This is a genomic window from Blautia hydrogenotrophica DSM 10507 (genome assembly GCF_034356035.1).
Classification (GTDB): domain Bacteria; phylum Bacillota; class Clostridia; order Lachnospirales; family Lachnospiraceae; genus Blautia_A; species Blautia_A hydrogenotrophica.
Genome location: NZ_CP136423.1, coordinates 2,132,045 through 2,243,836, shown reverse-complemented (window position 1 = coordinate 2,243,836; position 111,792 = coordinate 2,132,045). Strand labels below are relative to the sequence as shown.

Genomic DNA, 111,792 nt, shown 5'->3' with positions numbered 1-111,792 from the left:
GGAAAAAGGAGAGCGGAGAATGAAAGTATTGTTTATTTCTCTTGGATGCGATAAAAACCTGGTGGATTCAGAGGAGATGCTGGGTTTGCTGCGTGACAGGGGATATGAGATCACTGACGATGAGACAGAAGCGGATGTGATTGCAATCAATACCTGTTGTTTTATACACGATGCAAAAGAAGAGAGTATTCAGTCTATTTTGGAGATGGCAGAGTATCGGAAGCAGGGACGCTGTAAAGTTTTGTTAGTGACTGGGTGTATGGCGCAGAGATACCAGAAAGAAATTCGCCAGGAGATTCCAGAGGTGGATGTGGTTTTGGGAACTACTTCTTTTGAGAAAATTGTGGATGCTCTGGACAGCGCTTTTAGGGGAATTCCCTATGAGGATTTTGAAAGCATCGACTATCTGCCGATGGTTTCTGCGGACAGAATTTTAACCACAGGGGGCTATTATGGGTATCTAAAGATCGCGGAAGGGTGTGACAAGCACTGTACCTACTGTATTATCCCGAGCCTGAGAGGAAAATTCCGCAGCTATCCCATGGAAAGACTATTAAAACAGGCAGAGAAGATGGCACAGCAAGGAGTGAGAGAGTTGATTCTGGTTGCCCAGGAGACGACTCTTTATGGGACAGATCTGTATGGGAAAAAATCGCTCCATAGACTTTTAGAGGAGCTATGCAAAATTACTGGCATCTACTGGATTCGTGTCTTATACTGTTATCCGGAGGAAATCTATCCTGAATTGGTGGAAGTGATAGCTAGAGAGCCGAAAGTCTGTCACTATCTGGACTTGCCGATTCAACACGCCAGCGACAGAATTTTAAAGAGAATGGGAAGGCGTACTTCGAAAAAGCAGTTGGTGGAGATTGTCAGGACGCTTAGGGAGAAAATACCGGATATTGTGTTGCGGACCACTTTGATTACTGGTTTTCCCGGGGAGACTCAGGAAGATCATGAAGAATTGATGGAGTTTGTGGATACGATGGAGTTTGACCGCCTGGGGGTTTTTACTTATTCACCGGAAGAGAATACCCCGGCTGCGGTCATGAAAGCTCAGATTTCAGAAGAGATAAAGGAGGACCGCAAAGCAGAGTTGATGGAATTGCAGCAGGAGATCTCTCTGGAACGGGGAAATAGTAGAATTGGGCAAGTATTGCTGGTAATGATCGAGGGAAAGGTGGCAGATGAGAATGCGTATGTTGGACGGACTTACGCGGATGCTCCAAATGTGGACGGCTACATCTTTGTACAGAGCCCAGAAATGTTGATGTCCGGTGACTTTGTAAAGGTGCGAGTCACCGGAGCGCTAGAATACGATTTGATAGGAGAGATATATGATGAATACGCCGAATAAGTTGACGGTTGCACGCATGATTATGGTTCCTTTTTTTGTTCTATTTATGCTGGCTGGCTTTGCGGGAACTGCTGGAAAATGGATTGCTCTGGCAATCTTCGTGGTTGCCAGTCTGACAGATTATTTGGATGGGCATTTGGCCAGAAAATACAATCTTGTCACGGATTTTGGAAAGTTCATGGACCCATTGGCAGACAAGTTATTGGTGTGTTCTGCGCTGATCTGTTTGGTGGAATTGGACCGACTGGCAGCTTGGATTGTGATTGTAATTATCGGGCGTGAATTTATTATCAGTGGTTTTCGGCTGGTGGCGGCTGACAATGGAGTCGTGATTGCTGCCAGCTATTGGGGGAAATTTAAGACGGTCTCTCAAATGATTATGATTATTTTAATGATTATGAATCTGGGAGGTTTTTTCTCTGTTTTAGAACAGATATTTGTGTGGCTGGCGGTGGCTTTGACAGTCATTTCACTGGTGGATTATCTGTATAAGAATCGAAACGTGTTGTCAATGCAAGGCTAACGGGGTTTCACATCAAAGCCCAGGAAAGGAGTACCAATGATTACTGAACTGATATCTGTAGGCACCGAAATTTTGCTTGGAAACATTGTGAATACCAACAGTGCATATCTGTCTGAGATGTGTGCGAGGCTGGGAATGGACCTTTATTACCAGACTGTGGTAGGAGATAATGAGGAACGGATGAAACACACGGTGAAGATGGCGTTGGAACGTTCTGACACGATCATTCTCACAGGAGGGTTAGGACCTACACAGGATGATCTCACAAAAGAAGTGGTTGCGCAAGTGCTGGGAATGGAGTTGGTGGAAGACGCCCACACGCACAGGCGGATTGAAGAATACATGGAAAACTATGCAAAAAACAATCCGAATAGAAAAATCACAGATAACAATTGGAAACAGGCGATGGTTCCGAAGGGAGCGATCGTTTTGGACAATGCCAACGGAACTGCCCCGGGTTTGATTTTGGAAAAGAATGGAAAGACAGCGATTTTGCTGCCGGGGCCACCAAATGAATTAAAACCGATGTTTGAAGAACAAGTATATCCGTATCTGAGAAAAAAACAGCCAGATATTTTTTATTCTCAACTGGTGAAAATCTGTAATATAGGAGAGAGTCAGATTGCGGCAGAAATTCAAGATCTTATAGAGAATCAGACCAATCCGACCATTGCTCCATATGCGAAGACAGGGGAAGTACATCTTAGGATTACAGCTAGGGCGAAGGATGAAAAAGAGGGAAAGAAGCTCGTAAAACCCCTGGTCAGAGAACTGAAGATACGTTTTGGGAAAAACATCTATGCCACAGATGAGAGAAAGACCTTAGAGGAAGCAGTTGTAGACTTGCTGAAAGACCAGAAATTGAAATTGAGTTTGGTAGAGTCGTGTACGGGCGGTGCCTTAGCAGCGCGCATTGTGAATGTCCCCGGGGCCTCAGAGGTGTTTGGAACAGGTTTTGTGACCTACAGCAACAAAGCGAAGAGAAAATTAGTCATGGTAAAGAAAATGACTTTGAAGACTGTTGGTGCTGTCAGTGAAAAATGTGCAAGGGAGATGGCAAAAGGTGGCTGCGCGGCCAGTGGAGCGGATGTTTGTCTGTCTGTCACGGGAATTGCAGGCCCTGACGGAGGGACAAAAGAAAAACCTGTGGGAACCGTTTTTATGGGCTGTTGTTACCAGGGAAGAGTCAGAGTACGGGAGTTTCATTTTAGTGGCAACCGAGCAAAAATTAGAGAACAATCGGTGGTCTATGCACTGGCGTTTTTGAGAGATTGTATTACGGGAAATGATGAAGAATCATAGAAATAGGACCTAAAAATCAAGGAATACATGATTTTTAGGTCCTGTCTTTTAGAATTTACCTTCTTTTGCAGCTTCTTCAACAGCAACAGCAACAGCGACGGTCATACCTACCATCGGATTGTTTCCTGCGCCGATTAATCCCATCATTTCTACATGGGCAGGAACGGAAGAGGAACCTGCGAACTGAGCGTCAGAGTGCATACGGCCTAAGGTATCTGTCATACCGTAGGAAGCCGGTCCAGCAGCCATGTTGTCTGGATGCAGAGTACGGCCTGTACCACCGCCGGAAGCGACGGAGAAGTATTTCTTTCCAGCCTCTATACACTCTTTTTTATAGGTTCCTGCAACTGGATGCTGGAATCTAGTCGGGTTTGTGGAATTTCCAGTGATGGAGACATCTACGCCCTCTTTCCACATGATTGCAACACCTTCGCGTACGTCGTTGGCACCGTAGCAGTTTACCTTTGCACGGGGACCATCGGAATATGCTTTGCGGAATACTTCTTTGAGCTCTCCGGTGTAATAATCATAATCTGTCTCTACATATGTAAAGCCGTTGATACGGGCGATGATCTGAGCAGCGTCTTTGCCAAGACCGTTCAGAATGACACGAAGTGGCTTCTGGCGTACTTTATTTGCCTTTTCAGCGATGCCGATCGCACCTTCAGCGGCTGCGAAAGACTCATGACCAGCCAGAAAACAGAAACAGTCGGTCTCCTCTTCCAGGAGCATTTTGCCTAGATTGCCATGTCCCAGACCCACTTTTCTCTGGTCTGCTACAGAACCTGGGATACAAAATGCCTGAAGGCCTTCGCCGATTGCAGCGGCAGCATCGGCAGCTCTTCTGCAGTCTTTTTTGATAGCGATTGCAGCGCCGACGGTATATGCCCAACATGCATTCTCAAAACAGATAGGCTGAATGCTTTTGATCTGATTGTACACATCAAGACCAGCATCTTTGGTTATTTTTTCAGCTTCTTCTATGGAAGAGATTCCATAGCTATTTAAAACAGAGTTGATTTTATCAATTCTTCTTTCATATGATTCAAATAAAGCCATTCTTATTAATCCTCCTATATTCTTTGTGGCATTACGATTCATCAAGCTTTTCTCGGGTCGATGATCTTTGCAGCATCTGCTACACGGCCGTACTGTCCTTTGGCTTTTTCAAAGGCAGTGTTTGCGTCGTCACCTGCTTTGATGAAGTCCATCATTCTTCCGAAATTGATGTATTGGTATCCGATAATGCAACCTTCTTCGTCCAAAGCGACTCCGGTCACATAACCTTCCGCCATCTCAAGATAACGAGGACCTTTTTTCAGAGTTCCATACATAGTACCTACTTGAGAACGAAGTCCTTTTCCGAGGTCTTCCAAACCAGCACCGATTGGCAGTCCGTCTTCAGAAAATGCACTCTGGCTTCTTCCGTATACGATCTGCAAGAAAAGTTCTCTCATGGCTGTGTTGATTGCGTCACAGACCAAATCTGTATTTAATGCCTCCAAAAGAGTTCTTCCAGGGAGGATTTCAGATGCCATGGCCGCAGAGTGGGTCATACCTGAACATCCGATGGTTTCTACCAGAGCTTCCTGGATGATTCCGTCTTTCACATTCAAGGTCAGTTTACAGGTACCTTGCTGAGGTGCGCACCAGCCGACGCCATGGGTCAGACCGGAAATATCTTTAATTTCTTTGGCTTTTACCCATTTAGCCTCTTCTGGGATAGGAGCTGCACCGTGAGCAACGCCCTGTGCCACTGGACACATCATTTCTACTTCGTGTGAATAAATCATTTTAAAACTCCTTTCAAGTATAGATTGACTTTTTACCGTTTGAGCATACGGCATTCTAGACATATTCTCTCACAAACTTCCAAATTAGTCCAGAAAAAAACAAGGGCTCTTTCCAAAACAGGTGTAAAATTTATTTGCAAAAATGAAAAAATCTTTGTGCATCTTTGTTAAATATGTCAAAACTCCATTGCAGCAGATAAGCGGAAATGAGTTCTGGTGAGGCGATGTGGATAGGGAAAACAGCAATATCTAGGCAGATTCTGACGAAGAGGCGGTCTTTTGAGTGTAGAAAAAAGGAGAAAACTGTGCTAGAATTTTTATGCGATATTAATATTGAAAAAAATACGTTTATGCGGTATTAAAATATGCAAAGATATAATGGAGGAATGGGAGGTGTGACGGTTGGAAAGGTGCCCGGATACAGATGTTTCTGTGTCAGATATGAAACCTCAGCAGACAAGATCTAGAGGAAGTCTAAAAATTTTTTTCGGCTATGCATCAGGGGTCGGAAAAACTTATTCGATGCTGCGGGCGGCTCATGAGGCAAAGAGCAGGGGGATTGATGTGGTGGCCGGATTTGTGGATACCCATGGCAGAGCGCAGACTACCCAGCTGCTTCATGGATTGGAAAGCCTCAGGACGAGAAAGATGGATTTTGAATCCGGCTTGAAGAGAGAATTTGATTTGGACGCGGCGTTGAGAAGAAGTCCCCGCTTAATCTTAGTAGATGAACTGGCCCATACCAATGTTCCGGGATGCCGTCATACCAATCGCTATCAGGACGTGGAAGAACTTCTGCGCGCGGGGATTGATGTCTATTCTACAGTGAATGTGGAGAACATTGAGAGCCTAAATGATATGGTAGCGGCAATCACTGGAGAGGCGGCAAAGGACCGTATATTGGACTCTGTCTTTGATGAAGCTGCGCAGGTGGAACTGGTGGATGTCGAGCCGGAAGAGTTGATTGAGCGACTGCAGGCCGGAGAGATTTATCAGGATGAAAAAGAAAAGGAGGAGGCAGCAGAACTCTTTACGCTGGACAAATTGACAGCTCTAAGGGAGATTGCCCTTAGACGGTGTGCAGACAGAATCAACAAGATGACAGAGCTGGTGCAGGCAAAGAGCAGGAGAGGCTATTTTACAGATGAGCACATATTGGTCTGTCTGTCTTCAGCTCCGTCCAATGCGAAAATCATCCGCACAGCGGCGAGAATGGCAAAGGCTTTTCACGGAGAGTTCACAGCGCTTTTTGTGGAGACTTCGGATTTCTCTGTGATGGAGGAAGAGGATAAGGAACGAATACGGGTTCACATGAGGCTGGCTCAGCAGATGGGAGCAAAGATCGAGACTGTGTTCGGAGAGGACGTGGCCTTTCAGATTTCTGAATTTGCTCGTTTGTTCGGCGTGTCTAAGATTGTAGTGGGGAGAGCAGGTGCAAAGCGAAATAGGCTGTTTGGAAAACCAACTCTGACAGAAAAACTGATCTCTTACGCTTCAGGAATAGATATCTATATTATTCCTGATAAATATGCGGCTGTGTACAGGGCCAGAAGGGCAAAAAGAGAGTCGGAGGCATTTTCACTAGCAGATATGTCAAAAGGTGCTGCTGCTCTGGTGGCGGCCACTCTTGCGGGCATGGTTATCGAAAAATTGGGATTCAGTGAAGCCAATATCATCACGGTGTATATTTTGAGTGTGCTGGCGACCTCTGTCATCGTGTCAAAGCGAATGTACAGTCTGATTTTTTCCGCTATCAACGTTGTGGTGTTTAATTTTTTCTTTGTGACGCCTAAGTATTCTCTGACAGCATATGACAGTGGATATCCGATTACCTTTTTAGTGATGTTTCTGGCAGCCTTTATTACAAGTTCATTGGCGGTACGTCTGAAAAATCATGTTAAGCAGTCTGCTCAGACTGCGTTTCGGACGCAAATTTTGTTTGACACAAACCAGCTTCTTCAACAGGAAAAAGAAAAAGAGGGAATTGTAAATATTACAGCAAACCAGCTCATAAAGCTGTTGTCCAGGGATATTGTCTATTATCCGGTGGAGAAGGAACAGCTGCGGGAACCGAAGGTCTTTTTGGCTTTAAACGGAAAAACAGACGAGAAATGTGTCACGCAAAAAGAGAGAGAAGTAGCCGCGTGGGTGCTAAAGAATAACAAGCATGCTGGTGCAACTACGGACACATTGTCAGAGGCAAAGTGCCTCTACCTGGCAGTGAGAGTGAATCATGTGGTCTATGGAATTATTGGAATTCTTCTGGGAGAAAAACCCTTGGATGCTTTTGAAAACAGCATTGTGCTCTCAATTTTAGGGGAATGCGCTCTGGCCTTGGAGAATGAACGGACTGCTAGAGAGCGGGAAGAGGCAGCAGTTTTGGCTAAAAATGAGCAGCTGCGGGCAGATCTTCTCCGCGCGATTTCCCATGATCTGCGCACACCTCTGACTTCTATATCGGGAAATGCAAGCAACCTGTTGTTTAACTCAGAAGATTTTGACAAAGAGACAAAAAAAGGTCTTTATAAGGATATCTATGAAGATTCTCTTTGGCTAATTAATCTGGTGGAGAACCTGCTGTCAGTGTCGAGAATTGAGGAAGGTAGAATGAATCTGCGGTTATCTGCAGAGCTGATGGATGAAGTGATTTCAGAGGCTTTGCAGCATGTGAACCGCAGGAGTATCGAACATGTCATAGTAGTAGAAAACTCGGATGACATTCTTTTAGCCAGAATTGATGCCAGGTTGATTGTACAGGTAGTGATCAATATTGTGGACAACGCGATCAAATATACGCCTAGAGGCTCGCATATCACGATTTCCACTGTCCAGACAGGCCAGATTATCACTGTGAAGATCAGTGATGACGGTCCGGGCATGGATGATGAAGTAAAATCGCATGTCTTTGACATGTTTTATACAGGAAGTAACAAAGTGGCAGACAGCCGTCGCAGTCTGGGACTGGGGCTGTCTCTTTGCAGGTCAATTATACATGCCCACGGCGGAGAGATTACTGTGAAAGACAATCAGCCGCAGGGCACAGTTTTTTCATTTACATTACCGGCAGGGGAGGTTCAATTACATGAATAAATTACTGATTTTGGTTGTCGAAGACGACCCTTCAATACGAAAGCTGATTACGACAACTCTAAAAGCTCATGAGTACCGATATCTCAGCGCAGCGAATGGACAGTCTGCAATTTTGGAGGCATCGTCTCACAATCCAGACATTGTGCTGTTGGATTTGGGATTGCCAGATATGGATGGTGTGGAGATTATCAGAAAAATTCGCGCCTGGTCTAACATGCCAATTATTGTGATCAGTGCCAGAAGTGAAGATTCTGATAAAATAGAGGCATTGGATGCAGGGGCGGATGATTATCTGACAAAGCCTTTTTCTGTGGAAGAATTGTTGGCGCGTCTGAGAGTGACACAGCGGCGGCTGGCAATGATGCAGAATCGTTCTCAGGTGGAAGAGTCTGTGTTTACCAACGGGAGTTTGAAAATAGATTATGTGGCGGGATGTGTTTATTTAAATGAGAATGAGTTGCACCTTACGCCTATCGAGTATAAGCTTTTGTGTCTGCTCTCCCAGAATATTGGAAAAGTGTTGACTCACACATACATCACTCAGGCGATCTGGGGAAGTAGCTGGGAGAATGATATTGCTTCTCTTAGGGTGTTTATGGCTACGCTGAGAAAGAAAATTGAGAGTGCACCGGACTCACCTCAATATATTCAGACACATATAGGAGTTGGATACCGTATGCTGAGGGTAGAGTAAAAAATGAGGTTGCTCAGGATAAGGAAAGTGTTGTACAATAAAAGAGTATGATTGGAAACATTGGTGAGGAGATGGTATGAAGAGGCAGCAAGAACGGCGTGTGGAGAGTCTTTTGGACTATATTCAAGTGATGAAAGAAGAACGCTTAGAAGAGTGCATATCAAGAGGAGAGAACGCACGGTATCCGCAGATCTGTGCGGCCGCTTTCAGGCGTAATGGAAGTCTGGATATACAGGCGATGGTAGATGAGTTTCAGTCTTATATCGGCAATTCTCTCACGGAAATGCAGAATCGGCATTTCTTGGCCTTTTCCCAACACTATGGATTGCCGACGAACCTTTTGGATTTTTCCTATTCCCCGTTGATATCTCTGTATTTTGCCTGTAGTGGTAATGAGGAAAAAGAAGGATATGTCTATTTTCTGAGCAAGGAGCGTTTGATTGATATCACGAGAAATTTAGATTTGGTGAAGCCGGGGCTGTTCAGTCAATTGCTGTTAGCCGCTCCGAAGACCGAAGCACTTTATGATGGAATCACTAAGTTTTTTTGTCAGGATGAGCGTTATGTGGCAGAATTTTTAGAAGGAATTGATCGTATGATTGGGCGATTGCCCAGAAATGAGCGGGTTCACCGGGCTCTACGGCAGGCACTGCGTACGATTCGGACTGAGGGTGTTTGCAGTATGGATGATTTAGAATTCTTGATTAAGATATTAGACAGGAACCGTCCTTTTGCAGGGGAGCTAGAGCCAGAGATTAAGACGAAGTATCTGGGAGCTTTCGGCCATATCTTTTGCCGGGTTTTGAGCTATGCTTTTTTGATACGGGATAAGGATGCAAAGTTGGAGTTTCCTTTTTATTTCACTTATGAACCGGCGAATATCACAGCCAGGGTGTCTAACCAGTCGTCTATCTTGATTTACCAGTTGTATGGGATTGACAATCTGAGGCAGGCAATCATTCCAGATTTTGAAGTGACAATTGCAAACAAAGAAGAAATACTATCGGATTTAGATCACTTGGGAATCAATGAGAAGTTTATTTTCAATGATTACGATCACATCGCGTCATATATCAAAAGAAAGCATTTAAAGACGGCGGATGAGACGGAAGAGAAGTGGACAAAAATTCAGAAGATGGCAGGTGAGTTTCCGATACGCAAAGGAATTTGGTATCAGCAGCACAAAAAGGAGGTATAGTATATGAAGGTATTGTTGCTAAACGGGAGTCCGCGAAAGGCGGGATGTACCTATACGGCGTTGTGTGAGGTGGCGAAAGCACTGGAAAAAGATGGAATAGAGACTGAAATTTTTTATGCGGGTGCGCCGGACAAGGATTGTGTCAAAGAAGCAGCCGAAAAGTTAAGGGAGGTAGATGGACTCGTAGTGGGGTCGCCGGTGTACTGGGCATCTCCCTCAGGGCAAATTATTGAGTTTATGGATAAACTGTGTGCGATGGCAGGAAAAGATATGCTTTACAAACCAGCAGCGGCAGTTGCCTCTGCTAGAAGAGCAGGAACTACAGCAACTCTAGATGTGCTGTTGAAATATTTCTCCTATCACAGAATGCCGATTGTATCCTCTAATTACTGGAATATGGTTCACGGGAACACACCTGACGAGGTGGGGCAGGATTTGGAGGGACTTCAGATTATGAGAGGTCTCGGCCATAATATGGCATGGCTGTTAAAATGCCTGGAGGCAGGAAGAAGTGCAGGGGTGCCGATGCCTGCTCAGGAGGAAAAAATTCAAACGAATTATATTCGGTGAGAAAAAGCATAAAGGCTATTAGCCATTGGGACTTTTTAAAGTTTGGAATGAATAAGGACAGAAAATTTTGCCAGACCAGGTCATGGCAATTTTCTGTCCTACTTTTATGTAATAGGAAAGATCTTGCCACGCTGATGCACGAAAGTACTGTCCTATTACATAAACGTTCCGCTAAAGATACACACTCGTATAAGAAGTAGTCGCCGCAAGCGGTTGTGTTCAGCGTGCAAAGTGGGGCGCCTCTCAAGACTGAGGGGCTGGAAGAAGTTGAAGTGAGCTTGCCTACTTTGTTCCTGTTATAAGAAATTCTGCCATGTGATTTTCGTTGCGGTTCTTGGCTAAAAAGAGTATAATACCTTCCGTGAACAGAAAATGTCAATTGCGGATGTTGGAGCGGTGAGATGAGACGGATTTTGATTGTTGAAGATGATGTAGAGATCAATAAGTTGTTGTCGGGATTTCTAAGTGGAAAGGGGTATGAGACTGTCAACTTATATCAGGGTCTCCATGTCTCAGAATGCCTGAGGCAGAAGAAGGTGGACTTGGTACTGTTGGATTTGATGCTGCCATATCAAAGTGGAGAGGGTGTTCTGGCGGAAATACGGGAAAACTTTTTGATGCCTGTAATTGTGATCTCAGCGAAAGAGACAACGCAGAATAAGATTGACTTACTGCGTCAGGGAGCAGATGACTATATCACGAAACCCTTTGACATGGAAGAGGTACTCGCGAGAATTGAGAGCAACTTGCGTCGAGTCGGGATTTGGGAAAAATCCAAAGATATTTTGCGGTGTGAAGACCTGCTCTTGGATTTAGAGAGGCATACGGCGACATTACAAGGGTGTGAATTGGTGTTGACTGCGAAAGAATTTGCACTTTTAAGGCTGCTGATGGAGTTTCCGGACAAAATTTTTTCCAAGGCCAATTTATTTCAAAGTGTCTGGAATATGGAATATATCAGCGAGGACAATACGTTAAATGTCCATATAAGTAATCTGAGGAGCAAGTTGAGAAAAATCTGCCCGGACCGGGAATTCATTGATACAGTATGGGGAATTGGTTATCGGATGCATAAGGCTGAGGGATGAGCCCTTGGTTTTATGCATTTTTTATATAATAGGAAAGACCTTGTCACGCTAATGCGTGAAAGCCCTTTCCTATTACATAAACGCTACGTTAGGGATGCACACGCCGCAACGAGGTAGTGCACCGCAAGGCGGTGTTGCGGCGGCGTGCAAAGTGGGACTGCGCCCCTCAAAGATTGAGGGGATGGGGGAGTTGAAGTGGGCTTGCCCACTTTGTTCGGTTACAGGAAAGAGTATGGTACGAGGAAGGCTGAAAATTATTTTTTTGTGGAGATTTAAGGAATTTTTTAAGATTGCCTCTTAAGATAGGGATATGAAGGAGGTTAGGTTATGAAATCAGTTGTTTTGGAGACACAAGCGTTAACGAAGTTTTACAGGAAAACGGCCGTACTAGAGCAGGTCAATTTAAGGCTTGAACAAGGGAAAATCTATGGTTTTGTCGGACAAAATGGTGCGGGGAAAACTACTTTTTTGCGTCTGATTACTGGTTTGGCGTTTCCCAGCAGCGGGAAACTCGCATTATGGGGAGAATCAGCTACTGAGAAATTACAGGAACAAAGAAAAAGGATAGGCAGTATGATTGAGAGTCCTGCGCTATTTCCGAATCTGACAGCCTGGCAGAATCTGGAGGTACAGCGCATTTTACGGGGAGTCCCAGACAAAGAGAGCATTGACAGGACATTGAAACTGGTGGGACTGGAAAAGAGTCAAAAAAAGGTACGTAATTTTTCTCTTGGAATGAAACAGCGTTTAGGAATCGCAATGGCGCTGCTGAACACACCGGAGTTTTTGATATTGGATGAGCCTGTGAATGGTCTTGACCCTGACGGTATTGTAAAGATACGAAGGCTTTTGAAAACTTTGAACCAGGAATATGGGATGACCATTCTGATTTCCAGCCATATTTTGGAGGAGTTATATCAGACTGCAACAGAGTTCATTTTTATTGACAGAGGAAGAATCGTTGAGGAGATTTCGGTACGTGCCCTGAATGAACACTGCAAACGGTATATTTCTATCAGAACGACGGACACGCAAGGGGCAATCCTGGCCATTGAAGAAAGGCTGCTCACAGATCATTTTCGGATGATGCCTGACAATGAAATTCGCCTGTACGATTACTTGGACAATATGGAGAAGGTAGCCAAGGCGCTGGCTGAAGCACAAATCCTTGTCACGGGTCTTTCGATTACCGGGGGAACTCTGGAAGATTATTTTTTGACGAAGGTGGGGGAGAATAGATGGCAAACCTTTTGAGAGCTGAATTCTATAAGTTAGCTCACAACGGCAGTTTTTGGATGATCGGGTTGGTTTCCTTTCTTTTGGGAAGAGTGCTTTTGCTGGATGGCAGACAGACGTCACATTTGTTTTATTCCGCTCTCTATAATGTACCGCTTCTTTCCTTTTTGACAAACATCTGGGGAGCTATCTGGGTAGGAGGTGAATTTCAACAGGGTACTTTGTACTGGTATGTGGAAGCCGGGCATAAGAGAATCAAAGTTTTGCTGGCAAAGGTGGTTACTTACCAAGTTTCTTGTGCGGTAGTTCTGCTCTTGCCGGTTCTGTTGTGTGGTATATCAGGAGAAAATCTGGTGGAAGAAAAGGTTTTCTCTGCGTTAGAATTCGGGATAATAAGCGTCTTAAGTCTGGTTGTTACGCTGGCTATGTGCATGCCGACTTTCTTTTTGGCGATAGCTTTTCGGGATATAGGAAGAACTTTGGTGGCTTCTATGGTGCTTTTCTTTGTGTCGATTTTCTGGCTCAATAGCGTTGTAGCTCAATCTGCGGCTGCGATCTTACCGATGGGACAGTTAAGACTGCTCTGTGAACAGCCCTTGCCAGCTTTTATGCCAGTGATCTGGGTAGTGGATGTTGTTGGTATTTTGGCCTTATTTTTTTGTACGTATGGTATTTTTCGAAGATCTGATTTGAGATAGAGGGGGATTGGTGTGATAAACTTACTGAAAATGGATAGATATCAGTTGCAGCACAATTTATTCTATTGGTATGGGATGGCAGGTGTATTTTTATTGGGCTTTTTTACCGCGGACACTTATCTATCAGAAGTGATGGGGCCTTCTGGCGGTGCAGCTGCATCGCTGGAAGATATCTTAGATGGCATGGTCTATGATTCTACCTTTTTACTGATCTTGGTTTCAACACTTCTGTCTGTGATTCTGGGGCAAGAGTTTTCGTCTAGGACAGTTGGATTGGAGATTAGTGCTGGGCATTCGAGAAAGTCTGTTTTTGTCAGCAAGGCAGTGGTTTATCTGGCAGCTTTTCATTTTATGACCTTCATATATCCAGTTGCCGGTTGTATTCGTGAGTATCCACGGTTTGGGATTGCCAGGCCAGGCGATTTTTTCTGCCATGCGCTGAAAGCATTTTCCTATTCTGTTTTGCTGAACAGCGCGGTTTTTCTCCTAACAATTTGTGTTTGCTGTTGGTCTAAAAGTATGAAAAAAGCAGTCGGAGTCACTGCTGGGACGGTATTTGTGCTCAGCCTATATTTAGGGTATGGAATGATGCTAGGGTTTCCAGTGGCCTTTTTGCCTATTTATCAGATTAGAGTGGTTGTGAGTACTCCACAGCTTTGGCAGCCTGAGGGTATCTTGGTCGGTGTGGTATGGGCAGGTGTATTTTTTCTGATGGCTTGGAAGATTTTCAAAAAAAGTGATTTCAGGTAAAAGTGCTCAGGAGAAGGAGGAGGTCCATGGAAATTCTATTTTGGGTGTTGGGAGCGACGGTCCTGATCTTGGTTGTAAAGTATGGTCTGTTGAAGAGACAGGTGAGAAGTCTGGCCTGTCAGGTACAGGATTCTCTCTGTAGAAACTCTGAAAAAATGCTGGATATTTCTTTGATAGATAAAGATGTGGAGCGTCTGGCCACATTGTTGAATCAGCACAGAGCCAGACAGAGGCAGGCGGTAGTAACTGCCCAGCGGCATGAAGTTTCTTTAAAAGAGTCTGTGGCGAACCTCTCACATGATTTGCGCACACCTTTGACTGTGATTCTCGGACATATACAGTTGCTTTGTTCCTCGGAACTGTCGGAGGAACAGAGAAGACGGGTAGATCTCATTTTGAGTAGGACGGAAAAGATGAAGGATTTGGTGAATACTTTTTATGAGTTGTCACTTTTGGATACAGAACAGATCATTCCGAGAAAAGAAAAGGTCAATCTGAGCAACATGGTAATGAATCTATTGGCGGAGAATGCACCGATCTTGGAGAGGCGGGGGATTTTCCCTGAAGTTTGTCTTCCAGACTGCTCCGTGTTTCTTCTCTCAGATTGTGGTATGGTTGAGAGAGTACTGCAAAATCTTTTTGTAAATGCGGTCAGGTATTCAAGTGGGAATATAAAAATTTCTGTCTGCCAGACGAAGAAAGATCAAGGAATCTTTTGTATTGAGAATCCGGTCAGGGATATTTCTAAGTTAGACATAGACAGGCTGTTTGAGCGATTTTATACAGGAGACAGTTCAACACATGAAGAGGGAACGGGGCTGGGGCTCGCCGTAGTCAAAATTTTGGTGGAGAAGCTGGGAGGAGAGATCATGGCTAAGATACACGAAGAGAGGCTGTCTATCAAGGTTTTTTTCAATGAATAAGCTGGAGCAATCTAAAAAATTTTCTGTTCATCCCTTGCTGATGACGTCTTGCTCGAATATAATGGAGCTGGAGAAAACTTATTTTCTCCCTATAGCGCGATGCAAGCGCAACGATTGAGAAAGGAAGCAGGACTGTACACCTGACTGAAGTGATAGGTTATGAAAATTTCTACAAAAGGAAGATACGCGATTCGAGTGATGTTGGATCTGGCGCAACAGGATCCCAAAGCATATACTTCTGTGGCTTCCATCGCTCAGCGACAGGAAATTTCTGTGAAGTACTTAGAGATGATTATTTCTATTCTGAACAAAGGCGGTTATTTGAGAAGTCAGATGGGAAAAAAAGGTGGTTATCAACTGGCTAGGAGTGCACAGGATTATACGGTCGGAGAGATTTTGAGGCTGACAGAGGGTAGCTTGGCGCCTGTGTCCTGTCTTGAGTGTGAAGAGGAGGCCTGTGGTAGGTCAATGACTTGCCTGACGTTGCCTATGTGGAAGGAGTTGGACCGGCGGATTGGGGAGTACCTGGACAGCGTGACACTAGCGGATTTACTGAAAAACTAAAAGAATCTAAGAGCGGCTGAATAGAAATACGTTTTGTAAAGAGGTAAAAATCTTTGCAAAGCGTATTTTTTATGTCCTAGGAAACCATTGTCACGTTAATGTTTGAATGTTTTTTCCTAGGACACAAATGCTCTGCTTTGTATGTGTATGCTGAAATGAGAAGTTTCATCGCATAGTGGTGATGTAGTGACACATAAATTGATGTGACATGGTCAGATACTATAATAAAATATCCTATTGACATAGTAGGATATAAGTGGTAATCTATATCCTATAAAAAATATAGGAGTAAAAAGATGGCAAAATTATTTGGAAAGCTTCTGAGACAAAATTATAGAAATGGGCGAATGTGTTGACAAAATGAGTAAAAGTATGTGTGTTTTAGACAGATGACCAATAGTGGAGGCGTATTTATGAGAGAAAAAAATTATCGTTTTGAGACACTTCAGTTACATGTGGGACAGGAAAAAGCAGATTCAGTGACAGGAGCAAGAGCAGTGCCAATTTATCAGACGACATCTTACGTGTTTGAGAATTGTGAACATGCGGCTGCGAGATTTAGCCTACAAGATGAGGGGAATATTTATGGAAGGCTGACCAATTCTACACAGGAGGTACTAGAGAAAAGAATTTGTGCTCTGGAAAAAGGTGTGGCAGCTTTAGCTGTAGCATCTGGGGCAGCAGCCATCACATATACATTTCAGGGACTGGCCCATGCAGGAGATCATATTATTGCGGCAAAGACGATCTATGGAGGCAGTTATAATTTGTTGGCACATACTCTGGCAGATTTTGGAGTAGAGACAACATTCGTGGCTCCCGAGGATTTAAATAATTTTTCTGAGGCTGTGAGAGAGAATACAAAGGCCATTTTTGTAGAGACATTGGGGAACCCAAATTCAAATTTGATTAATTTGGATGCTCTGGCTCAGATTGCCCACAGGAATGGGATACCTCTGGTTGTGGACAATACTTTTGCGACGCCGTATTTGTTTCGACCGATTGAACATGGAGCAGATATTGTGATACACTCAGCCACCAAGTTCATAGGCGGTCATGGGACTACTTTAGGGGGAATTATTGTAGATAGCGGGAACTTTGATTGGAAAAACAGTGGTAAGTTTCCCTGGATTACTCAGCCAAATCCCAGCTATCACGGACTAAGCTTTGTGGACGTTGCAGGTAGAGCAGCTTGGATTACTCAGGTAAGGGCTGTTTTATTAAGAGATATGGGGGCGACGCTCTCACCGTTTCATGCGTTTTTGCTGTTGCAGGGGCTTGAGACACTGTCTTTGAGGGTGGAACGTCATGTGGAAAATGCGAAAAAAGTTGTGGAATATCTATCCGGTCATCCAATGGTAAAGAAGGTCAATCATCCAGCATTAGCAGAAGGCGAGCAGAGGGAGTTATATCAGAGATATTTTCCAAATGGCGGCGGTTCAATTTTCACCTTTGAGATTCGGGGGAAAGAAGAGCAGGCGAAGAAATTTATTGATCATTTGGAACTATTTTCTCTATTGGCCAATGTAGCGGATGTGAAATCTCTAGTAATACATCCAGCTTCAACGACACATTCCCAACTCACAGAAGAAGAGTTGCAGGAGCAGGGGATTTCTCAGAGTACCGTGAGACTTTCCATAGGAACGGAGAACATAGAGGATATTTTGGAAGATTTGGAGCTTGGTTTTGCAGCCTTGAAAAGATAAAGGAGGAATAAAAATGAGAATTTATACATCTATTCAGGAACTTGTAGGAAAGACGCCAATTGTGGAACTAAAAAAAATAGAAGATAAGTTGCAGTTAAAGGGAAGAATATATGCAAAACTAGAGTCTTTTAACCCGGCAGGGAGCGTGAAAGATCGAATTGCCAAGGCAATGATCGAGGATGCAAAGAGGCGAGGTGTGATTCAAGAGGGTAGTGTTTTAGTAGAACCTACTAGCGGTAACACGGGAATTGGCCTGGCAGCGGCAGCTGCGGCCATGGGGCTTCGCCTAATCTTGGTTATGCCAGAGACGATGAGCGTCGAGCGGAGAAAATTAGTGAAAGCTTATGGGGCGGAGCTGGTGCTGACAGAGGGGGCAAAGGGAATGAAAGGTGCCATCGAGAAGGCTAAAGCTCTGGCAGGAGAGATCGAGGGAAGTGTGACTCTCGGACAGTTTGAAAACCAGGCGAATCCGCAGGTGCACCGCTTGACCACAGGGCCGGAGATCTGGGAAGATATGGATGGAGAAGTGGATTATTTTGTCGCGGGTGTGGGGACTGGCGGTACCATTACTGGGACAGGAGAATTTCTGAAAAGTAAAAACCGTGACATTAAGGTTGTGGCGGTGGAACCGGAGGCATCTCCTGTGTTGAGCCGAGGAGAGGCAGGGCCTCATAAGATACAGGGAATTGGTGCAGGATTTGTACCGGAGATCTTAGATACGAATATCTATGACGAGGTAATTTCAGTCGAAGCAGAAGACGCTTTTGAGACCAGCAGATTATTAGCAAGAACAGAAGGGATTTTAGCAGGGATATCCTCGGGTGCTGCGCTGTGGGCGGCGATTCGCTTGGCTAGGTCTGAGGAAAGTCGGGACAAAAATGTTGTAGTTCTTTTGCCTGATACAGGAGAGCGTTATCTGTCTACAGAATTGTTCTCCTGAGAACTTTCACTGGACAGGACTTTCATACATTCGCGCAACAAGGTCTTTTCTATTATATAAAAATGCCTTCTCCCAGAGCGATAAGTCTAGGGAAGAAGGCATTTACTATATCTGTCATGGATAGTTTTCCACGTTTTAAAGAAGCTTTACCCTGTGAAAAGACTTTATCTGCAATCTTTGCAGGAGGCTTTGCACGGATTGTCAAAGCTTGGATTGAAGGCATAGAAGTTTTTGGCGTCTAGCTGTTCCTGGACAGAGCGGAGCGCTTCACCAAAACGCTGATAGTGTACGATTTCCCGTGCACGGAGAAATTTGATTGGGTCGGCAATCTCTGGAATGTCCTTTACCACGCGCAGGATGTTGTCATAGGTGCTGCGGGCTTTCTGCTCCGCTGCGAGGTCCTCATGAAGGTCGGTGATCGGGTCTCCTTTAGACTGAAATTCACAGGCGTTGAATGGAATATTGCCTGCGGCCTGGGGCCAGACGCCGACGGTGTGATCGATATAGTAATTTCCAAAACCAGATTTCTCGATTTCTTCCATGCTGAGATCTCTTGTGAGCTGATGGACCATAGTGGACACCATCTCTAAATGAGCTAGCTCTTCTGTGCCGACATCGTTTAAAACTGCCATTGCAGTACGGTTTGGCATGGCGAAACGCTGTGATAGATAGCGCATCGAAGCACCAATTTCGCCGTCGGGGCCCCCATACTGACTCATGATATATTGGGCGATTTTGGCGTTGGGGGTTTTGATATTGATCGGATATTGCAGACGTTTTTCATAATTCCACATTTAACGGCAACCTCCTTTCACTTCCCATGGAAATGGTTGCTGAACCCATTCCCAGGAACGACTACAGGTATCGTCTGCAGTGTCGATCGTTAGAGGACCGTACAAGCGGGCGTATTCGGCCAGAGCCTCCTTGCGGATGGCGACATTTTTCTGATAGAAAGCCAGAGCTTCCTGACAGTCTGGGTGTGTATCCAGAAACAATAAGATGTCGCTGACGGCAAAACTGACTTCGTTAATTCTCTTTAGCAGGACTTCGCGGGAAGAATTCTGCATTCTATTCATGGTCTTACGCCCCTCCTTCCGCAAAACGGTTTGCACAGATCTGGGAAAATGCTTCCCACCGAAAGTGCATAGCATAGGTCAAAAGGCTGTTGATATTTCTGATACGGGACGTATGCCATACCTACCGGCAATAAGTCCACGTGGGAATACAGTCCATTTTCAGGGGTTGAATTGCAATTTGCCGGCATAGAATAGCAGGGGGACTGTTGACGCGAATTAGAGTTCGGATAACATGACCTGCATCCAGGACGATTCATTTGATAACGTTCCATTGGAATCCTTTCTGTAAAAACTTGATTTCTCTATATCCTATGACAGATTCGTGAAAAAGTGTATACTGTTGTTTCTTTGACTGTATCTGCCATAAGACAAGTTTTGCAGAAGTGTTTCCGTGTGAAAGCTTAGGCTTTTTCTATGCTGCCTGCCCAAGCGTAACCGATATATTGGTCAGCTACACACACTTTGTACCAGTTGTTCTGATAACCATACCGGCCTAACACATCCACTAGATTTCCCGCGTTTAGCTGTGGCCATTCTTTGATAGCCGCTGATTTTTTTGCGGGATTTTCGTGAACAGCGGCTTTCTTTGTTACAATACCTACAAAGCGCTGGAAATCTTTCTGGGTATGTCTCTGTTTGAAGGATTCCCGCTCGAGTTTTTTCATAGTCTCAGGCCCGGCAGCTCCGTCGGAGGTCAAATTGTACTCTTTTTGAAAGGCTTCGACGGCTTTTTCGGTGTCTTTGCCAAAGTCCCCATCTGCGCCATTCTCTCCACAGGAATAACTTAGAGAAATTAGCTGTCTTTGCAGATTTTTTACCTGCTCGCCTTGGTCTCCGCGGGACAGAAAATTTTTTTCCGGAACCTGGGAGGTAGTCTCATAGTCAATCCATACATAACCGTCAATTCCAGAATAATCTTTGGTATACACTTTGTCACACACCATTCCGCCATTGGAGACTACATTGTTGATGCCGCCTTTGGAGGTGTTTCCTTCGTTGGTATAGATCTGGGACGAGGTAACCTTGGTGATTCTGCCTATATGGGCTCCGTTACGGAAGATTACCAGTGCTCCTAGTTTGGGTTCTGAATGCCAGGTGCCATTAATTCGGGCCTGGTTTTTGATGCTGTTACAGTTGTAGAAACCATTTCCCATGATTTTTAGTCCTTTGGACAGACCGAAAATTTGGACACAAATCCAAAACTGATATACTGCGCACCATGGTTGGCCTTGGCAGCCGGGTTGTCCCCAGGAGTTTACATCCCTAGCATATTTTGTATAGTTTCCATACCCGGCATTTCCAGTCTTACTGTCCAGATCTGAAGTGGATTTTTTTTCTAGGTATCCAGTCTGTTCAGCCATTAGCTCTGCTGTCTGAGTCCATAAATCTTTCATAGTTCATTCCTCCTTTTTATTATCATACTACTTGAAGGAGTGATTGGTTCCCAGAAGATTGTCCGTGACAAGAATATGGGAGTCGGAAGATGGACACAGATAGTGTGGGCATAAAAAGGATGGGCTGGATGGAGTTCTTGATAAAAATTTTGTAAAATAAAGAAAGTTCTTCTTCCATCTTAAGACTAAGAGTGCTATAATAAAATACATGGGGCATTAGCGCAGTTGGGAGCGCGCCACACTGGCAGTGTGGAGGCCACGGGTTCAAGTCCCGTATGCTCCATCTGGAAGCATAGCTCAGCTGGGATGAGCGTTCGCCTCACACGCGAGAGGTCACGGGTTCGAGCCCCGTTGCTTCCATTGACGCATCCACAGGAAAATCTGTGGGTGCGTTTTTTGTTACCGGAAAAAACTTGTCACGTGAATGTATGAAAGCTCTTTCCTGTAACAAAAACGCTCCGCTAAGGATGCATACGCCGCAATAAGGTAGTAAGCGGTATTGGGGCGGTATGCAAAGTAGGATACGCTCCCCAAGAAAAGATTGAAGGGAAGGGCGAGCCTGTGAGGTAACCGTTGCAGACGAATTATCTATTTCCGTCACACGCGGCCTGCTGCGATACGGTTTCCGGCAGAGAATCTGTAAAAAAGAGAGCCGTAATCTTGGTCTTAAAATAGTCAATCACAGGTCCGAATAAAAAAGAAACAAGAATTGTGATGATTCCGACGACTCCGCCTAACAGATATCCACAGACTGTGAAGGCGATATCCCACAGAATGCGTACGGTTTTAAAGGAAAAACGAGTCTGATGTTCAGTTATAATGAAAGGGATTGCGTCATAGGGCGCGACTCCTAGATCAGCAGCTATGTAACCGGAGACTCCGATGACCAGAATCGCGATGGTTGGAAATAGAAGAATCCAACGCACTGCTGTGATTTCAAAAAAGTTTTCAGGCAGAATTTGAGCCCAGATGTAGCGAAAAAAATCGGACAGATAGCCGATCAGTACCATATTTGCCAGTGTACCGAAACCGATCAGATGCCGATTAAAACGGATCACTATGAGAAACATCAGCAGATTTAAGAGAAGCTGCCAGTTTCCAAATGAAATGTGAAGTTTTGCAGACGCACCGTAATTAAAACAAGAATACGGGTCGGTACCAAAATTAATGGATATCATGATAGAAAGAATAAAACCTAAGATGAAAACGCTGACCAGCATTACGATCAGCCTCTGCTTAAAATGATCGGGAAATAGACGCCAAGAATTCATAACTGCACCTCTTAAAATAATATTAATGTACACGTTTGCATACGCTATCTATCATAGCGAAAAAAAGAAATTTTGTCTATAGAATCTGTGAATATAACGGTTTAATTATCATGAAATATATGTTTTAGTTGGAGACTTCAAAAAATTAAGGTTTGATTTTTTTGAAAAAATAGATATAATAACTCCTATACGTGACCGTAATGTCTGTGGTGACGTAACAGTTCATCCAGTGCCATTCGTAAAAACATATTGCGTGTTTACCGCAGCTGACGCTGCTGTTTTATTCATGGAGAGGCGCTTAGCTCGTACAGATGTCTGTTCGCAAAAACATACAAGTATGCTTTATGCTTTCCGTACACTGTATGGCTGAACTATCATGGGGCGTTATTGTTGTTGTGTAAAGCAGTTGTAAATAATTTCAGACCAGATTAGGGGTATTCCTTGTATGAGTGATAAGAAAAATAAAAGAAGACAGAAAAAAAGAAGATTTCTGGTTTTGAATAAAGACGGTTATTATGATTATAGCCTTTTGGCAGTAGTTGTTCTGCTGACCTGTTTTGGGTTGGTGATGTTATACAGTACCAGTGCCTACGTGGCAGAAGCCAGATTTGAAGATGATATGTACTATTTCGGAAAACAGGCCGCAATCAGCGCCGGTGGAATCGTATGTATGGTAATAATCTCCATGTTTGATTACCATATCCTGAAGAATTTCACGACATTTTTATATGCGGCAGCGATGGTCTTGATGCTTCTGGTCTTGTCCCCGCTGGGGGTTACAGTGAACGGGGCGAAGAGATGGTTGAAACTGGGTGTGCAGTTTCAGCCTTCAGAGATTGCGAAGATTGCCGCGATTGTCTGCATTTCCTATTTGATTGTACAGATGGGAAAACAGATACAGACGCTCAGAGCGACCGTGGTTTTACTGGGAATAGGCGGGGTGCTGGGTGCTACAGCATATCTGGCGACAGATAACCTGAGTACGGGTATCATTATCTGCGGTATCACCTGGATTTTGGTGGCGATGGCTAGTCCTTATACGAGATACTTTGTGGCAATTACAGCCGTCATGTTTGTACTTCTGGTTATTCTAGTTCAGATTTTGAAATTCAGCATTGACACTGCGGAGAGCGGAAGCTTCCGTGTTCAGCGAGTTCTGGTGTGGCTACATCCAGAACAGAATTCAGATGCGGGCGGCTACCAGGTTATGCAGGCTCTGTACGCGATTGGCTCGGGAGGTTTTTTTGGAAAAGGTCTGGGAAACAGTGTGCAAAAACTGGGTTCTGTGCCTGAGGCCCAAAACGATATGATCTTTTCGATTGTGTGTGAGGAGCTGGGGATTTTCGGAGGAGCTCTGGTTCTGCTGCTCTTTGCCTATCTTTTATACCGACTGTTTTTTATCAGCCAGAATGCGCCGGATTTGTTCGGGTCTTTGTTGGTAGCTGGAATTATGATACATATTGCTTTGCAGGTGATTTTAAACATCTGCGTGGTAACCAACATTATCCCAACGACGGGTGTGACGTTGCCTTTTGTCAGCTACGGAGGTACTTCGATTCTGTTTCTCATGGCCGAGATGGGAATTGCCCTGGGAGTTTCTCACCAAATTAAGCTGCAGGAAGTGGAGGAAGAGTCTAGGAAGCAGATTGCTGTCAGCGGACAGAGACATTAGTGTCTGTTGGTGTCGAAGATATGTGAGCTTTGTCTGTGAATAGGTGCAGGAAGAAGTTGAGCACCATCAGTCATGGCTACGTAACGCCGGAATTAGTAACAGTTCAGCCATAACAGCTCGAATTAGCTGCTACGCAGCTTATGTCACAGCATATGCGGCTAAATCCTCGCTTATGGCTAAACGTCAAATATAAAGAATAAAAAAATCTTTGTTTTCAAACAAGTTTGAACTCAGATTTTTTAACTTTGTGCAGGGTTGAATCGTTATCGGAATTTTGGAAAAATCTGAAATATGTCTTGACAAATCAGAAAGCAGAATATATACTTTGAGCATCAAAATAATTGCTGAAATGCAGATGATTGATGAGAAAAAGGAGATATGAAAAATGTTAGAGAACATGAAGGAAATCATTGCTGAACAATTGAACTGTGATGCTGATTCTATTACTTTGGAGACAAATTTTAAAGATGATCTGGGAGCAGATTCTTTGGATTTGTTTGAATTGGTAATGAGCTTGGAGGACAAGTATTCTGTGGAGATTCCTGCGGAGGAGTTGACAGATCTGACAACGGTTGGAGCAGTAATTGATTATTTGAAAAATAAAGGTGTGGAAGAGTAATCCACACCTTTCTCCTTAAATGTCTGAGTATATGAGGGGCGAGGCAGCCCTGTCCGCCGTGGGGCGGACAAAATTTTTTTCGACATATATTTTGCATATCAAACTATTTTGTGATTATGATAAAAAAAGGTGGAAATATGAGTAGAGTTGCTTTTATCTTTCCTGGCCAGGGTGCACAGTATGTGGGGATGGGCCAGGATTTTTATGAAAAAATACCAGTTTGTAAAAGAGTGATAGATCTTGCGGGCCAGGTGGCGAAATTGGATTTACCTGCTCTTTGTTTTGAGCAAAACGACAAGATCAATATTACAGAATATACACAGATCGCAATGCTTGGTGTATCCGTGGCAATTTTGGAAGCCTTAAAAGAACAGGGAATGTCTTCCTGTGTCAATGCGGGATTGAGTCTGGGCGAGTATGGAGCTTTGGTGGCTTCTGGGGCGATGTCTATGGAGGATGCTTTTGCAGTGGTGCGCAAAAGGGGAATTTACATGCAGGAAGCAGTTCCCACAGGCGGTGCTATGGCTGCGGTTTTGGGCTGCGAAGCAAAGATGATCGAAAAGATCTGCCAGGAGACAGAAGGAATTGTCTCAGTGGCAAACTATAACTGTCCGGGGCAGATTGTGATTACTGGGGAGACAAAGGCAGTTAGCATGGCGGGAGAGGCATTGAAAGAAGCAGGGGCCAGAAGAGTACTTCCGCTGAAGGTAAGTGGTCCTTTTCATTCTAAGATGCTGACAGGGGCAGGTGAGCAGCTGAAAAAGGTGCTGGAACCTGTAAAAATTATGAATTTTGATATTCCTTATGTGACGAATGTCACCGCGGAGTATGTGACAGACCCATCATTAGTGAAATCTCTGTTGGTGCAGCAGGTGTCTTCTTCTGTTCTTTGGCAACAGAGTGTAGAGAGAATGATTTCTGAAGGGGTAGACACGTTTATTGAGATCGGTCCTGGAAAGACACTGACCGGATTTATGAGAAAGATCAATCGGAATGTAAAAGCCGTAAATGTAGAAAAGTTGGAAGACTTGGAGAAAGTGGTAAAAGGAGTATAAGAAAATGTTAGAAAATAAAGTAGCATTGGTAACAGGAGCCAGCAGTGGAATTGGAAGAGAGATCGCGAGAACGCTGGCAAAGGAGGGTGCTTTTGTTATCATCAATTACAATGGTTCCCAGGCAGGAGCAGAAGAGGCAAAAGGGATTATCGAGAGTGAAGGTGGAAAGGCCGCGGTTTATCAGTGCAATGTGAGTGATTTTGACGCCTGTGAAGCCATGATGAAGGATTTAGTAAAAGAATATGGACATATTGATATTCTGGTGAACAATGCGGGAATCACAAGGGATAACTTGATTATGAAGATGAAGGAAGAAGATTTTGACGCGGTTTTGAATATCAATCTGAAGGGAACCTTCAATACGATTCGCCATCTGTCTCGTCAGATGCTGAAACAAAGAAGCGGAAAGATTATTAACATTTCCTCTGTCTCTGGAATTTTGGGGAACGCAGGACAGGCCAATTATGCGGCGTCGAAGGCTGGGGTGATCGGTTTGACCAAGACGATGGCAAGAGAGCTGGCTAGCCGTGGAATTACAGTGAATGCGGTGGCCCCTGGTTTTGTGGACACAAAGATGACGCAAGTTCTTTCGGAGGATGTAAAGAAAGCTGCCTGTGGGCAGATTCCCCTGGGACGTTTTGGGAAAACTTCTGATATCGCCAATGTGGTGGCATTTCTGGCATCAGAAAAGGCAGATTACATTACTGGGCAGGTCATCAGTGTGGATGGCGGAATGAATATGTAGGAGGAGTAAGATGAGAAGAGTAGTTGTGACAGGGATGGGAGCGATCACTCCCATCGGTCTGAATGTAGAGGAGTTCTGGAACGGTGTGAAGGAGGGCAGAACTGGTTTTGGGGAAGTGACCCATTTTGACACCACGGAATTTAAAGTGCATCTGGCAGCGGAGGTCAAAGGTTTTCAGGGAAAAGACTACATGGATTTTAAGGCTGCGAGAAGAATGGAACTGTTTTGTCAGTATGCAGTGGCAGCCGCGAAGGAAGCGATGGAAGACTCAGGGCTGGATATGGACAAAGAGGATTCCTTCCGTGTGGGCTGTTCCATCGGTTCAGGGATTGGAAGCCTTCAGGTAATAGAACGGGAATATAAGAAAATGATGGAGAAAGGACCGAACCGTGTCAATCCTCTGATGGTTCCGCTAATGATTTCCAATATGGCGGCCGGCAACGTGTCCATTCAGCTAGGGCTGAGAGGAAAAAACATTAATGTTGTGACGGCTTGTGCAACAGGAACCAATAGCATTGGTGAAGCTTTCCGAAGTATTCAGTGCGAGGATGCCGATGTGATGGTAGCAGGCGGTACAGAAGCGGCGATCACACCAGTCGGATTGGGTGGCTTCGCGGCGTTGACTGCACTTTCTACTTCCACAGATCCGCAAAGATGCTCGATTCCATTTGACAAAGAAAGAGACGGTTTTGTGATGGGTGAGGGAGCAGGTGTGGTAATTCTTGAAGAATTGGAACACGCGAAGAAAAGAGGGGCAAATATTTTGGCGGAGGTTGTGGGCTACGGTACCACGGCGGATGCTTACCATATCACTTCACCTATCGAAGATGGCTCCGGAGCGGCAAAGGCTATGGAGCTTGCGATGAAAGAGGCGGGGGTACCTCTGGAGGTTTTGACTTACATCAATGCCCACGGTACCAGTACCCACCACAATGATCTCTTTGAGACCAGAGCCATCAAAACTCTGTTCGGGGAACATGCGAAAGATATCCGCGTCAACTCTACGAAATCCATGGTCGGCCATCTATTGGGTGCTGCCGGAGCGGTAGAGTTTATTACCTGTGTGAAGACGATTCAAGAAGGATGGATTCACAAGACAGTAGGATATCAGGTGCCGGACGAAGAGTGTGATCTGAATTATGTGACCGAAGCTGCGATTCAGGAAGATGTGGAGTATGCACTGAGTAATTCTCTGGGATTCGGCGGACACAATGCCAGCATTCTGTTGAAAAAATATCACGGATAAATTGTGAGGTGGACAAGATGGATTATGATAAAATCAAAGAGCTGATTGAGGCCGTGAGTAAGTCAAATTTGACTCGTTTCGAGGTGGAAGAGGGTGGACTGAAAATTTCCATGCGCACAGACAAAGACAGTAAGAATATTGTCGTGGCTGCATCGCAAACGGCGGCAGCTACTGTGGCAGAACCCATGGTACAAACGGCGGCTGTGCCACAGGTAGAAGAGACGGCCGGTAGCATGGTGGTGAAATCTCCTCTGGTGGGAACCTTCTACTGTGCGCCTAACGTGGACGCAAAGCCATATGTCCAGGTGGGCGACGTGGTGAAAAAAGGCCAGGTTCTGGGGATTGTAGAGGCCATGAAGCTGATGAATGAGATTGAGTCCGAATTTGAGGGTGAGATCAAGGAGATTTTAGTGGAAAACGAGCAGATGGTGGAGTATGGACAGCCGCTGTTTGTAATTGGATAGAGGAGGCCAAACGATGAAGCTGACGACGAAAGAGATTATGGAGATTATTCCTCACAGACAGCCTTTTTTGCTGATTGATACCGTGGAAGAGCTGGAACCAGGCGTCCGAGCAGTGGCAAAAAAATGTGTGTCTTATAATGAACCGTTTTTTGCAGGACACTTTCCCCAGGAGCCGGTGATGCCAGGAGTGCTGATTATAGAGGCACTGGCTCAGGCTGGTTGTGTGGCGATGCTGTGCAAGCCGGAGAACAAAGGAAAAATCGGATATTTCGGCGGAATTAATTCTGCGAAGTTTAAGAATAAAGTAGTGCCGGGAGATGTACTAACCCTGGAAGTGGAGATCATCAAGCAGAAAGGGCCCATCGGAATCGGTAAGGCAAAGGCGGTAAAGCAGGACGGAAAAGTTGCTGCAATGGCGGAGCTGACCTTTGCCATCGGATAGGAGTAGCGAGATGTTTGGAAAGATATTGATTGCCAATCGAGGAGAGATCGCCGTCCGTATCATCCGTGCGTGCAGAGAGCTGGGAATTCAAACCGTCGCTGTCTACTCGGAGGCTGACAGAGACGCTTTGCACACACAGCTGGCAGATGAGGCGATCTGTATCGGGCCGGCGGCCCCAAAGGACAGTTATTTGAATATGGAGAGGATTTTAAGTGCCACTATCGCCTCCAAGGCCCAGGCAATTCATCCGGGCTTTGGTTTTCTCTCGGAAAACAGTAAGTTTGTGGAGATGTGTCAGCAGTGCAATGTGACCTTTATCGGTCCGTCTGCGGAACTGATTCAGAAGATGGGGAATAAGTCGGAAGCGAAAAACACGATGCGAAAGGCAGGTGTTCCCGTGGTTCCTGGCACCAAAGAGCCGGTGTATGACCCTGAAAGCGCATTGGAGGCGGCCAGAGAAATCGGCTTTCCGGTGATGATAAAAGCTTCTTCCGGCGGAGGCGGCAAAGGGATGCGAATCGCTGAGAGCGAAGCAGAATTTCTGGAGCATTTTCAGATGGCTCAGCAGGAATCAGTCAATGCTTTTGGGGATAACACCATGTACTTGGAGCGGTATGTGAGAAAGCCGCGCCACGTGGAAGTACAGATTATGGCCGATAAGTTTGGAAATGTGGTGCATTTAGGAGAGAGAGACTGTTCGATTCAAAGACGGCATCAGAAGATGATCGAGGAGTCTCCCTGTGTGGCTCTGACAGAGGAGCTTCGCCAAAAGATGGGACAGACTGCGGTACGGGCGGCAAAGGCAGTGGGCTATGAGAATGCTGGAACGATAGAGTTTCTGTTGGATGAATCGGGGGAGTTTTTCTTTATGGAGATGAACACACGGATTCAAGTGGAGCATCCTGTGTCGGAGCTTGTCTCTGGCGTGGATTTGGTAAAGGAGCAGATTCAAGTGGCCGCAGGGCTGCCTCTTTCTGTGAGCCAATCCCAGATAGAACTTCGAGGTCATGCGATTGAGTGTAGAATCAATGCGGAGGACCCGGGACGCAATTTTATGCCCTGTCCGGGGACGATTGAGTATTTACATTTGCCAGGTGGAAATGGAGTGCGGATGGATACTGCGGTGTATAATGGCTATCATATTCCGCCAAACTATGATTCTATGATTGTCAAGGTAATTGTCCACGACAAAGACCGGCCCAGCGCAATCCGAAAGATGCAAAGCGTGCTCGGAGAGCTGGTCATTGACGGCTTGAAGACGAACATTGATTTTCAGTATGAGATTTTAAGCGAGCCTGATTTTCAAGCGGGAAAGATTACGACGGATTTTATCCCGGAACATTTCGGTGAATAAGGAGTGATACCATGCCTGATTTGAAAAAATTTTTTAAAAAGACCAGCGTCTCACAGCCGGTGGAGCAGACGCCTGAAGTGCCTAAGGGACTTTGGGTAAAGTGTCCGAAGTGCTCGGAGATGGTCTATAAGGAGGATGTGGTTGAAAATCACTATGTCTGTCCCAAATGCGGAGGTTATTTCCGTATCAAGGCAAAGACAAGGATGAAGATGGTTTTGGACCCGCATTCCTTCGAGGAGTGGTTTACGGGAATTGAAAACACGAATCCGTTGGATTACCCGGAATATCCACAGAAGGTGAAGGCGCTTCAGGAAAAAACGCGGCTAGATGAGGCCGTGCGCATCGGACTAGGGACCGTGGATGGGCAGCCTGTGGTAATCGGTGCCTGTGACGCCAGGTTTCTCATGGCTAGCATGGGCTATGTGGTGGGAGAGAAGATCACCCGGGCCTTCGAGGAGGCGACAGTCAGAAGACTGCCGGTAGTGCTTTTCTGCTGTTCTGGTGGTGCGAGGATGCAGGAGGGAATGGTCTCTTTGATGCAGATGGCAAAAACTTCCGCGGCGATTAAGGCTCACTCAAAGGCAGGACTGTTTTATCTTCCGATTTTGACAGACCCTACCACGGGAGGAGTCACCGCAAGCTTTGCGATGCTAGGAGATGTGATACTTGCGGAGCCGGATGCTCTGATCGGGTTCGCAGGGCCTCGTGTGATTCAGCAGACCATTGGGCAGAAGCTGCCGGAAGGGTTTCAGAAATCGGAGTTTTTGCTGGAGCATGGAATGATTGACGCAATTGTGACCAGAGACCAGTTAAAAGCGACGGTTTCCAACCTTATTCGTCTTCATTCCAAAAAGCCGGATTATGCTTCTTTCCCTCAGGAGTGGCCGGGAAGAAAGCAGTTTCACGAAAAAAAGAAGGGGCATAAGGCCAGCGCTTCTATGAGTGCGTGGGAGCGGGTTCAGACCGCGAGAAGTCCCAAAAGACCGGTGGCCTTGGACTATATTTCGCTGCTGTTTGGGGACTTCATGGAGCTTCACGGAGACAGGGCCTTTCGAGATGACGGAGCGGTAATAGGTGGAGTCGCCTACCTGGATGGACAGCCTGTAACTGTGATTGGAATTCAGAAAGGTAGAAGCACCAAGGATAATCTGATTAGAAACTTTGGAATGCCATCTCCGGAAGGATACCGAAAAGCACTGAGACTGATGAAGCAGGCGGAGAAATTTGGACGCCCAATTATCACATTTATTGATACGCCAGGTGCTTTCTGCGGCATTGAGGCTGAAGAGAGAGGTCAGGGGGAGGCGATAGCCAGGAACCTGATGGAGATGTCTGATTTGACGGTGCCGATTCTCTCGATTGTCATTGGAGAAGGAGGAAGCGGCGGGGCTCTCGCCCTGGGTGTGGGTAACGAGGTGTGGATGATGGAGAATTCTACCTACACGATTCTCTCGCCGGAAGGCTTTGCATCTATTCTCTGGAAAGACAGTAAGAAGGCCGACGAGGCAGCTGAGGTGATGAAGGTGACAGCGGCTGAGTTGAAAGAACTGGGAATCATTGAGAGAGTGATTCCAGAAGAGTCCCCAGCTTGTGCAGACAATTTAGAAGAGATCGGGGAATATTTGAAGATTCAGATTAAGCGATTCCTGCGCAGACAGGCTGGAAAGACGAAAGAGCAGTTTGCGATGGAACGGTATGAGAGATTTAGGAGAATGTAATGAAAAATCGTAAGCCATTGGTGATCGGAAATTTGACAGCTAGGATTCCTGTGATACAAGGCGGAATGGGTGTGGGAATCAGCCTGTCCAGCTTAGCTGGGAGCGTGGCGGCCTGTGGAGGCGTCGGTGTGATTTCCACAGCTCAGATCGGCTGGAGAGAAGCTGATTTTTGTAAGAATCCTCTGGAGGCTAATTTTCGGGCTATGAAAAAGGAAATCTTGAAGGCCCGCCAGATTTCGGAGGGAAAAGGAATACTGGGAGTGAACATCATGGTTGCCACCCAGCATTATAAGGAGTATGTGAAGGAGGCAGTGAAAAACGGGGTCGATTTGATTATCTCAGGAGCCGGGCTTCCTGTGGATTTGCCCGGATTGGTTCAGGGCAGCAAAACGAAGATCGCTCCGATTATCTCCTCCCTGAAATCGGCGAAGGTGCTCTGCAAAATGTGGGATCGAAAGTACCAGACAGCCCCTGATTTGGTGGTAATTGAAGGACCAAAAGCGGGAGGACATTTGGGATTTTCGAGAGAAGAGCTAGAGACAATAGATGAGCTGGGATATGATGAAGTGATTCGCTCTGTCGTAAAATTGGTGAGGGAATATGCGGATAAGTACAAAAAAAAGATACCTGTAGCAGTGGCGGGCGGGATTTTCAAGTCGGAAGATTTAGACCATGCCCTGGAATTGGGAGCGGATGGAGTTCAGCTTGGCACCCGCTTTGTGACCACAAAAGAGTGTGATGCATCCATGGAGTACAAACAGAGTTATCTGGATGCAAGACAGGAGGACGTGTGTATCGTACAAAGCCCAGTAGGAATGCCGGGCAGAGCAATTCAAAATGAGTTTGTACAGAGGGTACAAAGAGAAAAATTGCCGATTCGAAGATGTCATCACTGTATTGTGACTTGCAGTCCAAAAGAAATTCCGTATTGCATCACAGATGCCTTGGTGAATGCTGTGGAGGGAAATACCAAGGAAGGCCTGTTGTTTTGTGGGGCAAATGTGTGGCGCTGTGACAGAATCGAGACTGTGGCTGAGATTATGGAAGAGTTTCAATGAGAGAGCATTTATGTGATAGGAAAGGGCTTTCGCGCATTAGCGTGATAAGGCCTTTTCTGTTACATGAAAAAGCTGTCCGGCAGGGCGGCTTTTTGTGTTAAAATGATTAGACATATAGTTTCAGCATTTTGATATTGCATGGAAAAAACAGGAATTGTATAATAGATAAAAGGAGGTCATGGGTCATTGGATAGTCTTTGAAAGGAATGTCCGAAGACTTTGCAGAGTAGAGATCGACTAGAAGAAAGCCAGAGTTACCTCATTTTTTACATGCTCAGGAGGGATAATTATGATGGAGGAGAGATTAATTTTACTGAAGAAGATGCTGTTGGAAAGTGACTATCTGGTAATCCTGAAAGGAATTGGCGTCAGCATGGAGTGTGGCTGCACCAGTTATCGAAGATCAAAGTACGCATATGAAATCGAAGAAAAATACGGACGGTCTCCAGAGGAGATTTTCAGTGCCGGATTCTATAATACGAGGGTGAGAGAGTTCTTTGAATTTTATAAAAACGATCTGATCAGCAGTTTGGGTGAGATCAATGACGGCCTTAAAACCTTAAAGAAGCTGGAAGATATGGGAGTATTGAAAATGATAATCACCCGGGACATTTTTTCTCTGGCTCACAGAGCAGGCTGTAAAAATGTCATTGAGCTTCATGGAAGCGTATACCACAATGAGTGTCCGCATTGCAGAAGAAAATATCCTCTGGAATACATTCGGGATTCTAAAGGAGTGCCAAGGTGTGAGAACTGTGGAACGACCATTCGTCCGCAGATTGTATTGGCCGGGGAGATGGTGAACAATGCTCTGTCCACGAAAGCGGCGGATGAGGTGAGTAAGGCAGACACGCTTTTGCTGTTGGGATGTGATATGAGCTCTGTTTTGGCGGAATCTTTTCTGCGCTATTTTACAGGCAAGAGAGTTATTTTAATTCATAACAGGGAACATTATGCAGACTCCAAAGCAGATCTTGTGATTCATGGAAAATCTATGGACATATTGGCACAGCTTGCGCTATAATGTTATGTCGAGTAAAATTGAATGAAAATAAATAACAGGGAGACAAAGAAAATGAGTAAGATCAGAACAAGATTTGCCCCCAGTCCTACAGGCAAAATGCATGTGGGAAATTTGAGGACAGCATTGTATGCATATTTGATTGCGAAGCATGAAGGCGGAGATTTTATCCTGAGAATTGAGGACACCGACCAGGAGAGACTTATGGAAGGGGCCTTGGACATTATCTACCGTACTCTGGAGAAGACGGGGCTGGTCCACGATGAGGGACCGGATAAGGATGGAGGCTTTGGTCCCTATGTTCAGAGTGAGAGAAACGCCTCTGGACTTTATTTGAAATATGCGCAGCAGCTTGTGGAACAAGGAGACGCTTATTATTGCTTCTGCGATAAAGAGACTCTCGAGTCCATGAGACGGGAAGTGGCAGGCAAAGAGATTGCCATCTATGACAAGCGATGCCTGAAGCTGACCAAAGAAGAGGTAGAGGCGAAGCTGGCAGCAGGGGAACCCCATGTGATTCGTTTTAATATGCCTACGGAGGGAACGACGACTTTTCACGATGTGATTTATGGAGACATCACAGTAAACAATGAAGAACTGGAAGATCTGATTTTGATCAAGACAGACGGGTATCCTACTTATAATTTTGCCAATGTCATCGATGACCATCTGATGGGGATTACCCATGTGGTGAGAGGAAATGAGTACCTCTCTTCAGCACCGAAATATAACCGTATCTATGAGGCTTTTGGTTGGGAGATTCCTACGTATGTCCACTGTCCGTTAATTACCAATGAGGAACATCAAAAGTTGTCTAAGCGTTCTGGACATTCATCCTATGAGGATTTGATTGAACAGGGATTTTTAACAGAGGCCGTGGTGAATTTCGTGGCGCTGCTGGGCTGGAGTCCTTCTGACAACAGGGAAATTTTTTCGCTGAAAGAACTGGTGGAGGCGTTTGACTATCACCATATCAGCAAATCTCCGGCAGTCTTTGATATGGTAAAGATGAAGTGGATGAACGGTGAGTACATCAAAGCCATGGAGCCGGAAGAATTCTATCAAAAGGCGCTTCCTTATATGAAAGAGACGTTGAAAAGAGACTATGATTTTCGAAAGATAGCGGCGATGGTCCAGACTAGAATTGAGACCTTTGCAGAGATACCGGAAATGGTTGCTTTCTTTGAGGAAGTTCCTGAGTATGACAATTCTATGTACAGGCATAAAAAGATGAAGACTACAGAGGAGACCTCTTGTCAGGTTCTCAGGGAAGTACTTCCCATCTTAGAGAAGCAGGAGGACTTCGGAAATGATGCTCTGTTTGAGACTCTGAGCGAGTACATGAAGGAGAAAGAGTACAAGACCAATTTTGTGATGTGGCCGATTCGGACAGCCGTATCCGGCAAGCAGATGACTCCGGCTGGGGCCACCGGCATTATGGAGATCATCGGCAAAGAGGAAAGTCTGGGACGTATTCGTGCGGCTATAGAAAAACTGAGTGAATCATGAAAAAAAATCCATCTCAATTAAGGGCAATCGCCCACCTGTCAGGGCCTATGATGGTCCTGGCAGGCCCCGGTTCGGGGAAAACCTCCGTCATTGTTGAGAGAACTTCATATATGATACACCATCATCAGGTTCCAGAAACTGGAATATTGGTGGTTACTTTTTCAAAAGCGGCAGCCAGGGAGATGAAAGAACGGTTTTTAAGGCTGGAAAACCGCTCCGGCAGCGGTGTGACTTTCGGAACTTTTCACGGGGTCTTTTACGGCATTTTAAAGTGTGCCTACGGTCTGGATGCCAGGAATATTCTGAGCGAGGAACAAAAGAAACAATTTCTGGGGGAGCTGGTGGAACAGTACGGCGAAGAACTGCGCCAGGAAGGAGAATTTCTGGAAGAACTGGGGCGGGAAATCAGCATGGTAAAAGGAAACCGGGTGGAATTGGAGTATTACTATTCCAAGAACTGCCCAGATGAGATTTTTCGGAAGATCTACCTGGGATATCAAAAGAAATGCCGTGCCCTCCGACTGCTGGATTTTGACGATATGCTCTTGAACACCTGGGAACTTCTGCGGGAGAGAACAGATATCCGAAGGGCCTGGCAGGAGAGGTTTCCCTATATATTGGTAGACGAATTTCAGGATATCAATCCAGTTCAGTACGATGTGATACGACTTTTGGCGGAACCCAGAAAAAACTTGTTCATCGTGGGAGACGATGACCAGTCCATCTACCATTTTCGGGGTGCGCGTCCCCAGATTATGATGAACTTTGAGAAGGATTATCCTGGAACTCAAAAGGTGCTGCTCAATGTGAATTATCGGTGTACGGAAGAAATTTTGAACAGTGCGATGAGAATGATTAAACACAACAAAAACCGTTTTCCTAAGAAATTGTCTACTCCCAATGAAAAAGGCTGTCCAGTCCAAATCTGCCAGTTAGAGCAGCCAAGACAGCAAAGCCTGTTTGTGCTAAAAGATCTCCAAAAATTTGTGGAGGCAGGAGGAAGCTTAGAGGACGCGGCAGTGCTGTTTCGGACGAATTTAGAGGCGGAGAACATGGTGAATGTCTTGATGGAATTTCATCTGCCTTTTACGATGAAAGAAAGACTGCCGGACCTCTATGAACATTGGATTTGCCGTAATTTGCTGGATTATATGGAGATGGCACAAGGGGATATGAGCAGGAAGAGGTTCTTGGCAGTGATGAATCGGCCGAACCGGTACATATCCAGGGAGGCAGTGTATGAAAAGAGGGTGTCCTTGGAAAGCCTGCGAATGTATTATGAAGAAAAAGAGTGGATGTGTGACAGAATTGATCTGCTGGAAGAACAGTTAAAGCTGCTTAGGCAGATGAAGCCTTACGCGGCAGTCAATTTTATTCGGCATGGGATAGGATATGAAGAATACTTGCGGGATTATGCCGCATATCGTAAAATAAAGTCAGAAGAATTGTTTGAACTCTTAGACCGGATTCAGGAGAGCACAAAAGGGATGGACAGTCTAGAACAGTGGAAAGAACACATGGAAGACTATGGAAATAAGCTGAAAGAACAGGCGGCTAGGCAGAGTCAGAAAAGTGAGGGAGTTACAATTTCCACTTTGCACAGCGTCAAAGGATTGGAGTATGAGAGGGTATACATATTGAATGTAAACGAGGGAAGCATCCCTTATAAAAAGGCTGTTTTGGAAGAGCAGTTGGAGGAAGAACGCCGGCTGTTCTATGTGGGAATGACTCGGGCAAGGAAAAAACTGTTTTTGTGCTATGTCACTCATCAGTTTGAAAAAGAGAGGGAGAGATCTCGATTCTTGGAGGAGGTAGAAAATTAGATGAAGGCAATGATTTTTTACACTGTGATGCCGCCGGAATACGAAAAAAAGATGGAGCATATGGTAGGAGAACAACTTCTAAGAGAGGCTCTGAGAGAAGAGTATGGGATACGCTTAGAATATGAGGCTAGGAGTGTGGGAGAGCACGGTAAGCCTTTTATCAGCAGCAGGCCCGAGATACACTATAATATCAGCCATTCAGGGAAATATGTGGTCTGTGTTGTGGCACCTCAGGAGGTGGGAATCGACATTCAGATTCACAGTGCAGCTTCGAACATCAAGAGAATCTTAGAACGTACAGTACCGGCAGACTTAGCACGTCAGATTTTAGATTCTCCGAATACAGAGAAAGCCTTTTATACGCAGTGGGTTTTGAGAGAGGCGTATGTGAAATGGACAGGGGAAGGCTTGTCGAAAGATTTGAGAAAGATCAATTTGGAGGAAGGCTGGTATGAGCTGTTACAGATTGACTCCGGGTACAGCATGGCCGTCTATGGAGCGAAACCCATGGAGATTGGGTGGAGGCAAAAGGATATTCGGATTCAAAAATGACCTTTCCTATGCGGAGTATGACTAAATCATGGAAGCTCCTTCTGTTCATGTGCATGGAATCTAAAAGAAAATTTCATACGTGTGGATGTGCTCTTGACAGTTTGAAATTGTCAAGAGCGTTTTTTATGTCGTAATTAGGATTGCTTTGGCAAAGACGTACAGGATTGTGCTGTGATGACATGTTTTAAAGTTTGTCCTCATATATTGAAGTATGTACTTCCGAAGTGCCAATCGGAAATTCGGAAGCACATAGAGGGAAAGGAGGGTGAGTAGTTGGAACAAGAGCAGGTCGTGACTTTCTTTTCGGAGGGGATTCGCCACGTTTTGCAGGCTGCCTGTCTGAACTTTGGAAATATCTATGAGATTCGCCTTAGAGTTTCTCAGCCGTTGCTGCTATCGTCTCAGGAGGGAGAGATTTTTCTGGATGACAAGGGTAGACGGACTAGGGACTTAAAGCGCGCATTTCGAGTGACGGCGGAGGAACTCTCAGAGACCTTAGAGATTATCAGCGAGTATTCACTCTACGCTTACGAAGAGGAACTGCGGCAGGGATTTCTTACTGTCCCGGGAGGACACCGTGTTGGGGTTGCGGGCAGGACGGTGCTGTCTGGCAAGAGGGTGGACGGCATGAGGGACATCTCTTGTCTGAATCTGCGGTTGGCTCATGAGAAGAAGGGCTGTGCAGATTCGGTATTTTCTTGGGTATATGGAAAAGAAGTGGCTCATACTCTGATTATTTCTCCTCCCCGCTGCGGCAAGACTACCTTGCTGCGGGATTTGATCCGCCAGATTTCCAATGGAACTTCTTCCTGTCCAGGACGGACGGTAGGGGTGGTGGATGAGCGCTCAGAAATTGCGGGCTGTTATCAGGGCATTGCACAAAACGATGTGGGAATCCGCACGGATGTGCTGGACGGCTGCCCGAAAGCCGAAGGTATGATGATGCTGATCCGCTCCATGGCGCCACAGGTGGTGGCGGTAGATGAATTGGGCGACTATGAGGATATTCATGCCATTGAATCCGTGGTGCACTGTGGCTGTAAATTGCTAGCAACGGTCCATGGGAATTCTCTGGAGGATCTCAGGCGTAAGCCTTTGTTTCAAAGATTAATGGAAGAGAGGGTGTTTGAGAGATACCTTTTGTTGGGATATGAGAAAAGAGCAGGAGTGATTCGAGGTATTTATGACGCCGATGGACAGCCTCTGTGAGAAGAAGACCGCAAAAACGGCGGAAGGGGGGACAGGTCTGTGCTGAAAGGAATTGGGATGCTGTTGATTCTGCTGTCAGGGGCAGGGCTTGGATTTTCCAGTGTATTTCAGATGAACCGGCGTCTGAGGGAGCTAAAGAACTTAAGGAGAATGGCTCTTCTCTTGGAAAACGAGATTGGGTGCGCTCACACGGTGCTGGCCCAGGCTTTAGAGCGGACCGGAAGAAAACTGGACGGCGGCTGTGCGGTCTTTGCGAGGGGGTTGGCCAAAAGGCTGCGGTCCGGTTCCGGAAGCTCCATGGAGGTGATGTTCCGGGAACAGGCGGAGGAATACACAAGGAACTGGGAACTAAGCCAAAGAGATTTTGAACTGCTATGCCAGCTTGGGATGCACCTGGGCAGGGAGAGCAGGAAGGTTCAAATAGAACAATTACAGTTGTTTGAAAAAGAGCTGGAACAGGAGATTCTCTCTTTCGAAAAGACGATGCCGGCGAAGCAGAGAATGTATCGGAGCCTGGGAATTCTAGGAGGTCTGTTTTTAGCGATTTTAGTGTTTTAGTGAGAGAAGGAGGACTATGGAAGTCAGTATTATTTTCAAAATCGCAGCAGTGGGCATCCTGGTCTCCGTGCTGACACAGGTATTAAAACACAGCGGAAGGGAAGAACAGGCTTTTTTGACCAGCCTGGCAGGTCTTTTAATCGTTTTGTTTTGGATACTTCCCTATATCTATGAATTGTTTGAAGACATTCAGAAATTGTTTTTATTGTAGGAAGCCTGCTGCTGAAAAAGGGGGAAACGTGGAAGTAATCAAAATCTCTGTCCTGGGGATTGCCGGAGTTTTGCTGGGGTATCTGATGAAGAACACCAGACCGGAGTTCTCAGGATATCTGACTTTAGGCATGGGAATTTTGATCTTGTCTTTGGCGGTAGGTAAATTGGACTACTTGTTTGCCTCGCTGGAAAAGATACGGTCTTACATACCCATTGACAGTACTTACATGGCTGCGATACTGAAGATGATAGGAATTACTTATATTGGACAATTTTCTTCCGGTATTTGCAAAGATGCGGGTTACTCCGCCATTGCTGGACAGATTGAACTTTTTTGTAAGTTGGCAATTATGGCAGTCAGTATGCCGATTTTGCTGGCTTTGTTGGAGACAATTCAGGATTTTATGACATGAACAGAGCAAAGAAGAGCGCCTGGGGCGGCAAGAAAAAAATAAAAAAGATCAGTTTGGGGATTTTTCTGCTTCTCTGTTTTCTCTGCTGTACAGTGAGTGTCAAGGCTCAGGAGGAGCCCTCAGACGAGGAAAACAGCGGGCTGGCGGAGGAGGAGACGAGCCGTCTGATGTCAGATTTGGATTTGGATGAGCTTCAGGAAGTAATGGACAACCTGCTGGAGGAAAGAACTTTTTCTTTCACGGAGATGATGGGAAAGCTCATGAATGGCGAGATCAGTCTGGATGGAGATACGATTGTAGTTTTTTTAAGAGAGATTTTCATTGAACAGTTTGCCAGAGAAAAAACCATTCTCTTACAAATTTTTCTGTTGGTGCTGATAGCAGCAGTCTTTTCAAATTTTACAAGCATGTTTGAAAATGGACAAATTGGAGAGATCAGTTTTTATGTGATCTATCTGCTACTGTTTGTGCTTCTGATGGAGTCTTTTCAGAATATGAGCAGCCAGCTGGAAGACAGTCTGCGGGCAGTAGTCACATTTATGCAGGGATTGGCGCCAGCTTATTTTCTGGCGGTGGCAGCTTCTAACGGGGCAACGACTGCGGCAGTTTTTTATGAGATGGTTTTGCTGCTGGTCTGGCTGATTCAGTGGCTAATGATTACCTTTGTGCTGCCGGCGGCGAATTTGTGCGTGCTTCTGAATATGGTGAACCATCTCTCGAAGGAGGATTTGCTGAGCAAATTGGCAGACTTATTGAGGACTTTGGTAGACTGGTCACTGAAGACAATGCTGGGAGTAGTGGCGGGAATGCAGATTGTGCAGTCCTTGGTCGCGCCGGTGATTGATTCGTTGAAGAGAAGTGCCATTGGCAAGACTGCCAGTGCCCTGCCAGGTGTAGGCAATGCGTTTAACGCGGTCACAGAAATTGTGGTGACTGCTGCTGTGCTGGTGCGCAACTGTCTGGGTGTCACTTTTGTGATTATCCTGTTGATCTGGGGGCTGACACCGATCATACAGTATGGACTGATGTCTTTGACTTATCGGTTGATGTCGGCTTTGACGCAGCCAGTGTCTGATCCTAGGATGGTAGGTTGTCTAAGTATCATGGGAGATGGCTGTGCTCTGCTTTTGAGAATTTTGTTGACCACTCAGGTGTTGTGCATGGTTACGGTGGTGATTTTGGCTGTCACTTTTGGAGGAAGCGGATGAGGGAGACAATCTATGAGTGGATGAAAAATCTTGCAGTGTTTTATCTGTTTTTTACGGCTGTGATGAATTTTCTTCCTGATGGAAAATACAACAAGTATATCCGACACTTTCTGGGACTGCTATTGATTCTGCTGTTGATTACACCGATCTTACAGATTTTTCGGCTGAAAGATCTGGTGGACCGTAACTTTATGGCAAACAGTATGAAAGAGGAACTGTGGGAGAAGGCCTGGGATTTGGAACATTCACAAGAGGATTATCTCTATGAGCAGTATGAAAGAGAACTAGAAGAACAGATACGACAGATCATGGTAAAGATGGAGGCGTATCCCAGAATGGTAGAAGTCACTTTGGACAAAGGGGAAGAAGTGGAAATTGCAAAGATCAAGGTGACGGTGAAAGAGGCATGCAGCCAGGAGAAAAAGGAGGCGGTGGCGGATGAGCTGGAGCGGATTTACGAAATCCCAGGAGAAAGGCTCCAAATTCTCTCTGGGTAAAATCACGAAGCAGCAATGGCTGGTGCTTTTGCTGGTGGGAGTCTTGCTTGCTGTTATGGCTCTGCCGGTGAAAAAGAATGAGACAAATGTTCAGGATTCTTCCAACATGACTTGGACCAAGACAGATCAAGGCAGCAGTCTTACTCAGAAAGAACGGATGGAGCGTCAGTTGGAGGAAACCTTGTCCCAGGTGGAAGGAGTAGGCGAAGTGAAGGTGATGCTCTCTGTTCAGGAGAAGACTGCTGAATTTTATGGGGATGAAGAGGCTCCACAAGTGGAAGGAGTAGTGATTGTGGCCGAAGGAGTCGGAAATTCTGTGGTGGAAAGAAACATTCAGCAGGCAGTAATGGCATTATTTCCAGTGGAAGCCCATAAAATAAAAATAATGAAAATGATATAAGGAGAGGGCAAGTGAAGAAAGTATTCAAAAAAAATCAAGTCATTATTACCGGTCTGGCTTTGTTGATCGCGGTGGCGGGATATCTGAATTTTGCCAATGTGGATCTCGGCTTCGATAAAGATCAGGAGGCCAGCAGCGACAATAGTATACTGGAAGAGGTGGAAAATCTGGATTACGATATTGGAGACAGCACGGTAATGGAAGAAAACGCAAAGAGTACCGCTGCCCAGGATGAGGAGACAGCTGGCGAAGAAGCGGTGGATTCCACAGAGGTAGCGGATGCCACAGAGGTCACAGATGCGGTGGATGAGACGGGAAGTATGGATACAGAGACACCAGGAGAGGCGGTGCTGACAGGAGCGTCCAATTTCGCGGCGCAGGCTAAAATCACACGGGAACAGGTGAGAGCACAAAATAAAGAGGATTTGCAGAAAATTATTGACAATGAACAAATCTCTGAGACAGAAAAGCAACAGGCCATCGACAGCCTAGTAGCCATGACTGAGCTGGCAGAGAAGGAGACGGCCGCAGAGATGCTTTTGGAAGCAAAAGGGTTTGTGGACGCGATTGTGAATCTGACAGGGGAGACGGCTGATGTGGTGGTTTCCAATTCTCAACTAGGGGATGACCAAAGAGCGCAGATTGAGGATATTGTACAGCGGAAAACTGGTGTGGGAGCAGAGCAGATTGTGATTACTTCTTCTAATGTGGACGCTGAATCCAGTGAGGATACTCAGACAGAGGAAAGCTCGCAGACGGAGGAGAGTACTCAGACGGAGGACACTGCACAGAGCGAAGAGCAGCAGGAATAGGACCTTGACAGTGTCATGCAGGTATAATAGAATGAATACGTTGTGTTTTGCGAAGAATTGGTAAATACAGGAGGTATATCGTGTCTCAGTATACGAAAGAAATAGAAAAAAGACGTACATTTGCGATTATTTCCCATCCAGACGCTGGAAAAACCACTTTGACGGAAAAGTTTCTCCTGTACGGAGGTGCCATCAATCTGGCAGGTTCCGTGAAAGGAAAAGCTACGGCGAGACATGCGGTCTCGGACTGGATGGAGATCGAGAAGGAGAGGGGAATTTCGGTCACCTCTTCCGTTTTGCAGTTTCACTATGATGACTACTGCATAAACATATTGGATACTCCGGGGCATCAGGATTTCTCGGAGGACACATATCGTACCTTGATGGCAGCGGATTCCGCAGTGATGGTCATTGATGGTTCTAAGGGAGTAGAGGCGCAGACCAGAAAACTTTTTAAAGTTTGTGTAATGCGCCATATTCCCATCTTTACGTTTATCAACAAGATGGACCGGGACGCCAATGACACCTTTGAGCTGTTGGACGAGATTGAAAAGGAGCTTGGAATTGCCACCTGTCCCATAAATTGGCCGATTGGTTCAGGAAAAAATTTTCGAGGCGTGTATGACAGAAATACCAGAAAGGTTTTGACTTTCAGCGACACGCAGAAAGGGACGAAGGAGGGAGTTGAGGAAGAAATTTCTGTGGACGACTCCCGTTTAGACGAAGTGATTTCCCAGGAACAAAAGGAGCAGTTATTGGAGGAGATTGAACTTTTGGACGGGGCCAGCGCGGAATTTGACCAGGAACAGGTCAGCCAAGGAAAATTGTCGCCAGTGTTTTTTGGCTCCGCGCTGACAAACTTTGGAGTGGAGACTTTTCTGAAGCACTTTTTGAAGATGACTACCTCCCCTCTGCCGAGACTGGCAGACTGTGGGGTGGTTGACCCGATGGAGGAAGATTTTTCTGCGTTTGTCTTTAAAATCCAGGCGAATATGAATAAGAATCACAGAGACCGTATTGCATTTATGCGTATCTGTTCTGGCAAATTTGAGGCGTCCAGGGAAGTGTACCACGTGCAAGGAGAAAAAAAGATGCGTCTGTCACAGCCGCAGCAGCTGATGGCTCAGGACAGGCATGTGGTGGAGGAGGCTTACGCAGGCGATATCATTGGCGTGTTTGACCCGGGTATTTTTTCAATAGGAGATACAGTCTGCGCGCCGGGGAAGAAGTTTGCCTACGAGGGAATCCCGACTTTCGCTCCGGAACATTTCGCCAGGGTACGGCAGATGGATACCATGAAGAGAAAGCAGTTTGTAAAAGGGATTAATCAGATTGCCCAGGAGGGTGCGATTCAGATTTTCCAGGAATTCAATACAGGTATGGAGGAGATCATTGTAGGTGTTGTCGGCGTTTTGCAGTTTGATGTCCTGAAATACCGCCTGAAAAATGAGTATAATGTGGAGATACTTTTGGAAAACTTGCCATATGAGCATATTCGGTGGATTGAGAACAAGGACGAGGTGGATGTGCGCAGATTGACGGGCACTTCGGATATGAAAAAGGTGACGGATTTGAAAGGAAATCCGCTTTTGCTGTTCATTAATTCTTGGAGTGTAGGTATGACTTTGGACAGAAATGAGGGGCTGGTTCTCTCAGAGTTCAGTCGAAATTAATCCAGGAAAGCCCTTTTATTTTCAGATAAGTTTTGATATAATAAAAAAAATGAATCATCAGATTGAAGAACCGTAGGAGGGTCTTATTATGGCAGAGAAGAGAAACACATATAAGATACAGGAACTAGATGGAAGCGGGGAAGTCTACATTGCTGATGAAGTAGTGGCGATCATCGCAGGGCTGGCGGCAACGGAGGTAGAAGGGGTCGCGTCCATGGCCGGGAACATCACCAACGAGCTGGTGGGAAAACTGGGAATGAAGAATCTGTCTAAAGGTGTGAAGGTAAATGTCCTGGAGAACGTGGTTACGGTGGATCTGGCTCTGAATATTGCTTACGGGAAGAACATACTCGAGACCAGTAAGACGGTACAGGAAAAGGTAAAGGCGGCTATCGAGAATATGACGGGGCTCGAGGTTGCGGATGTGAATATCCGAATTGCAAGTGTCGATATGGAGAACGAAAAAGGAAAGTAACCCTTTCCTTTTTTGTGTTACATGAAAGCAACAGATACAGGAGGAAATCCCATGGGGAGAAGTAAGATCAGGGAGCACATTTTTAAGCTCCTTTTTATGAGTCAGTTTAATACGGAGGAGGAAATGCCGCAGCAGCTGACAATCTATTTCAATGAACTGGAAGAGTTGGATGAAAGTGACCGCGCATATATGCAGGAAAAATATGAGCAGGTGATCTCACATTTGAAGGAAATTGACGAACTGCTCAACCAACTGTCAAAGGGATGGAAGACCAGCCGTATGGCCAGAGTGGACTTGACAGCGCTGCGTCTTTCCGTCTATGAGCTGAAATATGAGGAAGAGATTCCCACGAAGGTATCCATCAATGAAGCTGTGGAGCTTGCAAAGAGATTCGGTGGTGAGGATTCCTTTGCGTTTGTCAACGGAATTCTTGGTAGAGTGGCGAAAGAATTGAGATGAACAGTATCTATTCCGTAGGACAGGTAAACAACTACATCAAAAATATGTTTACGCAGGATTTCATGCTCAGCAGAATTTCTGTAAAAGGAGAGGTATCCAACTGTAAATATCATACGTCCGGACACATCTATTTTTCCCTGAAAGATGAGACTGGAACGATTGCCTGTGTGATGTTCGCAGGTCAGAGACGAGGACTAGGCTTCGCCATGAAAAACGGAGATAAGGTTGTGGTGAGCGGCAGCGTGAACGTCTATGAGAGAGATGGAAAATACCAGCTCTACGCCAGACAGATTCAGTTAGAAGGAGCAGGGTTGCTCTATGAACGGTTTTTGGCTCTGAAAAGAGAATTGGAAGAGATGGGGATGTTTGCACCTGAGTACAAACAGCCGATTCCCAGATTCATACGCACTCTGGGTGTGGTGACGGCACCTACCGGGGCTGCGATTCAGGACATTCGGAACATTTCATATAGAAGAAATCCCTATCTTCAAATTATTCTGTATCCGGCTCTGGTTCAGGGAGCTGGCGCGAAAGAGAGTATTGTAAAGGGAATTCAGACTTTAGACAGGCTGGGTGTAGACGTGATGATCGTAGGCAGAGGCGGCGGATCTATTGAGGATTTATGGGCTTTTAACGAGGAGGAAGTCGCCCGCGCAATTTTTGAATGCACAACCCCAGTGATATCGGCAGTGGGACATGAGACAGATGTGACGATTGCAGACTATGTGGCAGATTTGCGGGCTCCCACGCCGTCAGCGGCTGCGGAACTGGCAGTGGATGATTACCGTGGATTTCTGGGACAATTGGCGGAGTACGAAAGCAGATTGGAGCGTGGATTACTGGGGCGCCTGACGCTTTTAAAAAGCCGCTTGGAACAGTATAAGATTCGTATGGGTTTTTTGAGTCCTAGGCAGCAGATTTTGGAGAGAAGGCAGTATCTGGCAGATATCCAGGAGAAGATTGAGAACGGTATGAAGCAGAAAATCAAAGACTCCAGACATGAGCTTCAGGTTTATGCCCAACGGCTTTACGGTTGCTCTCCGCTGAAAAAGCTGACCCAGGGATTTTCGTTTGTCACAGATGAAAATGGACATGGCATTCATCGAGTTGAGCAGGTGAAACCGCTGGATGCTATTCGAATTCAGGTGACTGACGGAGAGATTCAGGCACAGGTGACCGGGAGCAGTCTGGTAGACAGGGAGAAATGGAATGTGTAAGAAAGACGAGCAAGAGACAAAGGAAACTATATTGACGATAGAGGAAGCATTTGAAAGGCTGGATGCATTGACACAAAAGCTAGAGAATGGTCAGACCTCTTTGGAGGAGTCTTTTGCAGTGTATCAGGAGGGAATCAAGCTGTTGAAATACTGCAATGGAAAGATCGACCGGGTGGAGAAGAAGATGCTTCAGATAGATGAGGATGGAGTAATCAGTGAATTTTAAAGAAGAATTAAATTTAAAAACACAGGAGATAGAACAGCTGATTCGGCGCTATCTTCCAAAGGAGGAAGGATTTGCCAGCACTTTGGCAAGGGCGATGAACTATAGTATGCTGGCTGGAGGAAAAAGACTGAGGCCGCTGATGATGCAGGAAGTCTATCGGATGTTCGGGGGAACGCAAAGAGTGATCGAGCCGTTCATGGTGGCTATGGAAATGATTCATACGCATTCTCTGATTCATGATGATCTTCCTGCTCTGGACAACGATGAGTACCGTCGTGGAAGAGAGACGACTTGGAAGGTATTCGGAGAGGATATGGGAGTGATAAGTGGAGCAGCGCTCTTGAATTATGCCTATGAAGTGGCATTGTCTGGATTTGAGCTGACAGACCGTACAGAGCGGGTGGTACTGGCCCTTAGGGTTCTAGCCGCGAAAACCGGAATGTATGGGATGCTGGGAGGGCAGAGTGTGGACGTGGAAAATGACAGAAAACCTCTGGATCTTCAGCTCTTGGATTATATTTATGAGAACAAAACATCGGCGCTGATGGAAGCCTCTATGATGGTAGGGGCTATTCTTGCAGGAGCTGAGAACACGAAAATCCGCCAGGTGGAGAAGGCTGCGGGCTGTGTGGGACTGGCATTTCAGATCGAAGACGATATTTTGGATGTGACTAGCACACAGGAAGAGTTGGGAAAACCGATTCACAGTGATGAAAAAAATCATAAGACGACCTATGTGACACTAAAAGGTATTGAGAATGCGCAAAGAGAAGTGGAACGATTATCCCAGGAGGCAATTGAAACTTTTGACGGTTTGGAAGAAAAAAATGAATTTTTGCGGACTTTGATACAGGAGTTGGTAAACCGCAAGAAATAGAGGGGTACTTATGATTCTGGAAAAAATAAACAAAGCGAATGATCTGCACAGAATTCCTCTGGCAGAGTTTCCAGAACTGGCAGAAGAAATCCGTCAGTTTCTCATTGAGAGTGTGAGTAAGACAGGAGGACATTTAGCGTCCAACCTAGGAGCAGTGGAGCTGACTTTGGCTTTACACAATGTGTTGGAATTTCCGGAGGATAAACTGATCTGGGATGTGGGGCATCAAGCCTACACTCATAAAATTCTCACAGGCCGCAAAAATCTATTCTCAAGTTTGAGACAGGAGGGCGGCCTCAGTGGCTTTCCAAAGAGAAATGAGAGTGCGTGTGACTCGTTTGATACGGGACACAGTTCGAATTCTCTGTCGGCGGGGCTAGGCTATGTACGGGCGAGAGATTTAAGGGGAGAGAATTACCGAGTAGTCTCTGTAATCGGAGACGGAGCTCTGACAGGTGGAATGGCCTATGAGGCGCTGAACAATGCAGCAGAATTAAAGACAAATTTTATGATTGTGCTGAATGATAATACCATGTCCATTTCTAAAAATGTAGGAGGCATCTCTTCCTATCTGAGTGCAGTTCGGACTGCGCAGTCTTACACAGGACTGAAGCTGAGTGTGACGAATTCTCTAAAAAAAATACCGAGAGTGGGGGAGCAGCTTGTGGACGCGGTCCGTAGGACAAAGACCAGTATAAAACAACTGTTCATTCCAGGCATGTGGTTTGAAGATATGGGAATTACTTATCTGGGGCCTGCCGACGGGCACGATATGCTTCAGATGATGAAGCTGTTCAATGAGGCAAAACGGGTTCAGGGCCCAGTGCTGGTACATGTGGTCACTGAGAAAGGCCGGGGCTATGAGCCAGCGGTGAGACATCCTGCAAGGTTTCATGGAACTGCTGCCTTCGACATTGGGACGGGGCTGCCCTTAAAGAAGGGAAAGCCTACGTATACGGATATTTTTTCCACTGTGATGAGAAAGATGGGAGATCGGGAAAAAAATGTAGTGGCGATTACAGCGGCCATGCCCACGGGCACGGGGCTGAAACGTTTTGCCAATATGTTCCCGGAGCGTTTTTTTGATGTGGGAATCGCGGAGAGTCACGCAGTGACTTTTGCTGCAGGGCTGGCTCTAGGAGGGATGGTTCCAGTTTTTGCTGTGTATTCTTCTTTCCTGCAAAGGGCTATAGACCAGGTACTACACGATGTATGTATGCAGAAGCTCCACGTGGTTTTTGCTATTGACCGGGCTGGCCTCGTGGGAAGTGACGGGGAGACGCACAATGGCTGCTTTGATTTAAGTTATCTGTCTATGATGCCGAATATGACCGTGATGGCTCCGAAGAATATCTGGGAACTCTCCGATATGATGAAATATGCGATTCACGCGGATGGCCCTGTTGCTGTGAGATATCCTAGAGGGGAGGCCTACGATGGGCTTCAGGAGTTTCGTGCTCCCATTGAGTGTGGAAAGGCCGAGGTGATCTCGCGGGGAAAAGATGTGGCTTTACTGGCTCTCGGAAGTATGGTAAAGACGGCAGAGCAGGTGTGGAAAGCACTGCAGGAGCAGGGAAAAGATGTGACCTTTGTGAATATGCGTTTTGCGAAGCCCTTTGACCGGGAGTTGCTGGATGATTTAGCACAGGATCACAGACTGATGATTACAATGGAAGAGAACAATCAAAGTGGAGGTTTTGGAGAGCAGGTATCCGCCTATCTGAACGGCAAGTATTCCCAGATAAAAGTCAGGATATTGGCTATTCAGGACCACTTTGTGGAGCATGGAAATGTGGAAAAATGGAAGAAAGAATTGGGACTGGACGCGCAGTCCGTTCTGAAAATCATTGAGGATAATACAAGATGAAGGAACGCTTAGATGTTTTATTGGTCAAGAGAAATCTTGCGGTTTCCCGGGAAAAGGCAAAAGCGGTAATTATGGCCGGAGAGGTCTATGTGGACGGGCAGAAAGAAGACAAGGCAGGTTCGATGTTTCAGGACAGTGTTCACATTGAAGTTCGGGGAAATACACTGCCTTACGTCAGTAGAGGTGGGCTGAAGCTGGAAAAGGCCATGACCCATTTCGGTGTCAGCCTAGAAGGAAAGGTGTGCCTGGATGTGGGAGCCTCCACAGGCGGTTTTACAGACTGTATGCTTCAGAATGGGGCAAAGAGGGTCTATGCCATCGATGTGGGGCACGGACAGCTGGATTGGAAGCTGCGAAATGACCCAAGAGTGGTCTGCATGGAGAAGACGAACATTCGGTATGTCGTACCGGATGACATCGGGGAACAGGCGGACTTTTCCTCCATTGATGTGTCTTTTATCTCTCTGACTAAGGTGTTACTCCCGGTGAGGGAGCTGTTAGGAGAGGGAGGAGAGATTGTCTGTCTAATTAAACCGCAGTTCGAGGCGGGAAGAGAGAAGGTAGGGAAAAAAGGCGTGGTCAGAGACCCTGCGGTTCATCTGGAAGTTATTGAGAAGATCGTTGATTATGCGAAGTCAATTTCTTTTGAGATCTTGAACCTGGAATTTTCTCCAATTAAAGGCCCAGAAGGGAATATTGAGTATTTGCTCTATCTGCGAAGATTGAAAGAAGGGCAGGAGTCTGAAAGGATGGTTTTCGAATCCGCACAGATTGTAAAGAAAGCCCACGAGACACTCATGTAAGGAAGAAGCCAATGGACAGATTTTTTATCATAACCAACAATCAAAAAGATGTAGGACTGGTGATTACAGATAAGATTCGGCAGTATTTGGAACACCATGGCAGAACCTGTCAGATTCAGATCGCCGGTGAGAAAAAGGAAGGACCGTATCATTACACAAACCCGGATAAAATTCCAGATGACACGGACTGTATCATAGTACTGGGCGGAGACGGAACTCTTCTTCAAGCAGCCAGAGATGTGGTACACAAAGGGATTCCGTTGTTGGGAATCAACCTTGGAACTTTAGGGTTTCTCGCAGAAGTAGATCGGCAGAATTTATATCCAGCTTTGGATAAGTTGATGGCTGACGAGTATTCCATTGATGAGCGGATGATGCTGATTGGCCGAGCATTTCATGAGGGGGAGCTGATTGGAGAGGATATCGCTTTAAATGATATTGTAATTAGCCGTGAAGGACGTTTAAGAGTTCTGAAATTCATCAATTATGTAAATGGAGAGTATCTCAATGTGTACAATGCTGATGGTGTGATTGTGTCTACGCCTACGGGCTCCACTGGTTATAGTCTGTCAGCAGGGGGGCCGATTGTCTCTCCTAGCGCTTCTATGATGATTATGACACCGCTAGCTCCGCATACGTTGAACTCCCGCAGTGTGGTTTTTTCACCTGGAGACGTACTGTGTGTGGAGGTTGGCGAGGGAAGGAAGGTCAGTGAAGAACAGGCAATCGTATCTTTTGACGGGGATACGATGCTTCGAATGGTGACTAAAGACAAACTGATTATTGAGAAGGCGAATGTAAAGACTCGGATTGTGAGACTGAGTAATCTGAGCTTTGTGGAAGTTTTGCGCAAGAAGATGCGTAACCATTAGGAGGTCCTGTGATGAAGATAGAAAGACATGCGAAGATTATTGAGCTGATTCATGAGTATGAGATCGAGACGCAGGAGGAATTGGCGGCACACTTGAATCAAGCCGGATATTCTGTGACCCAGGCTACGATTTCTAGAGACATCAGGGAATTGAATTTAACGAAAGTTACAGGGAAGAGCGGGCGCTCCCACTATGAGGTTTTACATAATTCCAGGCAGAATCTCAGCGAGAAATATTCCAGAGTTTTAAGAGACGCGTTTCTCTCCATGGATATGGCACAGAATATTCTGGTGATTAAGACAGTACCTGGGATGGCTATGGCTGTGGGGGCAGCGCTGGATGAACTGAATTGGAAAGAGATTGTAGGGTGTATTGCCGGTGACGATACAATTATGTGTGCAATCAAAACGGCGGACGACACTCTTTTGATTATGGAACGTCTGCGTAAAATACTGGAAGAGTTAGGATAAGGTGATGCAATGTTAATACATCTTCATGTGAAAAATCTGGCATTGATTGAGGAAGCTGAGGTGGATTTTGGTCCAGGCTTGAATATTCTGACCGGAGAGACGGGAGCAGGAAAGTCTATTCTTCTAGGGTCCATGCAGTTGATTTTAGGCAGCAAAATGTCAAAAGAAATGATTCGTGAGAAATCGTCACATGCGCTGGTGGAGTTGCTGTTTCAGATAGAGAATCCGCAGGTGGAGAGAAAACTGGCGGAAATGGATATCTCTGTGGAGGATGGACAGGTTTTGCTCTCGCGTAAGATTATGGAAGGGCGCAGTGTGAATAAAATAAATGGACAGACTTGTACTGTGAGTCAGATGAAAGAGGCGGCAGGGCTCTTGCTGGACATTCACGGTCAGCATGAACATCAGTCTTTGCTCTATCCCCAAAGGCAGTTGGAAATTTTGGATGCCTATGGAAAAGAGCAGATTGAGCCGTCAAAGCGCAAAGTTCAAGAGGCGTACCAGGAGTATTGTCATATCAGGAAAGAGCTTGCCTCCATGGATATGGACGAGTCTCAGAGAAATCGGGAGCTGTCTCTTTTGGAGTTTCAGCTGGAGGAAATTGAGAAAGCGCAGCTGGTGCCTGGTGAAGACGAGGAGCTGGAACAGAGATACCGGAAGATGAATAACAGTCGGAAAATTGTGGAGGCTCTTCAAACCGTCTACCTTTGTACAGGATATGAGGAGACAGGATGTGTTGGTGAACTGCTAGGAAAAGCACTTCAGGAGATTTCACAAGTTTCCTCTTACGATGAGGAACTATCCCAGATGGAAAAATCTCTGCTGGACATTGACGGATTGTTGAATGATTTTAACCGGGAGCTGTCCTCATATCTGGACAGTTTAGTTTTTGAGGAAGAGGAATTCTATCAGACGGAGCAGAGGCTGGACTTCATTAACAGTTTGAAGGCAAAATATGGAAAGACGTTAGAGAAAATTACTTCTTTTGAGGAAGAACAGCGGAAAAAATTGGAAAAGCTGAGAAAATATCAGGAAAATATCCAGGAATTGAGAGAGAAACTTGAAAAATCTCAGAATAAATTGGAGAAAGTCTCACATGATTTGTCAGCAATTCGGAAACAATATGGACAAAAGCTTTCAGAGGAGATTCGAAACAGTCTGAAAGATCTCAATTTTTTGGAAGTCGATTTTGCAATTGATTTTCGACGGGGAAAAACCTATTCAGCCAACGGCTTCGATGAGATCGAATACGAGATTTCAACAAATCCCGGCGAGCCCAGAAAACCCTTTGGCAAAGTGGTGTCCGGAGGAGAGTTGTCCAGAATTATGCTGGCAATTAAGACGATTCTCGCAGACAGAGACGAGATTGATACTTTGATTTTCGATGAAATTGATACTGGAATCAGTGGACGCACGGCACAGAAAGTCTCCGAGAAAATGGCAATTATTGGAAGAAGACACCAAGTTCTGTGCATCACCCATTTGCCCCAGATTGCAGCGATGGCAGATCGACACTTTGAGATCAGAAAATTAGCCGATCAGTCTGAGACGACGACACAGATTTATGCTTTAGACAAGGAGGCATCTGTTCGAGAGCTGGCGAGGATGTTAGGAGGAGCACAAATTACCGGGCGAGTTATAGAAAATGCCAGAGAGATGAAGGAATTGGCACGACAACAAAAAAATACAAGATTGAAATAATAATTTTATCACATACTAAAAAAGGGTATACCAAGTGTATATCCTTTTTCTTTGTATATAAAAAAGTAAACTTTAGACAAAGGAGGATGTGATAAAATGGCGAGGAAAAAAAGATACCGGCGGCTGATCTATTGTCTTTTAGCTCTGGATTTGCTGGTAATGGGATACCTAGGTTATCGCTATCTTGACCGAAAAATACCTCAGGAACTTCACCTTGTGGAAGGGGAGGAAGAGAAAGTAGAAAGGCTGTTTGATTCTTTTTGGATAAAAAGTGAGGCGTCCATTCCTGCATCGCAAGGTGGCTCTTATACGATTCAGTGTAGTCTGTTTGGGGTGATTCCTTTTAAGGATGTAAAAGTCACTACAGGAAGCCGGGAGAATCTTTGGGTCAGTGGAGAGCCAGTAGGGCTTTATATGGAGACTCAAGGTGTCCTGATTATTGATACCGGAGAGATCGTAGGAAAGGATGGGACTAGCTATGACCCGGCTAAGAACATTGCTCAGGCAGGAGACTACATCGTTGCCTTTAACGATCAAAGAGTGACTTCCAAAAAGGAGCTTGTGGAAGACATCGCCTGTTGTCAGGGAGAGACGGCCACCTTGTCTGTCATACGTCACGGGGAGGAAATACCAATTTGCCTGGAACCAGTGATGGGGGAAGACGGATGCTATAAGCTCGGCATATGGGTCCGCGACAACACGCAAGGAATAGGAACATTGACTTATGTGCGGGAGAATGGAGATTTTGGAGCACTAGGGCATGGGATCAGTGATGTGGACACTGGAGAACTTTTGCACATACAGGATGGTGCCTTGTACCAGACAGAGATTCTAGGAATTCAAAAGGGCAGCAAGGGAAGCCCTGGAGAATTGTCAGGAATTATTCGGTATCAGGATTCCAATCGAGTGGGGAAGATCAGCAAAAATTGTTCCAATGGCATCTATGGTTCGATGGACTCCGATGAGAAAAAAAGGTTTCAGTGGCAGAAGCTGCCGGTTGGCTATAAACAGGACATGAAGCTTGGGGATGCACAGATTCTGTTTGAGTTGGATGGAAAAGTTGAAAAATTTGATGTGGAGATTACGAAGATCGATATGGACCATGAAGACACGAATAAGAGTTTTGTCATTAAAGTCACGGATCCCCGTCTTTTGTCAGCTACAGGGGGAATCGTCCAGGGAATGAGCGGAAGCCCAGTGATTCAGGACGGCAAGGTGGTAGGAGCAGTCACCCATGTTTTTGTTCAGGATTCCAGTACGGGGTATGGAATTTTTATTGAGACCATGCTGAAGCAGTAGAAAAAATCCATGTTGCCCGCCTTGTAAAAATCTGTTTTAATAACCAGAATTTCCGGGAAAACTATAAAAATTAATCTAATTATCACAATATTACGAGTTTTTTATGGGTATTCGGCGATCTATGAGGAAAGAAGTTTTATAATTATGGATTGTTAGAATTTTGATTCCAATATAGTAAAAAAAAGACGAAGAAGCTCGATATAGATATCAAAAAAAAGAATAATTTGTCAAAATATGGGGAACGAAATTAGATCGGAAGTGATATATTCGTCTTGTCTCAGAAGAAGATTCAGTCTATAATAGTGATGTGGTGTAAGGAAACAAGTTTTATAGAGGGCCCATTGTTTCTCATCATGAAGGGATTCCTGCGTTGCCTGTAGAATCAGGGAATGATTTTTGGAATGGAAAGGTTAAAAAGTGGTTTTTGCGTTTTAGAATTTAGGAGGTATTATACCCATGGAAAAATTAAATGTAGCGATAGCAGATGACAATGAGAAGATGGTGGAAATGCTGGGGAAGCTGATCGACGAGGACAACGAATTAGAGCTAGTTGGAAAAGCTCACAATGGAGAAGAGATTTGTAAAATTATTCAGAATAAAGAGCCGGATGTGGTGATTTTGGATATTATTATGCCGAAGGTGGACGGTCTGTCGGTGATGGAGAAAATTCACCATGACAGCAGCCTGAAAAAAGTTCCGTCTTTTATTGTCGTATCGGCTGTCGGACAGGAGAGAATTACGGAGGATGCGTTTAACTTGGGAGCAGATTACTATGTGCTAAAACCCTTTGACACGCAGATGTTGTTAAACCGTATCAAACATATGAGAAATTTTGTCACTAGAAGGAGCAGAGAGATCACAAGAAAAGAAGTGCAGGAGGAAAAATCCGTATATTCTCAGAGAAATTTAGAGACGGATGTGACGAATATCATTCATGAAATCGGAGTTCCGGCTCATATCAAAGGGTATCAGTATCTAAGAGATGCCATTATTCTGTGTGTCAACGATATGGAGATGCTCAATTCTATTACAAAGATTTTGTATCCGACCATTGCCAAAAGACAGCAGACGACGCCAAGTAGAGTGGAACGGGCAATCCGCCATGCGATTGAGGTGGCTTGGAGCCGTGGGAAAATGGACACAATTGATGAATTGTTTGGTTATACGGTCAGCACAGGAAAAGGCAAGCCTACAAATTCAGAATTTATTGCACTGATCGCGGACAAAATACGATTGGAGTACAAAAATCGCTCTTTTCATTGACCGGAGAATAGGATATAATAACAATAATAGAGCGAGTCATTTATAAAAGACAGCGAGAAAATTGTACTACCAAGGAGGGTATACTGATGAAGAAAATTTTATTTGCCACATCGGAAGCAGTACCTTTTATCAAAACTGGTGGATTAGCTGACGTAGCCGGTGCACTTCCTAAATGTTTTGACAAACAGTATTTCGACGTGCGGGTGGTTTTACCGAAATATGCCTGTATGAAACAGGAATGGAAAGATAAAATGCAGTATATGACGCATTTTTATATGGACCTGGGATTTAAAAACTGTTATGTCGGAATTATGCATCTGGAGTACGATGGTATTCAATTTTACTTCATCGACAACGAGTATTATTTCAGTGGACCTAAGCCCTATGACAGTGGCCCTTGGGATTTGGAAAAGTTTGCTTTTTTCTCCAAAGCAGTACTGTCTATCCTGCCGGTGATCGATTTCAGGCCGGATATTATACACTGCCATGACTGGCAGACTGGCTTGGTACCTGTCTATCTGCATGACAGTTTTCAAGCCGGTGAATTCTTCCGAGGTATTAAAACGGTTATGACGATACATAACCTGAAGTTCCAAGGTGTGTGGGATGTAAAGACGGTAAAGGACATTACCGGGCTTTCTGACTATTATTTTACTCCAGATAAGCTTGAGGCTTATAAGGATGCGAATTACCTTAAAGGTGGAATCGTGTTTGCTGACGCGGTGACGACCGTAAGTAATACCTATGCAGAAGAGATTAAGACTCCTTTTTATGGGGAAAGGTTAGAGGGGCTGATGTGTGCCCGCTCCAACAGTCTGAGAGGAATTGTAAATGGAATTGACTATGAAGAGTACAATCCTCAGACAGATCCTTTTATTGCAAAACAGTATAATGCTGTAACGTTTAGAAAAGAAAAAGTAAAAAACAAGTTAGCGCTTCAGAGAGAGCTGGGGTTGGACGAGGACTCCAGTGTGATGATGCTGGGAATTGTCTCGAGACTGACAGACCAGAAAGGGTTTGATCTGATCGCTTATGTTATGGACGAATTGTGTCAGGACGCAGTACAGATTGTGGTGCTGGGTACTGGAGATGAACGATACGAAAATATGTTCCGCCATTTTGACTGGAAGTACCATGGAAAAGTTTCAGCGAATATTTATTATTCAGAGCCGATGTCTCATAAGATTTATGCATCCGCAGATGCATTTTTGATGCCGTCTTTGTTTGAGCCATGTGGTCTGAGTCAGCTGATGAGTCTGCGGTACGGAACCGTTCCGATTGTTCGTGAAACTGGCGGATTAAAAGATACAGTACAGCCGTACAATGAGTATGAGAGTACAGGAACTGGTTTTAGTTTTACAAATTACAATGCCCATGAGATGCTGGGTGTAATCCGCAATGCGGAGAGAATTTATTATGACAAAAAACGAGAGTGGAATAAGATCATTGACCGAGCGATGGCTGCTGATTTTTCATGGAATCATTCCGCTGCTCAGTATGAGGAGATGTATAACTGGCTGATCGGAGAGTAAATGTTGTAATAGTTCAGCCTGACATTGTCCCGTGAGGCGTCACGCTGCATTTGCAGCGGGATCCCGAGAACTGCAGGCGCCAGACTGAGAGAATCGCAGTCTGTGTGCATGCATTTGTGACAGTGAAGCCGAAAGGCTGAACGGTTACTAAATGTCTGATAGCAATAAGGCGCTGGCTGTTGGCCGGCGCCTTATTGTTATCCCTCTGTTCACAGTGATGGCAGTTTGTAATAGTTCAGCCTGACGCTGTCCCGCGAGGCGTTACACTGCATTTGCAGCGGGATCCCGGGGACTGCAGGTGCCAGACTGAGAGAATCGCAGTCTGTGTGCATGCATTTGTGACAGTGAAGCCGAAAGGCTGAACGGTTACGACAGTTTTGACGGATGTCTAAAAAACCGGTTGACATTTCAGAAGATGTGCTTTACTATGGTAGATAGAGGACACGAACACAGGTTCGTATAAAATGAATATTGAAGGAGTACATAGATGAATAACGAACAGAAACAAAAAGCGCTGGAGTCAGCGATTGAAAATATCGAAAAGCAGTATGGCAAGGGAGCTGTCATGAAATTGGGAGAATCTAAGATCAATCACCAGATTGAGACGGTTCCCACGGGCTCTCTGAGTTTGGACATTGCTCTGGGACTTGGCGGAGTGCCGAGGGGAAGAATTTTGGAAGTATATGGTCCAGAATCCAGCGGTAAGACAACAGTGGCACTTCACATGGTGGCTGAGGTACAAAAAAGAGGGGGAATCGCTGGATTTATCGATGCGGAGCATGCGTTGGATCCGGTGTATGCAAAAAACATTGGCGTAGATATTGATAATTTATATATCTCGCAGCCTGACAACGGAGAGCAGGCTTTAGAAATCGCTGAAACTATGGTTCGCTCGGGGGCTGTGGACATTGTAATCGTGGATTCTGTAGCAGCTCTAGTGCCGAAAGCGGAAATTGACGGAGATATGGGAGATTCCCATGTGGGACTACAGGCTAGGTTAATGTCTCAGGCATTGCGGAAACTGACTGCTGTTATCAGCAAATCCAACTGTATTGTACTTTTTATCAATCAGCTCCGTGAAAAAGTCGGTGTAATGTTTGGAAATCCGGAGACGACTACAGGAGGCCGGGCTTTAAAATTTTATTCCTCCATCCGTCTGGAAGTTCGTAAGGGAGAAAGTCTAAAACAAGGCAGTGAATTCGTGGGTAGCCGCACAAAGGTGAAAGTGGTGAAGAATAAGGTGGCACCGCCCTTTAAGACAGCGGAGTTTGATATTATGTTTGGAGAGGGAATCTCTAGAGAAGGAGATGTCTTGGATTTAGCAGCGGCCTGCAATGTGGTGAACAAGAGTGGTGCCTGGTACGCGTATAATGGAGAGAAGATCGGGCAGGGGCGGGAAAATGCAAAAATATACTTAAAAGAACACCCGGAAGTTTTTCAAGAGATTGATCATAAGGTGAGAGTTTTTCACCATTTGTTGGAGGAAGAACCTGTGGGTACAGAAGGCACTAGCTCCCTTGTACCGGATTCTGACAAGGAAGTATAGGAATGATGGAGGAAGAGCAGAGACTTCTGTGCCAGAAAGCTAAGAGAAAGGCGCTGCGTCTTCTGGAACAGAGAGACCGTACAGAACAGAATTTGAGACAGAAACTTGCCCAAAATGGGTATCCGCCAGAGGCAGTGGAGGCAGCGGTGGAGTATGTGAAATCCTTTGGATATGTGGATGATGAACGGTATGCCAGAAATTATCTGACATACCGTCTTCAGACTAAGAGCAAACAAAGGTTGTTTCAGGAGCTGTATCAAAGAGGGATTTCCTATGAAAAGTTGCAGGAGGCGTGGGAAGAAGTGACCACTTATGAAGACGTGGACGAGAAGGCGATGATTCGACGTCAGATTCGCAGAAAATATGCGCCGGGGACGAAATTGGACGAGGTTCATCTGAGACGTCTGTATGGCTTTTTGGCCAGGCGAGGGTTTCAATTCGAGGATATCCGGGCCGTACTGGAAGAGGAAGGGATTGAAAAGGTGTAACAATTCAGTCATAGCAGCTCGGATTAGCTGTTACGAAGCTTATATCGCCGCATATGCGGAGAAATCCTCGCTTATGGCAAGTGCCATATGTCTGATAAGAGCAAAATTCCTCTGCAAGCAAGCTTGCTCCAGATTTTTGCTCTTATCAGTCGCATGGCTGAATAGTTTCGAAAAGGTATAAAATTTGATTAGAAAAACTTGACATAATTCCGAAAACAATATAAACTTGTATTGTTGTGAATGTACAATGAAAATTTAATAAGGAGGTGCTCCTGTGGCAAGTGTAATCATTGCAATTGTCGCTGTAGTTGCGCTACTTATTGCAATCCCTGTAACCTATAAGGTGGCGATCGATAACAAGACGAAGAAGGATGCGGAAGTTATTGGTACGGCTGAGGAGAAAGCAAGAAGCATCATAGACGAAGCCTTGAAAGCAGCAGACTCTAAGAAAAGAGAAGCTCTTTTGGAAGTAAAAGAGGAATCTCTGCGCACCCGCAATGAACTGGAAAAAGAGACGAAAGAACGTAGAGCTGAATTACAGAAATATGAAAAGCGGGTGTTGTCTAAGGAAGAAGCGGTGGACAAGAAGGCTGACGTGATTGAAAAGCGGGAAGCGGAATGTACAGCAAGAATAGCTGATTTGCAAAAGAAAGAAAAACGCGTAGGCGAGCTTGAAGAACAAGGAGTACGGGAACTGGAAAGAATTTCAGGTCTTACCTCCGAACAAGCAAAAGAACAATTGTTAAAATCTGTAGAAGACGACGTAAAAGTTGATGTTGCGAAGCTCTATAAAGAATTGGAGGGCCGAGCAAAGGAAGAAGCAAACAAGAAAGCCAAAGAGTATGTAGTGACTGCTATTCAGAAATGTGCCGTAGACCATGTTTCTGAGACAACCATTTCGGTAGTTCAGCTTCCGAGCGATGAGATGAAAGGGCGAATTATCGGAAGGGAAGGAAGGAATATTCGGACGTTGGAGACGCTGACAGGTGTCGATTTGATTATTGATGACACACCGGAGGCGGTGGTCCTGTCGGGATTTGATCCGATTCGGAGAGAAATTGCACGTATCGCACTGGAAAAATTAATTGTTGATGGACGTATCCACCCCGCACGTATTGAGGAAATGGTGGAGAAGGCTCAAAAAGAAGTGGAAGCGATGATCCGTGAAGAAGGAGAAAACGCAGCCATTGATGTTGGAGTACATGGCATTCATCCGGAATTGATTCGACTCTTAGGTAGAATGAAGTTCCGGTCCAGTTATGGACAGAATGCGTTGAAACATTCCATAGAAGTTGCCCAGTTGTCCGGCCTGTTGGCAGGAGAGATTGGGGTTGATGTACGTATGGCAAAACGCGCTGGTCTGCTCCATGATATTGGAAAATCTATCGACCACGAGGTTGAGGGATCTCATATTCAGATCGGTGTTGACTTATGTAAGAAATATAAAGAATCTCCTCTTATCATCAATGCAGTGGCGGCACATCATGGAGATTGTGAGCCAGAGTCATTGATTGCATGTATCGTTCAAGCGGCGGATGCCATTTCCGCGGCAAGACCGGGTGCAAGAAGAGAGACCTTGGAGACATATACAAACAGATTAAAACAGTTGGAAGATATCACCAATCAATTTAAGGGTGTGGATAAGTCTTTTGCTATTCAGGCAGGTAGAGAGGTCCGCGTAATGGTGGTTCCAGATCACATCAACGATGCAGATATGGTATTGTTAGCGAGGGATATCGCGAAGCAGATCGAGGCAGAGTTGGAGTATCCGGGACAGATTAAGGTGAATGTGATTCGGGAGAGCCGTGTTGTGGACTATGCGAAATAAAATGTTCTTAAGCTAGCGATTATGGAAAAGCTGAATGCTCAGAATAGAGTGTTCAGCTTTTTTGCGTTGTTATGGAAAAGCCTTTTTCACGCCAAGCTGCCGCACAAAGTGTTCTGTGACAAGCTAGGGAAAGCATAGATTCCTAAGAGGTGAATAAAATGGAGAATCGGAAAATATCTGTCTGGAAGTTTACGCCAGAATTCTTTTTGGTGTTGTTTTTAGCGGCATTTGGAGTGGGGGTTGTGGGAGCGAATCTGTTCTGGGAGCCTTATCTACAGCAAGGGAATGTGCTGGGGATTTACATGCTATTTCAGCTGTCCAAAGAAGAATTATCGACAAAGGAGTATTTTTTCTATATTTTAAAGTACCGGGGAGGATGGCTGTTTATGTGTCTGTTGGGAAGCTTTTCTGTTTGGGGGCTGCCCTTGGCAATATTAACGGTTCTGATTCTTGGTTTGTTCTTGGGAGGCATCTTAGCGTTGGCAGTTCTTCAGTTTGGAGTGTCCGGGATGGCAGGTGGTGCAGCTTTGTTTCTGCCCCAGGGACTTTGCTATTTACCCGCAACTATATTTCTGATGGGGGAACTTGCCCGCAAATCTGCGTCTCATCTACGTTTTCAGGGAAAAGTTAAAAAGATCAGCCAAAATCCGTTGTTGGTGGTGGCACTGTGTCTAGGAGGATATATACTAGGGATTCTGCTGGAAAGTTATGTGAATCCTATTTTTTTGAACTTTGTATTGGAAAAAATTAAGATTTTTTGAGAAGCAGAATACTAAATCTTGTGTTGGGAAATGTAGGGAGGGCGACATATGGTATTTCATGCCGAAAGCCTTGATTTTACAGGGGTTTTCAGGAAAAAAACGATTGATTTTCTGGCGAAATCTGCGTATAATAATTTTTATCAGAGGAAGAAACAGTCGATAAAACGGCAATTTTAAACGTTACTGTTCACTCATTTGCAGTTCGTGAGTAGTAACACGTTTCGCGATGCACACAAACTGCTGCGAATAGTAGTTTGGCGAGAATATACGCGGGATTTTTGTACAAAATATACAAAAACACCTTGCAGGTTATTGAAGGTCTGAACTGTAACTCTTAAGCAATCTTTTGGATGATGAATTGCTTTTAAATTTTGAGAAATAAGGTATGGGCACAGATGAAAAATGCAATTCGTGAGTTTATCACTTATCTACATAACATTAAACAGACATCTAACAACACGGAAATCTCTTATGAGAGAGATTTGAATAAAATGGCAGCCTATCTGGAGAGACAGGGGGTGTATAATCCCTTGAAGGTTACAGAGACGGACTTAAATGGATATCTCAGTTATTTGAGAAGAAATAAGTTCGCAGCGTCTACGATATCCAGAAGCGTAGCTTCAATACGAGCATTTTATCAATTTTTATTCAGAGCCCACCAGATAGTACAGGACCCTTCAGAAAATCTGAAGCCTCCGAAAGTGGAGAAGAAAACCCCTGAGATCTTGACCGTGGAAGAAGTGGATTTGTTGCTGAGACAGCCTTCTTTGGATACGGCAAAGGGGCTGAGAGACAAGGCGATGCTGGAGTTGCTCTATGCGACTGGGATGCGTGTCAGCGAGCTCATGCACTTAAAAGTATCGGATGTGAATTTGAATCTAGGATATGTGGATTGCAGTGAAGGTGCCAGAGAGCGGGTGATTCCTTTTGGAAATGTGTGTAAAAGAGCTTTGGTTCAGTACTTAGAACAAGGCAGAGAGGCTTTCCAGAGGAAAGGGGAGACGGATATCTTGTTTCCCAATTGCTCCGGAAAGATGATGAGTCGCCAGGGTTTTTGGAAAGTTTTAAAAGGATATGCGTCTGCGGCAGGAATTACGACGGACATTACACCCCATACTCTGAGACATTCTTTTGCGGCTCATATGCTGCAAAATGGAGCGGATATTAAGAGTTTACAAGAAATGTTGGGGCACTCAGATATCTCGACGACACAGATGTATTTGAATCTAAATATGAACAGAATGAGAGATGTGTATATGCAGGCACATCCAAGAAGATAAAATGGGAGGCTGCGCGCCGGTTGTTTTTTACAGCCGGTTCGTGGCTTTTTCATTGCATAGGAAACTTTGTTCTCTATGCAATAAAAAGCCCTCCGGGCAAGATGCACACGCCGCAATGAGGAATTTCATCGCGAGACGGTGTTGCGGCGGCGCGCAAAGTGGGACGCGCCCCTCAAAGATTGAGGGGGAGTTGAAGTGGGCTTGCCCACTTTATTCTATTCTAGGAAAAACCTTGTCACGTGGATGTATGAAAGATCTTTCTTATCACAGAAATGCGCCGCTAAGGATGCGCACGCTGCAATGAGGAATTTCACCGCGAGGCGGTGTAGCGACGGCGCGCAAAGTGGGACGCGTCCCTCAAGACTGAGGGGAAGGAGAAGCTAAAGAGAGCGTGCCCCTTTGTTTTGTGATAGGAAAGGCTATTTGTTCAGACGCAGAGGCAGAAGGCGAAAATTAATCTGGACTATGCGGTTTAGGGCGTGGAGATGCAGAAAAGTGACAAGGACTTCTCCGGCTAAAAGTCCCCACAGGTATCCTTGAATACTGTATCTGGGAATGATCCAGATTACACTGGCAATTCGCAGGGTGATTCCTAGTATACTGTGGATCAGAGAAGTGCCGGTTTTACCCAGACCGTTTAAAACACTGTTCAAAGTCCCATTGAGATAGAGAAAGGGACATACGAAGGCTAAGGTTTGGATAAAAGAGCCAGCTAATTCGTTATGGAATAAGAAATTTCCGATAAAGGTTCCAAACACTGCAAAAAATGCGGTGCAGAGAAATCCCAGGAGAAGGCAGCATTGAACAGTGAGTTCAATGGTTTTTTGGATTTGCTTTTTCTGCCCGAGAGCTTGTTGCTGAGCGATGGAGGGAAGCAGCATTACAGAGATAGAATTGGTCACAGCACTGGGGAATAAGATCATAGGCAAAGCCATTCCAGTGAGAACACCATAGATGCTTAAAGCTGTGGAGGAGGTATAGCCGAAGATCAGCAGCCGGGAGGGGATTAAGATAGCCTCCGCAGATGCGAGAAAGGTCATGATTAGGCGGTTCGTAGTTAGAGGGAGGTACATTCCCATAAGCCGTCTTAGATGTCCGAATGGTTCTTGGATGGGAAAGAGCAGCAATTTGCTTTTCTGATGATTCCAGAGAAGGAAGAAGAGGCAAAATAAGACGACACACAGTTCACTGGTAAAGATGCCAATGACGGCTATCCAGGCGGTAGGTTCTTGTCCTCGGGACAAAAGGAAACTATAGGCAAGATAAGCAGTTGCCACACGGACGAACTGTTCTAAAAGCTGACTGGCTGCGGGTATTCCTGTCTTTTTTTGCGCATAGAAGTAACCATTGATACAATTGTGCAGTGCGCACAGTGGCAAAGACCAGGACATTAGACACAACAAAGACTCAGTCCTGGGTTCTCCTAAGAAAACAGATGAGAGGAAGGAAGCGTTTTCACGGATGACCCAGGAAACTAAGCAGGCAAAGAGCACGGAGACTCCGGTGCCTACCAGAAAGATATCATGCGCTCCTTTTAAATCTTTTACGGCGAACCGACTGGCTACAAAACGGGAGATCGCGGTGGACATTCCCATGACGGTGAGGGCGAGACAGAGTGCTTGGACGGGAAAGACGAGCTGGTAGATTCCGAGGCCCTCTGCACCAATGGTGTGAGAGAGGAATATTCTATAGAAGAAACCAATAAGCCGGCTTAGGAAACCGGTGGCAGTGAGGATGATAGTTCCCCATAACAGTTGTTTTTTTTGTCCCATGACTTTTACCTTACCCAATGAACAGTTAGCTGCCATTTACAGAGAATGGGATGAAAAATGCAAATGGCGATAACTGATATATTTTGTTAAGTATATTCGCATAATCCTCTTGACAGAACTTGGAAAGAATGTTACAGTAAAAATGAAATCACAGTAAAATACTCGGAAATAAGAAGAGGATGAGATATGAAGTTATCTACAAAGGGGAGGTATGGTCTACGAGCTATGGTGGACTTGGCAGTTCACAGCGAAACAGGACCTGTCTCGATTCAGAGTATTGCGAACAGACAGGATATATCTGTCAGTTATTTGGAACAATTGGTAGGCAAGATGCGAAGAGCAGGTCTGGTGACCAGTGTGCGAGGAGCGACGGGAGGGTATCGTCTAGCGAAATCCCCTTCTGAAATTTCTGTGGGAGATGTGCTGCGGGCTCTAGAAGGGACACTGGATGCAGTAGACTGTCCGGGTAATTTGGAGGTCTCTACCTGTAAAGCATCTCAAAAATGCGTTACAAAGTATGTCTGGAAAAAGATTAATGAGAGCATCAGCCAGGCTGTGGACACGATTATGATTGAACAGTTGGTTCAGGAAAGCAAAAAAGTAAACGGACTATAAAAAGAAAAGGTCAGGAGTGAAAAATATGAGTAAACGAATTTATCTGGATAATGCGGCAACCACAAAGACAGCTACGGAGGTAGTGGAAGCGATGCTTCCGTATTTTACGGAGAACTATGGAAATCCTTCGAGTGTCTATGATCTCGCGGCAACCAGTAAGGAGGCAATCACAAAAGCTAGGGAACAGATTGCGGCGGTGATTGGGGCAGAACCGAAAGAGATTTATTTTACCGCAGGAGGTACCGAGGCAGATAACTGGGCTTTGGAGGCCACCTATGAGCTGTTGTGTAAAAAAGGAAACCATATTATCACGACTAAAATTGAACATCACGCAATTTTGCATACCTGTGAGTATTTAGAAAAAAACAGAGGAGCAAGAGTGACCTATCTAGACGTGGATGAGAATGGCATCGTCAAATTGGAAGATCTAGAAAAAGCGATTACACCGGAGACAATACTAATTTCTGTGATGTTTGCGAATAATGAAATTGGAAGCATCCAGCCAATCAAAGAGATTGGACAGATTGCGAAAGAGCATGGAATTTATTTTCACACGGATGCGGTTCAGGCATTTGGGCAGGTGCCGATTGACGTGGACGAGTATCATATTGATATGCTCAGTTCCAGCGCTCATAAGATTAACGGTCCCAAAGGCATCGGTTTTCTCTATATTAGAAAAGGAGTGAAAATCCGTTCCTTCATTCATGGAGGTGCCCAGGAAAGAAAACGCCGCGCGGGTACAGAGAACGTGCCAGGAATTGTAGGATATGGAGCGGCGGCCGAGAGAGCGGCTAGGACCATGCAGGAGCGCACCGAAGTGGAGAGAAAGCTGCGGGATTACCTGATTGAGAGGATTACGAAAGAGATTCCTTATTGCCGCTTAAACGGTGATCCGGTAAAGAGACTTCCGAACAATGTAAATATCAGCTTTCAGTTTATTGAAGGCGAGTCTTTGTTGATCTTTCTGGATGGAGCCGGGATCTGTGCTTCCAGCGGTTCCGCCTGCACGTCTGGTTCTCTGGACCCATCTCATGTACTGCTGGCGATAGGGCTTCCCCATGAGATTGCCCATGGTTCCCTTCGTCTGACTCTCAGTGAGGAGACAACGAAGGAAGATTTGGACTATGTAGTTGAGAAATTAAAGGAGATTGTCGCGAGACTTCGAGACATGTCTCCGTTGTATGAAGATTTTATGAAAAAGAATAAATAATGGAAAACACAGGAGGAAGAAACGATGTATAGTGATAAAGTGATGGACCATTTCCAAAATCCGAGAAACGTAGGTGAGATTGAGGATGCCAGCGGTGTTGGCACTGTAGGAAATGCAAAATGTGGAGATATTATGAGAATTTATCTGGATATTGATGAGAATCAGGTGATTCGTGATTGTAAATTTAAGACATTTGGATGCGGAGCAGCTGTGGCTACCAGCAGCATGGCGACAGAGCTGGTAAAAGGAAAAAATATTCAGGAAGCTCTTCAGGTGACAAATAAAGCTGTTATGGAAGCTCTGGACGGACTTCCGCCCGTGAAGGTGCACTGTTCCTTGCTGGCAGAAGAGGCAATTCACGCTGCCCTGTGGGATTACGCGGAAAAACACGGGATTAAGATCGAAGGACTTTCAAAACCTAAGTCCGATATCCATGAGGGTGAAGAGGAAGAAGAGGAAGAGTATTGATGACGAGAAAAAGAGTTGTAATAGGAATGTCCGGAGGAGTGGATTCCTCCGTGGCAGCCTATTTGCTGAAGAAAGCAGGCTACGAGGTTTTGGGTGTGACGATGAAGACTTGGACTCCCGTCTCAGAGTCTGCCGATGACCCAGGCTTGGGTGGCAGTCCTGAAGTGATTGAAGATGCGAAGGAGGTTGCACGGGCGCTGGGGATTTCTTATTATGTTGTAGATTTTCAGAGAGATTTCTCTGATTATGTGGTAGATTATTTTACGCAGGAATATTTGGAAGGTAGAACCCCCAACCCCTGTGTTGTGTGCAATAGATATGTAAAGTGGGAGGCTTTGCTGAATAAGGCGAAGGAGCTGGGAGCAGACTATATTGCAACGGGGCATTATGCTCGGATTGTCTGTCTCGAGAATGGCAGATATGCTTTGAAAACCTGTGAGGTGTCGGCGAAAGATCAGACGTATGCCCTGTACAATCTCACACAGGCTCAGTTAGCCCACACGTTGATGCCGGTAGGCGATTATAATAAGGAAGAAATTCGAGAGATAGCCTCAAAGATCGGGCTTCCGGTGGCGGACAAGCCTGACAGTCAGGAAATCTGTTTTATACCAGATCATGACTACGCCAATTTTATCCGGCAAAGAACAGGAAAAGAAGTCTGTCAAGGAAATTTTGTGACGGCTGGCGGTACGGTGGTTGGTCAGCACAGAGGAATCATACATTATACTATTGGCCAGCGCAAAGGGTTGAATCTTTCTATGGGTCGTCCGGTTTTTGTGACGGAAATTCGGCCAAAGACGAATGAGGTGGTGATCGGAGACGCGCAGGAAGTGTTCGCGTCTGCTTTGCGGTGTACAAAAATAAATTATATGGGAATCGAGAAATTTGAAGAAGGGATGGAACTTCTCGCGAAAATTCGTTATAATCATAAGGGAGCCCCTTGTTGGATTGAGAAGGTTCTTCCTGATGGGGACGTGATCTGTCGTTTTGCGCAGCCGCAAAGAGCGATCACACCTGGGCAGGCAGTTGTCTTTTACCAGGAAGGCTATGTGGCAGCAGGAGGCACAATCGTTACTGCGGTCAAATAAATGATAACGGCAAATAGGAATGGTGAAAATGACGGGACTTACAAGTGAACAGATTCAAAAAAGAATAGAAGCTGGTCAGGTCAACATCAGCGATTCTCCGAATACAAGAACATATAAACAGATCATCCGTGAAAATACATTGACTTTTTTTAACTTTCTGAATGTGGTTTTGCTGGTTCTGGTATTGGTTGTAGGTTCTTACAAGAACAGTATGTTCATGGGAATTATTATCATCAATACAGTCATTGGAATTGTACAGGAAGTCAGGGCGAAGAAAACCATAGACAAGCTTGCGATTCTCACAGCAAATAAAGCGGTAGTCTTAAGGGATGGAAAAAAATGGTCGATTTCCACGGAAGAGCTGGTGCTCGACGATGTGATATTTCTCAAAAGTGGCGACCAGGTACCGGCAGATGCCGTTGTCCTCGAGGGCAGCGTGGAAGTGAATGAATCGTTGTTGACCGGTGAGGCGGACAATCTGGTAAAGACAGTGAAAGACGAGCTGTTTTCCGGGAGCTTTGTGACAGCCGGCGAAGCTTGCTGTCAAGTGATACATGTAGGGAAGGATAACTATGCCTCCCAGATTACCAAAGAGGCAAAAGAGTTCAAGAAGCATAATTCAGAGCTTCGAAACGCGCTGAATAAGATCTTGAAAGTCATCAGTATCATTATTCTTCCATTGGGAATTATGCTGTTTTATAAGCAGTTCTACATGGTAGGAGATTCCTTTAAAAATTCTGTTGTAAGCACAGTGGCGGCTGTGCTTGGAATGATTCCAGAAGGGCTAGTACTGCTTACCAGTGTGGCTCTGACTTTGGGAGCGCTTTCTCTTGCAAAACGCAAAACCTTGGTTCAAGAATTGTATTGTATTGAGACGTTGGCGCGGGTGGATACTCTGTGTCTGGACAAAACCGGAACTATTACAGAGGGAAGCATGTGCGTGGAGCAGGTGATTTTGCTGGAACCGGCGGATTTTCAGGAGGATTGTCAAAAGGAAGAGTCTGAAAAAGTAAATCTGAAGAAAAAAGAGTCTCAAGAAATTGAGACCCAAGAAATAGAAGATGCTGTGAAGGAGGACGTGCCGGACAAGGAAAGGGAGGACGTTCGAAAGGGCATGAGCATGGATGAGCTAAATCATGTGATGCAGAATCTCATGGGGGTTTTGAGCGATTCCAATGCGACAGCAGACGCTCTCAGAGAGCACTTCAGACCGGTCAGAGAATTTACTTTGGACCATGCAGTTCCATTTTCGTCGGAGAGAAAATACAGCGGTGCCTGCTTCGAGGGTAGGGGAACCTATCTGATGGGAGCGGTTCAGTTTTTGTTTCCAAAAAGAAATAAAAAACTGGATGAGATTTGCCAGGAATACGCGGGAAAAGGCTATCGGCTTTTGGTTTTGGCACACAGTTCTCAGACTGCAGATGGGACAAAACTGCCTCAAGGGTTGTTGCCGTGTGCGGTGATTTTGCTCACGGATGTCATTCGTCAGGAAGCACCTGAAACTCTGGCATTTTTTGACAGCCAGGGAGTTGATTTAAAAGTGATTTCAGGGGATGATCCTGTGACCGTGTCAGCGATTGCCAAGAAGGCAGGGCTAAAGAATGCGGAACGCTATGTGGATGCGACGAAGATCAGCAGTCCCCAGGAGATGGAACGGGCAGTAGCTGAGTGCAGTGTATTTGGTCGAGTAACGCCGCAGCAGAAAAAGGAAATGGTTCTGGCGCTGAAAAAGCAAGGACACACGGTTGCCATGACTGGTGACGGTGTCAATGATGTTCTGGCGTTAAAAGAATCAGACTGTAGCATTGCGATGGCTTCTGGAAGTGATGCTGCAAAGAATATTGCCAACGTGGTGCTGCTGGACTCCAATTTTGGAGCGATGCCTCATATCGTAAATCAGGGGCGAAAGGTGGTCAACAACATACGGACGGCCGCGTCTATGTTTCTGATTAAAACAATTTTCTCGGTCTGCCTGTCGCTGCTTACCATCTTTTTCGGGGAGGCATATCCCTTTGAGCCGATACAGATGTCTCTGATCAGTGCCTGCGCGGTGGGAATTCCGACCTTTTTGCTAGCTCAGGAATTTAATTACGAGCGCATAGATAAGACATTTTTACGCCATGTGTTTATGAATGCCTTTCCAGCTGCGGTGACGATCACTGCCTGTGTCTTTGTAGTGATGCTGGTCTGTCAGGATGTGTATCATTCCAATGCGATGCTGAATACCGCCTGTGTCTTGGTTACAGGGTGGAACTATATGGCTGCGTTGAAGACCGTTTATTCGCCGCTGACACGTTTTAGAAAAGTGATTATCTATGGTATGCAGCTTATATTCTTTGGCTGCGCTTTGATTTTACAGAAGCTTTTGAATTTGAGAGCTCTGGAATTTGGCATGATTATTTTGGTGTTTATGCTGATGATTTTTTCGCCTGTGGTGATTGATGCGATTACTTCCCTGCTGAGGAAAATGTATCTAAGATCAATGGAACGCGGAAAAGAGAAAAAGCAGGGGAAACTCAGAAAATTTATAAGATGAGAATAGGCATCTGTGGACCCAAAATGGGATGTATCAGGAATAGCTTTCAGGATACATCCCATTTTTTTATGTGATAGGAAAGAACCTGTCAGGCTAATGCGTAAAAGCCCTTTTTTATCACGTAAACGCTCCACTATGGATGCGCAACCGCAATGAGAAATTCCCCGTTTAGCGGTGTTGCGGCGGTGCGCAAAGTGGGACGTTCCCCTCAAAGATTGAGGGGAGGGAAATGGAAGAGGACTTGCCCACTTTGTCCGGTATTTCCCATACAGTGGTGCAGGTATTTTGACTAAAGCGGCAAAAAGACAGGGGTACGCTGACGAAAAATTGTATAATGAGTGAAACCGCAGCTTTTGAGAATCTCTGAGATTTTTGGAAATTCGTAAGCTAGATACTCAGGGCTGTGGGCATCAGAGCCGATGGTGATGATTTTGCCGCCTAGCTGGTGGTATCTGCGTATGATTTCCTCGCAAGGATTTGGCTGTCCAAGGCCGTATTTTAAGCCTCCACTATTTACTTCCATACCGATACCCTTTTGAATCAAGGTCTTTAGAATTTGATCGAGAACTTCTCCGTACATTTCATAGGTATAGTTTTTGTTTCGGTTTGGACCATAGCGGACGACATAGTCGATATGCCCGTAGGTGTCAATGTCCGAGAAGGCATCGAGGTTTTCTAAAATCGAAGTGAAATAGAGGGTGTAGGCTTCTCGTTCGCCTCGATTCTGAAAAAAGCTGGAAGTGTAGTAGGGGTCTTCGCCGCGGGCAGTGTGGGAAGAGCCGATGACGAAATCAAAGGGATGTTTTTTTAATAGTTGAGAATGAGCATCTTTAAGATGAGGCTGAAGTCCTAGTTCAATGCCGAAGAGCAGCTCAATTTGGTGTTGATACTTGTCTCTCAGCGTCAAAAAAGTCTGTCGGTAACTGTCGTCGTCTAGGGAAAAATCCACAAAGTCTTCTGGATGGTAGGGATAGTCTAGATCTAGATGTTCTGTGAAGCACATGTGGTGAAGTCCTTTTTGAATTCCTGCCTGTATCATAGCTTCCATTGGTGTCTCGCTGTCGCCGGAAAAAGAAGAGTGAAGATGAATATCGCTTAGAATTTTTGTCTGCATAATTTGTATACTCCTGTTTTCTGTGAATGTGGAATGCTATCTAAATGAAGCAGTATGGTCGCATTCCTCGCCCATTATATCACAAATTTGATAAGAAGTAACTATTCAGCCATGCGACTGATAGAAGGAAAAGTAACAGACAACCTGATACTGTCCCGCGAGGCGTCCCGCTGCATTTGCAGCGGGATCCCGAGGACTGCAGGCGCCAGACGGAGAGAATCGCAGTCTGTGTGCATGCAGTCGTGACAGTGAAGCCGAAAGGCTGATGTGTTACGAGCAAAAATCCGGAACAAGCTTGTTTGCAGAGGAGTTTTACTCTTATCAGGCATATGGCGCTTAGCCATAAGCGAGGATTTCGCCGCATATGCGGCGATATAAGCTGCGCAGCAGCTAATCCGAGCTGTTATGGCTGAATAGTTACGTTAAAAAGGAGATTTTTTGAAATTGGTCTTGAATTTTTTTACAAATTTGGTTACAATAGCATACAGGTTGAAGCTATCCCTGCATATTTTGTGCCGGGAAAAAAATATCAATCATCATAGGAGGAATTTAACATGGCAGTAAAAGTTGCAATCAATGGATTTGGACGTATCGGACGTCTTGCATTCAGACAGATGTTCGGAGCTGAGGGTTATGAAGTAGTTGCGATCAACGACCTGACCTCCCCGAAAATGCTGGCTCATTTATTGAAATATGACTCTACACAGGGTAGATATGCACTAGCTGACAAGGTATCCGCTGGTGAGGATTCTATTATCGTTGACGGAAAAGAGATCAAAATCTATGCGAAAGCAGACGCTTCTGAGCTTCCATGGGGCGAAATTGGCGTAGATGTTGTTCTGGAGTGTACTGGATTCTACACCTCCAAGGACAAAGCTGCCGCTCATATCAAAGCAGGCGCTAAGAAAGTTGTCATTTCTGCACCAGCAGGTAACGATCTGCCAACTATCGTTTACAATGTAAACCATGATAAATTGACAAAAGAAGACAATATCATTTCTGCAGCTTCTTGTACTACAAACTGTCTGGCTCCGATGGCAAAGGCTCTGAACGACCTGGCACCAATCAAATCTGGTATTATGTGCACCATTCATGCGTACACTGGAGATCAGATGACTCTGGACGGACCTCAGAGAAAAGGTGATCTGAGAAGATCTCGTGCGGCAGCTGTTAACATTGTTCCGAACAGCACAGGTGCTGCAAAAGCGATCGGTCTGGTTATCCCAGAGCTGAATGGAAAGCTGATCGGTTCCGCACAGCGTGTTCCGACTCCTACTGGTTCTACTACAATTCTGACAGCAGTTGTAGAGGGAAATGTGACTGTAGAACAGGTAAATGCAGCGATGAAAGCCGCAGCAAATGAATCTTTTGGTTACAATGAGGATGAGATCGTATCCAGCGATATCATCGGAATGAAATATGGTTCTCTGTTTGATGCTACTCAGACCATGGTGTTGCCTTTGGATAATGGAACTACTGAGGTTCAGGTTATCTCCTGGTATGACAATGAGAATTCTTACACCAGCCAGATGGTGAGAACAATCAAGCACTTCGGAACATTACTGTAATTATAGACTCATTAAGGGTCCGGTCGTATATGGACCGGACCTTTCTTATGTAATAGGAAAGATCTTGTCATGCTAGTGCGTGAAAGCCCATTCCTATAACATAAATACTCCGTAGGATCGTACTACGGCGGAGACGAAAATGTTGTTGACGTAACCCGCCGCAGGCGGAGAATCCTGGGAGGCAGGATTCTTTTTTATTATTCTAGAACATGCAGGAGGAATAGACATGCTCAATAAGAAGTCAGTAGATGATATCAATGTGAAAGGCAAGAAAGTCCTGGTTCGCTGCGATTTTAATGTGCCGTTAAAAGATGGGAAAATTACCGACGAAAACCGTCTGGTAGCCGCGCTGCCTACGATTAAAAAACTGGTTGCTGACGGCGGTAAGGTAATTCTGTGTTCCCATTTAGGGAAACCGAAAGGAGAGCCGAAGCCAGAATTGTCTCTGGCACCGGTGGCGGTGCGCCTGTCAGAACTGCTTGGACAGGAAGTAAAATTTGCGGCAGACCCTGAGGTGGTGGGAGCAAATGCAAAAGCGGCTGTAGAAGGTATGAAGGACGGGGACGTGGTTCTTTTGGAGAACACCCGTTACCGCGCAGAGGAGACTAAGAATGGAGAGGCGTTCAGCAAAGAGCTGGCTTCTCTGTGTGAAGTGTTTGTGAATGATGCTTTTGGAACGGCACACAGAGCACACTGTTCCAACGTGGGCGTGACTGAGTACGTGGACACCGCAGTGGTTGGCTATTTGATGCAGAAGGAAATTGATTTCCTGGGAAATGCTGTGGAGAATCCGACACGTCCATTTGTGGCTATTTTAGGAGGCGCAAAAGTCGCTGATAAGTTGAATGTGATCTCAAATCTGCTGGAGAAATGCGATACTCTGATTATCGGTGGCGGAATGGCATATACGTTCCTGAAAGCTCAGGGAAAAGAGATTGGAAAGTCTCTGGTGGATGATAGCAAGATCGACTATTGTAAGGAAATGATGGAGAAGGCAAAGAAGTTGGGCAAGAAACTTCTTCTGCCGGTAGACACAACGGTTGCGGCTGATTTCCCGAATCCGATTGATGCTCCAATTGAAGTCTCAGTAGTTTCTGTGGATGCAATTCCAGCAGACATGGAGGGTATGGATATTGGAACAGAGACCGCGAAATTGTATGCAGATGCTGTGAAATCTGCGAAGACAGTAGTTTGGAATGGACCGATGGGGGTATTTGAAAACCCGATTTTAGCAGCAGGTACGATCGCGGTAGCAAAAGCTTTGGCTGAGACAGATGCAACTACGATTATCGGCGGTGGTGATTCAGCCGCTGCGGTGAATCAGTTGGGCTTCGGAGATAAGATGAGCCATATTTCTACAGGCGGCGGCGCTTCTTTGGAATTCCTGGAAGGAAAAGAGCTGCCCGGTGTAGCAGCTGCAAATGACAAATAATTATAAGGAGAGATAAAACCATGGCAAGAAAGAAAATTATCGCAGGAAACTGGAAAATGAATATGACTCCTAGTGAGGCAGTGGAGCTGGTAAACACACTGAAACCTCTGGTAGCTAACGATGAGGTGGATGTGGTATTCTGTGTGCCGGCAATTGATATTATTCCGGTTATGGAAGCTGCGAAAGGTTCTAATATTCAGGTGGGAGCAGAGAACATGTATTTTGAGGAGAAAGGTGCGTATACAGGAGAGATTTCTCCGGCTATGCTCACTGATGTGGGAGTGAAGTATGTGGTTCTCGGACATTCTGAGAGAAGAGAGTATTTCGCTGAGACTAGCGAGACAGTTAACAAAAAAATGCTGAAGGCATTTGAGCATGGAATTACTCCGATTATGTGTTGCGGCGAGACTCTGACCCAGAGAGAGCAGGGTGTGACGATGGATTTCATTCGCCAGCAGGTTAAAATTGGATTCCAGGGCGTAACGGCAGACCAGGCAAAGAGCGCAGTCATTGCTTATGAGCCAATCTGGGCGATTGGAACTGGAAAAACTGCGACAACAGAGCAGGCCCAGGAAGTATGTGCGGGTATCCGTGCTTGCATCGCTGAGATCTATGATGAGGCTACAGCAGAAGCTATCCGCATTCAGTACGGCGGATCTGTGAATGCTGCCACTGCTCCGGAGCTGTTTGCGCAGCCGGATATCGATGGCGGTTTGGTAGGCGGAGCTGCCCTGAAACCAGATTTTGGAAAGATTGTGAATTATAAGTAATAAAATATGTGTAAAAGGGGTCTCGTCTCTGGCGGTAAAATAGCCGGAAGGCGGGCCTTTTCATATAATGGGAAAGTCTTTTCCTATCGAGATTGAGGGGACAAAGGAACGGAAGCGGGTTTGCCTGTTATTGAATTTGGAGGAGATTATGAAATACGCAGTTGTTTATAAGAGTTTAACGGGAAATACGGAGCTTTTGGCGGAAGCGGTGCGAAGTGAGTTGGGAGACGCATGTGTCTATTTTGGTGAGCCAGATGCCAAAGCTCTGGACGCGGATGTGATTTTTCTAGGATTTTGGACAGACAAGGGGACTTGTGAGGAGAGCTTGAAAAGTTTTTTGGGAGCTCTGCACGGCAAGAGAGTCGAGCTGTTTGGGACTGCTGGATTCGGAAAAGACTCATCCTATTATGAGAAGATATTGGAAGCCGTGAAAGCAGAGGTGCCCAAAGGCAATCTGGTTGGAGCAGGCTATATGTGTCAGGGAAAAATGGGACAGAGAGTAAGAAAAAAATATGAAGAAATGCTGAAGGAGGACCCTGAAAATAGGACCGCTCAGATGTTGATTGAAAATTTTGACCAAGCATCCTCGCATCCAGATGACAAGGATGTGGAGAATTTGGTAAATTGGGTGAAAGCGTGTCGGTAGAAAGACAGATGCCGGGATATATGGTGAGACATGTATCCCGGCATTTTTCGTGTTGTAGGAAAGACCTTGTCACGATAATGAGTGAAAGCTATAATGCGTACGCTGTAATAAGGTAGTTCATCGCAAAGAGGCGTTGCGGCGGCATTCAAAGTGAGCTTCGCTCTCAAAAATTGAGGGATGGAGAGTTGAAGTGGGTTTGTCCACTTTGTTCCTATAAGCTGATCAGTATAAAGTGAGTTGACAGCTTACATATAATGTAATATAATGTACATGTTTAATAAGTACACTAAAGCACAATAGGAGGGGTTTTGTGGAGATTGTTATAAGCAACAGCACGAGCAAACCCATTTATGAACAAATTACGTCGCAGATCAAGGAAATGATTATGAATGGAGAACTGAAGACGGGAGACCCGATTCCATCCATGCGTTCTCTTGCGAGAACGATTCATGTGAGTGTGATCACTGTTCAAAAGGCGTATGAAGATCTGCAAAGAGATGGGTTTATTGAGACGACTGTGGGGCGAGGGAGCTTTGTCGCGGCCAGGAATAAAGAGTTCATTCAGGAGGAACAGCGAAAAAAAATTGAGGAGCATCTGTTGATTGCTGCTGAGACAGCCCGCGTAAATGGCATAAAGTTGGAAAAGCTTGTGGAATTACTGAAACTTTTTTATATGGAGGATTAGACGATGAACTATGGTATAGAAGTAGAGAACCTGACAAAGATATATCCAAACTTTAAATTGGATTCGGTTACTTTTCAGGTACCGCAGGGGAGCATCATGGGACTTGTCGGTGAGAACGGCGCGGGAAAGACTACGACAATCAGTGCGATGTTAAATATGATTCAGACAGATAGCGGAGAAATCCGTATCATGGGAAAGAAAATGACAGATGAGGATGTGGAACTTAGGGAGGAGATAGGGGTTGTTTTTGACACTGTAAACTTTTCGCCTGAGCTGACTGCATGCAGGCTGTCAAAGGTGTTCTCGGAAATTTATAAAAATTGGGATGAGAGAGGCTATCGGGAACGCCTGGAACAATTGAAGATTCCCTCAGATAAAAAAATCGGAAAGTTTTCCCGTGGGATGACGATGAAACTGTCGATTGCGGTGGCGCTCTCGCACGGGGCTAAAATTTTGATTTTGGATGAAGCGACCTCTGGATTAGACCCCATCGTGAGAGAAGAGATCTTAGATTTATTTTTAGAATTTGTGGAAGATGAGAAGCGCACCGTTTTGATTTCGTCTCATATCACCAGTGATCTGGAAAAAGTGGCGGATTACATTACATTTATGCATCAGGGTAAAGTGGTGCTTGTGGAGAGAAAAGATATCCTGATCTATGAGTATGGCATTGCGCGGTGCCGGGAAAGGGAATTTATGGAATTGGAAAAGACGGAATATCTCGCCTACAGGAAAAGAGGACTTCAGACAGATGTGTTGGTTAGTGACAGAAAGAAGTTTCAGGCACGACACAGCCAGATTCTCGTTGACCAGGCGGGGATTGATGAGATTATGCTGCTGATTGTGAAAGGGGAGAGATAAAATGAGAGGTTTGCTGAGAAATAATATCTATTCCATGGAAAGTAATATAAAAATGTCTGTTGGTATATCGTTGGTTTTGATGGCTGTGGCATGGCTGGCAAGAGAACGGGTGGTATCCATGGTACTCGCGATGCAGATTTTCGTATTTATCGCGAATATGGGTACGTCTTTGCAGGTGGATGAGAATTCCCGCTGGGCAAAATTTGAGCTTACCCTTCCGGTGAGACGCAGTGCGATCATCGAGGCGAAATATCTGTCCTTTCTCTTCCTGATACTTTTGGGAATCCTCGTGAGTATTCCCACCTGTGCAGGGCTTGTGCTGATGGGACGGGAGTCTTATTTGTCTCAAATCATGTACGGGTATGAATTTGGAATATCACTGGCAGTTATTACGATTGCTCTGATCTATCCGCCGCTGCTGAAGCTGGGAGCCGAAAAAAGTGAGCTGCTGCTCTGCCTTGGAGCGGTGGGAGCAATTGTTCTCATGGGCGTTGTCAGTATCGCGGTATTCATTATGGAGACATTTATGATAAAAAATCCTGAACCGGGTTATTCTTTGGCAGGGGTTCCGACGGTGGTGTTTGGATTTGGATTGCTGGCGCTTTCCTTTCTGGTATCCAGAAAGATATATGAAAAAAAGGAGTTTTAAGTTACTGTAAATGGAAAATGACGATGATACGGGCAGAAAGTCTGAGACAGACAGATTCTCCCTTGACAAACGGGTAAGCCTCGCCTAAGATTAATTTTATCATGCAGTGTACGAAAGGAGAGGGAGAATGGTACAGAAGAAAGTATTAAAGGTGGCTTTGCTGGGACTTGGGACTGTAGGAACAGGGGTCTATAAGGTGCTGAGAAATCAGGAGACTGAGATGATGCACAAGCTTGGCTGCGAAGTAAAAATAGTGAAAATTCTGGTTCGTAATCTGGAGAAAGCCGCAAAAAAAGTGGAGGATTCTTCGATTCTGACCAATGACTGGGAGAGCATCGTGAGCGATCCGCAGATTGATTTAGTGATTGAGCTGATGGGAGGTTTGTCGCCGGCGAAAGAATACATTACCCAGGCTTTGGAGGCGGGCAAGCATGTGGTGACAGCAAACAAGGATTTAGTTGCTGTGGCCGGAAAGGAGCTTCTCGACACGGCACAGGAGCATAAAGTAGATTTTCTGTTTGAAGCGGCAGTCGCCGGAGGAATTCCTATTATTCGTCCATTAAAACAGTGTCTTGCCGGGAACCATATTACAGAGGTCATGGGAATTGTAAACGGTACTACAAATTTCATTCTCACGAAAATGACCCAGGAGGGAATGGAATTCCAGGAGGCGCTGGATTTAGCTACGGAACTAGGGTATGCAGAGGCAGATCCTACAGCAGACATCGAAGGATTGGATGCAGGGCGCAAAGTTGCAATTTTAGCTTCCGTGGCCTTTCACTCCAGGGTAGTCTTCGGGGATGTTGCAATAGAGGGCATCACGAAAATCACTGCTACAGATATTCGCTATGCGAAAGAAATGGGATGTACCATTAAACTTTTAGGTGTAACGCGAAATACGGAAGATGGTATTGAGGCATACGTAAATCCGATGCTGATTCCCAGTGACCATCCGTTGGCCTCTGTCAATGACTCCTACAACGCGGTATTTGTCCATGGGGATGCAGTGGAGGATGCGATGTTTTTTGGAAGAGGAGCTGGAGAACTGCCGACGGCCAGTGCTGTGGTTGGAGATGTGTTTGATATTGCAAGAAATATTCAGTTTAATTGCTGTACAAGAATCAGCTGTACCTGTTACAAAGACTTTCCGATCAAAAAGATGGAAGATACCTACAATAGCTATTATCTGAGACTTCAGGCTGAGGACCGCTGTGGCGTGCTTGCAGAGCTGACTAAAATATTTGCGGAAAATCAGGTGAGTATCTCTGAAATTGTTCAGAAAAAGACACGATCCAACGGATTAGCAGAGATCGTGGTTATCACTTCACGGGTGAGAGAAGGGGATTTCCAAACAGCAGTGAAATTCATCAGAGAACTGAAAAGAGTTGAGAAGATTTCCGCTCTTCTTCGAGTATATCAAAAATAGAGAAAGAGTAGTTTTCTGAACGGGTGAAATTTGTCTGAAATAGCAGACTGCTGTGAGCTAAGTGAACGTAACAGTCGTAGAAAACACAGACTTTCTTGGTGATTTTGACAGTTGAGAATTTGAGTGATTTTGTTTATAATATGAGCAGGCAAAATGAGGAAAAGACTACAAAAAGGAGATCAGAGAACGTTATGAGCAAAAAACCAACCGTATTGATGATTCTGGATGGATATGGATTGAATGATAAATGTGAGGCAAATGCTGTGTGCGAAGGCAAGACGCCGATTATGGATCAGCTGATGTCTCAGTGCCCGTTTGTAAAAGGAGCTGCCAGCGGAATGGCGGTGGGACTTCCAGAGGGACAGATGGGAAACTCTGAGGTAGGTCATTTGAATATGGGAGCTGGCCGTATTGTATATCAGGAGCTCACTCGGATTACCAAAGAAATTCAGGATGGGGATTTCTATAAAAATGAAGCGCTTCTTGTAGCCGTGAAGAATGCAAAAGAGCGTAATTCTGCGATTCATTTCATGGGTCTTCTCTCAGATGGCGGTGTCCACAGTCATAATACCCATTTGTATGCTCTGCTGGAATTGGCGAAGAGAGAAGGACTGACCAAGGTTTATGTGCACTGTTTCCTAGATGGCCGGGATACGCCTCCTGCTTCAGGAAAAGGGTATATCGAGGAACTACAGGCAAAGATAAAGGAGATCGGAGTAGGCGAAATTGGAGTAGTGTCTGGGCGTTACTACGCGATGGACCGTGATAACCGCTGGGACCGCGTAGAGATGGCCTATAGAGCGCTGACGAAGGGAGAAGGGGTCTTAGGAAGCGACGCGGCAGAGGCGGTTCAGGCATCCTATGACGATGAGAAGACGGATGAGTTTGTGCTTCCCACAGTTATTGAAAAACATGGAAAGCCTGTGACTGTGATTCAGGATGGTGACTCTGTAGTGTTCTTTAACTTCCGTCCAGACCGTGCCCGAGAGATCACGAGAGCATTCTGTGCAGATGAATTTGACGGATTTGAGAGAGAAAAGAGGCTGGATTTGACCTATGTTTGCTTCACGGAGTACGATGAGACGATACCAAATAAAGTAGTAGCGTTTCATAAGGTAGCTATCACCAATACTTTTGGAGAATTTTTGGCAGCTCATAATCTGAAACAGGCAAGAATTGCTGAGACTGAGAAGTATGCTCACGTTACGTTTTTCTTCAATGGAGGAGTAGAAGAACCCAATGAAGGGGAAGAACGTATTTTGGTGAAATCTCCCAAGGTGGCTACTTACGATTTAAAGCCAGAGATGAGTGCTTATGAGGTTTGTGACAAGCTAGTGGAGGCAATTCGCTCTCAGAAATATGATGTGATTATTATCAACTTTGCAAACCCAGACATGGTGGGACACACTGGAGTGGAAGCAGCGGCGATCAAAGCAATTGAAGCTGTCGATGAATGCGTCGGCAGAACAGTAGAGGCGATCAAGGAAGTGAATGGACAGATGTTCATCTGTGCAGACCATGGAAATGCAGAACAGCTGATTGATTATGAGACAGGAGAGCCTTTTACTGCTCATACGACGAATCCAGTGCCGTTTATTCTGGTAAATGCGGATCCTTCTTATACCTTGCGCGAGGGTGGATGCTTGGCTGACATCGCACCGACTCTCATCGAATTGATGGGACTGGAACAGCCAAAGGAGATGACAGGAAGATCTCTGTTGATAAGAAAATAGAAAAATGGATGTGTAATGCCGCTTGTCGGACTTATCGCGGAACAAAGTGGGCAAGCCCACTTCCACTTCCCAATCTCCTCAATCTTTGAGGGGTGCGTCCCACTTTGCGCGCCGCCACAACACCGCAAAGTGGGACGCACATCTATAACGGAAAGTTTGTGTAATAGGAAAGACCTTGTCACGCTAATGCGTGACAAGGTCTTTCCTATTACACAAAAAATAAGAGTCATTCGATGAATCCTTCGAATGACTCTTATTAATGTTGTTCTTGAATGTCCATTGGACGATACCTACACTTTCTCAAAATCTTTTGATTCAATTACGTTTCTGGTGGTCTGTACCTCTCTTTCTTTAGATTATGAGATAAATCGTTATGTTTTCGGTGGTCTCTCCTCCTTGTTTTTTATTTATTTATTGAAATGAGTATAGCAAATAATTTTGGTCTTGTCAATAAATAATTATAAAATAACTATAAAAAAATAATAAAAACTGTTTTGTTAGATAAAAATAATAAATTATCTGAAATAAATATAAAATATGTGAAGTAACATGAAAAGATAAAATAGAGGTTAGTTTTGGTGAGCTTGAGAAAATGTTAAAAAAATATTAATTTCTATATACTTTAAAAAAAGCTTTTAATTACAAGGAAAACGGCGCAAACCCTTGATTTTACGCCATTTTCTTGTCTTGAATTATTTCGAATATTTGTTCTTTTTGACTTGATTTTAAGGTTCCATTTTCGACGCATTTTAGACACGGAATTTTCTCGATTTCTTTTCGGAGATCTTCTAGTGCCCTATGTCCGTATACTTCATTTGTGACATCCATAAATTTGTGTCCCAACATTCTTTTTCGGTCATTTTCTTTGACCTCATATTTTTCGCAGAGAGATGAAAAAGTGTGTCGGCAGTCATGAGGTGTATGTTCTCCGATGCCTATTGATTTGATATAGGGTTTCATAAGTTCTCGGAATTTAACATCGGACAAAGGCATTATTTCGCCGTATTTCCTTATTCGTTTTTTGACGATCGGATAAATGGCTGAATGTATAGGGACGATTCGGTCTTTGCTTGTCTTTGTTTTCAAGCCGCCCGAAAAAAAACATTTTTTTAGATCAGTTTTTATAACTTTCAGCTCCCCGATACGATACCCTGAATAGCACATAATTAGGAGTACCTGAGAAATATCGCTGTCTTGATGACTCCATAGACGTTCTATGTCTCGTATGCTAAACGGAACCCCGTGCTCATCATCGTCTGGAATATTGATGCGCAGCAGCTCTGTAGGATTTTTTTCTACAAAGTTTTGAGCCAAAGCGTATTTAAACATCTGCTTAAGAAGGGATACTATCAGTTCCAGGCTGGCGTGCTTAAGCGCAGAACCGTCTACAATGCGTTGTAACTGTTCATATGTAATGTTTCCTATCTTTTCATTATGGATGGCTCTACAGTTATTATAAGCAGCTCTAGTAGACCTTTTAGATTGATCGGAATATTGCTTTTTTCCTTCATATTTCCAGGTATAGTATTTTTCATATAGCTGAGTAAAAGTCATAACACCTTTGTCTTCTTGGGTTGGACGTACTGCTATAGTGTAATCTGCAAGGATTCGTTTAGTAAACCCATGTAAGTCCCCATCATCCATGGCACGCATGATTTCCAGCTCTTTTTCTAGCCCTGGTTTATAAGTACCAGCCTTGTAAGCCATCAGAACCGAGAAACCTACATACCAATCAGATACATAGCATAGAGCTTTGGGGGTTACTGGTTTCCCATCTTCGCCGAAGTCTTTCACAGGTGGGTGTACTGCGTAAGCGACATTACGGTTTCCAGATAGTTTGCGGATACTGCCAAAACCATTAGGGAGATTTGGGTGTTTTTTCCTTTTTGCCATAAAATCATCCTCCTTTTGGGTATAAAAATAACAGCCAGCGCGAACGAGTGTTCCGCTTGCGGGGGCTGTCCGAAGATGATACAATATTACCGACCAAAGTAATAGCATATCTTCGGATATGTGGCCGCTCCTGTTGGCGCAGGGGCGGTTTTTACGTTTGACAAATAATTTACTTTGACATATAATATACTTAACAAGACAGCCGACAGGTAGGTGCAAGCTACCCGTTCCGGCGAATTAAAACGAACTTAGTAAGCCGTCCTATCCGACCAAGATACAGGGCGGCTTACTTATTTTTCAAATTTAGAATAGCAACAACAAGCAATGCGAATGTAAGTAAAATTTGCATTTCCTCATATGTACTCATAAGTATTTCCCCTTTCCGCAAGACTCGGAACGGGAACCAGCACGCCCCTCGGCTGCCCGGGTAAGTATATTATATTGTCAAAGTGCTGCCCCTACGGTTGGAATGTAGGGGCGCAATAATATTCAATTAAGTATATGTATAGATGCTTATTTATTAATGACAAATTTTATGTCATTTGCTGACCAAAAATCTGGTGAAACATTAATTTCAAAGTTTGAATAACTCACCGGAACTTGATAAGCGATCACTCCATTCATTTTCTTTCCGGCAGCAACACTTCCATCGAGTTGATTTTTGCCTTCTATTTCAGGAGCTTGTAATCCAAGTAAGTCTTGATTTAGAGAATAATCATCACAATATGCTTCAAAATTTGCGACAGAACTTATATTGATATCTGAGCTAGAATTATTAACAATTTCAAATTCAAGAAGTAAAAAAATGTTTCCTTCGTCTGGGGTTACATATTCACTCCCCTGTGATTCAGTTGCTGATATAAGTGTGACTTGAATATCTTTTTGTTCTGCTGTTTCGCCTACGCTAAATTCAGTTTTTTCTTCTTTCTCTGGTTCTTCTGTATTTTGTGTTTCTTTATTTGTTGAGTTTTCTGTGTTTTTTGGTTCCGTTGTTTCCACTTTTTTAGGAGTGTCATCCCCACCGGCAGCAGCTCCAATAATTGCAATTACAATTACTATAATTATAATCCATTTCAGCTTTCCACCTTGTTTTTTTCGACAATTAGGACACACTTTTGCATCAGCAGGTATTTCAGACTTGCAATGTTTACATAATTTTGTTTTTTTCTTTTCCATAATTTTCCTCCTAAAGGTAATATTTATTAAAACGCAGTAGCGGTTTAATTTATTTCAATATCTATTAAGGTTTGCTACTTTGATAAAATATTTTGCTGCATTTACAATATCCTTTTCAAATTCTAATGTTTCTTGAGAAGGATTGTACTTTCTCTTTTTAGGATTTCTTTTTATTTTATCTTGTAATTCTCTTATTCGTTTATTAAAGTTTGGATTATTCTTATTGCCGTATTTATGACCTAATTCGGTATACAATATAGCTTTTTCGTATTCATGATTGCTTTCATATAGTCTCGAGAATTTCATATATACATTCAGAGGCATATATGAAATAAATTTTTGCATAAATTCAGGAGTGATATAATCTATTGATTCTTCAAATTTTTGCAATGCTTTTTCACGAAATAGTGCACCTTTTGTTTCATAAGCGAGAGCACATGCAAATTTATCAATAGGATTTTCAGAGTCTTCATATAGTTGTATTAATATTTCCCACAGCACGTATCTTGGTTTATATTTGATTGGCTCATTTTCATTCGCAAATCCCATTGACCGTAATTCGATAGGATATTTTTTTTAACCACTTTTATAACATGTTTTATCGTATCAATTTCATGTTCTGAAAAGTTATTTAAATCATAACGATTATCATCTGTAACTATACTCTTCTCAGGATTTTGATACCATTTCATATCAGAGAAATATGTAGGCGCAGTATTTTTCACTTTTGCTGCCTTTGATCTTTCTGTTTTTAAAGAATTTAAAAATTTTCGTATCAATTCCATAATTATTCCATATCACCTATTATAATTGTTTGAATTTCATAATCATTTCATTATATCCAGCTAGGATAGCAATTTGAGTTTTACTATATCCTGGATTTTCTAATATTAAAGAATCTGGAATAAGTAATTCCGCAGCAAAAATGTTGGCTTCTTTTTCTATTTTAGCTGTTGATAGAAAAGTTTTGTTTCTAATAAAATAACAATTTTCTTTCTGGTGTAATACAGCGTGTCCTAGTTCATGAGCCATCACCATTTCTTTTTCAGGACTTTCAAGACTCGAATCTAAGAAAATGTATCTATGCTTTTTCAAGTACATATAGCATCCTTCACAACTAATATTTCCAAATTGGTATAGTATTCCAAGGTTATCAGCTATCTGAAAAGGATTTCTAGTTCCGAATCTCTTTACATAGTAAGCAACTAAGCACTTTATGTTTCTACTCACCATATCACCTACTTTTTATTTTTGTTTGGATTGTATTTTTCCTTGTTTATTAACTTTAAGCGTTTTAGCGCAATTTCTAATTCTTCTCTGAACAAATCGGTAGATTCTTTAGATAAATTTTCACCATTGTAAGCAGCTGGACCATATTCTTTAGATGTAAGTTTGTACATTATGGAATCAATATCCTTAGCAATATCTCGATTATCTTTCTTGGTTAATATCATATTTTTGTGTGATACATAATATATACTTCCAAAACTGATACCCGGTTTAATTCCATATTTTTTAACCAAAGCATTGTATAAATCATCTGGAATATTTTTTTTATAGGAATCGTTACCAAGCATCATAGCAACATAATCATCGAACATAACATGTTCTAAAGAAAAATTGTTTGCATTGACACTTCTTGAAAATAGGCACCTAAATATTTCAAGCTGAGCCTTATAACGTTCTTCAAATGTTAGTGTATTATCATCTCTAAGATTTCTATTTTCAGCTTTTATTCTTTCGTTTTCTATAGAGTTACAATATAGTACTCCAAATTTTTTTGTTGCTGCTTCCCACTTTAAATGTTCTTGCTTATGATAACTAATATCTTCGATGTCACTTTCATCATATTCAATTCCACATTTGGGGCAACGAATAATTTTTGAATTTCCAGATAGATACTCGACAGATACATTTAGGAATTTAGCGATTTTAATAAGTTTTTCCGTATTTGGCTTGCTCTTACCCTTTTTCCATTCGCTAAATACAGTTGAATTTATTCCAGTTTCTCTTGTTATGTCTGCGGGTTTGAGCCCTCTCTCAGCTAGTAGTCTGGCAAAAATTTCATACATTTAGTATACCTCCAAATATCTAGGAAATTCTAAAAAAATGCTTGACAATATCGGAAATCCTAGATATACTTAGAGCATGAATTAGGAAATCCTAGAATTTTAAATAAATATGTTTTGTGGTGATTCATATTATATAGGATTTTCTAACTAAAAGCAATAGAAAATTTAGGAAAGGAGGAAATTCATGTTTTCTTACAAAAAATATGAGGAATTATTGTCTAAAAACAATATAACTTCATACAAAGTTGCCAAGGACACAAAACTGTATTCAGCACTATTTTCAGAATGGAAAGTAGGCAAAAGTTGTCCCAAAATAGATAAGATTAAAATTCTTGCCGATTATTTTGGAGTATCTATTGAGTATTTCTTAGAGTGAGGAAAGGAGGAAATATGAAGAAAGAAAAGAAACCGCCAAAGATAACGGTTTCAGATGTGGGATTGGTAATGTCAATTATTACTCTGTTATTTGTACTTTCAGGGATATTTTTAAAATAATCCCAAGCGTCCACACAATTCAAGAAGAAAAGCAAGAAAAGCTATTACAACAGAAATCCAACCTTTAATATCAGCTTTTTGAGATTGTTTAGAAGCAATTTCAGATTGGATTTTTGCGGAATCAGCAATTTTCATGGAAGAATTAGCTAATCGCTCAGCAGAATCAGCTTTTTGCTCAGCGGAATCAGCAATTCTTTTTACGGAATTCATAAATTCTTTCTTTTGCTGCTGTTCTTCCTTAAAATTTTCAATTTCAATTTGAGAATGGTATGAATCGAGTGGATTTGATGGTATGAATCTCATGTTTTTTCTCCTTTTTGATAACAGTATAGGAAAAAATCAGGAGAAAAGCAAGATAAGGAGGCGGAAATGTACATACCAGAATTTGCCCTTGGATTTATCGCAGGGGCGGTAGTAGGAATCACGACATTAATCGTAATAGCACTTATCGCAAATAAAAGAGATAAGTAAAAAGCCCCGGCAGTGCTGGAACCACTACCGAGGCAACGCAACCAACTAACCTGTCTAGCTGTTTGCAAGATTATACTAACATATTTTCCTGCAAATGGCAAGAACAAATGTTCTAAAATTGGAGGAAAAGATGAAAAAAGAAGAAATCAAGACATGGAAAGAAGCAGAAGGATGGGCAGTAGAGGTTATCAGCCAAGAAAAAAGGAAGACAAGGAGATGGTTTATTGCATGGATTTTGACCTTGGCAGCATTGTTCGTGTCCAACCTAATATGGATATTTACATAGGAGGTGAAACATCTGAGACCAATTATACGGAGTGCAGAGCAGGCGGCTTATATCTTACAGATTCCCCCTCAGGCATTTCGGGAGCAGACAAAAAGGGGGAAAAATGTTTACAGCAGAGTAGCAAATACAAGCAAAAAGCGCAGGATTTACGAATTTTTCCCGTATGTTGCAGCGGAAGAATTAAAAGTACCGCTAGAAATATTGGAAAAGAGGAACCAAGAGTATGAAAAAGCTATTGAAGGACCCCGCTAGGGATATGGCGATCACGGGCCTGTTGGCATACCTGATTACCTGCTCAGGATTTTTTGAGTTTGGCCGGGTATCTCAAACAATCTGTACTTTTCTAGGGATGGCCTTGGTGATTTTGATCGTAGTGATCTGGTTGGAAAGTAAAAATGAGCCTCAGGGCAGCACCCCATAAGGCTCTAAATAAAAAAATACAGGTAAAAATACCTGTCTTTATCATAAAAGAAAGAGAGGGAAATGTCAAATGATTAAAGTAGATTACGAAGATTTCATTCGATTAATCAAAGCAGAAGAGAAACTGGAAATCATTAAAAGAATGACGGATAAAGATGAATGCATTCTTTCAAAAACATTGAAAAAGATTATTGGAGAATCAGATGAAAACGAATAATCCAGTATTCGATGCGGAAAGGCACGAACAGACGGACCGGGATTTTATTCTTTGTGATCTTTGCGAACAGCCCATATACCGGGAGGACAGCTTTTACAATGGCGACATGGTGTATGAGATCAATGGGCTGTCGGTCTGCGAAGACTGTATTGGCGATTATATACGATCACTAGGAAAGGAGCTGAGTTGATGGATAATACAGAACGAATTTCCAGGCTGTATGATCTGATGGATGAGCAGCTTTCAGAAATTAATGATAATCCAGTTTATGAGCAGTATCGCAGCCGGTCAATTTCAAATTATGCGCAAGCAATAAAAACGTTGATGGAGGTGGACAAAAATGAGCGACAGGTGGGAAATACATATTCCTGCAAGAAATAGAGAACGTTTGCCAAAGGGATGCTAGGCAGTCGTTAGAGTTTCCGCAGAAGCGTACAATGCGCTTATTGACATTTACAACGAGTCAACTCTTTCCATGAAGGAAATCGCAACGATTTTGATTTTGGAAACGGCGGACAAAGTAGTATATGACAAAGGAGAGGAAGATCAGTGTCAAAAGTAATCTGCATTGCAGGGGAATCTGGTTCCGGCAAAACAACGAGTATGCGGAATTTAGACCCCAAAACGACGTTGTACATAGACTGTGATAAAAAGGGGCTGTCGTGGAAGGGATGGAAGCAGCAGTATAACACAGAAAACAAGAATTATATCAAGACAGATTTTGTACAGCAAGTGCTTATTGCATTAAAAAAGCTGGAAACAGACTGGAAGGATAAAAAAGTAGTTGTTATTGATACTCTTAACGGGCTTATGATAGCGGACGAAATGCGTCGGAGTAAGGAAAAAGGGTATGACAAATGGGTTGATCTAGCCGCTTGTGTCTGGGATTTAGTATGCTATGCCTATGAATTACGAGACGATCTGACAGTAATTTTTACAGCCCATACCCAGACAGACCATGACGAAGCAGGCTATATGTTTACTCGCATTAAAACATCCGGGAAGAAGCTGGACAAGATTGTGCTGGAAAGTAAGTTTACTACGGTACTTCTGTCAAAGTGTGTGGATGGGAAATACCTTTTTGAGACCCAGGCGAAGAATAGCACGGCCAAGAGTCCCCTAGGAGCTTTCGAAAGTTTTGAAATTGAAAATGATATTGTAAAAGTAATTGAAGCATTGGAGGAATTTTAATGGAAAAATTAAATGGATATGACAAAGCACAGGCGTATTCCGAACAGGAGAAACTTCCGGTAGGAGGTTACATTCTGAAAATCTTAGACGTAAAATACCAAAAAAATGACTGGGGCAAAGTAATCATTTTATCTTTCGATATCGAAGAAGGTGAATACAAAGGATTTTTCGCAGCCAATTATAAGGCGCAAACGCAGGAAGATAAAAAGTGGAAGGGTACATACAGACTCCGTGTTCCAAAGGACGATGGTTCGGAACAAGATAATTGGAAAATGAGACGATTCAAAACGGTTATGCTGAATTTTGAAGATTCTAATCCGGGCTACCGTTGGAATTGGGAAGAATGGACATTGAAGGGAAAATTTATTGGAGCTTTGTTTAACAACAAAGAATATGAATTTGACGGCAGGCATGGGTTCTTTACAAACTGCCACAGTCTGGTAACAGTAGAAAAAATCCGTTCCGGCAAGTTTACGATTCCGGAAGATACTCTTTTGAAAGAAAAGAGAGACAACGGATATCCAACAGGAAGTACCCCTGGCATAGATGGATTTATGAATATCCCAGACGGAATTGATGAAGAACTGCCGTTTAATTGAGAGGAATGAAAATGACACCATTTGATTTGGAAAAATGCCTGGACAGTATGGTGCTTCTGGTTGATACAAGAGAGCAGCCGACAGAACGGTTAAAAAGGAGAATAGAACAGACAGGGCTGCCTTATGAGCGGAAAAAGTTGGAACAAGGGGATTATTCTTGCAAATGTACTTTGCCGGACGGGGAGGAATTAGACCTCTCCGGCAAGGTGGCAATCGAAAGGAAGATGAACCTGGATGAACTGTGTTTATGCTTTGGAAAGGAGCGGAAGCGTTTTGAAAGAGAGTTTGAACGTGCCAGGGAGTCCGGGTGTAGGATTTACCTTTTGGTGGAAGGCGGGAACTGGGAGAAAGCTTACAACGGCAAATACCGGAGTCTCTACAATGCGAAAGCCCTGGTTGCCAGTATTGACGCTTTTCGGGCAAGGTATGGTATGCAGTTAGACTTCTGCAAAGAGGAGACGACGGGAAGGTTAATCAGAGACATTCTGTACAGGGAGTTGAAAGAGCATTTACAAGGGTTAGAAAAATGACTAAAGAAGAAATAAAAGAAAGATATTCTATGCGGGAAATTATAGCCAGATACGGATTATATCCGAATCGGTCAGGATTTATTTCCTGTCCTTTCCATAAAGGAGACAGAGAAGCGTCCATGAAGATCTATGATAAGGATTTTCATTGTTTTGGTTGCGGGGCCAATGGAGATATTTTTTCGTTTGTTCAGCGGATGGAAGATATTTCTTTTCGGGAAGCGTTCCAGTCTCTTGGAGGGACTTATCAAAGCCCCACATTTTCTTCTCAGCTTGCAATATACCGGGCAAAAAAAAGACAGGAAATGAGACAAAAGAAGAAAGAACGAGAAGCACAAGAGCGCCTACTCAATATCAAAAAAATAGGAGCATTCCAAGAACAACTGAAAAAGTTGCAACCATTAAGTGAGGAATGGTGCGAGTGTTACAATGCCCTGCAATATCAACTCTACGTACATGGAGAGTTGAACGGAATACCGTATTGAAAGAAAAGAGGTGAGGCCCATGGTTCCATTGAACCAACTGACGAAAGAAACCATACTAAAAGCCGATATTCTGGAAGAGGTATTCGATCAAGAAGATGAACTATACCGAGCGGAATTATTAGCATCTTTAGGGCTGCGGGCAAAAGAATTAGGGTGCAAGACGGAATTTTCTGAAATGGTGAAAGCTTGCAAAAGAGTAGAACGGGAAATGAAAAAGAAAAAAATGCGGATTTGCACTCTGGAGAATTGGACGAACTTTTCCGACAGCCCATATGAACAGATGCAGTGCCGTGGGTGGATTGCGACAGATGAGAAAATATACAAAGAAAATCCTTTTGGATATACGGACATTTTGGCTTGCTACCATCCTATTTTACCCTTGGAACGAATGAAAAACCTGGAAACTGGGGAAGAACAAATAAAACTAGTGTATAAGCGCAATGGACGCTGGAGCGAAATGATTGTCCCTAAGACTATGATTACATCCGCAAATAAAATCGTGTCTCTTTCAGGGCGCGGGATTTCCGTCACATCGGAAAATGCCAAGTATCTGGTCCAGTATTTAGCTGACGTGGAGAATGCCAACGAAGATTATATAAAAGTCCAGTATTCTAGCAGTAAGTTGGGGTGGATAAAAGATGATTTTTTACCGTATGATACAGAAATCATCTTTGATGGAGACACACGATTCAGGCAGCTTTTTGAAAGCATTGAGGAACACGGAAGCCGGGAAAAATGGTTTAATCATGTCAAGCAGCTTCGCAGATCTGGCCGTATGGAGATCAAATTTATGCTGGCAGCGTCATTTGCGAGTGTTCTCATTTATTTGCTCGGTGGACTGCCATTTTTTGTAGACCTGTGGGGAGAAACAGAAGGAGGAAAATCCGTAACACTGATGTTAGCCGCATCAGTCTGGGCAAATCCAGATGAAAGCCGGTATATTGGAGATTTTAAGACTACAGATGTGGCTCTGGAAGCGAAAGCGGATATGCTGAACCATTTACCGATGATTTTAGATGATACCAGCAAAACGTCTGCCAGAATCCGGGATAACTTTGAGGGAATTGTGTATGACCTTTGCTCAGGGAAAGGGAAAAGCAGGTCAAACAAAGAGCTTGGGATTAACCGGGAAAACCGATGGAAAAACTGCATCCTAACCAATGGAGAGCGCCCTCTTAACAGCTATGTCAATCAAGGAGGGGCAATCAACCGGATACTGGAAATAGAATGCGGCGAAAAAATATATGATAACCCGCAGCAAACCGCAAATTTGCTAAAACAAAATTACGGCTTTGCTGGGAAAGCGTTTGTGGAACTGATAAGAAAAATCGGCATTGAAAAAATACGAGAAATGCAAAAAGAAATCCAACTCCAGCTATTTGATGATGACAAGATGCAAAAGCAGGCTATTTCTCTGTCGATTGTACTTGTGGCAGACAAGATTATTACGGAACAGCTTTTTAAAGATCAGCAGTATTTGTCTGTCAATGAAGCGAAAGCGGTCCTAGTAGACCGAAACGAGTTATCAGACAATGAAAGGGCTTACCGTTATATTCTGGACAAAGTATCCATGAACGATCAGAGGTTTGACACAGATACCAAATGTGAAAAATGGGGCATGATCGAAAATGGATATGCAATCATCTATAATTCAGCCTTTGACGATCTGTGCAGAATGGGCGGTTTCTCCAAAAAATCTTTTTTGTCATGGGCAGACAGAAAATCATTGATTCAGACTCAAGCCGGAAAGCTGACAAAAGTAAAGAAAATTAATGGGCAATCCTGCCGGTGTGTCTGGATAAAGATGGATGATGGAATTCAAGTGGATAAAGATGGGTTTATGACGGTTGATGAAGACACACAGATGGAGCTTCCGTTTCGATAAGGGTTACACGTTACACCGGTTACATGAAATTTTCGCCCTATATATAAAATAAAAAAATGAAATCATTTCTTTTGTTTTTGTCCTATATAGAGAAATAGGGTGTAACTGTGTAACCAAAGAATAAGAAGCATGAAAAATACAGTAAAAACAAGGGATTTTAAGGGCACACAAAAAGTGTTACCAAAAAAAGAAAATGGTAACTTGTGTATCTTAGGAGGACAGATGGCAGGTGTAAATAAACAGGACATCCCATTAGAAGCCAGGTTTATGACAGAATTTTGGGATATGGTAAAGAAATTTTGGATTCCAGAGGATGCAGATGAGTACTGGAAAGGGCTAAGTGATTACGCGAATCGGCTTTATGAAAAATATCCCACAGACTTTTGCAAGGGGCAAATCGTAGCATACGCAAAATATCTTAATGAAAAATATCAAAAATTGAAAAAAGAATAAGACAAGAGGTGAGCATGTGAGAATCATCATTGATGAGAAATACTTTATTGAAACGGACCGGTTAAATTATATTTTGAAAGAGAAATGTATAGCAAAGAAGAGTGGAAAAGAGATATATCGTACAGTTGGGTATTATGGCAGTATGACAGCTTTGGCGGAAAGATATCTGGAAGAGCGACAAAAAGCGATTATGGACGATTCTACGGTTAATCTGGATGAATATGTAAAATTGGTTGAGGAAAGCAATCAAAAGGCTGTATCGAGCTTATACGATGTTTTACGGCTATATCCGATGAAAGGGTGAAATACTATGAATAAAATGCGGGAATATGAACGAGGGCGGGAAGATGGACTGTCTCTTGGATTGCGGATTGTAAGAGAAGGCGGACTGGAAGCCCTGGAAAATGAAATCCGGTTCCGGAACATTTCTGGAATACATACTTCTTTGGCCGCGAAAGATCTGGACAAAGCCAGTGAGAAGATCAAGGAAATGACTCTGGATACCTTTACCATCATTGGAATTGCGGCATTGCATGATGCGTTCGGCTTTGGAGAAAAACGCTGCCAAAGATGGATGGACAAGGTGATGGAGGGCGCGGATTACCTGGTGGATGGTCTGGCAACTTGGGAAGATTATATTAACAGCATTAAGGAAAGGCTGAATCTGGATTTGCAGATTCGATGGAATAAGTAAGGAGAGGGCAATGATTGAGATTGAAAACATGATTGATGAACGGCAGCAGAAGCTTCGCCAGATCGCAGACCACTACCAGGAAAAGCAGCTTTGGAAGCTGGCAGAGGAGTGCGGCGAGCTGGTCCAGGCATTGAGTAAGCATGCATTGACAGGAGACAAGCGTCCAGTGATCGAAGAGATCGCGGACGTAAAGAATGTGGCTCCGCAGGTGGAATATTTGCTAGGGATTGAGGATGATGTGGAGCCGATGATGGAGTATAAGCTTGACCGGACGATCAAAGAAGCAGAAGAGCAGCAGAAGCATGGAATAAACGAGCAGGAGAGGACGGTGTAGAAAAATGATAAAGCGAAACGGTTATATGGTATTCACAGCAGACGATGAAGAACCCGATTGCGGTAGGTGCGATAATTGCGATTCAGATAGTGAGTATTATTGTGTTCATTCATGTGGTCCTGAACATGGCTGGAATGGATATGAGAGAACAGAAAAGGACGGTGCAGAAGAATGACAGAGAAAGAAGCGATACAGCAATTAGAATTTGACCGAGAGATGATACTTTTTGACCCAACAACAGGTGAAAACATGACTCTTGAAGTTGTAAAGGCATTGAACAAAGATAATTACTTCACCTATCTTGCAGACGGAATAGCAATCTTGGCACTCAAAGAAATCCAGCAGTACCGGGAGATCGGAACCGTGGAAGAGTGCCGGGAGGCGAGAGAGCGTCAGAATCCGGAAAAAGTAATAGATATATGTGGAGCATTGGGTGAAAAATATGGGTGTCCTGAGTGTGGTAGTAGTTTGGACGATACAGATTTATTCGCAGGAAATTGTAAATGGTGTGGGCAGAAACTTTGCAAATGAGAGATTAGAATGAGGAAGAAAGAAAAGGTAATGTGAATGAGCAGAGAAATTTTATTTAAGGCAAAGCGCAAGAACTGGCGTGAGTTGCCGAAAGAGGGAAATGCGATAGACAACACAGAGATATTACAGGAGGTGTGAGATGGGAGAAATCAGATTGGAGCCTTGCCCGATATGTGGGAAAGAAGTTTTTTCAGAATTTAAGCATATAGGGAGAAATTGTTTAACAGAAATATATGACCTCAGAGTTAGGTGCAATAACTCGAAATGTGGCTTAGAAAAACATCACAAAATTGAATTGGACAATGAATCATTCGATAGCCTTTTGAAAGAAATAAAACTTGCAGTTGATGGGTGGAACCGCCGGGCAGGACAGGAGGGTGAACAGAATGAGTAGTACGAAAGCAAGAATCTATGATGACTGTCTGGAACACGAAAGCGCTATATGGGAATATGTAGAGCAGTTGGGAGATCAGAGAATTAAGAATTATGAGACTGGGAAAATTGAAGACCTAGATTTGATAATTCCAATTTTGAACAGCATTGCGAATGAGATTGAAAGATACAGGGAGTATATACGGGAGGTCAAGAATGAGTGATGATTTAATCAGCCGGAAAGCGGTTATAGCTGCTGTAGACAGGCACACAAGAGAAGACGGCACTCTTGATGATGATATTTCTGTGATTTTAGAAGAAGTCGAGACAGCTTTTGACAAGGAAAAGGTAATTGAGGAAATAAAGTCATGGGAGAAAGCGTCACATGACGCAGGAATACAAAGCAACTATGCCGGATTAGACAATAAGGCAAGCGGATATTATCAAGAATCACTGGCATATCACAGATCCGTTGAGATCGTCAAGAAAGGCGGGATTGAATGAGCAAAGGAATTATTGTGGTGGATATGCCGGAAAGATGCAACCAATGTAAATTTTGGTTTGCAAAAGCAACCGTACCAATAGAATACAGGTGTATGGGATTGCAAAAAGAAATAACGGAGAAGAATCTTACTGAAGAAAAACCAGATTGGTGCCCGATAAAAGAAGCGCCAATAAAATTAGAATAACTAAGATCGCCGCACAGTATGGTAGATTTTCAGCGAAAAGGATTTGTGAGAGGCTGGAACGCCAGTATTGATGAAATTTTAGGGAAGGAGTAGTCAAATGAGTGTACGTGATACATACTTAAAAGATTACGGACTATCAGAAGAGGATGTGAGAAAGATTATTGCGTATTGCCGCAAAGCAAAAGGCTATGAACAGCGCTTGCTATTAGAGGCAGCGCAGAACACATACCCTGAGATCGCGCCGTATCTCTTCCTGAACCTGACTACCGGTCTTGGTTACGATCGAATGGGTAACATTCCAATGCAGCGTAAGGATTTCCAGGGATACCGCCGGAAGACGATAGAGACGTATAACAGGTATATGATATTGACTGGGAAATGCATGATATAAAAAAAGGCTCCTTAATTGGAGCCTCCTTACATTTTTCCGTTCAATAACGGACAGTTCTCTTTTGTACATTCATTGTTACTACCTGTACATTTTAATCTTCCAGGTATAAAGGATTTCTTTCCTAAATCCGAGGAAACAATCATATCTCTTATGGCAGTAACTTTTATCTTTCGTGTGGGGCAAGTGAATGTTTGCATTTAATCACCTCACAATTAAAAATACTACTTGCATATTTATTATATCATTATACTAAATGAATGTAAATAATAAAATATGGGTACAACGAAACCACCCCACATGCGGTAAAATATAATTAAGAATACTGTGTGTGGGGTGATTTTTTGAATCTGAATAGTATCATGCGAAGGCTACAACGTGCAATTTTGCAGAAGAATCTGGTTATTAAGATAGGCACAACGCAATTTTACAGCGCAGAGCAGAAACGCATGATAACTATATATATCCTCAGTACACGGGTATTGCAGAAGAATCAGCGTGACGAATGGAAAGAAAAGGACTATGAGATACTGCGGAGTGCGTCGCAGATAGAGATTGTGAATTGTTTAAATGATATATGGCAGGCGGTGAGAGAATGAAACAGATAGAATTGAACATAAGAGACAGTAATATAACAAAACTTGGATTTATAAAATGCACAGATTGCGAAGAGCAGGTTATTTGTCCTCATGCATTTTGCCGGGAAGGCTGCCGAACTGCGGAAACATTAAAAGAAATTCACTGGGAAAAAAGGACGGTGGGTAAATGAATCTCACACCAAAGCAGAAAGCCTTTGCGGATGAATACCTGATATGCGGAAACGCGACTGAGGCGGCGAGGAAAGCAGGATATAAGCAACCACATGTTCAAGGTAGCCAGAACTTAGAAAAACTTAGCGTTTCGGCATATATAGCAGAACGCCAGAAACAGATTGATAATTCCCGCATAGCAGATGTAAAAGAGGTGCTAGAGTTTTATTCTTCTGTCCTGCGTGGAGAAATAAAAGACCAGTTTGATATGGACGCAGCTCTTTCTGATAGACTTGCGGCAGGTAGGGAATTAATGAAACGATATGACAAGTCAGACGATGGAAAGAAAGACGCTCTTACGAAGTTGGACGAAGTGTTGAAAGAGATAGGCGGTGTTATCTAATGGGATATACGGTATATAAGCACACAAATAAAATAAATGGAAAGGTATATATCGGTATTACATCCAGAAAACCCGAGGATAGATGGGAGAATGGGAATGGGTATTATGGACAACCGTTCTATAATGCTATATCAAAATATGGGTGGAATAATTTCATTCATGAAATTCTGTTTGAAAAATTAACCGAAGAAGAAGCAAAGGAAAAAGAAATTGAACTTATAGAATTATATAATTCTTCAAATTCAAAGTATGGATACAATGCTTCAAAAGGCGGCGAAAGCGCAAATGGAATGAAACATTCAAAAGAAACCAAACAAAGAATAAGCGCTTCCCTTAAAGGGCGTGAATCTCCTGCAAAAGGTAAACACTGGAACGAAGAAAGCAGAATGAAAATTTCAGGAGAAAATTCATCTTGGTTTGGCAGGAAACATTCAGAAGAAACTAAAGAAAAAATGCGTGAATCATACCGTTATCGAATTACTGATGAATCAAGAAAGAAAATGAGCAAAAACAGGAGAGGAAAACTTTCTGGAAAGGATAATCCTCATGCTAAATGTGTTATTTGCATAAATACCGGAAAAGTATATGACACAATAAAAAGTGCCGCAGAGGATACTGGGGCTAATCAATTTAAAATAAGTGATGTTTGCCGAGGTGCAAGAAAACATACTTCTGGGTTGAGGTTTAAATATGCCGATTAGCAAAATGCAAAGAGAATACCTTGACAATGCAAACAGAAGATGGTGCTTTAAGACTGGAGCGACCCGAAGCGGGAAAACATATATTGATACATTGTGTGTTATTCCTAAACGTATACGTGCAAGAATCGGAAATCCTGGACTTGCTGTAATACTTGGGGTGACAAAATCCACCATAGAGCGTAATATCTTAGAGCCTATGCGGAATATCTGGGGTACCGATCTTGTCGGAGAGATAAACAGTCAGAATATCTGTTATCTTTTCGGGGAACGCGTTTATTGTCTGGGCGCGGAGAAAGTCAGTCAGGTATCAAAACTCCGGGGAAGCTCTATCAAATACGTTTACGGAGACGAGGTTGCAGACTGGAACGAAGAAGTTTTTGAAATGCTTAAATCCCGTCTGGACAAGCCGTATAGTTGCTTTGATGGGGCGCTGAACCCACAAGGCCCTAACCACTGGCTGAAAGAGTTTTTGGATAGTGATTTTGACATCTACTGTCAGAAGTACACGATATTTGATAACCCGTTTTTGGATAAGAAATTTGTCGAAAACCTCTGTAAAGAGTATGAGGGTTCCGTATATTACAAGCGGTATATTCTGGGCGAATGGGCGCTTGCCGAGGGGCTTGTATATCCGATGTTCAGCCGGGAAAAGAACGTTGTCGGCGGAGAAGTGGAATACAAGCGAGGACATCAATACTATGTGTCTATCGACTATGGTACAGTCAATCCATTCGCGGTTGGTATATTCGATTTTGACGGGCGCAGCAGCACAATGATTAAAGAACTGCACTATTCCGGCAGAGATAGGGACAGGCTGGATAATGAGGGATATTACAGCAAGTTGGAAACGCTTATAGGCGATTTGCCGATAGAATATATTGTTGTTGACCCTTCTGCCGCTGGATTTATTGAGACTATCAAAAAATACGGTAAATATATCGTAAAAGGTGCAAACAATGACGTACTGAACGGCATACAGGAAGTAACAAAGTATCTGAATTATGGGATATTGAAAATCCATGATAGCTGTACGGAAACATTAAAAGAGTTCCAACAGTACGCATGGGACGACGATAAACCAAAGGATGAAGTGATAAAAGAAAACGATCACCACATGGATTTGATACGGTATTATATCTGGACGGTGGCAAGGCAGTTGAATAGGTGGATTGTATAGGAGGTAAGTTATGTACATGGCATTAACCGAAGAACAGGCGAAGAAAATCAGAGGCTTGGGAATATCTGTGATTGAATGGAAAAGGTGCATACGCAACAATGTAAATGTTGGAATTTATGCAATAAACAAAGCTGCTGAAAAAGCAGCACAGGCATGGAAGAAAATCTTAGATGTCATAAATGATTTTGTTGACATGGCAAAATTGGTTATTGAAGAAATCAAAGAAAAATTTCACTTTCCTGTGTCACGTCGGTATAAGTTCGTGAAGATTCTCGGTGCTATGGGATATGACAAACAGCGTGTATGGACGTTGACAAGGCATACACGGCTTGCAAGAAGTAATTGTTAAGGAGTGAAGAAAGTGGGGCTGATAACATGGATAAAGGCGGTGTGGAATAGATTGTTCAGGAAAGAGATAGAGGAGCGGTTTCAGGCGGATATACAGCTTTCTTCTGTTATGGAATCGGCGATAAATAAATATTACAATATCACAGCCGGAAAGTCGCCGTGGTTAGACCCGGACGACGACATAGAGAGTATCAACTTTGCTGGGTACATCAATGACGTGACAGCCGGGCTTGTAACGCTTGACTTAGGCATTGATATTTCCGGCGGAGAGCGTGCGGAGTATTTGCAAAAACAGGCTGATTATGTACTGGCGGTTATTACAGACAAGGTGTCGGAGGCGTTGGGGAATTGTGGCATTATGTTTAAGCCGAATGGAAATGACGTGGATTACATAGAGCCGGGGAACTTTGCACCGACAGAGACAGATAGCAACGGAAATATTCTAGGCTGTGTATTTCAGAGCCAGATAGATCGGGGAGATTGGCGTTATACCCGGTTAGAGTGGCACAGATTCGAGAATACCACGTTAGAGGACGACACGGAGGGAAAAGTATACCGCATTACCAACTACGCTTACAAAGCAAGAGCCGGAAGAATGGCTACAAACCAGTTGAGTATAGGAGACCCTTGCAAGCTGACAGAAGTCAGGGAATGGGCGAACATTGAACCGGATATATCTCTGCTGAATGTGGAAATGCCGCTGTTTGCGTATTTTAAGAATCCGGCGCCGAATCGCATTGACCGGACAAGCCCGTTAGGTGTTCCGGTGTGGCATAATGCGCTGAAAGAATTAAAAGACCTTGATATAGCGTGGAGTAGAAAGTCTGGAGAAACCGAGGATAGTAAACATATGACCTTCTTGCCGCAGTCAGCTATTAGATATGCGGAGCAACATAATATAAAATTACCGCGATTCCTGAAAGGCGTTGAAATGGGTGTGGGTGTAGAAAAAGACAATATGGTGCATGAGCACGTATCAACTTTACTCACAGAGCAGCGTATTAAGGATATAAATTCTATCCTTTCCATGATTTCAACAAAATGTGGATTCTCTCAAGGTATGTTTGCACTAGACGAAAAGACAGGAATGATGACGGCGACACAAGTAGAGGCAGACGATCAGGAGACAATCAGGACAATCAAAAATATCCGTGACGCATTGCAGGACACAATTACACAGCTTTTATATGGCTGTAATGTTATGGCAGACCTTTACATCAATACGCCGCCGGAATTATGGGAAACGCTCAAAGAGGGCATGTCCTTTAGTTTTGGAGATATTACATACAACTATCAAGAGGACATGGCGAACTGGTGGAAATACAGGATTCAGGGGGATGTGCCGCCGTGGATGTATTACGTGAAGTTTGAAAAAATGAGCGAAGAAGAAGCGAAGAAAATGATTGAAGAAGCGCAGCCAAAAGAGGATACGCTTTTCAATAAATTCAAGGAAGAATAAAGGAGAATGATTATGAAGAATAAAGAGTATTGGATTAACTGGGCAAAGGCGGCAGGAATAAGAGCTGTTAAAACAGTGGCGCAGTCGGCTATTGCGGCTATTGGAGCGTCTGCTATGATTTCAGAGGTTGATTGGGTAGTGGTAGCGTCTACCGCTGTACTGGCGGGCGTGGTGTCGATTCTGACAAGCATTACAGGATTGCCGGAGGTAAGTGTACCGGAAATCGAAACGGAGGAATAGACTATGAAGTATAGGAAAAGGCCAGTTGTAATTGAAGCGTTCCAGTATGATGGAGACATGATAAATTCTAGTGGGAAACCATATGTTCCAGAATGGGCAATTAGTGCAGTGAATAATAATACCATGTACTATGATGGATCAGAGTTGTTTATTCACACCCTCGAAGGTGACCACCATGTAACAGAGTTGTTTATTCACACCCTCGAAGGTGACCACCATGTAACAGTAGGAGATTATGTTATTCAAGGTATAAATGGAGAATTATATCCATGCAAACCTGATATTTTTGAAAAGACATACGAGGCGGTTTAATGCTTACACCAGAATACCTATACCGCATAACCGAAGGGGCTGAGGATATTGCTTCCCAGCTTCATAAAAATATATTGGATAAGATTATAGCCCGTATGATGGCAAGAATCGGACGGGGCGAGGACTATCTTCTTACCGCAACAGACAAATGGCAAATTGAAGTATTGCAAGAGGCTGGCTATCTTCTGGAAGATATACAAAAAGAGCTTTCCGACAAGACCAAGAAACAGGTGCAGGAAATTAAAGAAGCTATGGAAGAAGCAGGAGTAACAGCCTTGCAGTGGGACGATAAAATCTATCAGGCCGCTGGACTGTCTCCCGTTCCTCTCCTGCAATCTCCGGCACTTATGCGTATCATGCAGCGGAATTATGAAGCTACCGCGGGGGAATGGCGTAACTTCACTAAGACTACCGCAAACGAGGCTCAGAGGCTTTTTATCAATCAGATGGACAGCGCTTATAATATGGTTGTTTCTGGGGCTGTATCGTACACAGAAGCTGTCAGAGACGTTATAAACGATGTGTCGGAAGTAGGAATGAAAGTTAGTTATCCATCCGGGTATAAGCTGTCTATTGAATCCGCAACAATGATGATCGTTCGGACTGGTATATCTCAGGCGGCGGCAGAAGTATCATTGGAACGTATGAAAGAAATGGACTGGGATATTATCCTTGTTTCCTCTCATCTGGGCGCTCGTGTCGGAGACGGAGGGCAAAATCCAGGAAACCATAGCTGGTGGCAAGGGAAATTTTACAGCCGAAGTGGAAAAGATAAGAGATTTCCTCCGTTTTCAGAAACAGGGTATGGCACTGTTACAGGGCTGTGTGGTGCAAATTGCCGGCACTCTTTCGGTACAGGAGACGGAGAAAACAATCCGTTTGAACAATACGACAGCGAGGAAAATCGGAAAGCTTATGAAAAACAGCAACGGCAACGAGCATTAGAACGTCGTGTGCGTGATACAAAACGGAAAATCCAGAATATGCAGACCGCTATTGATAATTGCCGCGATGAAAAGCTGAAATTTGAGTTGCAGCAGGAGTTTGACAGAAAGTCTTATCTGCTGAAAAAGCAGAACACCGCATACAAGCAGTATTGCGAAGATAATAATTTAAAGCCTTATGCGGAAAGATTAAAAACGGCGAAATGGGACAGAGAACAGGCTATGAAAGCGGCAGGAGCGGCAAGGCGGTATCAAAATGCGAAAGGAGTATAATTATGCAGTGTGTGGTTAGGACTTATATAGACAAATACACAAATCCTACATCATCACTTTCAAGAAAATTGAGAGAGGGATATAAGGTTTTGATGGTTAATCGAATTGGAAGTGGAGACTATGAACGCTTAGAATATATTTTGGAGAAAAAAGAAAATGAGCAGATGGAAACCATACAACCCTAATCCGCGTGCTTCCAATGTCGGAGATTGTACCGTCCGAGCAATCAGCAAAGCATTAAATCAGGACTGGGAAACGACCTATGCCGGACTGTCTTTCATGGGATTTTCTTTGTCAGATATGCCCTCGGCTAATCATGTATGGAGCGCGTATCTCCGCCGTAAGGGATTCCGGCGACATCTGGTAGACGACCACAATCAGGATATATACACTGTCCGAGATTTCTGCGAGGACAACCCAAAAGGAACTTACATACTGGCGATTGACGGTCATGTGGTATGTGTGCAGGACGGGTATTATTGGGATTCGTGGGATAGTGGGAACGAGATACCAATATATTACTGGGAGAGATAAACATGGAAAGATGCAGAACATGTAAACATTTTTCAGCCCTTATTGTGGTGCCGTCGGGAATTGGAGAGTGCGAGTATTGCCAGAAAAATCATTGTATATATTGTAACCATTACGGAAGATATTGCAGAGATTACGAACGAGGGGAAAATGATGGGGGCAAATGTGCAGATGAATATGACGATGAAGATTAAGAAGCGGAGGTCTAACGCATGGACGTAATGGACATTATACAGACAATACTTGCAATCTGCGGCGGTATCTCTGTTGTCGGCGGTGCAGCTGCAATAATTAAAAAATGGATTGCCCCTGCAGTGAAATTGAATGATCGGGTAAAGGTATTAGAAGAACACGACAAGAATGACTTTCAGGCGATAAACGATATAAAAGAGCGTGATGGTCTTATTATGGAAGCACTTATTAATATGCTAAATAGCCAAATTTCTGGGAATAACATAGACCAGTTAAAAAAAACGAGGGACAAGCTTATCTCTTATCTATCTCAGCAACAGTAAGGAGAATGCTTTTGAAAGTGTATGATTTTACGGTGCCGGAGCTAAATTACTTCCGAGCGTATTGCAATTTCACATCTGATGAACGTACACTTTTTGAGTATCGTGCCAGAAATATTCCGCTTGAACAGTGTGCGGAGCTGATGAATGTAAGCGTATCGACCATTAAGCGGTTGAGCAGGAAAGTGAATAATAAGATTATAAGGGTGTGCTGATATGGAATATATTACGACATCAGAAATATCGAAAGAAACGGGAGTAAATTACAAGACTTGCTTTAAAGTATTAGATGCGTTGGCAAGAAAGAAATATTTGAAAATAAGATATATTTCTATATGCCCTAAATGCCATACTATTTACAAAGAATATGAAAGCCTTAATGATATTCCTAATAACTTTTCATGTGAGAAATGTAAGGAAAACATAATGGATATTTTTAGTAATACCTATATCACGTTTTCAAAGTGGTAATACTTTTATGATACTTTTCAAGGACTTTGACGAACTGTCAGAGTTCTTTTTTTATGCGTAAAATTAAGTCAAGAAAAGACAAGGTTTAGTCAAGAAATTAGTCAAGACCGGAGGGATAACATGGCATTACCGCTTTATGGATATAACCCGTATCAGTTCGGGCAGGTGAATCCGTTGCAGCCGCAAATGGACAGGTTAGCACAAATGCAGGCACAGTATCAGCAGCCGCCACAACAGCAACAGAATGTAAATCAGGGAATCCTTTGGGTACAGGGAGAAGCCGGAGCGAAGTCCTATCTTGTGGCTCCTAACACAAGTGTGCTTCTGATGGACAGCGAAAATTCACAATTTTACATCAAGACAACAGACCAGGCGGGTATGCCTACTCTCCGTACTTTTGTATATCAGGAAGTAACCGGAACGCCGCAGAATGCCCAGAAACAGACGGAAACAAACCTAGACGATAAATATGTCACTCGGCAAGAATACAACGATTTACGGGGAAAATACGAGGAACTATACGGACTTTTGGAAACGGCCACAAATCCGGAAAGGAAAGGTGATTGATATGCCTAACCCATTATTCAATGCGCTTGTTGGTGGGAGAATGTCGGGGAATGGCCCCCTGAATATGCTTCAGCAGTTTCAAAAATTTAAACAGGATATGCAGGGGAAAAACCCGAAGGAAGAAGTCAGCCGTCTTTTACAGTCTGGAAAAATCAATCAGCAGCAGCTCAACCAGATTCAGCAGATGGCTCGGCAGCTTCAAGGGATTTTGAAATAGTACATAAATCAATGGCCATGATTTTGTAAATACATTGTAAAGGAGAAACATTATGACAGACGGATTAACTGCTTCTGATGTTGCTGTATTAACTGGCAACAATGGAAGAAATAATGACGGCTGGGGTGGAGACGGAGCATGGTGGATTATATTGTTCCTCATTTTTGGCGCTTTTGGCTGGGGCGGTTACGGCAACGGCTGGGGCGGAAATGGTGGAGCAAATTCTCCAGCGTTCCAAGGCTATGCGACACGTGCTGATCTCGATGCAGCGCTGTCCACACAAGGAATCGAAAGCGGAATCCAGAATATTTCTACACAGCTTTGTAACGGATTTGCGGGAGTAAACTCCAACATTTCTAATCTAGGCTACCAGTTACAGGATTGTTGCTGCCAGACACAAAGAGCTGTTGATGGTGTAAATTATAACATGGCAATGCAGACAAACACATTGCAGCAGGCTCTTTGTAGTGGATTCCGCGATGTAATTGACAGTCAGAATGCAGGAACACAGCGTATTATTGACACGATCACTCAGGATAAGATTCAGTCCTTGCAGACTGAGCTTCAATCCGCACAACTTCAGCTTGCGAATGTAAGTCAAACGAACAATATCATCAACACATTACGTCCGACTCCGGTTCCGGCTTATATTACTTGCAGTCCTTATCAGGCGGCTTATGGATATGGCAATGGGTGCGGAAACTGTGCTTGTTAAAAACTTCATATTGAGGTTTCTTCCCGGCACGTCCGGGTTGTTCGGCAAAAGCCGTTATTACTAATGTGAGAGGGTGGGCTGATAGTCTACCCTTTTGCAATATTATGAAGGGAGAATGAAATTATGGCAGATATGGTAAGCTTAGGAACACAGACAGTAAATGTCGGAGACAATGTTGCCTTTACTACAAATAGGATCGGTGGAAATTGTCAGAATATACGTCATGAGCCGGGGAGCGGTAGAGTGACATTGCTGCCGGGTCTTTATAGGGTTGGCTTTAATGGAAACTTTTCAGCAGTGGCAGCCGGAACGTTAGCCTTTGAAATCAGGCAGGACGGAGATAGTATTCCTGGAAGTAAAATCATTACGACAGTTACGGCAGCAGGGTATGGAAACGGTTCTTCTACTGTGGAAGTCCGAGTAAATCGCCCATGTTGTTCTACCTTGAGCGTAAGAAACATTGGAACTGTGGCAGCTATCGTAAGTGACGCAAATCTCGTTGTGAGCAGAATAGGTTAAGGAGGGCAGGCTATGAGTTATAAATTAATGCAAAACATCAAAGAAGAGCTTGATAGAATTGCAGAAAAAGGTCTGAATACTTCAAACCTTGAAACTGCATACAAGCTGATTGATATGTTGAAAGACATGGAAAATGTGGAATACTGGAAATGCAAAGAAGAATATTATGACGCTGTTCTGGCAGAAATGGACGGCGGATATTCCGAAGCCAGAAAGCGTGACAGTATGGGGAGGTATTCCCGCGATGGAATGATGCCAAACTATGACAATGACAATTCCTATCGTGGCACTCGCGGCAAACACTATGTAAGAGGGCATTATAGTCGCGGTAGAGACATGGACACATATAACGAGTACATGGATAAAAAGCATTCCTACAGAGCCGGAAAAGATATGGATTGCAAACAGAAAATGCTCGCAGCACTGGAAGAGCATATGGACGCTCTGACGGAAGAGTTGGAAGGCATGAGCCGCGACGCCGACTGTCGTGAAGAAAGAGACACCATGAAGCGGTATATCGACAAATTAAGAGACATGATGTAAATATGAGGGCGGTGGTTTTGCTATCGCCCTTAAAATATGGGTACAAAGTTTTTTCGCATGTCTGATATAATATACTTAGGATTGTAAAGGAGGTAGAACATGGTAAGAGAAAAATGGATTTATTGTCCTATATGCAATAATAAAACACGTATAAAAATACGTAAAGAAACTATGGCAGAAAACCTACCAGTGTTTTGCCCCAAGTGTAAAATACAATCTATTCTGGACATAGAGCCAGACTTTAAAATAAAAGTAATAACACATATTGTATAGAGCCAGATGCCAGACACAGAGCCAATGAACTTATCGGAAATTCCGACAGGTTTGTTGGCTCTTTTCTTATATTTGTTTTTCTTACACCTCCTTTCTTAGCACACGTCCTTAAAAGAAACGGCTCCGGCCGGAGGTTGAAAAGCGGGCGCAATTCCCGACGTGTGCATTTTGATAAGTGTTGCCTGCGGTGCGGGCTTTAAATGGATATGCGCAATCCGGCTTATCAATAATGCTGAAAAATGCAAAGAACCATCCGACGGGATAACAGTAGATGTAAAACAAACCCACAGGGGGAGGAATAGTACGGCGGGTTCGACTCCTGCCGACCCTGTTTCGGAACATAGCGCAGTTGGTAGAGCACCTGTCTTATACACAGCAAGTCCCTAGTTCGATTCTAGGTGTTCCGATTACCCTGACAGAGGTTTATCTGTCTGAATCCATTACCGCTGACGGGCGGTTAATAAGTAGACGTTTAGGAGGATAAGTATGCAGAACATTGAAGCAATCTTGAAACAGTTTGGTCTTGAAGTACCAAAAGAACAGTCCGAGGATTTCAGAAAAGTATTCCATGAGAATTACAAGACTGTAAAGGACTATGAAAAAGTGGAATCTGACCGCGACAAGTGGAAAGGACAGGCAGAAACAGCCGAAGAAACGCTGAAAAGGTTTGACGGTGTGGACTTGGAAACCATGCAGGCAGAACTTGACACATGGAAACAGAAAGCGGAAACAGCCGAAAACGACTATAAACAGAAGATTTATGATAGAGATTTTTCTGACGCATTGAAAACTGAAATGGAATCCATTAAGTTTTCCAGCGAAGCGGCGAAAAAGGCGGTCATGACAGAAATCAAAGAATCTGGCTTAAAGTTGAAAGACGGTAAGATTTTAGGCTTGTCTGATCTGATCGGGCAGATTAAAGAAAGAGATGCTTCGGCGTTCGTTGATGAACAAAGTGAAAAGGCAAAACAGCAGGCAGCACGGTTTACAACACCGGGAACAGGAAGAAGTACCGGAGGAACGGGAATTATGACAAAAGACGATATTATGAAAATCAAAGACCCGTCCGAAAGGCAAGCTGCTATTGCGCAGAATTTGAATTTATTTGGAAAAGGAGAATAACATGGCGGCAAAAGAAAGACTTACTATGTCTGCCAATATCGCCGTAACAGCGCGGGAGGTAGACTTCGTAACACGATTTGCACGGAACTGGGATTCCTTAAGGGAAATTCTTGGTATCATGCGACCGATTAAAAAGGAAAACGGCACAGAATTAAAATCAAAGAGTGCAAGCATTACATTACAGAACGGAAATGTTGGAGAGGGCGAGGAAATTCCGTATTCCCTTGCTTCCGTAACGGAAAAAACGTATGACAAGATTAAGCTTGAAAAATACGCGAAAGCGGTATCTGTTGAGGCGGTAGCAGATAAAGGCGCAGAGGCAGCTATCCAGATGACTGATGAGGCTTTCTTGAATGAGCTTCAGGGAAATATTCTTGACCGCTTCTATACATATCTGAAAACCGGAACGCTGACTTCGACAGAAACAACTTTTCAGATGGCGGTTGCTATGTCAATCGGAAAAGTGATTGACAAATTTAAAAAAATGCGTAGGAACACAACAAACATTGTTGTTTTCGTGAATACTTTGGACGCATATAAGTATCTTGGAGCGGCAGAACTTTCTGTGCAGACAGCGTTTGGAATCAACTACATTCAGAACTTCATGGGAGCGCAGACACTTATTCTTTCCAGTGAAATTGAAGAAGGGAAAGTAATTGCTACACCGGCTGATAACATTGTTTTGTATTATGTTGATCCGAGCAATTCCGGCTTTGAGCAGCTTGGTCTTGAGTATACTGTTGACGGAGAAACAAATTTGATTGGTTTCCACGCAAACGGAGATTATCGCCACGCAGTAGGTGAATCCTACGCACTTATGGGGCTTACGCTCTTTGCGGAGTACATCGACGCAATTGCAGTTATCACAATTAACTCGGGGGAATAATCGGGTCTGACGTGTTGACGCTTTTCCCGCAAAGTCAGACCCTGTTAGGCAAGCGGGTATCAAGTTTAGTCGGAAATGATTTGAAAGTCCTGAAAGATGGTACTGTAACGGGAACGCTTAAGAAAGTAACTGGATATACGGACTTTTCCAGCAATCCAGAAGAACAAAGCGGGTATTATTTCCCGTTCAAGCTTACTAAGACAGGAACTAAAATGACGCTCAAGAAAAATGGAGTGGCACAACCCGGGAAAGAAAATATGACATTTGACCCGGAGATTATTTTCCGTGTAACTAAAACGGATAAGTTTGCCGTTGAGGTAGATGGCAAACCAGTAGTTACTTTTAATTTCCAGAAATCTACTTTTAAATAGGAGGTTCCGGCATGGCATATGCAGATATAGAGTTCTACAAAACTAAATACTATGGCGATACTGTGCCGGACGAATCTCTTGAACGGTATTTGGAAAAAGCCAGTGACCGCATAGACATGATTACTTTTGACCGTCTTGTGGACGGGCTCCCAGATGATGAACGAGCGCAAACAAAGGTAAAGAAAGCGGTCTGTGCGGTTGCTGATTGCTTGTATCAGATTGACGAAGTGAAGAAAGCGTCTATGGCGACCGTCGGAACGGTAACGAGAGAGGACGGCACAATGACCGGGAAAATGGTTTCGTCTGTTTCTTCCGGCGCTGAAAGTATTTCCTACGTTACGGGAATATCTGGAAGCAATGCTGATATTTATTTTCAGGCGGCTATGGATAAGAAAGTAGAAAACGTACTACTGCGGCAGGTTGCGACAGAGTATCTTGCCGGAGTGGTTGATAACAAAGGAGTTTGCTTGCTCTATGCAGGCATATAAGGAGGGGATACCAATTTATAGCGATACTGTAACGATTTTCAACAAGTATGAAGACCAGACCGGAGCTATACACTGGTATCCTCATGTTCTTTCTGGCGTTGACCTGATTATTGATAAGGCGGCAAACGTAGCAAAGACAGGGCTGGACAGCGCGGACACGGCGAATCTGCACGTTAAATACCATAGCGGTGATGGCACCGTAATGGTAGGAGATAAGCCGTACTTGTCGCCCAAAGAATGGGAGAAGCAGCCGAATGATGATTTGCCGGGAAGTATTACCTTTGCTTCTGGGGATTTCTTCATGCAAGGGGAGTATGCCGAAACACCGATTCTTGATTCTGACTATGCAAATCGAGTGGACAGTGGCTTTTATGATTACATCAACAAGCGGCATGATTATGTATTTCTGATAACCACAGTCGGCGGACCGTATACGGTGATACCACATTTTGAGATTGGAGGGAAGTGATATGGCAAGTAAGACATTTCATTTTCCCGGCTTCTCTTTGGTACAAGGAGATATAAAGGTTGATGTAAGCCTGAATCGTTTTGAAAAACAGTTTCAAGAAGCACAATACTACCTCGACAGCCAAATTATGAACGATATGGTGCCGTATATGCCGCATAGAGACGGGAACTTCGTGAATGTAACACGGTTGCAAAGCGCGGCACTGGCAGGGAGCGGGAAAGTGGTTGCAGCAGCTCCGCCTATGGGCAGATTTCTTTATGAGGGAAAAGTTATGGTTGACCCCGTGACTGGCTCTCCGTGGGCGAGAAAAGGGGCGAAGAAAGTTGTAACAGAGCGACCGCTTACATATAGCA

At 44.0% G+C, this 111,792-nt stretch carries 132 protein-coding genes and 3 tRNA genes (1 of these 135 running past the window's edge); 119 read left to right on the top strand and 16 right to left on the bottom strand.

The window, feature by feature from the left end:
- The first annotated feature begins 19 nt into the window (after positions 1–19).
- The 3 genes from rimO to BLHYD_RS10490 are packed head-to-tail and all read left to right on the top strand — an operon-like array spanning position 20 to position 3,182.
- Positions 20–1,357 (top strand): 30S ribosomal protein S12 methylthiotransferase RimO, encoded by a 1,338-nt coding sequence (rimO, locus tag BLHYD_RS10500; protein ID WP_005948677.1) that lies wholly within the window; start codon positions 20–22, stop codon positions 1,355–1,357.
- Positions 1,341–1,880, top strand: a complete 540-nt coding sequence (gene pgsA, locus BLHYD_RS10495) for a CDP-diacylglycerol--glycerol-3-phosphate 3-phosphatidyltransferase (protein ID WP_040350572.1) — start codon at positions 1,341–1,343, stop codon at positions 1,878–1,880. The genes rimO and pgsA overlap by 17 nt, the downstream gene beginning before the upstream one ends.
- 36 nt (positions 1,881–1,916) lie before the next feature.
- Positions 1,917–3,182, top strand: a complete 1,266-nt coding sequence (locus BLHYD_RS10490) for a competence/damage-inducible protein A (RefSeq protein ID WP_005948679.1) — start codon at positions 1,917–1,919, stop codon at positions 3,180–3,182.
- 48 nt (positions 3,183–3,230) lie between these two features.
- On the opposite strand, the gene BLHYD_RS10485 is transcribed toward BLHYD_RS10490, so the two are convergent.
- Complete coding sequence (locus tag BLHYD_RS10485; protein WP_021845606.1) at positions 3,231–4,241, bottom strand: GGGtGRT protein; 1,011 nt, start codon at positions 4,239–4,241, stop codon at positions 3,231–3,233.
- Between the two features lie 41 nt (positions 4,242–4,282).
- Positions 4,283–4,975, bottom strand: coding sequence for an iron-sulfur cluster assembly scaffold protein (locus BLHYD_RS10480; RefSeq protein WP_021845607.1), 693 nt, complete (start codon positions 4,973–4,975; stop codon positions 4,283–4,285).
- A gap of 402 nt (positions 4,976–5,377) precedes the next feature.
- Here BLHYD_RS10480 and BLHYD_RS10475 point away from each other — a divergent pair, with 402 nt between their 5' ends.
- The 12 genes from BLHYD_RS10475 to cysK all read left to right on the top strand — a co-directional run bounded on the left by BLHYD_RS10475 (position 5,378) and on the right by cysK (position 18,432).
- Positions 5,378–8,065, top strand: coding sequence for a sensor histidine kinase (locus tag BLHYD_RS10475; protein WP_330361133.1), 2,688 nt, complete (start codon positions 5,378–5,380; stop codon positions 8,063–8,065).
- Entirely contained in the window at positions 8,058–8,759 is a 702-nt protein-coding gene (locus BLHYD_RS10470) for a response regulator (RefSeq protein WP_005948684.1), read from the top strand. Before BLHYD_RS10475 ends, BLHYD_RS10470 begins: the two co-directional genes overlap by 8 nt.
- 76 nt (positions 8,760–8,835) lie before the next feature.
- The gene (locus BLHYD_RS10465; RefSeq protein ID WP_005948685.1) at positions 8,836–9,957 is read left to right on the top strand and encodes an FRG domain-containing protein; all 1,122 of its coding nucleotides are present in this window, start codon (positions 8,836–8,838) and stop codon (positions 9,955–9,957) included.
- Between the two features lie 3 nt (positions 9,958–9,960).
- Positions 9,961–10,527, top strand: coding sequence for a flavodoxin family protein (locus BLHYD_RS10460; RefSeq protein ID WP_005948686.1), 567 nt, complete (start codon positions 9,961–9,963; stop codon positions 10,525–10,527).
- A gap of 401 nt (positions 10,528–10,928) precedes the next feature.
- Positions 10,929–11,615 (top strand): response regulator transcription factor, encoded by a 687-nt coding sequence (locus BLHYD_RS10455; RefSeq protein WP_005948687.1) that lies wholly within the window; start codon positions 10,929–10,931, stop codon positions 11,613–11,615.
- 327 nt (positions 11,616–11,942) lie between these two features.
- On the top strand, positions 11,943–12,869 hold the full coding sequence (locus BLHYD_RS10450) for an ATP-binding cassette domain-containing protein (RefSeq protein WP_005948688.1): 927 nt from the start codon (positions 11,943–11,945) through the stop codon (positions 12,867–12,869).
- The gene (locus tag BLHYD_RS10445) at positions 12,854–13,549 is read left to right on the top strand and encodes an ABC transporter permease (protein ID WP_260784851.1); all 696 of its coding nucleotides are present in this window, start codon (positions 12,854–12,856) and stop codon (positions 13,547–13,549) included. Before BLHYD_RS10450 ends, BLHYD_RS10445 begins: the two co-directional genes overlap by 16 nt.
- Before the next feature lie 12 nt (positions 13,550–13,561).
- Positions 13,562–14,299 carry an ABC transporter permease gene (locus tag BLHYD_RS10440; protein ID WP_155799556.1) on the top strand — a complete coding sequence of 246 codons (738 nt, stop codon included), beginning with the start codon at positions 13,562–13,564 and terminating at the stop codon, positions 14,297–14,299.
- 26 nt (positions 14,300–14,325) lie between these two features.
- On the top strand, positions 14,326–15,222 hold the full coding sequence (locus BLHYD_RS10435; RefSeq protein WP_005948692.1) for a sensor histidine kinase: 897 nt from the start codon (positions 14,326–14,328) through the stop codon (positions 15,220–15,222).
- 159 nt (positions 15,223–15,381) lie between these two features.
- On the top strand, positions 15,382–15,786 hold the full coding sequence (locus BLHYD_RS10430) for an RrF2 family transcriptional regulator (protein ID WP_005948693.1): 405 nt from the start codon (positions 15,382–15,384) through the stop codon (positions 15,784–15,786).
- Between the two features lie 413 nt (positions 15,787–16,199).
- Positions 16,200–17,492, top strand: coding sequence for an O-acetylhomoserine aminocarboxypropyltransferase/cysteine synthase family protein (locus BLHYD_RS10425; protein WP_260784856.1), 1,293 nt, complete (start codon positions 16,200–16,202; stop codon positions 17,490–17,492).
- Between the two features lie 13 nt (positions 17,493–17,505).
- Positions 17,506–18,432 carry a cysteine synthase A gene (cysK, locus tag BLHYD_RS10420; RefSeq protein ID WP_005948696.1) on the top strand — a complete coding sequence of 309 codons (927 nt, stop codon included), beginning with the start codon at positions 17,506–17,508 and terminating at the stop codon, positions 18,430–18,432.
- Between the two features lie 164 nt (positions 18,433–18,596).
- Here cysK and BLHYD_RS10415 read toward each other — a convergent pair whose 3' ends face one another.
- The 4 genes from BLHYD_RS10415 to BLHYD_RS10400 all read right to left on the bottom strand — a co-directional run bounded on the left by BLHYD_RS10415 (position 18,597) and on the right by BLHYD_RS10400 (position 20,902).
- Positions 18,597–19,226, bottom strand: coding sequence for a manganese catalase family protein (locus BLHYD_RS10415; RefSeq protein WP_005948697.1), 630 nt, complete (start codon positions 19,224–19,226; stop codon positions 18,597–18,599).
- Positions 19,227–19,508 (bottom strand): spore coat protein CotJB, encoded by a 282-nt coding sequence (locus tag BLHYD_RS10410; protein WP_021845621.1) that lies wholly within the window; start codon positions 19,506–19,508, stop codon positions 19,227–19,229.
- Positions 19,505–19,627, bottom strand: coding sequence for a spore coat associated protein CotJA (locus tag BLHYD_RS10405; RefSeq protein ID WP_242857479.1), 123 nt, complete (start codon positions 19,625–19,627; stop codon positions 19,505–19,507). The genes BLHYD_RS10410 and BLHYD_RS10405 overlap by 4 nt, the downstream gene beginning before the upstream one ends.
- Positions 19,628–19,909: 282 nt before the next feature.
- Positions 19,910–20,902, bottom strand: a complete 993-nt coding sequence (locus tag BLHYD_RS10400; RefSeq protein ID WP_005948699.1) for a peptidoglycan-binding protein — start codon at positions 20,900–20,902, stop codon at positions 19,910–19,912.
- 210 nt (positions 20,903–21,112) lie between these two features.
- Here BLHYD_RS10400 and BLHYD_RS10395 point away from each other — a divergent pair.
- Positions 21,113–21,185 (top strand) — tRNA-Ala (locus BLHYD_RS10395).
- A gap of 3 nt (positions 21,186–21,188) precedes the next feature.
- Positions 21,189–21,262 (top strand) — tRNA-Val (locus BLHYD_RS10390).
- Between the two features lie 224 nt (positions 21,263–21,486).
- Here BLHYD_RS10390 and BLHYD_RS10385 read toward each other — a convergent pair.
- Entirely contained in the window at positions 21,487–22,173 is a 687-nt protein-coding gene (locus tag BLHYD_RS10385) for a YczE/YyaS/YitT family protein (protein ID WP_005948700.1), read from the bottom strand.
- A gap of 445 nt (positions 22,174–22,618) precedes the next feature.
- Between BLHYD_RS10385 and BLHYD_RS10380 the strand changes: the two genes are divergently transcribed.
- The 41 genes from BLHYD_RS10380 (at position 22,619) to xerD (ending at position 63,398) form a co-directional block, all read left to right on the top strand.
- Positions 22,619–23,845, top strand: coding sequence for an FtsW/RodA/SpoVE family cell cycle protein (locus BLHYD_RS10380; RefSeq protein WP_005948701.1), 1,227 nt, complete (start codon positions 22,619–22,621; stop codon positions 23,843–23,845).
- 385 nt (positions 23,846–24,230) lie between these two features.
- Positions 24,231–24,464, top strand: coding sequence for an acyl carrier protein (gene acpP, locus BLHYD_RS10375; protein WP_005948702.1), 234 nt, complete (start codon positions 24,231–24,233; stop codon positions 24,462–24,464).
- Positions 24,465–24,601: 137 nt separating this feature from the next.
- Entirely contained in the window at positions 24,602–25,519 is a 918-nt protein-coding gene (gene fabD / locus BLHYD_RS10370) for an ACP S-malonyltransferase (RefSeq protein WP_021845627.1), read from the top strand.
- A 4-nt stretch (positions 25,520–25,523) separates the two neighbouring features.
- A complete protein-coding gene (gene fabG, locus BLHYD_RS10365) occupies positions 25,524–26,264 on the top strand; it encodes a 3-oxoacyl-[acyl-carrier-protein] reductase (protein ID WP_005948704.1) in 741 nt (246 codons plus the stop codon).
- Positions 26,265–26,274: 10 nt separating this feature from the next.
- Positions 26,275–27,510: a beta-ketoacyl-ACP synthase II gene (fabF, locus tag BLHYD_RS10360; protein ID WP_005948705.1), complete on the top strand. Its 1,236-nt coding sequence runs from the start codon at positions 26,275–26,277 to the stop codon at positions 27,508–27,510.
- A gap of 17 nt (positions 27,511–27,527) precedes the next feature.
- A complete protein-coding gene (gene accB / locus BLHYD_RS10355) occupies positions 27,528–27,974 on the top strand; it encodes an acetyl-CoA carboxylase biotin carboxyl carrier protein (protein ID WP_005948706.1) in 447 nt (148 codons plus the stop codon).
- A gap of 13 nt (positions 27,975–27,987) precedes the next feature.
- Entirely contained in the window at positions 27,988–28,416 is a 429-nt protein-coding gene (gene fabZ / locus BLHYD_RS10350; RefSeq protein ID WP_005948708.1) for a 3-hydroxyacyl-ACP dehydratase FabZ, read from the top strand.
- Positions 28,417–28,426: 10 nt separating this feature from the next.
- Positions 28,427–29,770, top strand: a complete 1,344-nt coding sequence (locus BLHYD_RS10345; RefSeq protein ID WP_005948709.1) for an acetyl-CoA carboxylase biotin carboxylase subunit — start codon at positions 28,427–28,429, stop codon at positions 29,768–29,770.
- An 11-nt stretch (positions 29,771–29,781) separates the two neighbouring features.
- The gene (locus BLHYD_RS10340; RefSeq protein WP_005948710.1) at positions 29,782–31,488 is read left to right on the top strand and encodes an acetyl-CoA carboxylase carboxyl transferase subunit; all 1,707 of its coding nucleotides are present in this window, start codon (positions 29,782–29,784) and stop codon (positions 31,486–31,488) included.
- Complete coding sequence (locus BLHYD_RS10335; protein ID WP_005948712.1) at positions 31,488–32,546, top strand: NAD(P)H-dependent flavin oxidoreductase; 1,059 nt, start codon at positions 31,488–31,490, stop codon at positions 32,544–32,546. The genes BLHYD_RS10340 and BLHYD_RS10335 overlap by 1 nt, the downstream gene beginning before the upstream one ends.
- A gap of 289 nt (positions 32,547–32,835) precedes the next feature.
- Entirely contained in the window at positions 32,836–33,570 is a 735-nt protein-coding gene (locus BLHYD_RS10330; RefSeq protein ID WP_005948713.1) for an SIR2 family NAD-dependent protein deacylase, read from the top strand.
- Positions 33,571–33,621: 51 nt separating this feature from the next.
- Positions 33,622–35,076, top strand: coding sequence for a glutamate--tRNA ligase (gene gltX, locus BLHYD_RS10325; RefSeq protein ID WP_021845632.1), 1,455 nt, complete (start codon positions 33,622–33,624; stop codon positions 35,074–35,076).
- Complete coding sequence (locus tag BLHYD_RS10320; protein ID WP_005948716.1) at positions 35,073–36,899, top strand: ATP-dependent helicase; 1,827 nt, start codon at positions 35,073–35,075, stop codon at positions 36,897–36,899. Before gltX ends, BLHYD_RS10320 begins: the two co-directional genes overlap by 4 nt.
- A complete protein-coding gene (locus BLHYD_RS10315) occupies positions 36,900–37,451 on the top strand; it encodes a 4'-phosphopantetheinyl transferase family protein (RefSeq protein ID WP_005948718.1) in 552 nt (183 codons plus the stop codon).
- A gap of 273 nt (positions 37,452–37,724) precedes the next feature.
- On the top strand, positions 37,725–38,660 hold the full coding sequence (gene spoIIIAA / locus BLHYD_RS10310; protein WP_005948722.1) for a stage III sporulation protein AA: 936 nt from the start codon (positions 37,725–37,727) through the stop codon (positions 38,658–38,660).
- Between the two features lie 39 nt (positions 38,661–38,699).
- Positions 38,700–39,218, top strand: coding sequence for a stage III sporulation protein AB (locus tag BLHYD_RS10305; RefSeq protein ID WP_005948724.1), 519 nt, complete (start codon positions 38,700–38,702; stop codon positions 39,216–39,218).
- Between the two features lie 16 nt (positions 39,219–39,234).
- On the top strand, positions 39,235–39,429 hold the full coding sequence (gene spoIIIAC / locus BLHYD_RS10300) for a stage III sporulation protein AC (RefSeq protein WP_005948726.1): 195 nt from the start codon (positions 39,235–39,237) through the stop codon (positions 39,427–39,429).
- 28 nt (positions 39,430–39,457) lie between these two features.
- Positions 39,458–39,844: a SpoIIIAC/SpoIIIAD family protein gene (locus BLHYD_RS10295; protein ID WP_005948727.1), complete on the top strand. Its 387-nt coding sequence runs from the start codon at positions 39,458–39,460 to the stop codon at positions 39,842–39,844.
- Positions 39,841–41,052, top strand: coding sequence for a stage III sporulation protein AE (locus BLHYD_RS10290; RefSeq protein WP_005948729.1), 1,212 nt, complete (start codon positions 39,841–39,843; stop codon positions 41,050–41,052). The genes BLHYD_RS10295 and BLHYD_RS10290 overlap by 4 nt, the downstream gene beginning before the upstream one ends.
- The gene (locus tag BLHYD_RS10285) at positions 41,049–41,549 is read left to right on the top strand and encodes a stage III sporulation protein AF (protein WP_005948731.1); all 501 of its coding nucleotides are present in this window, start codon (positions 41,049–41,051) and stop codon (positions 41,547–41,549) included. The genes BLHYD_RS10290 and BLHYD_RS10285 overlap by 4 nt, the downstream gene beginning before the upstream one ends.
- Positions 41,491–41,949, top strand: coding sequence for a hypothetical protein (locus BLHYD_RS10280; protein WP_021845637.1), 459 nt, complete (start codon positions 41,491–41,493; stop codon positions 41,947–41,949). Before BLHYD_RS10285 ends, BLHYD_RS10280 begins: the two co-directional genes overlap by 59 nt.
- Positions 41,950–41,960: 11 nt before the next feature.
- Positions 41,961–42,761 (top strand): SpoIIIAH-like family protein, encoded by an 801-nt coding sequence (locus BLHYD_RS10275; RefSeq protein WP_005948735.1) that lies wholly within the window; start codon positions 41,961–41,963, stop codon positions 42,759–42,761.
- 80 nt (positions 42,762–42,841) lie between these two features.
- Positions 42,842–44,434, top strand: coding sequence for a peptide chain release factor 3 (locus tag BLHYD_RS10270; protein WP_005948736.1), 1,593 nt, complete (start codon positions 42,842–42,844; stop codon positions 44,432–44,434).
- A gap of 88 nt (positions 44,435–44,522) precedes the next feature.
- Positions 44,523–44,909, top strand: a complete 387-nt coding sequence (locus BLHYD_RS10265; protein ID WP_005948738.1) for an Asp23/Gls24 family envelope stress response protein — start codon at positions 44,523–44,525, stop codon at positions 44,907–44,909.
- Between the two features lie 51 nt (positions 44,910–44,960).
- Positions 44,961–45,368 carry a transcription antitermination factor NusB gene (gene nusB, locus BLHYD_RS10260; protein ID WP_021845638.1) on the top strand — a complete coding sequence of 136 codons (408 nt, stop codon included), beginning with the start codon at positions 44,961–44,963 and terminating at the stop codon, positions 45,366–45,368.
- A complete protein-coding gene (gene xseA, locus BLHYD_RS10255; RefSeq protein WP_005948742.1) occupies positions 45,365–46,585 on the top strand; it encodes an exodeoxyribonuclease VII large subunit in 1,221 nt (406 codons plus the stop codon). The genes nusB and xseA overlap by 4 nt, the downstream gene beginning before the upstream one ends.
- Complete coding sequence (xseB, locus tag BLHYD_RS10250) at positions 46,578–46,811, top strand: exodeoxyribonuclease VII small subunit (protein WP_005948744.1); 234 nt, start codon at positions 46,578–46,580, stop codon at positions 46,809–46,811. Before xseA ends, xseB begins: the two co-directional genes overlap by 8 nt.
- Positions 46,801–47,688: a polyprenyl synthetase family protein gene (locus BLHYD_RS10245; protein WP_005948746.1), complete on the top strand. Its 888-nt coding sequence runs from the start codon at positions 46,801–46,803 to the stop codon at positions 47,686–47,688. Before xseB ends, BLHYD_RS10245 begins: the two co-directional genes overlap by 11 nt.
- A gap of 10 nt (positions 47,689–47,698) precedes the next feature.
- Positions 47,699–49,555, top strand: coding sequence for a 1-deoxy-D-xylulose-5-phosphate synthase (dxs, locus tag BLHYD_RS10240; RefSeq protein ID WP_005948748.1), 1,857 nt, complete (start codon positions 47,699–47,701; stop codon positions 49,553–49,555).
- Positions 49,552–50,358: a TlyA family RNA methyltransferase gene (locus tag BLHYD_RS10235; protein WP_005948750.1), complete on the top strand. Its 807-nt coding sequence runs from the start codon at positions 49,552–49,554 to the stop codon at positions 50,356–50,358. The genes dxs and BLHYD_RS10235 overlap by 4 nt, the downstream gene beginning before the upstream one ends.
- 11 nt (positions 50,359–50,369) lie before the next feature.
- Positions 50,370–51,230, top strand: coding sequence for an NAD(+)/NADH kinase (locus BLHYD_RS10230; RefSeq protein ID WP_005948752.1), 861 nt, complete (start codon positions 50,370–50,372; stop codon positions 51,228–51,230).
- Positions 51,231–51,241: 11 nt separating this feature from the next.
- Positions 51,242–51,700 (top strand): arginine repressor, encoded by a 459-nt coding sequence (gene argR / locus BLHYD_RS10225; protein WP_005948754.1) that lies wholly within the window; start codon positions 51,242–51,244, stop codon positions 51,698–51,700.
- Positions 51,701–51,709: 9 nt separating this feature from the next.
- Positions 51,710–53,401, top strand: coding sequence for a DNA repair protein RecN (gene recN / locus BLHYD_RS10220; protein WP_005948756.1), 1,692 nt, complete (start codon positions 51,710–51,712; stop codon positions 53,399–53,401).
- A 96-nt stretch (positions 53,402–53,497) separates the two neighbouring features.
- Positions 53,498–54,700, top strand: coding sequence for a SpoIVB peptidase (gene spoIVB / locus BLHYD_RS10215; protein WP_260784939.1), 1,203 nt, complete (start codon positions 53,498–53,500; stop codon positions 54,698–54,700).
- Between the two features lie 456 nt (positions 54,701–55,156).
- Positions 55,157–55,963 carry a sporulation transcription factor Spo0A gene (spo0A, locus tag BLHYD_RS10210; RefSeq protein ID WP_005948496.1) on the top strand — a complete coding sequence of 269 codons (807 nt, stop codon included), beginning with the start codon at positions 55,157–55,159 and terminating at the stop codon, positions 55,961–55,963.
- Between the two features lie 86 nt (positions 55,964–56,049).
- Entirely contained in the window at positions 56,050–57,495 is a 1,446-nt protein-coding gene (gene glgA / locus BLHYD_RS10205; RefSeq protein WP_005948497.1) for a glycogen synthase GlgA, read from the top strand.
- 487 nt (positions 57,496–57,982) lie between these two features.
- On the top strand, positions 57,983–59,041 hold the full coding sequence (gene recA / locus BLHYD_RS10200) for a recombinase RecA (RefSeq protein WP_005948498.1): 1,059 nt from the start codon (positions 57,983–57,985) through the stop codon (positions 59,039–59,041).
- 2 nt (positions 59,042–59,043) lie between these two features.
- A complete protein-coding gene (locus BLHYD_RS10195) occupies positions 59,044–59,529 on the top strand; it encodes a regulatory protein RecX (RefSeq protein ID WP_005948499.1) in 486 nt (161 codons plus the stop codon).
- A 325-nt stretch (positions 59,530–59,854) separates the two neighbouring features.
- On the top strand, positions 59,855–61,357 hold the full coding sequence (rny, locus tag BLHYD_RS10190) for a ribonuclease Y (protein ID WP_416387550.1): 1,503 nt from the start codon (positions 59,855–59,857) through the stop codon (positions 61,355–61,357).
- Between the two features lie 158 nt (positions 61,358–61,515).
- On the top strand, positions 61,516–62,118 hold the full coding sequence (locus BLHYD_RS10185) for a stage II sporulation protein M (protein WP_005948502.1): 603 nt from the start codon (positions 61,516–61,518) through the stop codon (positions 62,116–62,118).
- 395 nt (positions 62,119–62,513) lie between these two features.
- Entirely contained in the window at positions 62,514–63,398 is an 885-nt protein-coding gene (gene xerD / locus BLHYD_RS10180) for a site-specific tyrosine recombinase XerD (protein ID WP_005948507.1), read from the top strand.
- A gap of 419 nt (positions 63,399–63,817) precedes the next feature.
- On the opposite strand, the gene BLHYD_RS10175 is transcribed toward xerD, so the two are convergent.
- Positions 63,818–65,170, bottom strand: coding sequence for a putative polysaccharide biosynthesis protein (locus tag BLHYD_RS10175; RefSeq protein WP_040350554.1), 1,353 nt, complete (start codon positions 65,168–65,170; stop codon positions 63,818–63,820).
- 186 nt (positions 65,171–65,356) lie between these two features.
- On the opposite strand from BLHYD_RS10175, the gene BLHYD_RS10170 reads away from it, so the two are divergent.
- From BLHYD_RS10170 to BLHYD_RS10150, 5 genes are read left to right on the top strand one after another with little or no spacing between them, the layout of a single operon-like run.
- On the top strand, positions 65,357–65,785 hold the full coding sequence (locus BLHYD_RS10170) for an RrF2 family transcriptional regulator (protein WP_005948512.1): 429 nt from the start codon (positions 65,357–65,359) through the stop codon (positions 65,783–65,785).
- A 25-nt stretch (positions 65,786–65,810) separates the two neighbouring features.
- Entirely contained in the window at positions 65,811–66,995 is a 1,185-nt protein-coding gene (gene nifS / locus BLHYD_RS10165; protein ID WP_005948517.1) for a cysteine desulfurase NifS, read from the top strand.
- Positions 66,996–67,019: 24 nt separating this feature from the next.
- Positions 67,020–67,463 (top strand): Fe-S cluster assembly scaffold protein NifU, encoded by a 444-nt coding sequence (gene nifU, locus BLHYD_RS10160; RefSeq protein WP_005948518.1) that lies wholly within the window; start codon positions 67,020–67,022, stop codon positions 67,461–67,463.
- On the top strand, positions 67,463–68,551 hold the full coding sequence (gene mnmA, locus BLHYD_RS10155; protein ID WP_005948520.1) for a tRNA 2-thiouridine(34) synthase MnmA: 1,089 nt from the start codon (positions 67,463–67,465) through the stop codon (positions 68,549–68,551). Before nifU ends, mnmA begins: the two co-directional genes overlap by 1 nt.
- Positions 68,552–68,579: 28 nt before the next feature.
- Positions 68,580–71,087 carry an HAD-IC family P-type ATPase gene (locus BLHYD_RS10150; RefSeq protein WP_040350555.1) on the top strand — a complete coding sequence of 836 codons (2,508 nt, stop codon included), beginning with the start codon at positions 68,580–68,582 and terminating at the stop codon, positions 71,085–71,087.
- Positions 71,088–71,376: 289 nt separating this feature from the next.
- Here the strand turns inward: BLHYD_RS10150 and BLHYD_RS10145 are convergent, their stop codons facing one another.
- Positions 71,377–72,201: a histidinol-phosphatase HisJ family protein gene (locus BLHYD_RS10145; RefSeq protein WP_005948526.1), complete on the bottom strand. Its 825-nt coding sequence runs from the start codon at positions 72,199–72,201 to the stop codon at positions 71,377–71,379.
- A gap of 554 nt (positions 72,202–72,755) precedes the next feature.
- Between BLHYD_RS10145 and gap the strand changes: the two genes are divergently transcribed.
- From gap to gpmI, 9 genes are all read left to right on the top strand, one after another.
- Complete coding sequence (gap, locus tag BLHYD_RS10140; protein WP_021845653.1) at positions 72,756–73,769, top strand: type I glyceraldehyde-3-phosphate dehydrogenase; 1,014 nt, start codon at positions 72,756–72,758, stop codon at positions 73,767–73,769.
- A 226-nt stretch (positions 73,770–73,995) separates the two neighbouring features.
- Positions 73,996–75,201, top strand: a complete 1,206-nt coding sequence (locus tag BLHYD_RS10135; RefSeq protein ID WP_005948534.1) for a phosphoglycerate kinase — start codon at positions 73,996–73,998, stop codon at positions 75,199–75,201.
- A 20-nt stretch (positions 75,202–75,221) separates the two neighbouring features.
- On the top strand, positions 75,222–75,971 hold the full coding sequence (gene tpiA, locus BLHYD_RS10130; protein ID WP_005948536.1) for a triose-phosphate isomerase: 750 nt from the start codon (positions 75,222–75,224) through the stop codon (positions 75,969–75,971).
- A 148-nt stretch (positions 75,972–76,119) separates the two neighbouring features.
- Positions 76,120–76,617 carry a flavodoxin family protein BilS gene (gene bilS / locus BLHYD_RS10125; RefSeq protein ID WP_040350580.1) on the top strand — a complete coding sequence of 166 codons (498 nt, stop codon included), beginning with the start codon at positions 76,120–76,122 and terminating at the stop codon, positions 76,615–76,617.
- Positions 76,618–76,927: 310 nt separating this feature from the next.
- Positions 76,928–77,302 (top strand): GntR family transcriptional regulator, encoded by a 375-nt coding sequence (locus BLHYD_RS10120; RefSeq protein WP_005948538.1) that lies wholly within the window; start codon positions 76,928–76,930, stop codon positions 77,300–77,302.
- A 3-nt stretch (positions 77,303–77,305) separates the two neighbouring features.
- Positions 77,306–78,163 (top strand): ABC transporter ATP-binding protein, encoded by an 858-nt coding sequence (locus BLHYD_RS10115; protein ID WP_005948539.1) that lies wholly within the window; start codon positions 77,306–77,308, stop codon positions 78,161–78,163.
- A 1-nt stretch (position 78,164) separates the two neighbouring features.
- The gene (locus BLHYD_RS10110; protein WP_005948540.1) at positions 78,165–78,812 is read left to right on the top strand and encodes an ABC-2 transporter permease; all 648 of its coding nucleotides are present in this window, start codon (positions 78,165–78,167) and stop codon (positions 78,810–78,812) included.
- 127 nt (positions 78,813–78,939) lie between these two features.
- Positions 78,940–80,238: a homoserine dehydrogenase gene (locus BLHYD_RS10105; RefSeq protein WP_005948541.1), complete on the top strand. Its 1,299-nt coding sequence runs from the start codon at positions 78,940–78,942 to the stop codon at positions 80,236–80,238.
- 191 nt (positions 80,239–80,429) lie between these two features.
- The gene (gpmI, locus tag BLHYD_RS10100; protein ID WP_040350556.1) at positions 80,430–81,971 is read left to right on the top strand and encodes a 2,3-bisphosphoglycerate-independent phosphoglycerate mutase; all 1,542 of its coding nucleotides are present in this window, start codon (positions 80,430–80,432) and stop codon (positions 81,969–81,971) included.
- Between the two features lie 669 nt (positions 81,972–82,640).
- Here gpmI and BLHYD_RS10095 read toward each other — a convergent pair.
- The 6 genes from BLHYD_RS10095 to BLHYD_RS10070 all read right to left on the bottom strand — a co-directional run bounded on the left by BLHYD_RS10095 (position 82,641) and on the right by BLHYD_RS10070 (position 87,112).
- Entirely contained in the window at positions 82,641–83,864 is a 1,224-nt protein-coding gene (locus tag BLHYD_RS10095; protein ID WP_081447134.1) for a tyrosine-type recombinase/integrase, read from the bottom strand.
- A 513-nt stretch (positions 83,865–84,377) separates the two neighbouring features.
- Complete coding sequence (locus tag BLHYD_RS10090; RefSeq protein WP_005948553.1) at positions 84,378–85,040, bottom strand: DUF4352 domain-containing protein; 663 nt, start codon at positions 85,038–85,040, stop codon at positions 84,378–84,380.
- A 54-nt stretch (positions 85,041–85,094) separates the two neighbouring features.
- Positions 85,095–85,589, bottom strand: a complete 495-nt coding sequence (locus BLHYD_RS10085) for a hypothetical protein (RefSeq protein WP_040350557.1) — start codon at positions 85,587–85,589, stop codon at positions 85,095–85,097.
- The gene (locus BLHYD_RS10080) at positions 85,523–85,825 is read right to left on the bottom strand and encodes a hypothetical protein (protein ID WP_005948557.1); all 303 of its coding nucleotides are present in this window, start codon (positions 85,823–85,825) and stop codon (positions 85,523–85,525) included. Before BLHYD_RS10080 ends, BLHYD_RS10085 begins: the two co-directional genes overlap by 67 nt.
- Before the next feature lie 19 nt (positions 85,826–85,844).
- Positions 85,845–86,141 (bottom strand): ImmA/IrrE family metallo-endopeptidase, encoded by a 297-nt coding sequence (locus tag BLHYD_RS10075; RefSeq protein WP_242648393.1) that lies wholly within the window; start codon positions 86,139–86,141, stop codon positions 85,845–85,847.
- Between the two features lie 137 nt (positions 86,142–86,278).
- The gene (locus BLHYD_RS10070) at positions 86,279–87,112 is read right to left on the bottom strand and encodes a helix-turn-helix domain-containing protein (protein WP_005948560.1); all 834 of its coding nucleotides are present in this window, start codon (positions 87,110–87,112) and stop codon (positions 86,279–86,281) included.
- 184 nt (positions 87,113–87,296) lie between these two features.
- Here BLHYD_RS10070 and BLHYD_RS10065 point away from each other — a divergent pair, with 184 nt between their 5' ends.
- Entirely contained in the window at positions 87,297–87,488 is a 192-nt protein-coding gene (locus BLHYD_RS10065; RefSeq protein ID WP_005948562.1) for a helix-turn-helix domain-containing protein, read from the top strand.
- 110 nt (positions 87,489–87,598) lie between these two features.
- Here the strand turns inward: BLHYD_RS10065 and BLHYD_RS10060 are convergent, their stop codons facing one another.
- Positions 87,599–87,910, bottom strand: a complete 312-nt coding sequence (locus tag BLHYD_RS10060; protein WP_005948564.1) for a kinetochore Spc7 family protein — start codon at positions 87,908–87,910, stop codon at positions 87,599–87,601.
- Between the two features lie 298 nt (positions 87,911–88,208).
- Between BLHYD_RS10060 and BLHYD_RS10055 the strand changes: the two genes are divergently transcribed.
- From BLHYD_RS10055 to BLHYD_RS09830, 46 genes are all read left to right on the top strand, one after another.
- Positions 88,209–88,364 (top strand): hypothetical protein, encoded by a 156-nt coding sequence (locus tag BLHYD_RS10055; RefSeq protein WP_155799552.1) that lies wholly within the window; start codon positions 88,209–88,211, stop codon positions 88,362–88,364.
- 223 nt (positions 88,365–88,587) lie between these two features.
- Positions 88,588–88,785, top strand: a complete 198-nt coding sequence (locus BLHYD_RS10050) for a hypothetical protein (RefSeq protein ID WP_055163702.1) — start codon at positions 88,588–88,590, stop codon at positions 88,783–88,785.
- 69 nt (positions 88,786–88,854) lie between these two features.
- Positions 88,855–89,001 carry a hypothetical protein gene (locus BLHYD_RS10045; protein ID WP_021845490.1) on the top strand — a complete coding sequence of 49 codons (147 nt, stop codon included), beginning with the start codon at positions 88,855–88,857 and terminating at the stop codon, positions 88,999–89,001.
- On the top strand, positions 88,988–89,191 hold the full coding sequence (locus BLHYD_RS10040; RefSeq protein WP_021845491.1) for a hypothetical protein: 204 nt from the start codon (positions 88,988–88,990) through the stop codon (positions 89,189–89,191). Before BLHYD_RS10045 ends, BLHYD_RS10040 begins: the two co-directional genes overlap by 14 nt.
- Positions 89,191–89,382 carry a hypothetical protein gene (locus tag BLHYD_RS10035; protein WP_021845492.1) on the top strand — a complete coding sequence of 64 codons (192 nt, stop codon included), beginning with the start codon at positions 89,191–89,193 and terminating at the stop codon, positions 89,380–89,382. Before BLHYD_RS10040 ends, BLHYD_RS10035 begins: the two co-directional genes overlap by 1 nt.
- Before the next feature lie 168 nt (positions 89,383–89,550).
- Entirely contained in the window at positions 89,551–90,192 is a 642-nt protein-coding gene (locus tag BLHYD_RS10030; protein ID WP_021845493.1) for an ATP-binding protein, read from the top strand.
- Complete coding sequence (locus tag BLHYD_RS10025) at positions 90,192–90,791, top strand: hypothetical protein (RefSeq protein ID WP_005948567.1); 600 nt, start codon at positions 90,192–90,194, stop codon at positions 90,789–90,791. Before BLHYD_RS10030 ends, BLHYD_RS10025 begins: the two co-directional genes overlap by 1 nt.
- An 11-nt stretch (positions 90,792–90,802) precedes the next feature.
- The gene (locus tag BLHYD_RS10020) at positions 90,803–91,321 is read left to right on the top strand and encodes an ERCC4 domain-containing protein (RefSeq protein ID WP_040350559.1); all 519 of its coding nucleotides are present in this window, start codon (positions 90,803–90,805) and stop codon (positions 91,319–91,321) included.
- Entirely contained in the window at positions 91,318–91,803 is a 486-nt protein-coding gene (locus BLHYD_RS10015) for a CHC2 zinc finger domain-containing protein (protein WP_005948570.1), read from the top strand. Before BLHYD_RS10020 ends, BLHYD_RS10015 begins: the two co-directional genes overlap by 4 nt.
- Positions 91,804–91,822: 19 nt before the next feature.
- The gene (locus tag BLHYD_RS10010) at positions 91,823–93,688 is read left to right on the top strand and encodes a DUF927 domain-containing protein (protein ID WP_005948572.1); all 1,866 of its coding nucleotides are present in this window, start codon (positions 91,823–91,825) and stop codon (positions 93,686–93,688) included.
- A 222-nt stretch (positions 93,689–93,910) separates the two neighbouring features.
- Positions 93,911–94,141 carry a hypothetical protein gene (locus tag BLHYD_RS10005; protein WP_155799553.1) on the top strand — a complete coding sequence of 77 codons (231 nt, stop codon included), beginning with the start codon at positions 93,911–93,913 and terminating at the stop codon, positions 94,139–94,141.
- Positions 94,142–94,157: 16 nt separating this feature from the next.
- Positions 94,158–94,445, top strand: a complete 288-nt coding sequence (locus BLHYD_RS10000; RefSeq protein WP_260785095.1) for a DUF5405 family protein — start codon at positions 94,158–94,160, stop codon at positions 94,443–94,445.
- Positions 94,446–94,451: 6 nt separating this feature from the next.
- Positions 94,452–94,835, top strand: a complete 384-nt coding sequence (locus BLHYD_RS09995; RefSeq protein WP_005953646.1) for a hypothetical protein — start codon at positions 94,452–94,454, stop codon at positions 94,833–94,835.
- Positions 94,836–94,845: 10 nt separating this feature from the next.
- Entirely contained in the window at positions 94,846–95,169 is a 324-nt protein-coding gene (locus tag BLHYD_RS09990) for a nucleoside triphosphate pyrophosphohydrolase family protein (RefSeq protein ID WP_260785097.1), read from the top strand.
- Between the two features lie 171 nt (positions 95,170–95,340).
- A complete protein-coding gene (locus BLHYD_RS09985; protein ID WP_155799554.1) occupies positions 95,341–95,700 on the top strand; it encodes a hypothetical protein in 360 nt (119 codons plus the stop codon).
- Positions 95,701–95,839: 139 nt separating this feature from the next.
- Positions 95,840–96,094, top strand: coding sequence for a Lar family restriction alleviation protein (locus tag BLHYD_RS09980; protein WP_005948581.1), 255 nt, complete (start codon positions 95,840–95,842; stop codon positions 96,092–96,094).
- On the top strand, positions 96,087–96,296 hold the full coding sequence (locus BLHYD_RS09975) for a hypothetical protein (RefSeq protein ID WP_005948583.1): 210 nt from the start codon (positions 96,087–96,089) through the stop codon (positions 96,294–96,296). Before BLHYD_RS09980 ends, BLHYD_RS09975 begins: the two co-directional genes overlap by 8 nt.
- Positions 96,289–96,576 carry a hypothetical protein gene (locus tag BLHYD_RS09970; protein ID WP_005948584.1) on the top strand — a complete coding sequence of 96 codons (288 nt, stop codon included), beginning with the start codon at positions 96,289–96,291 and terminating at the stop codon, positions 96,574–96,576. Before BLHYD_RS09975 ends, BLHYD_RS09970 begins: the two co-directional genes overlap by 8 nt.
- Complete coding sequence (locus BLHYD_RS09965; RefSeq protein WP_005948586.1) at positions 96,573–96,761, top strand: hypothetical protein; 189 nt, start codon at positions 96,573–96,575, stop codon at positions 96,759–96,761. Before BLHYD_RS09970 ends, BLHYD_RS09965 begins: the two co-directional genes overlap by 4 nt.
- Before the next feature lie 97 nt (positions 96,762–96,858).
- Positions 96,859–97,152 carry a hypothetical protein gene (locus BLHYD_RS09960; protein ID WP_005948588.1) on the top strand — a complete coding sequence of 98 codons (294 nt, stop codon included), beginning with the start codon at positions 96,859–96,861 and terminating at the stop codon, positions 97,150–97,152.
- A 762-nt stretch (positions 97,153–97,914) separates the two neighbouring features.
- Positions 97,915–98,301 carry a terminase small subunit gene (locus tag BLHYD_RS09955; protein ID WP_005948593.1) on the top strand — a complete coding sequence of 129 codons (387 nt, stop codon included), beginning with the start codon at positions 97,915–97,917 and terminating at the stop codon, positions 98,299–98,301.
- Positions 98,301–99,002 (top strand): NUMOD3 domain-containing DNA-binding protein, encoded by a 702-nt coding sequence (locus BLHYD_RS09950; RefSeq protein ID WP_005948595.1) that lies wholly within the window; start codon positions 98,301–98,303, stop codon positions 99,000–99,002. The genes BLHYD_RS09955 and BLHYD_RS09950 overlap by 1 nt, the downstream gene beginning before the upstream one ends.
- Positions 98,992–100,179: a PBSX family phage terminase large subunit gene (locus BLHYD_RS09945; protein ID WP_005948597.1), complete on the top strand. Its 1,188-nt coding sequence runs from the start codon at positions 98,992–98,994 to the stop codon at positions 100,177–100,179. The genes BLHYD_RS09950 and BLHYD_RS09945 overlap by 11 nt, the downstream gene beginning before the upstream one ends.
- A 10-nt stretch (positions 100,180–100,189) precedes the next feature.
- On the top strand, positions 100,190–100,528 hold the full coding sequence (locus BLHYD_RS09940; RefSeq protein WP_005948599.1) for a hypothetical protein: 339 nt from the start codon (positions 100,190–100,192) through the stop codon (positions 100,526–100,528).
- Between the two features lie 12 nt (positions 100,529–100,540).
- The gene (locus BLHYD_RS09935) at positions 100,541–101,986 is read left to right on the top strand and encodes a phage portal protein (protein ID WP_050769885.1); all 1,446 of its coding nucleotides are present in this window, start codon (positions 100,541–100,543) and stop codon (positions 101,984–101,986) included.
- A gap of 6 nt (positions 101,987–101,992) precedes the next feature.
- On the top strand, positions 101,993–102,226 hold the full coding sequence (locus tag BLHYD_RS09930; RefSeq protein WP_005948602.1) for a holin: 234 nt from the start codon (positions 101,993–101,995) through the stop codon (positions 102,224–102,226).
- 3 nt (positions 102,227–102,229) lie between these two features.
- The gene (locus tag BLHYD_RS09925) at positions 102,230–102,538 is read left to right on the top strand and encodes a hypothetical protein (RefSeq protein WP_005948604.1); all 309 of its coding nucleotides are present in this window, start codon (positions 102,230–102,232) and stop codon (positions 102,536–102,538) included.
- Positions 102,538–103,755, top strand: coding sequence for a phage minor capsid protein (locus BLHYD_RS09920; RefSeq protein WP_260785106.1), 1,218 nt, complete (start codon positions 102,538–102,540; stop codon positions 103,753–103,755). Before BLHYD_RS09925 ends, BLHYD_RS09920 begins: the two co-directional genes overlap by 1 nt.
- 2 nt (positions 103,756–103,757) lie before the next feature.
- Entirely contained in the window at positions 103,758–103,940 is a 183-nt protein-coding gene (locus tag BLHYD_RS09915) for a hypothetical protein (protein WP_005948610.1), read from the top strand.
- Entirely contained in the window at positions 103,912–104,289 is a 378-nt protein-coding gene (locus BLHYD_RS09910; RefSeq protein WP_005948612.1) for a hypothetical protein, read from the top strand. The genes BLHYD_RS09915 and BLHYD_RS09910 overlap by 29 nt, the downstream gene beginning before the upstream one ends.
- 60 nt (positions 104,290–104,349) lie before the next feature.
- Positions 104,350–104,508, top strand: coding sequence for a hypothetical protein (locus tag BLHYD_RS09905; protein WP_005948613.1), 159 nt, complete (start codon positions 104,350–104,352; stop codon positions 104,506–104,508).
- Positions 104,499–104,801 (top strand): hypothetical protein, encoded by a 303-nt coding sequence (locus BLHYD_RS09900; protein ID WP_005948614.1) that lies wholly within the window; start codon positions 104,499–104,501, stop codon positions 104,799–104,801. Before BLHYD_RS09905 ends, BLHYD_RS09900 begins: the two co-directional genes overlap by 10 nt.
- Positions 104,802–104,818: 17 nt before the next feature.
- On the top strand, positions 104,819–105,013 hold the full coding sequence (locus BLHYD_RS09895) for a hypothetical protein (protein ID WP_322141406.1): 195 nt from the start codon (positions 104,819–104,821) through the stop codon (positions 105,011–105,013).
- 376 nt (positions 105,014–105,389) lie between these two features.
- Positions 105,390–105,836: a hypothetical protein gene (locus tag BLHYD_RS09890; RefSeq protein ID WP_005948616.1), complete on the top strand. Its 447-nt coding sequence runs from the start codon at positions 105,390–105,392 to the stop codon at positions 105,834–105,836.
- Position 105,837: 1 nt separating this feature from the next.
- On the top strand, positions 105,838–106,053 hold the full coding sequence (locus tag BLHYD_RS09885; protein ID WP_040350563.1) for a hypothetical protein: 216 nt from the start codon (positions 105,838–105,840) through the stop codon (positions 106,051–106,053).
- A 52-nt stretch (positions 106,054–106,105) separates the two neighbouring features.
- Complete coding sequence (locus BLHYD_RS09880; RefSeq protein ID WP_005948618.1) at positions 106,106–106,768, top strand: hypothetical protein; 663 nt, start codon at positions 106,106–106,108, stop codon at positions 106,766–106,768.
- A 123-nt stretch (positions 106,769–106,891) separates the two neighbouring features.
- Positions 106,892–107,287, top strand: a complete 396-nt coding sequence (locus tag BLHYD_RS09875) for a hypothetical protein (RefSeq protein WP_005948619.1) — start codon at positions 106,892–106,894, stop codon at positions 107,285–107,287.
- A gap of 12 nt (positions 107,288–107,299) precedes the next feature.
- Entirely contained in the window at positions 107,300–107,830 is a 531-nt protein-coding gene (locus BLHYD_RS09870) for a hypothetical protein (protein WP_005948620.1), read from the top strand.
- Between the two features lie 99 nt (positions 107,831–107,929).
- Positions 107,930–108,103: a cysteine-rich KTR domain-containing protein gene (locus BLHYD_RS09865; RefSeq protein WP_005948621.1), complete on the top strand. Its 174-nt coding sequence runs from the start codon at positions 107,930–107,932 to the stop codon at positions 108,101–108,103.
- Positions 108,104–108,437: 334 nt separating this feature from the next.
- Positions 108,438–108,510, top strand: a tRNA-Ile gene (locus BLHYD_RS09860).
- Positions 108,511–108,589: 79 nt separating this feature from the next.
- A complete protein-coding gene (locus tag BLHYD_RS09855) occupies positions 108,590–109,225 on the top strand; it encodes a phage scaffolding protein (RefSeq protein WP_005948622.1) in 636 nt (211 codons plus the stop codon).
- A gap of 1 nt (position 109,226) precedes the next feature.
- On the top strand, positions 109,227–110,111 hold the full coding sequence (locus BLHYD_RS09850) for a hypothetical protein (protein WP_040350564.1): 885 nt from the start codon (positions 109,227–109,229) through the stop codon (positions 110,109–110,111).
- Positions 110,112–110,191: 80 nt separating this feature from the next.
- Positions 110,192–110,482, top strand: a complete 291-nt coding sequence (locus BLHYD_RS09845) for a hypothetical protein (protein ID WP_242648394.1) — start codon at positions 110,192–110,194, stop codon at positions 110,480–110,482.
- An 11-nt stretch (positions 110,483–110,493) separates the two neighbouring features.
- Positions 110,494–110,970 carry a head-tail connector protein gene (locus BLHYD_RS09840; protein ID WP_005948625.1) on the top strand — a complete coding sequence of 159 codons (477 nt, stop codon included), beginning with the start codon at positions 110,494–110,496 and terminating at the stop codon, positions 110,968–110,970.
- The gene (locus BLHYD_RS09835) at positions 110,957–111,439 is read left to right on the top strand and encodes a hypothetical protein (RefSeq protein WP_005948626.1); all 483 of its coding nucleotides are present in this window, start codon (positions 110,957–110,959) and stop codon (positions 111,437–111,439) included. The genes BLHYD_RS09840 and BLHYD_RS09835 overlap by 14 nt, the downstream gene beginning before the upstream one ends.
- Before the next feature lies 1 nt (position 111,440).
- Positions 111,441–111,792 carry the 5' portion of a minor capsid protein gene (locus tag BLHYD_RS09830; protein WP_005948627.1) on the top strand. The gene runs 101 nt beyond the window's last position, so 352 of the gene's 453 nt are visible here — the first part of the coding sequence; its start codon is at positions 111,441–111,443; the stop codon falls past the right edge of the window.

Bases quoted from the DNA above. Each gene is read 5' to 3' on its own strand.
- BLHYD_RS10425 (WP_260784856.1), top strand. From the start codon at position 16,200: ATGAGAGAAAAAAATTATCGTTTTGAGACACTTCAGTTACATGTGGGA.
- BLHYD_RS09925 (WP_005948604.1), top strand. From the start codon at position 102,230: ATGAAGTATAGGAAAAGGCCAGTTGTAATTGAAGCGTTCCAGTATGAT.
- BLHYD_RS09940 (WP_005948599.1), top strand. From the start codon at position 100,190: ATGTACATGGCATTAACCGAAGAACAGGCGAAGAAAATCAGAGGCTTG.
- BLHYD_RS10345 (WP_005948709.1), top strand. From the start codon at position 28,427: ATGTTTGGAAAGATATTGATTGCCAATCGAGGAGAGATCGCCGTCCGT.
- BLHYD_RS09965 (WP_005948586.1), top strand. From the start codon at position 96,573: ATGAGCAAAGGAATTATTGTGGTGGATATGCCGGAAAGATGCAACCAA.
- BLHYD_RS10385 (WP_005948700.1), bottom strand. From the start codon at position 22,173: ATGAATTCTTGGCGTCTATTTCCCGATCATTTTAAGCAGAGGCTGATC.
- BLHYD_RS10015 (WP_005948570.1), top strand. From the start codon at position 91,318: ATGACTAAAGAAGAAATAAAAGAAAGATATTCTATGCGGGAAATTATA.
- BLHYD_RS09850 (WP_040350564.1), top strand. From the start codon at position 109,227: ATGGCGGCAAAAGAAAGACTTACTATGTCTGCCAATATCGCCGTAACA.
- BLHYD_RS09975 (WP_005948583.1), top strand. From the start codon at position 96,087: ATGAGTAGTACGAAAGCAAGAATCTATGATGACTGTCTGGAACACGAA.
- BLHYD_RS09900 (WP_005948614.1), top strand. From the start codon at position 104,499: ATGGACGTAATGGACATTATACAGACAATACTTGCAATCTGCGGCGGT.
- BLHYD_RS10320 (WP_005948716.1), top strand. From the start codon at position 35,073: ATGAAAAAAAATCCATCTCAATTAAGGGCAATCGCCCACCTGTCAGGG.
- BLHYD_RS09865 (WP_005948621.1), top strand. From the start codon at position 107,930: ATGGTAAGAGAAAAATGGATTTATTGTCCTATATGCAATAATAAAACA.
- BLHYD_RS10405 (WP_242857479.1), bottom strand. From the start codon at position 19,627: ATGGCATACGTCCCGTATCAGAAATATCAACAGCCTTTTGACCTATGC.
- BLHYD_RS10050 (WP_055163702.1), top strand. From the start codon at position 88,588: ATGAAAAAGCTATTGAAGGACCCCGCTAGGGATATGGCGATCACGGGC.
- BLHYD_RS09875 (WP_005948619.1), top strand. From the start codon at position 106,892: ATGGCAGATATGGTAAGCTTAGGAACACAGACAGTAAATGTCGGAGAC.
- nifS (WP_005948517.1), top strand. From the start codon at position 65,811: ATGAGTAAACGAATTTATCTGGATAATGCGGCAACCACAAAGACAGCT.
- BLHYD_RS10070 (WP_005948560.1), bottom strand. From the start codon at position 87,112: ATGTATGAAATTTTTGCCAGACTACTAGCTGAGAGAGGGCTCAAACCC.
- nifU (WP_005948518.1), top strand. From the start codon at position 67,020: ATGTATAGTGATAAAGTGATGGACCATTTCCAAAATCCGAGAAACGTA.
- gap (WP_021845653.1), top strand. From the start codon at position 72,756: ATGGCAGTAAAAGTTGCAATCAATGGATTTGGACGTATCGGACGTCTT.
- BLHYD_RS10185 (WP_005948502.1), top strand. From the start codon at position 61,516: ATGGAGAATCGGAAAATATCTGTCTGGAAGTTTACGCCAGAATTCTTT.
- xerD (WP_005948507.1), top strand. From the start codon at position 62,514: ATGAAAAATGCAATTCGTGAGTTTATCACTTATCTACATAACATTAAA.
- BLHYD_RS09955 (WP_005948593.1), top strand. From the start codon at position 97,915: ATGAATCTCACACCAAAGCAGAAAGCCTTTGCGGATGAATACCTGATA.
- BLHYD_RS09990 (WP_260785097.1), top strand. From the start codon at position 94,846: ATGATTGAGATTGAAAACATGATTGATGAACGGCAGCAGAAGCTTCGC.
- glgA (WP_005948497.1), top strand. From the start codon at position 56,050: ATGAAGAAAATTTTATTTGCCACATCGGAAGCAGTACCTTTTATCAAA.
- BLHYD_RS10230 (WP_005948752.1), top strand. From the start codon at position 50,370: ATGGACAGATTTTTTATCATAACCAACAATCAAAAAGATGTAGGACTG.
- BLHYD_RS10085 (WP_040350557.1), bottom strand. From the start codon at position 85,589: ATGGGATTTGCGAATGAAAATGAGCCAATCAAATATAAACCAAGATAC.
- dxs (WP_005948748.1), top strand. From the start codon at position 47,699: ATGATTCTGGAAAAAATAAACAAAGCGAATGATCTGCACAGAATTCCT.
- BLHYD_RS10075 (WP_242648393.1), bottom strand. From the start codon at position 86,141: ATGTACTTGAAAAAGCATAGATACATTTTCTTAGATTCGAGTCTTGAA.
- BLHYD_RS10265 (WP_005948738.1), top strand. From the start codon at position 44,523: ATGGCAGAGAAGAGAAACACATATAAGATACAGGAACTAGATGGAAGC.
- spo0A (WP_005948496.1), top strand. From the start codon at position 55,157: ATGGAAAAATTAAATGTAGCGATAGCAGATGACAATGAGAAGATGGTG.
- BLHYD_RS09910 (WP_005948612.1), top strand. From the start codon at position 103,912: ATGAGCAGATGGAAACCATACAACCCTAATCCGCGTGCTTCCAATGTC.
- BLHYD_RS10175 (WP_040350554.1), bottom strand. From the start codon at position 65,170: ATGGGACAAAAAAAACAACTGTTATGGGGAACTATCATCCTCACTGCC.
- BLHYD_RS09855 (WP_005948622.1), top strand. From the start codon at position 108,590: ATGCAGAACATTGAAGCAATCTTGAAACAGTTTGGTCTTGAAGTACCA.
- tpiA (WP_005948536.1), top strand. From the start codon at position 75,222: ATGGCAAGAAAGAAAATTATCGCAGGAAACTGGAAAATGAATATGACT.
- BLHYD_RS10400 (WP_005948699.1), bottom strand. From the start codon at position 20,902: ATGAAAGATTTATGGACTCAGACAGCAGAGCTAATGGCTGAACAGACT.
- BLHYD_RS10460 (WP_005948686.1), top strand. From the start codon at position 9,961: ATGAAGGTATTGTTGCTAAACGGGAGTCCGCGAAAGGCGGGATGTACC.
- accB (WP_005948706.1), top strand. From the start codon at position 27,528: ATGGATTATGATAAAATCAAAGAGCTGATTGAGGCCGTGAGTAAGTCA.
- BLHYD_RS10455 (WP_005948687.1), top strand. From the start codon at position 10,929: ATGAGACGGATTTTGATTGTTGAAGATGATGTAGAGATCAATAAGTTG.
- mnmA (WP_005948520.1), top strand. From the start codon at position 67,463: ATGACGAGAAAAAGAGTTGTAATAGGAATGTCCGGAGGAGTGGATTCC.
- BLHYD_RS10280 (WP_021845637.1), top strand. From the start codon at position 41,491: ATGAGCTGGAGCGGATTTACGAAATCCCAGGAGAAAGGCTCCAAATTC.
- BLHYD_RS10055 (WP_155799552.1), top strand. From the start codon at position 88,209: ATGAAAAAAGAAGAAATCAAGACATGGAAAGAAGCAGAAGGATGGGCA.
- BLHYD_RS09840 (WP_005948625.1), top strand. From the start codon at position 110,494: ATGGCATATGCAGATATAGAGTTCTACAAAACTAAATACTATGGCGAT.
- BLHYD_RS09995 (WP_005953646.1), top strand. From the start codon at position 94,452: ATGAATAAAATGCGGGAATATGAACGAGGGCGGGAAGATGGACTGTCT.
- BLHYD_RS10465 (WP_005948685.1), top strand. From the start codon at position 8,836: ATGAAGAGGCAGCAAGAACGGCGTGTGGAGAGTCTTTTGGACTATATT.
- BLHYD_RS09930 (WP_005948602.1), top strand. From the start codon at position 101,993: ATGATTATGAAGAATAAAGAGTATTGGATTAACTGGGCAAAGGCGGCA.
- BLHYD_RS10450 (WP_005948688.1), top strand. From the start codon at position 11,943: ATGAAATCAGTTGTTTTGGAGACACAAGCGTTAACGAAGTTTTACAGG.
- BLHYD_RS10410 (WP_021845621.1), bottom strand. From the start codon at position 19,508: ATGAATAGAATGCAGAATTCTTCCCGCGAAGTCCTGCTAAAGAGAATT.
- fabD (WP_021845627.1), top strand. From the start codon at position 24,602: ATGAGTAGAGTTGCTTTTATCTTTCCTGGCCAGGGTGCACAGTATGTG.
- BLHYD_RS10340 (WP_005948710.1), top strand. From the start codon at position 29,782: ATGCCTGATTTGAAAAAATTTTTTAAAAAGACCAGCGTCTCACAGCCG.
- BLHYD_RS10445 (WP_260784851.1), top strand. From the start codon at position 12,854: ATGGCAAACCTTTTGAGAGCTGAATTCTATAAGTTAGCTCACAACGGC.
- fabZ (WP_005948708.1), top strand. From the start codon at position 27,988: ATGAAGCTGACGACGAAAGAGATTATGGAGATTATTCCTCACAGACAG.
- spoIVB (WP_260784939.1), top strand. From the start codon at position 53,498: ATGGCGAGGAAAAAAAGATACCGGCGGCTGATCTATTGTCTTTTAGCT.
- fabF (WP_005948705.1), top strand. From the start codon at position 26,275: ATGAGAAGAGTAGTTGTGACAGGGATGGGAGCGATCACTCCCATCGGT.
- BLHYD_RS10490 (WP_005948679.1), top strand. From the start codon at position 1,917: ATGATTACTGAACTGATATCTGTAGGCACCGAAATTTTGCTTGGAAAC.
- recN (WP_005948756.1), top strand. From the start codon at position 51,710: ATGTTAATACATCTTCATGTGAAAAATCTGGCATTGATTGAGGAAGCT.
- gpmI (WP_040350556.1), top strand. From the start codon at position 80,430: ATGAGCAAAAAACCAACCGTATTGATGATTCTGGATGGATATGGATTG.
- BLHYD_RS09890 (WP_005948616.1), top strand. From the start codon at position 105,390: ATGGCATTACCGCTTTATGGATATAACCCGTATCAGTTCGGGCAGGTG.
- BLHYD_RS10430 (WP_005948693.1), top strand. From the start codon at position 15,382: ATGAAAATTTCTACAAAAGGAAGATACGCGATTCGAGTGATGTTGGAT.
- BLHYD_RS10035 (WP_021845492.1), top strand. From the start codon at position 89,191: ATGGATAATACAGAACGAATTTCCAGGCTGTATGATCTGATGGATGAG.
- BLHYD_RS10145 (WP_005948526.1), bottom strand. From the start codon at position 72,201: ATGCAGACAAAAATTCTAAGCGATATTCATCTTCACTCTTCTTTTTCC.
- BLHYD_RS09885 (WP_040350563.1), top strand. From the start codon at position 105,838: ATGCCTAACCCATTATTCAATGCGCTTGTTGGTGGGAGAATGTCGGGG.
- pgsA (WP_040350572.1), top strand. From the start codon at position 1,341: ATGAATACGCCGAATAAGTTGACGGTTGCACGCATGATTATGGTTCCT.
- xseB (WP_005948744.1), top strand. From the start codon at position 46,578: ATGTGTAAGAAAGACGAGCAAGAGACAAAGGAAACTATATTGACGATA.
- BLHYD_RS10435 (WP_005948692.1), top strand. From the start codon at position 14,326: ATGGAAATTCTATTTTGGGTGTTGGGAGCGACGGTCCTGATCTTGGTT.
- spoIIIAC (WP_005948726.1), top strand. From the start codon at position 39,235: ATGGAAGTCAGTATTATTTTCAAAATCGCAGCAGTGGGCATCCTGGTC.
- BLHYD_RS10235 (WP_005948750.1), top strand. From the start codon at position 49,552: ATGAAGGAACGCTTAGATGTTTTATTGGTCAAGAGAAATCTTGCGGTT.
- BLHYD_RS10315 (WP_005948718.1), top strand. From the start codon at position 36,900: ATGAAGGCAATGATTTTTTACACTGTGATGCCGCCGGAATACGAAAAA.
- BLHYD_RS09980 (WP_005948581.1), top strand. From the start codon at position 95,840: ATGGGAGAAATCAGATTGGAGCCTTGCCCGATATGTGGGAAAGAAGTT.
- BLHYD_RS10090 (WP_005948553.1), bottom strand. From the start codon at position 85,040: ATGGAAAAGAAAAAAACAAAATTATGTAAACATTGCAAGTCTGAAATA.
- BLHYD_RS10045 (WP_021845490.1), top strand. From the start codon at position 88,855: ATGATTAAAGTAGATTACGAAGATTTCATTCGATTAATCAAAGCAGAA.
- BLHYD_RS10195 (WP_005948499.1), top strand. From the start codon at position 59,044: ATGATGGAGGAAGAGCAGAGACTTCTGTGCCAGAAAGCTAAGAGAAAG.
- recA (WP_005948498.1), top strand. From the start codon at position 57,983: ATGAATAACGAACAGAAACAAAAAGCGCTGGAGTCAGCGATTGAAAAT.
- BLHYD_RS09985 (WP_155799554.1), top strand. From the start codon at position 95,341: ATGACAGAGAAAGAAGCGATACAGCAATTAGAATTTGACCGAGAGATG.
- BLHYD_RS10135 (WP_005948534.1), top strand. From the start codon at position 73,996: ATGCTCAATAAGAAGTCAGTAGATGATATCAATGTGAAAGGCAAGAAA.
- BLHYD_RS10170 (WP_005948512.1), top strand. From the start codon at position 65,357: ATGAAGTTATCTACAAAGGGGAGGTATGGTCTACGAGCTATGGTGGAC.
- xseA (WP_005948742.1), top strand. From the start codon at position 45,365: ATGAACAGTATCTATTCCGTAGGACAGGTAAACAACTACATCAAAAAT.
- BLHYD_RS10330 (WP_005948713.1), top strand. From the start codon at position 32,836: ATGATGGAGGAGAGATTAATTTTACTGAAGAAGATGCTGTTGGAAAGT.
- argR (WP_005948754.1), top strand. From the start codon at position 51,242: ATGAAGATAGAAAGACATGCGAAGATTATTGAGCTGATTCATGAGTAT.
- BLHYD_RS09920 (WP_260785106.1), top strand. From the start codon at position 102,538: ATGCTTACACCAGAATACCTATACCGCATAACCGAAGGGGCTGAGGAT.
- BLHYD_RS10285 (WP_005948731.1), top strand. From the start codon at position 41,049: ATGAGGGAGACAATCTATGAGTGGATGAAAAATCTTGCAGTGTTTTAT.
- BLHYD_RS09915 (WP_005948610.1), top strand. From the start codon at position 103,758: ATGCAGTGTGTGGTTAGGACTTATATAGACAAATACACAAATCCTACA.
- BLHYD_RS10335 (WP_005948712.1), top strand. From the start codon at position 31,488: ATGAAAAATCGTAAGCCATTGGTGATCGGAAATTTGACAGCTAGGATT.
- fabG (WP_005948704.1), top strand. From the start codon at position 25,524: ATGTTAGAAAATAAAGTAGCATTGGTAACAGGAGCCAGCAGTGGAATT.
- BLHYD_RS09835 (WP_005948626.1), top strand. From the start codon at position 110,957: ATGCAGGCATATAAGGAGGGGATACCAATTTATAGCGATACTGTAACG.
- BLHYD_RS09960 (WP_005948588.1), top strand. From the start codon at position 96,859: ATGAGTGTACGTGATACATACTTAAAAGATTACGGACTATCAGAAGAG.
- BLHYD_RS09880 (WP_005948618.1), top strand. From the start codon at position 106,106: ATGACAGACGGATTAACTGCTTCTGATGTTGCTGTATTAACTGGCAAC.
- BLHYD_RS09970 (WP_005948584.1), top strand. From the start codon at position 96,289: ATGAGTGATGATTTAATCAGCCGGAAAGCGGTTATAGCTGCTGTAGAC.
- nusB (WP_021845638.1), top strand. From the start codon at position 44,961: ATGGGGAGAAGTAAGATCAGGGAGCACATTTTTAAGCTCCTTTTTATG.
- BLHYD_RS09870 (WP_005948620.1), top strand. From the start codon at position 107,300: ATGAGTTATAAATTAATGCAAAACATCAAAGAAGAGCTTGATAGAATT.
- BLHYD_RS10105 (WP_005948541.1), top strand. From the start codon at position 78,940: ATGGTACAGAAGAAAGTATTAAAGGTGGCTTTGCTGGGACTTGGGACT.
- BLHYD_RS10010 (WP_005948572.1), top strand. From the start codon at position 91,823: ATGGTTCCATTGAACCAACTGACGAAAGAAACCATACTAAAAGCCGAT.
- BLHYD_RS10040 (WP_021845491.1), top strand. From the start codon at position 88,988: ATGAAAACGAATAATCCAGTATTCGATGCGGAAAGGCACGAACAGACG.
- BLHYD_RS10060 (WP_005948564.1), bottom strand. From the start codon at position 87,910: ATGAGATTCATACCATCAAATCCACTCGATTCATACCATTCTCAAATT.
- BLHYD_RS10080 (WP_005948557.1), bottom strand. From the start codon at position 85,825: ATGGAATTGATACGAAAATTTTTAAATTCTTTAAAAACAGAAAGATCA.
- BLHYD_RS10480 (WP_021845607.1), bottom strand. From the start codon at position 4,975: ATGATTTATTCACACGAAGTAGAAATGATGTGTCCAGTGGCACAGGGC.
- acpP (WP_005948702.1), top strand. From the start codon at position 24,231: ATGTTAGAGAACATGAAGGAAATCATTGCTGAACAATTGAACTGTGAT.
- BLHYD_RS10470 (WP_005948684.1), top strand. From the start codon at position 8,058: ATGAATAAATTACTGATTTTGGTTGTCGAAGACGACCCTTCAATACGA.
- BLHYD_RS10485 (WP_021845606.1), bottom strand. From the start codon at position 4,241: ATGGCTTTATTTGAATCATATGAAAGAAGAATTGATAAAATCAACTCT.
- rimO (WP_005948677.1), top strand. From the start codon at position 20: ATGAAAGTATTGTTTATTTCTCTTGGATGCGATAAAAACCTGGTGGAT.
- BLHYD_RS10005 (WP_155799553.1), top strand. From the start codon at position 93,911: ATGGCAGGTGTAAATAAACAGGACATCCCATTAGAAGCCAGGTTTATG.
- BLHYD_RS09950 (WP_005948595.1), top strand. From the start codon at position 98,301: ATGGGATATACGGTATATAAGCACACAAATAAAATAAATGGAAAGGTA.
- BLHYD_RS10110 (WP_005948540.1), top strand. From the start codon at position 78,165: ATGAGAGGTTTGCTGAGAAATAATATCTATTCCATGGAAAGTAATATA.
- BLHYD_RS10415 (WP_005948697.1), bottom strand. From the start codon at position 19,226: ATGTGGAATTATGAAAAACGTCTGCAATATCCGATCAATATCAAAACC.
- BLHYD_RS10020 (WP_040350559.1), top strand. From the start codon at position 90,803: ATGACACCATTTGATTTGGAAAAATGCCTGGACAGTATGGTGCTTCTG.
- BLHYD_RS10380 (WP_005948701.1), top strand. From the start codon at position 22,619: ATGAGTGATAAGAAAAATAAAAGAAGACAGAAAAAAAGAAGATTTCTG.
- BLHYD_RS09945 (WP_005948597.1), top strand. From the start codon at position 98,992: ATGCCGATTAGCAAAATGCAAAGAGAATACCTTGACAATGCAAACAGA.
- BLHYD_RS10065 (WP_005948562.1), top strand. From the start codon at position 87,297: ATGTTTTCTTACAAAAAATATGAGGAATTATTGTCTAAAAACAATATA.
- BLHYD_RS10150 (WP_040350555.1), top strand. From the start codon at position 68,580: ATGACGGGACTTACAAGTGAACAGATTCAAAAAAGAATAGAAGCTGGT.
- cysK (WP_005948696.1), top strand. From the start codon at position 17,506: ATGAGAATTTATACATCTATTCAGGAACTTGTAGGAAAGACGCCAATT.
- BLHYD_RS10025 (WP_005948567.1), top strand. From the start codon at position 90,192: ATGGAAAAATTAAATGGATATGACAAAGCACAGGCGTATTCCGAACAG.
- BLHYD_RS10290 (WP_005948729.1), top strand. From the start codon at position 39,841: ATGAACAGAGCAAAGAAGAGCGCCTGGGGCGGCAAGAAAAAAATAAAA.
- BLHYD_RS10115 (WP_005948539.1), top strand. From the start codon at position 77,306: ATGAACTATGGTATAGAAGTAGAGAACCTGACAAAGATATATCCAAAC.
- gltX (WP_021845632.1), top strand. From the start codon at position 33,622: ATGAGTAAGATCAGAACAAGATTTGCCCCCAGTCCTACAGGCAAAATG.
- bilS (WP_040350580.1), top strand. From the start codon at position 76,120: ATGAAATACGCAGTTGTTTATAAGAGTTTAACGGGAAATACGGAGCTT.
- BLHYD_RS10095 (WP_081447134.1), bottom strand. From the start codon at position 83,864: ATGGCAAAAAGGAAAAAACACCCAAATCTCCCTAATGGTTTTGGCAGT.